This is a genomic window from Nonomuraea turkmeniaca (genome assembly GCF_005889735.1).
GTDB lineage: Bacteria > Actinomycetota > Actinomycetes > Streptosporangiales > Streptosporangiaceae > Nonomuraea > Nonomuraea turkmeniaca.
Genome location: NZ_VCKY01000010.1, coordinates 1 through 89,640 on the forward strand (window position 1 = coordinate 1; position 89,640 = coordinate 89,640).

Here is an 89,640-nt window from a genome sequence, read left to right on the forward strand (position 1 = left end):
GGTCGGCCACGTCGTCCCGCTCGGCGGCCTGCCGGCGTTGCTCGGCCAGGATGGGCGGCAGGTTGTTCATGTCGAGCTCGGTGGTGACGCCGAACTTCAGCGCCTCCTCCAGGTCGCCGTCCCACGCGTGCGCGTGCGCGTCGATCAGGCCGGGCAGCAGGGTCTTGCCGGCGCCGTCCACCTCCACGTCCACCGGCCCGGCGGTGACCTCCGCGATGCGGCCGCCGTCAATGAGGACGTCCGCCTGCGGCACGGTCCGCTCGCCGTCGAAAACACGAACATTACGGATCAAGGTACGCATTGTCGCTCCCATCTAGTTCTATACCTGATAGTACGACATCTAACTATTAGGAGCAAGAAGGAGGGCACGGACCCCGCGGCCCGTGCCCTCCTCACGAACGGATCAGTACGAGAACGCCTGGAACTCGGCCGCCCTGACCTGGTCCCGCTGCGGGCTGGCCGTGGCGCAGTCCGTCGCGGAGTTCGGATCGTCGTCCTGCTCACCCGCGTACAGCGGGTTGCCCGTGCACTGCGTGCTGAGCACACGGAGCATCAGGTGCGTGGCACTCGCGGTCCGGACGTCGAACGACTTGAAGATCATGTCCGCGCCCCTGGGCCGCGGCAGCGTCGTGTGGAACGCGTCCGCGGGGCTGGTGTAGATCTTCGTGTAGTTCGCCGGATCGGCGCAGCCCGACGCGCAGGCCAGCACCTCGAAGGCACGCAGGGAGGAGAAGCGGTTCTGGCCGCCGGGGTCGGCGGGGTCGTTGATGTTGGGACGGAGCATGGAGCTGACCTGCACTCGGCGGATCTTGACGGGCGTGTCGCCCGCCAGGTCCACGACCACCGACTTGCCGGCCGGGGCGCCGGTGAGCGAGGCCCAGTTCGTGGCCTCGGTCTCGTCGATCAGCTTGGCCTGGTTGACGCCGTCGCCCGAGGCCGCGGCGCCGCTCGCCGCCGAGGCGTGGTTACGCGGCAGCGCCAGTGGCAGGGGCAGCTTCACACCGGGGAGCACCGCGAACTTCAGCCGGCGGTGGCCGAAGCCGTTGCCCGCGACCACGAAGTCGTAGATGCCGGGCGTCATCTCGACCGTGTCGGCGAGCGGGGTGGCCGGGTCGGTGTCGGCGACCGGGACCACACGCCCCTCGTAGTCGCCGACGTACAGCCGCAGCGCCGCGTCCTTGGCCTCGCCCAGCGGCTTGAGCTGCAGCGAGCCGTTCTTGCCGACCGGGTTGACGAAGCTCGGCGTCGGGTCGGCGTCGTTCGGTCCGGTGCTGGCCGCGCCCTTGCCCAGGCCGTGCTCGGCGAACGCGCGCCACATGATGTCGTGGTTCTTGCCGCCGAAGCGCATCGCGTCGGCGGCGAGCAGCGCATCACGGTGATCGACGTAGCTGACCGCGCCCGAGGCCATCAGCAGCAGGGCGTCGAACGACACCTGCGCCCAGCGCCGGTTGCCCGGGCACTTCTCCACGGGCGTCTGACCGTCCGCGCACGAGCGCTGCTGCTTGGACGTGCCGTCGCCGTACCGCTTGATGAAGGCGGCGCGCACGTCGAACTGGGTGGCCGACCAGATCTCGCCGTCGGCGTGCACCTGCTGGCCGACGATGTCGTAGGCGACGTCGCTGTAGTTGAGCGGCGACTTCGACATGTCGTAGTTCCTGATGCCGCGGACCTTGTCGCCCGTCACGTAGCCGCCGGTCACGTACGGCGTCACGCCCGCGGGCCGGAAGCCGTACTCGAAGAGGTACTCCATCGCGAACAGGTCGGAGGTGCTCTCGTTCATGGCGCCGGCCTGCGCGCCGCTCCACCCGGCGTTCGGGCCGGCGATCATGCGGCCGGAGATCGCGTGGGTGTATTCGTGGCCGATGACCGACATGTCATAGTCGCCGTCGACGCACGGCGCGTAGAAGGCGCCGGCGATCGGCTGCCACAGGTACATGTTGGTGATCGGCGCGACCCCGTCAGGGCCGGTGATCTGGTTGGCGTTGTCGCGTACCGACAACACCCGCGCGCCCGCCTGGGCGTTGCCCTGCTCGGGGTCGTTGCCGAGCCCGCCCCGGTCGCCGTTGTCCGACTGCATGTTCCAGGCGGTCTCGGTGAAGCCGAGCCGGTACGACCAGTCGTGCATGCGGTTGTGCATGGCGTTCAGGTTGGCGATCGCGGCCTCGAGGTCGGCCTCGCCTTCCTGGTCCAGCACCGCGGGGTTGCACTTGGCCTCGTACCAGGTGTTGCGCCACGGGAACGTGTAGTTCCTGCTCGGCGTGATCACGTTCGGGCGGGTGCCGACGGTGAACGGATCGCCGCTCGCCCGGTTCTCGAACGTCCTGGCCGCGTTGCCGAGGCTGGTGTTCGTCGGCTCGCCGGTGACGTGGTCGACGTCCCACGCCTTGCCGGTCGCCGGGTCGCCGCCGGCCACGTAGTCACAGCCGGGGTCGGGCAGGTGGCACCAGGTCTGCCGGGTGTCGACGGAGGAGTAGTCGTCACGCGGGTTCGCCGGGAACGCCTCCCAGTGCGGGTTGTCCGGGTCCTGGTGGTGGTCGACCAGGTTCTCCCGGACGAGGATGGCGCCGCTGACCGCGTCCACGTGCGTCGTGTACGCCGCCGCCTCGCCGTTCCCGCCGCCGATCAGCACGACCTGGTACGCACTGTGCACGCCGTCGGGCGCGGGCACCGCCACCGGGGTCGCCTGCTTGGTGGCCGCCGTGGCCAGGTCGATGCCGCCGTCCCTGGCCGCGATCTCCATCGCCTGCTGCGCGGTGATCGCGGCGGCCGGGGGCGCCTGCGTGGCACGTGACAAGGTGGATGTGACGTGCCTGATCGTGCCGTCGACGACGCCGACCGCGACGAGCCCGTCCACACCGGCCGGCAGGTCCCCGAAACGCTGCCGCAGCAGCACGGCGTGGCCTGCGCCGATGGGGTTGACCGCGACCCGCTCCAGCGCGTCGACGGCCTCGGCCGGCAGGCCGAAGATGCTCTCGTTGTTCTTGAGGTAGGCGCGTGCGGCCTGCTCGGGGTCGGAGCCGAGGCCTTCGGCCAGGGGTTCGGAGCTGACGACGGCGGCCGGGGTGCCGAGAGCGTTCCAGCGGATCTCCGCGGCGGGGCCCGCCCTGCGGGCATTGGCGCCGGCGGGGGGCGGCACCTGGCCCTGCCGATTGTCCACGTCCGGCTTGCCGTGCTCTTCGGCCTGGAAGTCGTGGACGATGTTCGATTTGCCGGGTTCGCCTTGGGCGGCCCCGGTGGGGGCCAGGGCGGATGCGACTAACGCGACGACGATGAGGGTGCTGCTACGTAACCAGGACTTCGATGACACGGTTTGGTTCCCTCCTGCGTGTCCCGGGGTGCGCGGATCACGCGCACTCGCAAGAGGTAGCACCGCATTGACTGTCTGACAAGATCTGTGTGCGGACCGGCGGCCGGCGCCTCGGCGGACACGAAGAGTCGTTCTCAGCGACCATCCCTTACGTGGAATGCGGGTGCCTTGCCGAGCGCGCGCTCGAAACAGTCGACCAGCGCCGGCCTGCGCGCGTCGATGAGCGCACCCGCCTCAGGATGCTCCAGCGGGAGCAGCGCGTAACGAGCACAGAAATCTTGCTCGTGAGGCGACAGCGAATATTCACGGCCCCTACTGCCTGACGTCCAGCCACACCAGGCGGTGGTCGGAGCTGGGGAACGGGAAGACGCCGGTCAGGCGGGACAGCGGGTCACTCGACACCGGCCAGAAGACGCCACCGCCCGCCACCCGCAGCCGTTTGGCCGGCAGCACGTAGTCGGCGCGGAGGTTCCCGGGCGCGGTGTCGGCGAAGTCGGCGGTGTCGTATTTGGGGTCGCCCTTGTGGGTGGCGTTCGCGCCGCCCTGCAGCGCGGCGGCCTCCGTTGCGCCCCCGCTCGACGGCGCGAACCCGCCGTCGATCGCCGGGTGGTCGAGCAGCTGGTGGATGGCGTCCTGGTAGCTGTCGCCGTCGTGGGGATCGGCGTTCTGGTCGCCGGCGATCACGAAGGGCTCGCCGGGCCGGAGGCCGCCGCGCCGGCCGCGGTCGTCGTAGATGTAGCCGCCGCGGCCCGGGTGCGTGTAGTCGGCCCAGAGCCTGATCTCGTCGTGGTTGCGGCGGCCGTTGCGGTCCTCGGCCCCGTCGAAGGTGGGCGGCGTCGGGTGGCTGACCAGGAAGTGCACGGTACGGTGGCCGACGCGGACCGGCAGGTCCCAGTGACTCTTGGAGGACAGGCGGAACACCTGGAGCTCCTCCGGCGAGTACCAGTCGGCTGGCTCGGGCGTCGCCGGGTCGTCGGGGAGGACGGCGCCGGGCATGTCCTTCCACAGGAACTTCTGGAACGTGCGCACGCCGCTCAGGTCGATCGGATACCTCGAGTAGACCGCCATGCCGAACTGCCCCGGGAAGGCCCCGAAGCCGAACGCGTCGTCGCCGTAGCCGGGCGCGCCGGGCGTGGTCACGACGGAGCCGTTGTTGTTCAGGTCGAAGCCGGAGGCGATGCCGGTGTTGCTGGGAGCGGTGTACCGGTACCGGTAGGTGATCGGCCGCGCGCCGCCCTGCCCGATCGACAGGTAGTTGTCCTGGAAGAGGCGGATGGCCGCGCCGGCGGCGTCGTAGTCGAACTCGTTGATGAGCAGGACGTCGGGTCGGGCCCGCTGGATGATCTCGGCGATGACCTTCACCTGCGTGTTGTCCGGCGTGGAAAGGTCGCTGACGAGCTGGCCTTCGACGTTGCGGTTGAGCGAGGCGTTGAAGGTGGCGAACCGGGCGGTGCGGCTCGCGGCCTCGGCCGTGCCCGGCGCCAAGGGCAGGAGCGCTGCCGCGGCGGCGGCGACGGACAGGACTCGACGGAATATCACGATCTTTCACCTCGCTGAGGGGCTGGCCCGGTGGACCGGATCATGGCATCTCCTATGAGGCCGCGCCAGTGCGCGAAGATAGACTTCTACGGTCAGCCAGGAGTAAGACATGCCGACGTTCCCTCAGGGAAAACCGCGGCCGCGCCTCACCGGGTCGCAGGGGGGCGAGCCGAAATATCAGGCCATCTACCGTGATCTGCTCGCCCAGATCGACGGTGGCGCGTTCGCGCCCGGTGAGCCGCTGCCCGCGCAGCGGGAGCTGAGCGACTATTACGGGGTCAGCCTGATGACCGTGCGGCAGGCGTTGCAGCGGCTGAGCGCGGAGGGGCGCATCGAGCAGCGGCAGGGGCTCGGCACGTTCGTGGCGGGGAACGTGATCCCCTACCAGATGAACAGCCTGGGCAGCCTGGCCGAGGATCTCGCCGGACAGGGGATCGACCTGCGGACGGTGCTGCTCGGCACGCGCCGTGCCCTGCCGCCGGCGGCGGTGCGGGCGGAGCTGGGGCTGGGCACTGACGCCGAGGTCACGGTCATCGAACGGCTGCGGGTCGTGGACGGCTCCCCCGTGATCCACCAGGTGTCGTACACGCCGCTCGACCTGGGCGGGGAGGCCGGGGGCGGCGAGCTGGAGCGCACCCCGCTCTACCGGCTGATCGAGGAGCGGTGCGGGGTGTCGCCGGCCTGGGCCACCGAGGCGATCAGGCCGGTCGTGTTGTCGGAGGAGCAGGCCGCGCTGCTGCGGCGGCCGGTGGGCGATGCGGCGCTCATGAGCACCCGGGTCACCTATGACGCGGTGGACCGGGCGGTGCTGGCGGACCGGGCCGTCATGTGCGCCGCCCAGATCGTGTTCACCACCCGGCGCCAGGTGCGGGAACCGGCCGTCTCGCTGCGCCTCGACGCCTGAGACGACCCGTTCACGTGGCCGCGACGCTTGCGGCCTTTCGCACACCGGCCGCGAGTTCCCTGGCCACCGCCTCGACCGCGGCCAGACCGGACGCCCGGTCCGGGGCGTCCATGAGCGCGCGGACGAAGGCCGAGCCGACGATCACGCCGTCGGCGAAGCCCGCGACCTCGGCGGCCTGCGCGCCGGTGCCCACGCCGAGCCCCACGCACACGGGCAGATCCGTGACCTCCTTGGTCCGAGCGACCAGGTCCTTCGCGGTCGTGCTCACCAGGTCCCGCTCGCCGGTCACCCCCATGAGGGAGGCCGCGTACAGGAAGCCGCGCGAGGACCGGGCGGCCAGCGCCAGCCGCTCCGGCGTGGAGGTCGGCGCCACGAGGTGCACGCGGTCGAGCCCGTGTTCGTCGGCCGCCGCGTGCCAGCCGGCGGCCTCGTCGGGGATGAGGTCCGGGGTGATCATGCCGGCGCCGCCCGCGGCGGCCAGATCCGCCGCGAACCGCGCGACCCCGTAGCGGTCGACGAGCGTCCAGTACGTCATGACGAGCGCCGGCGCCCCGGCCTCCCGTACCGCGGTGAACCCGTCCGCCGGGGTGGCGCCGCCGACGAGCGCCGCCTCGGTGGCCCGCTGGATGAGCGGGCCGTCCATGAGCGGGTCGGAGTACGGCAGGCCCACCTCCAGGACGTCAACGCCGCCGGCCACCATGGCCCGCATCGCCGCCACCGACGTCGCGACGTCGGGAAAGCCGACCGGCAGGTACCCGATGAGCGCGGCCCGCCCCTCGCTCTTGGCTCGTTCGATGGTCGCCCGGGCGCTCATTCGCCGCTCCCCTCCCCCAGCAGGCCGAAGTAGCGGGCCGCCGTGTCCACGTCCTTGTCGCCGCGGCCGGACAGGTTGACGAGCACGATCCCGTCCGGTCCCAGCCGCCGGCCCTCCCGGATCGCGCCGGCCAGCGCGTGCGCGCTCTCGATGGCCGGGATGATCCCCTCGGTACGGCACAGCAGCGCGAACGCCTCCATGGCCTCCGCGTCCGGCACCGACGCGTACCGCGCCCGGCCGATGTCGTGCAGCCAGGCGTGTTGCGGCCCGACCCCCGGATAGTCGAGCCCCGCGGAGATCGAGTGGCTCTCCACGGTCTGCCCGTGCGCGTCCTGCAACACGAACGTCCGGGTCCCGTGCAGGATGCCGAGGCCACCGCCGGAGACGGACGCCGCGTGCCGCCCGGTCTCGACCCCGTCGCCCCCGGCCTCCAGCCCCACCAGCTCCACCTCCGGGTCGTCGAGGAAGGCGTGGAAGATCCCGATCGCGTTGGAGCCGCCCCCGACGCAGGCGCACACGACGTCGGGCAGCCGCCCGGCCAGCGCCAGCGTCTGCCGGCGCGCCTCCACCCCGATGACCTGCTGGAGCTCGCGCACCATCGTCGGGAACGGATGCGGCCCGGCCGCCGAGCCGATCAGGTAATGGGTGTTCTCGACGTTGGTCACCCAGTCGCGCATGGCCTCGTTCATGGCGTCCTTGAGCGTGCGCGAGCCCGACGTCACGGGGATCACCTCGGCGCCGAGTAGCCGCATCCTGACCACGTTGAGCGCCTGGCGCCTCATGTCGACCTCGCCCATGTAGACCACGGCGTCCAGGCCGAGCAGCGCGGCGGCCGTGGCGGTGGCCACGCCGTGCTGGCCCGCGCCCGTCTCGGCGATGACGCGGGTCTTGCCCATGCGCAGGGTGAGCAGCGCCTGGCCGATCGCGTTGTTGATCTTATGGGATCCGGTGTGGTTGAGGTCCTCGCGCTTGAGCAGGATGCGCGCCGGAGCTCGGCCGCCGGCGTGCCGAGCGAACCGCGGGGCCTCGGTGATGAGGCTCGGTCGGCCCACGTACGTGCGGTGCAGCTCGTCGAGCCGCCCCATGAACTCCGGTTCCGCCAGCGCGTCCCGGTACGCGGCATCCAGCTCCTCCAGGGCGGCCACCAGCGCTTCCGGGATGAACCGGCCGCCGAACCTGCCGAAATACGGCCCGGTCCGCCCGGTGAGCGGTGTCCGCGCGGCTTGTGCGTGCATCGTCGGCTCCCCTCTCGTTCAGTTCTAGTCTTCTAGAACAGCTACTTCGAGGCTAGCCGTGCGAACTCCGGCGCGTCAACGGTGGCCGCCCGTGGCGGCCACCGTTGACGTACTACGACAACGCCCGCTCCCCCAGCACCGCGGCCACCTGCGGGGCGACCCGGTCGGCCCAGGCCGCCAGGACCTCGTCCAGGTGCGGGAGTTGCGCTTCGAGCACCGCCAGCCCCGGGGTGGGCACGGTGGCGCCGAGCTCCACCAGCAGTGGCCGCAGGTGCACCTCGACCGCCAGCGCGTGCTTGGGATCCCCCATGACCAGCAGCGGCAGCGCCGCCTTGCCGGCCAGCGCGTCCGCCGGCAGCCGGTCGAGGAAGGACTTGAGCAGCCCGGTGTAGGTGCCCTTGTACGTGGGGCCGGCCACCACGAGCACGCTCGACTCGGCCACCAGCTCCAGCGCCACCTCCACCCCGGGGGACGCACCGGGCGCGAGCAGCTGCGGGCCTAGTGCGGACAGGTCCACCACCTCGTGAGGACCGGCCGTGCCGATCCGCGCGGCGATCGCCTCCGCGGCCGCGACCGCGACGGTCCGCGTCCTGGAGCCCTCCCGGGGGTTGCCGACCAGCGTGACGATGCTCATCCGGCCACCACCAGTTCCTGCCGCGCGGCGTACTGGGACGCGGGCCGGGCCAGGCCGTAGTTGTCGCGGAGCGTGCGGCCCTCGTACTCGTGCCTGAACAACCCTCTCGTCTGCAGTTCGGGCACCACGTGGTCCACGAAGTCGGACAGGCCGGCGGGCAGGATCGGCGGCATGATGTTGAATCCGTCGGCCGCGCCGTCGAGGAACCACTCCTGGATCTGGTCGGCGATCTGCTCGGGGGTGCCGGCGACGACGCGGTGACCGCGCCCGCCGGCCAGGCGGCCGAGCAGCTGCCTGACCGTGAGGCGCTCGCGCCTGGCCAGGTCCACGACCAGCTTGCGGCGGCTCTGGGCGCCCTCCGTCTCGACCGGCACGTCGGGCAGCGGTTCGTCCAGCGCGTCCTCGGTCAGGTCGATGCCGGTCATGTGGGACAGCTGCGCCAGCCCGTACGCGGGGATGATGAGGTCCTCCAGCTCCTTCTCCAGCCGCAGCGCCTCCCGCTCGGTCGAGCCGATGATCGGCGAGATCCCCGGCAGGACCAGCAGCTCGTCCGGCCGGCGGCCGTACCCGGCCAGGCGGCCCTTCAGGTCGGCGTAGAACTCCTGCCCCTCGGCGAGCGTCTGCTGCGCGGTGAAGACGGCCTCGGCGTAGCGGGCGGCGAACTCCTTGCCGTCCTCCGACGACCCGGCCTGCACCAGGAGCGGGTGGCCTTGAGGCGAGCGGGAGGTGTTGAGCGGGCCGCGCACCGCGAAGTGCTCGCCCGCGTGCTCGATCGCATGGATCTTGCCGATGTCGGCATAGTGGCCGCGGACGCGGTCGCCCAGGATCGCGTCGTCCTCCCAGCTGTCCCACAACTTCCGCACGACCTCCAGGAACTCGGTGGCCCTGGCGTAGCGGGCGGCGTGCGCGGGCCGCTCGACGCCGAAGTTGCCGGCCTCGGCCTCGCCGGCCGAGGTGACGATGTTCCAGCCGGCCCGGCCGCCGCTGATGTGGTCGAGCGAGGCGAACTTGCGTGCCACGTGGAAGGGCTCGTTGTACGTCGTCGACACGGTCGCGATGAGGCCGATGTGGTCGGTGACCGCGGCCAGGGCCGACAACAACGTCAGCGGCTCGAGCCCGCCCAGCGCGTTGTGTGCGACGTTGCCGTGCAGGGCCACGCCGTCGGCGAGGAAGACCGAGTCGAGCTTGCCGCGCTCGGCGATCCTGGCCAGATCCTGGTAGTGGCGTACGTCGGTGAGCCGGGCCGGCTCGGTGCGCGGGTGCCGCCAGGCCGCCTCGTGGTGGCCCACGCCCATGAGGAAGGCGTTGAGGTGGAGCTTTCTCGTCACGTTGTCCTCCAGGTGGAGAAGCGGCGCTCGACGGCGACCAGGAGCAGGTTGAACAGCAGGCCGAGCACGGAGATCGTGATGATGCCGGCGTACATGTCGGGGATGCGGAAGCTGGACTGGGTGTCCAGGATGAGGTAGCCGAGCCCGGCCTTGGCGCCGACCATCTCGGCGAACAGCAGCACGAGGATCGAGTACGCGCCCGCCAGCCGCACGCCGGTGAAGATCGTGGGCACGGCGGCGGGCAGGATCACCTTCTGGAACAGGCGGACCGGGCCGAGGCCCATGGACCTGGCCGACTTGATGAGCAGGGGTTCGACGGTCTTCACGCCGCTGATGGTGTTGAGCAGGATCGGCCACGAGCACGCGTACAGGACGAAGGTGATCTTCGTGGTCTCGCCGATGCCGAGGATCAGCGTGAACACCGGCAGCAGCGCCACCGCCGAGGTGTTGCGGAAGAGCTCGAGCAGCGGGGTCAGGAAGTCGGCGACCGGGCGGTACCAGCCGATCAGCAGGCCGAGCGGGATGGCCAGCACGATGGCCAGGCCGAAGCCGGCCAGGGAGCGGGCCAGGGAGGCCTGCAGGTGCTCGGGGAGTTGGCCGCTGATCAGGAGGTCGTACCCGGCGACGAGGCTCTCGGAGAGCGGGGGGACGAAGACGCGGTCCAGCACGCCGAGCCTGGGCAGGACCTCCCAGGCGGCCAGGAGGAGCAGGATGGCCGCCGAGTTGACGGCGGCCCGCCGGGCCGCGCGCCCCCAGCTCACCGCCCGAGCCGCACGTTGCGTCTGCGGGCCGGCCGTGTCCTCGCGTGTCTCCGGACCGGCCGTGTCGTCGTGTGTCTCCGGACCGGCCGTGTCGTCCTGTGCCTCCGGACCGGCCGTGTCCTCGTGTGCTTCGTCGTCGGGCAGGTCGTACCAGTGGAGGTCGCCGGGCGGCGTCTCCTGGCGGGTGTCAGCCATGGGAGATCGCCACCTCTCGCTCCTGGACCTGCGCCGCCGCCACCTCGTCGCGCAGCAGCTTCCACACGTGGTGGCGGTACTCGCCGAAGACCGGGTCGGCCCGCAGGTCACCCTCGCGCGAGTCGAACGCGATCTCCACGACCTCCTTGATCCGGCCGGGCCTGGAGGTCATCACCGCGACCCGCTCCCCCAGGTAGACGGCCTCGTCGATGCCGTGCGTGATGAAGATGACCGTCTTGCCGGTGTGCTGCCAGACACGGAGCAGCTCTTCCTGCAGGGACTCGCGGGTCTGCGCGTCCAGCGCGGCGAATGGCTCGTCCATCAGCAGCACGTCCGGGTCGAAGGCGAGGCTGCGGGCGATGGCCACCCGCTGCCGCATGCCGCCGGACAACTCGTGCGGGTAGCGGTCCTCGAACCCGGTCAGGCCGACGAGCGCGAGATGCTCACGTGCCCGCCGGGCCCGCTCCTTCCGTGGCGCGGCCTTGGCCTCCAGTCCGAACTCGACGTTGGCCTGGGCGGTGCGCCAGGGGAACAGGGCGTACTGCTGGAAGACGATCCCCCGGTCGAGCCCGGGGCCCGTGACGGGCGCGCCGTCGATGACGATCTCCCCTGCCGTCGGCGGTGTCAGCCCGGCGACCAGGTCGAGGAGCGTGGACTTGCCGCAGCCGCTGGGGCCCACGAGCGTGAGGAACTCACCCTCGCGTACGTCGAGGTCCACGCCGGACAGCGCGGTGAACGGCTCGCCGGCGTCCCTGACGGGGAAGGTCTTGGTGACGTTCCTGATGCCGATTCTGCTCATGATCCGCTCCCGCCGGCGTAAGGGTTGAACTCGTTGGTGTAGAGGTCGGCCGCCTTGACCTGGCCGGGCTTGATCTCGCCTTCGCGCTGCAGCCAGTCGATCCAGGTCTGGAACTCCTTCTCGGCGATGACGCCGCCCTTGCCGGCGATGCCGGTGCTCTTCCAGAACTTCACGGTGTCGGCGGTCTCGTTGCGGCCGCGCTTGGCGATGATCTGCTCGAACGTGGCGATGACCTCCTCGCGGGAGTGCGTCTGCGCCCATTCGATGGCCATGGCGAAGCCGCTCACGAAGGTCTTGGTGGTGGTCGGGTTCTCGGCGATGAAGTCCTCGCGCAGGACGGTGGCTCCCGCGGTGAACGGGCCGAGCAGGCCCACGTCGGTGAACAGCGGCCGCAGCCCGCCGCGCTCGAGCGCCTTGTCCTTGAGCACGCCGCCGAGCGTGCCGACGTCGAGCTGACCCTGCCGGAGGGCCTGCTCGGTGTTGACCGGCGGGATCACCACGAGCTGGACCTGCTTGATCTCCTCGGGCGTCAGCCCCTCGCGCTTGAGATACTCCTTGATGACGGCCTCGTGGTGCGCGCCGAGCGTGTTGACGCCGATCTTTTTGCCAATGAGGTCGCGGGCGGTCTTGATGGGGCTGTTCTCGTTGACGTAATAGCCGTTGAAGCTGTCCTTGTCGGAGCCGTAGTAGCCGATCACCGCCTTGATCGGGGCCCTGGCCGCCTTGAGCTTGATGATGGCGCCGTCGAAGGCGCCGCCGAAGTCGGTCTGGCCGGTGGCCGCGGACTGGATGTCCTGGGGTCCCGAGGTGGTGTTGCCCACCCACTTCAGCTTGACGTCGCCGAGAAAGCCGAGCTCCTCGGCCAACTCGGGGTAGGTGACGTTGCCGGCGCTGCCCTGGTAGCGCAGCACCTTCACCTCTGAGTCCGCGGATTTCGCCTCGGCGCCGCCGCAACCGGCCAGGACGGCGGGGAGCAGCGCGGCCATGAGGGCATGTCTGAGCTTGATCACGATGAGTTCCTCTGGGGGAGGGAAGGGGGTCTGCCTGAGGTGCGTGATCAGCGACACTGCGCGCTGGCGACGTGGCCGAAGTCCACGTGCGGGCGCCGGGTCAGGTAGAGGCCGCTCATACGTACGACGCTACGGATCTCGAAAGACAAAGTCAACATTTCCTACATGACATACATGGAAATCCCCCTCGCTAGGCTCCTCGTATCGATCTATGGAGGGCCGATGATCTTCATTACCGCCAAGTTCCGCATCCTGCCCGAGCACGCCGACCGCTGGCCGCAGATCTCCGCCGAGTTCACCGAGGCGACCCGCGCCGAGCCCGGCTGCCTGTGGTTCGACTGGTCGCGCAGCATCGAGGACCCGAACGAGTACGTCCTGGTCGAGGCGTTCCGCGACGACACGGCCGGGGCCGCGCACGTGCGGTCGGACCACTTCAAGCAGGCCCAGCGCACGCTGCCGGACTACCTGGCGGAGACGCCGCGCATCGTCAACGCCACAGTGCCGCAGGACGGCTGGTCGGAGCTCGGCGAGCTGGCCGTGCCGCCGCGGGGTTAGTCCACGCGGACGTTGCCGTAGGTGAAGAGGCTGATCGGGCCGGGGCCGGCGGGCACCGGCCCCGCCGGAGTCCGCCCGCACACCGCCGGCGGCCGAGCCTGGGTAGCGGCCGTTGGGCCAGACCAGGTAGTTGCCACGGCGGCCGGTGATGGCGTCGCGGTACTCCTGACGCACGTCGGCGGGCTCGCGTGGGCGCTCACTGGCTCGTCAGGTCGGCGGCGTCCTGGCGGAGTTGCCTGGCCCGGCGGCGGAGGTTGTCGGCGGTGGCGAGGCAGGAATCCTCGAGCTCGCCCATCTCGCGCCGGAGCCGGACGGCGTGCGAGAGATACCGCTCCACAGACGGGCCCCTCCAGAAGCCCTCGAACTCCCCATGCCGCGCGGGGATGCCGTCGAAAGCGTCGACCAGGCCTTTGGCGTACCTGGTGAAGGCGGACGCGAGCGCCTCCTTCGCGGCGGCGTCCCTGAGCAGCTGCTGTTTGGTCGTCACGGCCTGGCACTCCCTGTCTTCAACGCCTCGATTCCGGGCAGGTCGGTGTTGCTGCGGATGACGGTGAACCACGCCCGCTCGCGCAACCCCTCCGCCCCGGCGCCCGGCTTCAGCGCGTTGTGCAGCGCGTCCGCCAGTGCAGTCTCGTAGGCGGGGTTGCCGGTGTCGGCGTCCAGGAGGACGCCGGACTCCTTCGGGTGCTCGGCCAGCAGTTGCTGGAACGCGTCCGGGTTGGCCGTGTACGCCTGGGCGAGGTTGTGGAGGTTCCAGTCCGGGTCCGTGGGTTCGGCCTCCTGCGGGCGGTTCAGCAGGTTGATGGCCACCCGGTTGAGGAACGTGCTGGATTGGCCGGCCAGCGCGACCAGCGTCGTCAGGACGTCCGCCGGGGCGGTAACCACCATCTCGTACCATTCGCCGCCGAGCCGCCCGGTGCGTTCGGCGCTGGCGAAGGCGGCGGCCAGCTGTCCTGGGGTGGAGGCGGCCGCTCGTCCGAGCGCTTCGGGCTGGAGCCCTCGGTGTTGCCCGGCGGCCTGGGTGTCGATCCACTCGCGGAAGATCTTCACGAACGCATCGGGGCCGCCGAGCCCGGCCAGCAGCGCGGCCGCGTAGGCCGGGTCGCCGACCTTGCCCTTGAGCGGCCCGGCGGCCTTCCTGAGCCAGTTGTCGCCGGGCAGGTACCGGTCGTGGTTCTGGAACGTCTCGGCGAGCTCGTTCGCGTCGGTCACGGCGGCCGACACGGCCTCGGTCTCGCTGCCGAACGGGAAGGTCCCGGTGAGCATGCCCTTCTCGCGTACCGGCACCAGCTGCTCGATGGTGTCGATGCGCCACTTCAGGTCCTGCTGCGACTCGTCGTAGAAGGACCAGGTGCGGTGCATGGCTCCGGTGCCCTGGCGGCCGGCCCAGTCCTCGCCTGCCTCGGCGATGGCCGCGTCGAGTCCTGACCGGGTCCTGGTCAGGGCCTGTTTGCCCGCCTCCATCCGGCGGATCAGCTCATGTGCGCCTCGGGGGTCGATCCCCACGAACTCCCCCATGAACCCTCCCAGAGGGTGTGGTTACAGGGCGGAAGTCAAGCACACCGGGCGTTGCGGCTAGATGCGTTCGACATTCCCATAAGCAACCGGAATCACGCGAGAGGCGAGAGGGGCCGTCGGAGTCGGCGCGGCGGAGATCAGCTGCGCGAGGTCACCGTGGGGGCGGTGATCGCCTACGTCTGAGCCGTCATCCGGTCCAGGCCCCTGACGACGGTGGTGGTCAGGGTGCCGATCTCGGAGATGCCGATGGTCACGGTGTCCCCGTCCTGCAGCGTGAACGGCAGGTCGGGGACCAGGCACGTGCCGGTGGCCAGCACCGCGCCGTCCGGGAAGGAGTCGGCCCGGTACAGGTAGCCGGCCAGGTCGTCCAGGCGGCGGTGCAGCTGCGACGTGGAGGCCTTGCCGTCCCACACCGTCTCCCCTGCCCGGCCGATGGTGAGCGTGATGTCCAGCGCGTACGGATCCGCGACCTCCCACGCGGGCCGGATCGCCGGCCCCACCGCGCACGCGCCCAGGTAGATCTTGGCCTGCGGCAGGTAGAGCGGGTTGATCCCTTCGATGGTCCGCGAGCTCACGTCGTCGACCACCGTGTAGCCGACGATCTCGCCGGCCGTGTTGAGCACCAGCCCCAGCTCCGGCTCAGGGACGTCGACCTCCGAGTCGGCCCGCACCGCGATGCGCCCGCCGTCCCCGGACACCTTCCACGCCGCCGACTTGAAGAACAGCTCGGGCCGCTCGGCATCGTAGACCAGCTCGTACACGTCGGCGGCCCGCTCGCTCTCCAGCACCCGCGCCTCGCGCGAGCGCCGGTACGTCACGCCCGCCGCCCAGACCTCCATCACCCCGTCCACCGGCGCCAGCCTGCGTACCGAGCCCGACGGGTGCCGGGTCCCGTCCGCCCCGGCGCACCGCTCGCGCAGTTCCCCGGACGACAACCGCAACAATTCGCCGACGGTCGTGACCCCGGGCAGCTCCACCACCTGTCCGCCGTCATCGACGCCGACCGCGGCCGCGCCGGTCAGGGGGCTGACGAACCGTACGATGTGCATGGCTGCTCCTAGCTCCGAACATCAGATGAAGACGTCTGTGAAGCAGTTTCCCCTACGGCACTTTTCCGCACCCCTCGGGGGCAGGCCGGCTCGCCCCGCACGACGGCCCGCATGCGTTCGGGCCGGCGGATGCCGGAGCATGCGGCGTCTACGGGTCAGATCACCTCGAAGTCGGCCATCATCGCCATGTCCTCGTGTTCGAGGTTGTGGCAGTGCAGCATGTAGCGGCCCCGGTAGCCGTGGAAGCGGGCGAGCACGTCCACGACCTCGTACGGGCGCACGTCCACCGTGTCCTTCCAGCCGCCGTCGGTGGCGGCCGGCGGCCGGCCGTTGCGGGCGAGCACCTGGAAGTGGGCCAGGTGGACGTGCACCGGATGGTGGAAGTCGCTGGTGAGGCGCCAGACCTCGGCCGTGCCCAGGCGGGGCCGGGCCAGCGGGACGCCGGGCCGGTACGAGTGGCCGTTGATCGTCCAGGCGTTCCCCGTCCTGCGGAAGTCGAACGTCCGGGTGGCCACCGCCGCCGGCCGGGCCTCAGGGTGGGACAGCCTCCGCGGCACGGCGCTGTCGTCGGCGGCTCGCCGGGTGACGCGGAACCGCATGACGTTTCCGGCCGAACCGGTGGCCAGGGTGTTGACGAGGGTGACCGTGCTGCCGACGGGGTAGGCGGAGAAGTCGACCACCACGTCGTACCGCTCCCCCGGCGCGATCGGGATCGTGTCGTGCGCGATGGGCACGGCCAGGAGGCCGGCGTCACTGCCGATTTGGACGAAGCGACCGCCGGGGGCGAGCTGAAGCCGGTAGCGGCGGGCGTTGGACGCGTTCAGCAGCCGCAGGCGGTGGCGGGTGGCCGTCACCTCGGCCACCGGCCAGGGTGCGCCGTTGACGAGGATCACGTCGCCCTCGACGCCCTCCATGTAGTCGCCCCCGAAGGAACCGGCGCTGTGCGGGTCCGGGTAGCGGAAGGAGCCGTCCGTGTCGAAGGCCCGGTCGCAGATCATCAGCGGCAGCTCACGCTCCCCCCGAGGCAGCGGCAACGCGTCCTCCTCGTCGTCCCGCACCAGCACCATCCCGGCCAGCCCTCGCCACACCTGCGGCGCGGTGTGGTCCATGCGGTGATCGTGGTACCAGAGCGTGGCGGCCCGCTGGTCCAGCGGGTAGTGGTAGTCCTTCACGGTCTGGTGCCGGGTCTCCGCGTGCTGGCGCCCCGCGGCGTGGCCGCCGGGCCGGGCCTCGCCGTGACCGTGGTGGTCCGCGGCGTAGTTCGCGGGCACGACCAGGTCCGTCGGGTAGCCGTCGGAGTCCTGCGGGTTGACGCCGCCGTGCAAGTGGGTGGAGGTCGGCACGGGCAGCTCGTTGCGGACGGCGATCGTGGCTCGCTCCCCGCGCCGCAGCTCGAACGTCGGCCCGGGGAACGTCCCGCCATACCCCCAGACCTCGGTGGTCGTACCCGGGATGATCTCGGCCGCCGCCACCCGCTGCGTCACCTCGTACCGGCCAGGACGCACCGGCCGGGCGACCTCGGGAACCGGCAGCGGCACCGTGAACGGCCGGGGCAGCGGCAACCGGCTGGCGAGCAGTTGCCCCGAGGTCTCGGCGAGTGCCCCGCATCCGGCGGCCGCCATCCCCGCTCCGCCGAGCATCCCGAGGAACGCCCGCCGCGAGACGGCCCTCATGACGTGCTCACCCGGCGCCAGGTCCAGGCGGTGAACACGGCGGACATCCCGAAGATCGCCATGCCCAGCGGGAAGTGCAGCGCGATGACCCGGTCCTGCCCCGCCGCCACCTGCACGGTCTCGGCCACCACGAGGCCGAGACCGGCCAGGGCGGGCCACAGCGGCCCCCGGCCCGGCCGCCACAGCAGGATCGCGGCCACGAGCTGCAGGTACAGCACGCTGTGCGTGAACCCCGCGTTGTTCCTGTGCCAGGTCAGCAGGTCGACGTCGCCGGTGAGGAAGAGCCCGGCCAGCGCCGCCTGCCCGAGCACCCCGGCCAGGTGCACGGTCGCCGTCACCCGGAGCGACCAGACGATCCAGGAGGTGGTGGTTGATGAGGTCATGGCCGCCATGGTGCGACCCCGCACGCCGGGGCGGCGTCGCCCGGCGGAGGGCACTCGGGCGTACTCCCGTGGTGGTATGGCGCGTGCCCGCGCCCGGAAACGTACGACCGGGGGGTGACGTCCGGTGTGGACGGCCTCCCCTACCTTGTGAGCATGAACAGCCGGAGGATCGACGCGCTCGTGGCGGCGGGCGCACTGGTGGCGATCACGGGAGGCACGTACGCGAACCTGTCGTGGACCGGCCCGGGCGAGCGGCCGCTCGACCCGGCGGGGGTGACGCTGATCGTCGTCGCGTCCCTGTCGCTGAGCTGGCGGCGGGCGGCGCCGCTGGCCGCCGGGCTGGTCGCGGCGGCGGCCGGGATCGCCTACTACTTCGCCCACTACCCCGGCGTGTTCGCCGCCGCGCCCGCGCTGGCCTCGGTCTACACCCTCGCCTCGCTCGGCCGCCGCAAGGCGGCGATCTGGCTGGCGGTGACGCTGGCCGTGGCGGTGTACGGGCTCATGGCGCTGGCCGACCAGGATCCGGCGCTCGGCGACGGGATGACGCTGCTGAGCGGCTGGCTGGTGGCGATGGTGGTGGTCGGCGAGGTGGCCAGGGGCCGCCGGGCGTACCTGCGGGCCGTGGAGGAGCGCGCGGAGGAGGCCGAGCGCACCCGCGAGGAGGCGGCGCTGCGCCGGGCGGGCGAGGAACGGCTGTGGATCGCCCAGGAGCTGCACGACTCGCTCACGCACAGCATCTCCGTGGTGAACGTGCAGGCCGCGGTGGCCATGGAGCTGCTGGAGCGGGACCCGGCGCGGACCCGCGAGGCGCTGGCGGCGATCAAGGAGTCAGGGCACGAGGCCATGAACGAGCTGCGTGCCACGCTGGGCGTGCTGCGCCAGGCCGCCCCCGACGGCGGGCTCGCCGGGCTGCCGCGGCTGGTGTCCAGGGCCGAGGGGGCGGGGCTGCGGGTGTCGTACACCGTTTCCGGCGCCCCGTACGCGGCGCCGCCCGAGGTCGACCGGGCCGCGTACCGGATCGTGCAGGAGGCGCTGACGAACGTGCTGCGGCACGCGGGCGCGGCGGCGGTCGCGGTGGCCGTCGGCTACGATCCGGCGGGGATCACGCTGCGGGTGGACAACGACGGCGAGGCGGGCACGGCAGGTCCGGGAATGGGGTTGATCGGGATGCGCGAGCGCGCGGTCGCCGTCGGCGGGTCGCTGACCGCCGGCCCGGGCGAGGACGGCGGCTTCAGCGTGCGCGCGGAGCTGCCCGTTCCGGTGCGGTCGTGATCAGCGTCCTGCTGGCCGACGACCAGCCGCTCATCCGGGCCGGTTTCAAGGCGCTGCTCGAGCTGACCGACGACATCGCGGTGGTCGGTGAGGCCGGCGACGGGGCGCAGGCCGTGGAGCTGGCCCGGCGGCTGCGGCCGGACGTGGCGCTGCTGGACGTGCGGATGCCGCTGCTCGACGGCATCCAGGCCACGCGCAGGATCGGCGCGGATCCGGAGCTGGACGGGGTGCGGGTGGTGATCCTCACCAACTACGCGCTCGACGAGTACGTCTTCGCCGCGCTCCGGGCCGGGGCCAGCGGGTTCCTGCTCAAGGACATCGAGCCGGGCGACCTGCTGCAGTCGGTGCGGGTGGCCGCCCGGGGCGACGCGTTGTTGTCGCCGTCGGTGACGCGCCGCCTCATCGAGGAGTACGTCAGCACGCCGCCGCGGCCGGCGCCCGTGCCGGAGGCGGAGCGGTTGACCGGGCGGGAGCGGGAGATCGTCGCCCTGGTGGGACGGGGCATGTCGAACGAGGAGATCGCCGCGCATCTGGTGATCAGCGAGGCCACCGCCAAGACGCATGTGAGCAGGTCGATGACGAAGCTGGGGGTGCGTGACCGGGCGCAGCTGGTCGTGTTCGCGTACGAGTCCGGGCTGGTGGTTGCCGGCGGGCAGGGTTAGCGGGCAGGGTTAGAAGGCCAGCAGGAACTCGTAGAAGTTCAGCAGCCAGACCAGCATCCACAGCAGGACGGCGGGAAGCCGGACAGCTCCCCGTCCGCTTCCGTCAGCATGCAACGCGATCCCTCAACGCCTTTCGTGCCCGGCGACGATATCTCCCCAGTCTGCGTCCATCCGCCTGCCCTCGCGCACCGGCCGGTCAGCCGTTGACGGGCTTGCCGAGCGCACTGCCGGCGAGCCAGTCCTCCCAGGACTTGGCCCACGGCGTCGGCCCGTTGCCGAACTGCAGTTTCCTCGACGTACCCGTCACCTCGATGATGTCGCCCCGCTGGGTGAACTCGTAGAACCAGCGGGCGTTCTCCGGGCTGGCGTTCACGCACCCGTGGCTGACGTTACGGCTGCCCTGGGCTCCGGTCGACCATGGTGCCGCGTGGAAGAAGGTGCCGCTGTAGGTCATGCGGACGTTCCATTTGGTGCGGATGCGGTACTCGCCGGGCTCGCCGATGGTGGCCGAGTCCATGACGATGTCCGCCGCCTTCTCCTGGGCGATCATGACGCCGGAGTAGCTGTCGTCGCCCGGTCTGCCGAGGCTGACCGGGATGGTCTTGACGACCTCTCCGTTCTCCCTGACGACCGCCCGGTGGGTCTTGTTGCTGACCTTGGTGATGTGCTCCGGCCCGACGGTGAAGGTCAGGCTGCGGTCCTTGGTGCCCCACAGCCCTTCACCGGCGCGCAGGCCGGTCAGGTGCGCCTCCACCGTGACCTTCTCGCCGACCGGCCAGTACTCGCGCGGCCTGAACTGCACCTCCCGGTCGCTCACCCAGCTCCAGGCGCCCTCGACCGGCTCGGACATGCGCACCACGAGGGCCCGCTCGATCCTGGCACGGTCCTCCTTGGCGGTGATCGGCTGGGACAGCAGCAACTGCACGGGCATGCCGACGCCGACCTTCTCGCCGTCCAGGGGCGACATGCCGCTCGCCAGGACGCGTTTCGGCTTCAGCGTGGTGAACGTCGACCGCGCCGCCACCGGCTTGCCGTCCGTGCCCGTCGCCTCCGCGCTGACGGTGTACGCCGTCGACGGCCGTAACGCCCACCGGGGACGCCACGTCCCGTCCGCGGCCACCGAGCCGCGTACCTCCCGGCCCTTGGCGTCGGCGACGGCCAGTTTGGTGACCTTGCCGTCGGTGACCTTGACACTGATCCCGGTGTCCGGAGGCACCTTCTTCGTGCCGTCGGCAGGGGTGAGCGCCAGCTTGGCCACCGGCCCCTGCTCCGCGGGCTTGCCCGGCGTCGACGTGCCGCCGCCGGAGGTGCATCCGGCGATCAGGAGCGCTGCCGCGGCGAGGGCACTCGCGATGGTCCGGCCGTTCCGCATCGTTGATGCCTCCCGTGCCTGACAAATGGGTCACCGGTGGACTTTCTTCCCGAGATGGCGGGCTTGACACTCCGGTGCCGGCCGCGTGCCCGGCCCCGGTGTGGGTGACCGCCGCGGGCTCGGCCCAGGCGGGCGCGGCGGTCCGGGCTTCCGGAAGCACGCGGACGATCACGGTCGCGCTGCCCAGGAGCACCTTCGGCACGCGGGGCCGGGGTGGCGGTTCGCGGTCGTGCTGACCGGGCAGTCCCAGGCGGACGTGCTCAACCCGCTGACCGGCCCGGTCGCCGTGCCTGCCGTCCCGGTCCCCTGATCATTCGTCGCGGGCTCGGCGACTTTCAGGCTCGCCACGCGCGTTGCGCGGCGTCCCGGACGCGGCGCCTGACCGGAGGCGGGACGTCGCCGTTCGGCGCGGGCGGCAGGGCCGGTGGCGCCGGTGGCACGAGCACCGCGGTCTCCTCCTCGGTGACCGGCCGCTCGACCTCGGCGAACCCGCCCTCCGAGCCGCGTACGATCACGCCCGTCTCCACGCCGTGGGCGGTGGTGTGCCGGTCGCGGGCCCGCAGCCCCAGGGCGATGCGCCGGGCGACCACGAAGCCCAGCACCGGCCCGGCCACGACCGCGACACGGAAGATCCAGGTCGTCGCGTTCAGCGAGATGTGGAACGTCGCGGCGATCAGGTCGTTGCCGCCGGCCATCCACAACACGCCGTAGAAGACGACCCCGGCGACGCCGATGCCGACCCGGTTCGGCACCTCGCGCGGCCGGTCCAGCAGGTGGTGGACGGCGTTGTCACGGGTGATCCACCGCTCGGCGAACGGGTACAGCGCCAGCCCGGTGAACAGCAGCCCCGGCGCCACCAGCGCGGGGATCAGCACGCTCATGGTGACCGTGAAGCCGAACACGGTGAACTCCCACGGCGGCATGATCCGCAGTGCGCCCTCCATGAAACCCATGTACCAGTCCGGCTGCGAGCCCGCGCTGACCGTGCTCGGCACGTACGGGCCGTACAGCCAGATCGGGTTGACCTGGAACACGGTGGCGAGCAGCGCGACCACCCCGAGCACCCACAGGAAGAACACCGTCGTCTTGGCCACGAACGCCGGGAAGAACGGCGCGCCCCGCACCACCCGGTCCGTGAGCCCCTTGGCGCGGAACTGGGTGTGCGTCTGCCGCCAGGTCAGCACCACCGCGTGCAGCGGGATGAGCACCAGCAACAACCCGGGGATCAGCAGCACGTGAATGCTGTACAGCCGGGCGATGATGTCATCGCCGGGAAACTCCCCGCCGAACAGGAACGCCGCCAGATACGTCCCCACCAGCGGGATCGACAGCGTGATCCCGTGCAGGATCCGCAGCCCGGCGCCGGACAGCAGGTCGTCGGGCAGCGAGTAGCCGAACAGCCCGTTGAACATCACCAGCACGAACAGCACCACGCCGATCAGCCAGTTCAGGTCACGAGGCTTGCGGAACGCGCCGGTGAAGAAGTTCCGCAGCAGGTGGGCGACGATGGCGGCGAGGAAGACGAGCGTGGCCCAGTGGTGCATCTGCCGCATCAGCAGACCGCCCCGCACCTCGAAGCTGATCTCCAGTGCGGAGGCGTACGCCTGGCTCATCCGCACACCGCGCAGCGGCACGTACGCGCCGTTGTAGAGCACCTCCTCCATCGTCGGCTTGAAGAAGAACGTGAGGAACACGCCGGTGAGCAGGACGACCACGAAGGAGTACAGCGCGATCTCCCCGAGTAAGTACGTCCAGTGGTCGGGGAAGACCTTGCGCATCGCCTTCTTCATGAAGGCGGCCCCGCCGATCCGGTCGTCCAGCGCCTTGGCCAGTGAACTGCCCTTCATCACAACCCCGTCAGGTCGGTGGTCCGTTCACCTCCATGACGGTGTAGGGCGGCGAAATGTGACATTCAGGCGAAGCGTTCAACCGTGACCGGGATCAAGCCCTGCTCGCGGATGGCCTGCCGGTGGTGGTGGAGCAGCGCGCCGAGCGTGGCGAGCGGCCCCGCGCCCAGTCGTACGGTGACGTCCACGCACCAGGCGATGCCGGCCCCGATGCGGCGCAGCTCCCACGTGAAGCCGTGGCCGCTCACGCTGCCCGACGCCTTGCCGACCACGCGCGCGTCACCGGTCGGCTCAAGCCGCAGCGCCGCCTGCGCGGCGGCCAGCCCGTCCGCACCCAGCTCGCCGGCGAACAGGATCCGGTAGCGGCGCGCCTTGGCCGGCGCGCTGCCCAGGTGCAGCGGCGAGGACGTGGGAAGGGGCTGGCGGCGCCGGAAGTGCTCGCGCAGCCGGTCCTCCTCCGGCAGCTCGCCCCCGCCGAGGTAGGCGTAGGCGTCGCGGGCGTCCTGCCGGCTCACCGGCGTCACCCGACTGCGCAGGGCGCCGTTGGCCCGGATGGCGCGACTCACCTCCGGGGCCGCCAGCCACTCACCGGTCTCCGATCCCCATTCGGCGCTGTCGATGCCGGCCGCGGTGAAGTCCTCGCAGAGCACGAACTCCTCCACCAGCACTCCTGCCGGTGAACGGTCGTATGCCGAGGTGGAGATCAGATAGTAGTCCATTCCCCGCATGATCCTCGGCCCGGGAACGCCGGATCAAGCAACGCGCCGGTCCGGCCGTCCGCCAAGTCGATTCATCCGGAAAGCGGTCTCCCACGAACCAGGTACGAACGACAGTTGTCGAACTCATATGGGGCGGTCCCGGCGAAAGCCGGGACCGCGTTCACGGCGGAACGGCGAGCCTGGGGGCGGAGAGCGGCAGCTCGCGTGACCAGCGGAGCCCCCGTGCGAGCGCGACCATCCGACACAGTCGCACCGGGGGCGGTGCGCTAGGGGGACAAATGAACATCGGTGCTAGATCGTGCTGGACGGCACGGCCTCGGGCGAGACGGGGGACGGCGAGGATGCTCGCCACGGCAGTCCTGAGCACGGCGACATGCGGCGCCGGCCTGCTGACGGCCGATTCTGGAACGGTCCAAGCAGCGGTCCATCCCGGCTTCAAGGACGGCGGCGTCCCGGCTGCCGCGGCGGCGCCACAAGCCGGCGCCGATCTGGCGGAAACCTGGTCGAAGGCGTCGCAGGCGCTGCTCCACCCGCTGTTGACCGCGGCTCAGGACGTGCGAGGCCGCCCGGTCGACTGCCGCCGTGTCAAGTGCGTGGCGCTCACCTTCGACGACGGCCCCGGCCAGTACACGGACGCGTTGCTGCGCCAGTTGCGGGCCCATCGCGCGCGGGCCACGTTCTTCGTCGTGGGGCAGAACGTCGCCGCGTACCCCGGCATCCTGCGCCGCACCGTCGCGGCCGGGCACGAGATCGGCAGCCACACCTGGTCGCACTCCGACCTGACCCGGCTGTCGCCGGTGGGCGTGCGTGCCGAGCTGGCCCGCACCGACCAGGCGATCAGGGCCGCGACGGGGCTCGTGCCCCGTCTCATGAGGCCGCCGTACGGGGCGTTCAACGCCTCTGTGCGGATGCAGACGACGCGTCCCCTGGTGATGTGGAGCGTGGACACGCTCGACTGGTTGCACCGCGACAGCACCAGGGTCGCCAAGAAGACGATCAAGTCGGTACGCCCCGGCAGCATCGTGCTCTTCCACGACATCCACCCCACGACCGTGCGGGCCATGCCGCGGATTCTGAAGACCCTGTCGGCGCGCGGCTACAAGTTCGTCACCGTCAGCCACTTGTTCGGCGGCAAGCCGCCGCGCCTGGTCTACAGCGGCGTCTCCAGCCTCCTCTGACCTATCCCGAGGTTGTCCGGATGAGGAGCAACGCGTCCTGGCCGGACGCGGCGCCCCACACCTCGCCCGGGCGCCCGTGGATCTGGCGCACCTGCGCGGCCTCGCCGTTCGCGGGGGTGAAGCGCTCGGTGGCGGGGTCGAAGCTGATCAGCCGGTCGCTGCCGAAGTCGCTGATCCACACGATGTCGGCGGAGTCGACGTAGACGGCGTACGGCTGGGGGGCGTCCCCGGGGAGCGGCCATTCCTTCCAGGCTCCGGAGGCGGGGTCGTAACGGCCCAGGCGGCCGCCGTTCCACTCGCTGACCCAGACGCGGCCGGTGCTGTCGGCCCAGACACGGCGGGCGCCCTGACCCGCGGTCGGGGGTTCGAGGACCGTGGCGCGGCCGGTGTCCGGGGTGATCCTGGCGATGTGGCTGCCGGCCAGCGAGGCGTAGTAGACGTCGCCGTCCGGGGTGGTGGTGATCCCGTACGGGCCGGCGCCGCGCGGGGCGTCGTACACGTCGATCTTGCCCGAGTCCGGGGCGAGGCGGCCGTAGACGCCGCTCTGGCCGGTGAACCAGAGCACGCCCTTGGCGTCGAACACCGCCGTGTTGAGGTCGGCGCCCGCGCGGTCGCCGGGGAGCGGGTAGGCGCGGACCTGGCGGCTCTCGGCGTCGACCCGGACGATCGCGTTGAGGCCGCTGTCGGTCACCCAGGCGTGGCCGCCCGGCCCGGTGATGACGCCGTGCGGCCGGGAGCCGTCACCCAGCGGCACCTGCGTGACCTTGCCGGTCTTGGGGTCGAGATGGCCGAGGTAGCCCGCGTGCTGCGCGGTGAACCACACGCCGCCGTCGGCGGCCGGGGCCACGTCGTGCGGCCCGGCCCCGCTCGGCACCTCGAACCGCTGAACGGCCGGCCCGGCGTTCCGCGCCGGGGCATCCGTCTGAGGCGGAGCGCCGGTCTGCGCGGGTGCGGTGGTCCGGGGAGGTGCGGCGGGCGATGCGGTGCAGGCGGCGAGCACGAGGAACACCGCCAGCGGTGCGCTTCGCGTCAGTACGCTTGCCAAGCGGGTCACGGCTACTCCTTCAATGATCGCCATTCGTCGACGCCGATCCTGGCCACCGGGTCGCCGTCGCCAGGGACGAAGACGAACGTGTCGCCCTCGGCCGAGGACAGGCCGGTGGCGCGGGCCAGGTTGAATCCGTGCGAGACCAGCACGGTGTTGACGCCCGCGGCGGGACGGGCGTCCAGCAGGCGGCGCAGCGCCGCGGCCAGCGCGGCGTCGTCGGCGCCTGGGTAGACCTCGTTGATGAGGTCACGGCTCTCCCGCGCCTGGCCGAACGCGAGCTCGGCGGTCTCTCGAGTGCGCCGGTAGGGGCTGGCGAGCACCTGGCCGATGGGGATGCGCAGCCTTCTGACGGCCTGGCCGATCTCCCGCGCCTGCGCCCTGCCCTCCTCGGAGAGGTTGCGCTGGGTGGCAGGGTCGGCGAGGTCCGGCGTGGGGTCGTCCTGGGTGGCCTCGCTCGCCGTGTGACGGACGTAGAGCACGTAGCCACCGCGCCGCAACCGCGCGACGAGCCCGGCATCCGCCGTGGCCGGTCCGGCGCCCGCCGTGGCCTGCCCGGTCGGCGAGGCCCCGGGTGCGGTGGGCGTCGCTTCAGCCGAGGGTGACGTCGTCTGGGGCGCGGGTGATGCGGGCGCGGGCGTCGCGGGCACCGGTGTCGCAGGCGCGGGCGCGGACGTCGCGGGCGGGGAGGCCTGGGCGCCGCATCCGGCCAGGAGACAGGCGCAGGCGGCGAGCAGCGCCAAGCTGGACCTCACGCCCTCGACGCTACGCCCGCCGACCGCAAAGTCATGTAAAACGCAAGCAGCCCCACCCCCAGACGTGCCTGAACTTTTCCTGAAACGCCCTCGTATCTCGTGATGTGAGCGGTGATCGCGCATGAACCCCCGTCAGAAAGGACGCAGCGGCACCGGCAGCAGGGACACCGCGCAGGCCGGCCGGCCCGGCCTGCGCGGGCTGCGGGCCGCGGTGTTCGCGGTCGTCTGCGTGTACGCCGCTCTGGGGATGCACATGCTGGCCGGGGGCCCAGGCGCCGGCCTGGGGACCGTCGCCGCGGCGACCGCCGCGACCGGGGCGGGCGCGTTCTTCCTGGCCCGCCGTCGCCGCTCCATGGGGACGCTGGTCGTGGCCTCGTTCACGGCCCAGTACGGCATGCATCAGCTGTTCAGCTCGGGTGCCACGACCTTGTCGGACCATCACGGCGGAGGCGGGCTCCAAGCGGGGATCGGCATGCTGGCGGCCCACGTGATGGTCACGATCATGTGCGCGTGGTGGCTGGAGCGGGGCGAGACGGCGCTGGTGACGCTCCTGCTGTTGCTGGCCTGCTCCCTACGGAGCCTGTGGCTCACCGCCAGGCTCTCGACCTCCCCGCCACCCCGTCCGGGCCCGATCACGGCAGTCGCGTCCGGCGTTCTCGCACCCCAGGTCCTGGCCTGGACGATGTGCCGCCGGGGACCGCCGCGTACCGCAGGATGACGTGAGTCCGCAGCCCACGTGACGAACACGTCCGTGCGGCCGTCTCGTCGTGGCCGGACGCCGGCCGCGACCGTCCCCTGCTGTTCGCGCACGCCGCTGTCGTGTGCGTGCCTCCGGAACGGAGCCCACCGGCACGTATCTGTGGTGGACCGGCCGCCGCACCCGCGGGAAGGCTCCGGGCTCGGCCCGCGGCCGGCTGCGCCGCCTGCACGTCTGGGTAGGGGTCGGCTCGGACGCGGTGGTCGTGTTCCTAGTGCTCTCCGGGCTGCCCTGGTCGGGCGTGTGGGGCGACGGGCTGCAGCGGATCCAGGAGCGTACCGGCTCTACCGCCCCGAACGCCGGCGACTTCCCGCACACCTCCACTCCACCCCTGTCCGGTGACCTCTCCGCCCACCCCGACGCCAAGGTGCCATGGGCGGCGGAACGGCTGCCCGTCCCCGAGTCCGCGAGCTCCGCGTCGTACGGATGGGCCGAGTACGGCACCATGGCCAAGGTCGTCGAGCAGGGCATCGCGCTGCACGAGGGCCGCAGGTACGGCCCGGCCAACCTGGTCGTGATGCTCGCCGCCTGCCTGGCGCTCATCACGCTCGTGGTCACCGGCGTGTGGATGTGGTGGAAACGCCGCCCGCGAGGCCGCGCCGGAGCGCCCGCCCGCCCGTCGGACCGGCGCACCGCGTACGGGGTGATCGCCGTCATGGCGGTGCTCGGGCTGCTGTTCCCCCTGGCGGGGGTCACGATGGCGGCGACCCTGCTGCTGGACCGGCTCGTGTTGCGGCGCATCCCGGCGGTCGCGCGGTTCGCCGGCTGAGGATCAACCGCCGGCCGGGTACGGCGGGCCGAGGCTCCAGGCGTGGGCCGTCTGGTCCCTGCTGCCGCTGACGGCGATCGGCCGGCCGTCGAGCAGACCGATCGCCACCGACCAGACGCAGTCGGCGTGCCCGGTGAACGGCGTGCCGAGTTGTTTCCTCGTGCCCAGGTCCCACACCCGCACGGTCGTGTCCTCGCCACCGGTCACGGCCACGGGCGTGCCGTCCAGGTTGGCGATCGCGACCGACCAGACCCACCCGGAGTGCCCGGCCATCGGCGCACCGAGCTGCTTCCTGGCGCCCAGATCCCACACCCGCACCGTCATGTCCTCGCCGCCGGTGACCGCGACCGGCGTGCCGTCCAGATTGCCGATCGCGACCGACCGCACCCACCCGGAGTGCCCGGTCATCGGTGCACCGAGCTGCTTCCTGGAGTTCAGGTCCCACACCCGCACGGTCGCGTCGTCGCCGGCGGTCACCGCGAGCGGCGTGCCGCCGACCTGGCCGACGGCCACCGCCCACACCGCGCCCTGGTGGCCGGCCAGGGGCGTGCCGAGTTGCTCGCCCGTCCGCAGGTCCCAGACGCGGGCGGTGCCGTCGGCGGAGGCCGTGACGGCGGCGTGCGTGCCGCCGATCCGGCCGGTCGCCACGCCCTTGACGTCGCCTTCGTGCCCGGCCAGAGTTCGTGATCCGCCCTTGGCGAGGTCCCATACGCGGGCCGTGTCGTCGTCGCCGGCGGTGACGGCGATCGGCACGCCGTCGAGCTGGTCCAGCGCGGCGCCTCTGACCCACTCCGTGTGGCCGGCGAGCGGCTGCCCGATCGGCTGCGAGGTACGCAGGTTCCAGACGCGGGCGGTCTCGTCGTCCGAGCCCGTCAGCGTGACGGGAACGCCGTCGAGCGTGCCGACGGCCACCGCCCGCACGTCGTTGGTGTGGCCGGACAGCGGCTTGCCGATCTCCTTGCCGAACGGGGTGCCCTGCGCGGTCGTGCGTACGGGCCCGGGGTCGCGGACGACGGCCGGCTCCGGCCACATCGCCACCGCCAGCACCACGGCCGCGACCGCCGCGGCGACGGCCGCCAGCGCGCTCCGTGGCACCCTCCGCTTGGGTTCGGGCGGCGGCTCGGTGAGCCCCGCGGCCGGGAGGGTGTCGCCGCCGGTCAGGGCGCGGACCAGGTCGTCGGCGGCGAGCCGGCGTTCGGGGTCCTTGTCCAGGCAGGCGCTCACCAGAGGTGACAACGATTCCGGCACGCCGGTCAGGTCCGGCTCCTCGTACAGGAGTGCGTGCAGCACCGCCGGGACCGTCGCGCCCGCGAACGGCCGGCGCCCGGTGGCCGCGTACACCATCGTGGCGGCCCAGCTGAACACGTCCGCGGCCGGCCCGATCTGGTCGGAGCTGACCTGCTCGGGCGCCGTGTAGCCGGGCGTGCCGAACGCCCCGGACTGGGTGACCGCGTGATCGAGCGCCCGCGAGATGCCGAAGTCGATCACCACCGGGCCCTCGGGTCCGAGGATGACGTTGGCGGGCTTGAAGTCGCGGTGCACGACCCCGGCGCGGTGGATCGCGGCCAGCGCGGTCGCGGTCGCGATCGCCAGCCGATCCAGCCCGCCGCCGGTACGCGGCCCCTCCTGCCTGACCACGCGGTCGAGGGACTCGCCGCGCACGTACTCGCTCACGATGTACGGCCGGTCCTCGTGCATCCCCATGTCGAGCACCCGGGCGGTGCAGAACGGCGCCACCCGTCGCGCGAGATCCACCTGCCGGAAGAACCTGCGCCGCTCTTCTGCGTCCTCCGACATCCGGGCGTGCAGGACCTTGATCGTGACCTCGTCGCCGGACGGGCTCAGGCCGCGATACACCGTGCCCTGGCCACCCTCACCGAGGAAACCGGTGAGCCGGTAGCCGGAGATCTGCCCGAGTTCGGGCTGTGGACGCGACAATGCCCACCTTCTTCATGGCAGCAGGGACCTCAGCACTGGATACTACGATCGACATGGAATACCTGGATTACCCGAAAAGGCGACATAAGTAGTCATATGCCGCCCTTTCTGGCGAGCATCATCAAGAAGACATTCAGCGTTTTCCGGTTGCTCATCTCGGAGTAGTCCTGGCACTACCGCCGGGACGGGTCGCAGCGCCATGGAGATCCGGTCGGGCGGCGGCGAGCGTAGACGGCATGACTTTCGTGACCACTACCCTCCTGCTCGCGGCGCTGGCCGTCGTGCCGGCCACGCAGGACGACTGGGAGCCGTGCACCGGCGCGGACCGGCCCGCGGACATGGAATGCGCCTCCGTCGAGGTGCCGCTCGACTGGGCGAAGCCGAACGGCCGCACTCTTACGCTGCGCATCGCCCGGCTGCCCGCGACCGGCACGAGGACCGGCACCGTGGTCAGCATCCCGGGTGGACCCGGCGGGTCGGGGATCGACGACCTCACGTACTACGGGAAGAGCTTCGCGCACCTGCGGGACCGGTTCGACGTGGTCAGCCTCGAGCCGCGCAACGCGACCACGTACGGCCGGCTGCCGCAGCGGTGCTTCGCGACCGGCCCCTGGCTCACCCGGCCCGACAGCCGGGACGAGTACGCCCGGCTCGGTGTGACCGTGCGGGCGAAGGCGCAGGAGTGCAGGAAACTCGACCCCGAGTTCTTCGACCACCTCGACTCGGCCTCCGTCGCGCGGGACATCGACGCCGTACGCGCCGTCATCGGCGAGGAGCGGCTGAGCTTCATCGCCACCTCCTACGGTGGCGTGCCGGCGGTCGCCTACGCCCGGCTGTTCCCTGCGCGGGTCCGGGCCATGTACCTGGACGGGGCCGTCAACCAGTTGCGTGACGCCGCCACGGAGGCTCGGGTCCGGTACCGGACGTACGAGACGCAGTTCGGCCGGTTCGTGGCGTGGTGCGGGTCGTCCGGGGCGTGCGGCGAGGACGTGGAGGGGCGGTGGCGGCGGCTGGTGGACGCGGCGGACCGGGCGCCGATCCCGGTGGCGGGCGAGCGGGTGGCGTACAGCGGGTTCGACCTGCAGGTGGCCGCGATGCCGCACCTGGTGGGGCCGGGTCCGGCGCCCGAGTACCCACGCTGGCGACAGCTCGCCCAGGCCATCGCGCGGGCGGAGGAAGGGGACGCCGGCGGGTTCGCCGCCTACGTGAAGGCCGGGGTCGGGAGCCTCAAGCCGCCGTCGTTCGTGGGCATGAACGCCACGATGTGCGCCGACGGGCTGCGCTTCCGCGACCATCGCGAGTACCGGGCGGTGCGGGCGCTCGGCGAGCAGGTCTCGCCGAACCTGGACGGGATGGGGTTGTGGCACCGGCTCGGCTGCACGGGCTGGCCCGCGCCGGTGACCAACCCGGCCGCGCGGCTGCCCGCCGGTCTGCCGCCGTTCCTCGGCGCGGGCACGTGGACCGACTACGACGACACCGCCGACCTCGTGCGGCGGGTGCCGGGGTCGGCGACTGTCCGGTACGACGGTCATGGGCACGGGCTCTACCTGACCGGGAACGGCTGCGTCATCGCGCACGCGAACGCGTACCTGACCGACCTGCGCCTGCCCCCGCCCGGCACCACCTGTCGCCCAGGGGGTTCGTGACCACGGGCCTGGGCGACAGCGATCAGCCCCCGCCCGACCACCGGCAGGGGCAGCCGCGAACCGGCCGCCGCGGGCAGCAGCGCCGCGACGGCCGGTGGGGCAGCCGCGAGCCGGCCGCCGCGGGCAGCGGCACCGCGACGGCCGGTTCGCAGTCAGGCCAGCAGGGCCGCCACCGCCAGCGCCGGCTCCGGGTACTCGGCCAGCAGCGCGCCGACCTCCTCATGATCGGTTCCGGAGGCGGTGCGCCACTCGCCGGCGCACCCCAGCAACCCCGCCACCGCGTCGCACGCCGCCGGATGCCCCATGAGCAACTCGGTCACCGGCCCCGACGCCACCGGCACGGAGGCGGCCTTCGGCCGGGCCGGACGGGCGGACCACGGCGGCGTCCAGGCGTCCACGGCGGCCAGGCTTCCGGGGAAGGTCCGCCCGGCCTCCCGCACGAGCGCCGGCATCAGCTCGCTCGCCTGATCCCGCAACGTCGTGATCAGCCTGGGCAACCACGGCAGCAACACGTTGTCCGGCAACCTCCCGAACGCCTTGGAGATCACCTCCACCACGAAGCCCGACAGCGCCGGGACGGGCTCCATGGCCTGTACGAACCCCATGATGTACTGCGGGAACGACGGCACGACCAGCGGATTGGCCAGCAGCTCGTCGCAGCGCGAACGCAGCTCGCCCTGCGTCAGCAGCCCGAGCTGGGTCCGCGCGGCCCACAACACCGCCACCTTGGCCGGCGACTCGGGATGCGACTGCCGCACGGCGAGCTCCAGCTGCGCCCGATCACAGCCCAGCGCCAGCGCCAGGCTCTCCATCGAGAACAGGAACCCCAGCATGGCGGCCACCTGCCGCACCCCGGTGTCGTCGTCCACGAAGGCGGTGGGCAGCAGCGTGCAGTAATGCGCGTACCCGGCGGTCGCGAACTCCTCGCACCAGGTGGGCAGCTCCGGCTCATTCGCCCGGTAGTAGGCCATCAGCCGCCGGATCCGCCGCAGCACCTCGGGCGCGTCGTCCACGCTCCGCTCGGTCGCCAGCAGCTCAACGGCCCGCGCCCCGAGCTCGTCGGCGAACCGTTTGCTGCCCAGGTAGAGCACGGCGTCCTCGACGGCCGCGAGCGCTACGGCCGCCGTCGCCTTGGGATGCCAGACCTTGCGCCGCAGGCGCTGCTCCAGCACCTGCTCGATGGTGACGCCCTCGTAGCCGAGCTCGATGATGGAGCGCTGGTGCTTGCCGAAGGACAGGTCCCAGCTCTCCTGGATCGACCGCTCCCCCAGCCGCCGCTCGCCCATGATCGGCCGGACCGCGTCGTGCGGCAGCAGGTACCGCAGCATCCACAGCAGGTCGGAGCAGGGCACCAGGTGGGGGTCGGCGTTGAGATCGAGCAGCGCCCGCTGGATCGTGCGTTTCGTCAGGTCCAGGCCGAGCGGCTCGAGCCGGTCGTAGACGTTCTTGGCCAGCGGCGGCAGGGCGTCGTAGCCGACCTCGCCGACGCGGTCGCCGCCGAGCAGGATCTCGCACAGCCGGCGCACGTCCCTGCGGCCCGGGACGACGTCCTTCTCGATGCAGGTGACGGCCGCGTCCTGGAAGTCGTACGGGGTGGGCCTGGCCCGGTTGCGCAGGCCGGCGAGCAGGATCGACGTCTCGAACACGGCGATCGCGTCGGCGGTGCTGGCCAGGTAGCCGTTGCGGCGGGCCAGCCGGACGATGTCCACGCACCAGCCGAGCAGCTCCGACTGGTCCAGCTCGTCGAGGACGGGCGGCCGCGACAGGAACCCCGTCAGCTTGTCGGCCGGCGCGATCTCCGGCTTGGGGGCGGGCAGCTTGGTGACTCGCTTGCGCGTGCCCTTCTGCCCGGCCAGCTGGAACGGCGTCAGGCCGCTGCGGGCCACCGCCTTGGCCCAGGTCGCCGCCGCGATCGACACCGAGCCCGAGGCGAGGCCGAACTGGGCCTCGATGGCCGAGTGGCTGGACGGGATGAGGCCGTACAGCCACGTGGTGCCGGTCCGCGGGGTGATCTCGAAGGGGGCGGTGGAGCGCAGGCCGAACTGCTCGACGTGGCTGGCGGCGTGGAAGGCGCCGCACACGTACAGGCAGTCGGCCGGGTCGGCGCCCGATGTGGCCAGGTGCTCGCGCATCCTGGTCCACATGTAGCGCTCGCGGTCCTCGTCCACGGCCAGCCGCCGCTCGTCGGGGTTGAGGCGACGGAACAGGCTGCCGATCAGCACCATGACCTGGCGGTAGGTGTCGTAGTCCGCGCCGGACAGCGGCTGCTCGACGTACTGGTCCCACCATTCCGACCAGTGCCGCACCTTGCCGTGATGCAGCAGGTGCTCCTCCAGCTCGGCGAAGCGGGGGCGCAGGTCGCCGATCTCGACGCCGACCGCGTCTCCGTGCAGGCCCGCTTCCTCCTCCTTTGGGCCGTGCTGGGGCTCCTCCTTGGGCGCCCACTGGAAGACGTGGTCGGTCGAGCGGTCCACCAGGACCAGCTCCACGCCCGGCGTTTCGAGCGCGTACGAGATGGCCTGGTATTCGGCCGACGCCTCTGTGATGGGCGCCACCACGCTGAGCGGCGCCCAATCTTTGGGAAAACCGTCGAGGTCGGTCGCGAACGCCTGCACCGCCACCGGCAGCCGGCAGTTGCGCAACTCGGTCAGCAGCGGCCGCAGGTCCTCGCACAACTCCAGATAGATGACCTTCGGCTGCTTCTCGCGCAGCCGTCGCACCATCGCCAGGCCCGAGGCCGGCGAGTGGTGGCAGACCGGGAAGATCTCCAACTCCTCACGCAGCGCCCGGTCGACGTCGTTCACCATCCCCGACAGGATGCCCGACACGGTGTCGCCGCCGAACTCCCGCGCCGCCTGAGCGAGCTGCTCCCGCAGCGGGTCGAACGTGCTCATGACAGGGTGGCGATCGCCTCGCGGCCGCCCTCGAGGAACTCCTGCCACGGCCCGCCGTCCTTCTTGCTGCGGGGCTCGACGACGCCGTGCCAGTACTTGTTCAGGATCGCCAGGTCCTCGGGGGTGCGCCGGGCCAGCGACCCGACCAGCGACCCCGCCAGGGTCTGCGCGCGCAGCACCCGGTCGCCGAAGAACTGACTGTGCAGGATCGCGTCCTCGAGCACGCCGATCTGCTCGGCCGTGGACAACGCCGACTCCAGCTTCTCGTCGTCGCTGGTGGCCGACGCCGCGGCGGACCGCAGGTCGGCGAAGCTCTGCAGCAGGATGTCCAGCAGCGTGGGCGGCAGGTCCAGCTCGATCTGGTGCCTGCGCAGCAGCTCCTCGGTCCGGAAGCGGACGATCTCCGCCTCGCTCTTCTTGTTGGTCACCACAGGGATGCGGACGAAGTTGAAGCGGCGCTTGAGCGCCGACGACAGGTCGTTGACACCCCGGTCGCGGCTGTTGGCGGTGGCGATGATGGAGAAGCCGGGCTGGGCGAAGACGATGTTGTGGTCGTCGAGCTCCGGGATGGAGACGTACTTCTCCGACAGGATCGAGATCAGCGCGTCCTGCACGTCGCTGGTCGAGCGGGTCAGCTCCTCGAAACGGCCGATCACGCCGTTCTCCATCGCCGTCATGATCGGCGAGGGGATCATGGACTCGCGGGACTGGCCCTTGGCGATGACCATGGACACGTTCCACGAGTATTTGATGTGGTCCTCGGTGGTGCCGGCGGTGCCCTGCACCACGAGCGTGGAGTTACGGCAGATGGCCGCGGCCAGCAGCTCGGCCAGCCAGCTCTTGCCGGTGCCCGGGTCGCCGATCAGCAGCAGGCCCCGGTCCGAGGCCAGGGTCACGATGCTGCGCTCGACGAAGCTGCGGTCGCCGAACCACTTCTGCGGGATCTCCCTGTCGAGCCCGTCGGAGCGTTCGGAGCCGAGGATGAACAGCCGGATCATGCGAGGGCTGAGCCGCCACGTGAACGGCTTGGGACCGTCGTCGATCGACTCCAGCCAGTCGAGCTCCTCGGCGTACTTCACCTCTGCGGGGGCGCGCAGCATATCGTCACTCATGCGAAGTTCTCCTAGGTGAGGAAGTTCTTGAGCTCGAAGACGAGCTTGCGGATGTGGCCCGAGATCACCGGGGTGCCCAGGTCCTTGAGCTTCTTGCGGAACCACGGGTCGACGCTCTGGACGCCAGAGCTGTTCACCGAGCCCACGGGGATGAACTTCACCCCTGAGCGGTGGACGGCCTCGATGCCGTCGAACAGCGGCTGGGAGCGGTCGAACTCGTAGAAGTCGGAGATCCACACCATCACGGTGTTACGCGGATCGGTGATCTTCGGGCGGGCCATGGCCATCGCGACCGGGCCGTCGTTGCCGCCACCGAGGTTGGTACGCAGCAGGACCTCGAACGGGTCGTGCACCCATGGGGTCAGGTCGAGCGCCTGGGTGTCGTACGCGATCAGGTGCACGTCGACCTTGGGAAGCCCGGCGAAGATCGAGGCCAGGATGGTGCAGTTGACCATCGAGTCCACCATCGAACCCGACTGGTCCACGACCACGATCATCCGGGCCGGAGTGGTGCGCCGGGCGGTCTGCTTGTAGAAGAGCCGGTCCACGTAGAGCCGCTGGTCCTCGGGGCTCCAATTGGTGAGGTTCTTCCAGATGGTGCGATCGAGGTCGAGGTTGCGGAAGACCCGCTTCGGCGGCACCGACCGGTCGATCGTGCCCGCGGTGGCCTTCTCGACCTGGGTACGCAGCACCTCGGCGACCTCGTCCACGTACTTGCGGATCAGCGCCTTGGCATTGGCCAGCGCGACGCCGGACAGGTTGGACTTGTCCCGCAGCAACTGCTCGATGAGCGACATGCTGGGCGTGAGCTGTCTGGCCAGGGCAGGGTCGGCGAGCACTTCGCGCAGGTGCATGCGCTTGACCAGGTCGCCCTCCAGCCCGGCGAGCAACGCGGCCAACTCCTCGTTGCCCGGGCTGTGGCGCAGCCCACCAGGCTCGCAACCCATGCCGTGCTCGAACCAGGCCGCGTCCTTCTTCCACGCCTCCAACTGGCCGGCGGTGACATTGCCCGAGCCCGTGGCGAACACGTTGAGCAGCAGCTTGGAGACCAGGGCCGCGCGGCGGACCTCGTCTCCTTCCTCGTGGTCCCGCTCCGCCATCAGGCCCTCGAACCCGGCGGCCAGGTCGGGAAAACGTTGCACGAGGTTGTCGACCGAGATGCCCGGGTCGAGCAGGGCCGGCGGGAGGCCGAGGTCGCCGACGATGGCCATGCTGGCGGTCTCCAACGCGGGCTGCTCGTCGGGGCTGAACAGCCGCGACAGCAGCCGCCAGTAGAGCACCTGCCGCCGGGTCATATCAGCACTCTGCCCGGCGCCTTGTTCGGAGGCTGCCTGGCCCGCGCCTTCGGAGGCTGCCTGCCCGGCGCCTTGCTCCCGGAGGTCGTCGTCCGTGATGTCGTCGTCCGTGATGTCGTCGTCCGTGATGTCGGTCATTTCCGCAGCAGCCGTCCTGCCCGCTCTCGGAGCACCGCGACCGCGTCACCGGCCTTCGCCTCGGCCTTGACCACCTTGGGGTCGGTGGGCCCCATCGCCCAGTCGCCGGTGTGCACGGCGACGGGCTTCTTCTTGACCGTGGCCTGCACCGCGATCGGCTGCAGCGTCCACCGTCCGCCGTCCCAGTGCAGCAGCCCGAGACACGCTGTGGACGCCGCCACCAGCTCGGGCGTGAGCGGCGTGCTCGACGGCAGCCGGTCCAGGTCCAGCGCGAGCATGTTGCCGCCGCCCAGCTCCAGCGTCTCTCCGTCGACCGTGTAGCCCTCGATGAAGACGGGCTCGGCGATCCTGACGGGATGGCGGTCGAGCGGCGGGACCGGCGCCGCGACGGCCGCGCCGAGCTGGACGCGGGCGGTCGCGAACGGATCGGCCTCCTCGCCCGCGCGCGCCCGGTCGTCGTGCCACACCAGGTCGCCGCCGCCCAGCAGCGGCATGTCCGTGATCTCCAGGGTGCGGTGCTCGGCCAGCGCGCCCAGCAGCACCGGGTGGCCGCCCATCAGCCGCCACACGGCCGGGCCGACGATCGTGTCGACCTTCGCCGCGGCCACGCTCGTGCGTACGAGCCTGGCCGGAGCGCCTCCGGCCGGCTCGAAGACGCCGTGGACCTGGACGCGTACGACCGTGGCGTGCTCGTGCACGTCGGCGCCCAGGATCAGCAGCCGCCCCGACACCTGCTCTGCGCCGCCGTTCCAGGGACCGGACTGCGACAGCAACAGGGCACGCGACCACAGATCGGCCCATCTCCGCGCTGGCACGTGCTCCATCGTGCTCACCGGGCACGAGGCCCGCAGCTCCGCCGCCAGGCCGTCGAGCAGCACCGCCAGCCCGCGCAGCTCCGGCACGGCGAGCAGGGCCTCGATCGCCTGATCGGAAGAGGAGACGACATCGTGGTCGACGCCACGCCAGCCCACGATGGCCAGCTCCCGCAGCCACACCCGGCACCCGGCGAGCAGATTGTCCGGGTGGTCGCCCGTTCCCGGGGCCGCCTCCCAGGCGGCTCGCGTCCGTCCGAGCGCCGCGTCGAGGCTTCCGAGCAGGGCATCGTGCACCGCCCCCGTCAACGCGGCCCGCCCGCCGGCCAGGGCCGCCAGATGCTCGTCGCCGATCGACCCCGCGACCACCTTCTCCACGGACTCGCCGATGCGATCGCCGAGCGGGCTGGCCGCCAGCGCGCCCGCGAGCGCGCTCAGCGCCGCCGCCGGCTCCTCACCGATCCGCGCGAACCCGTGCACCAGCGCGTCGTCGAACCCCGCCACCAGCTCAAGCGCCTCGTCGACCCCCGCCGGCGACCCGCTGCCCAGCTCACCAAGCTGTACATCGAGCATCAGCACACCACCTCCGCGCCCGCGAAACGTATGCCGGTCATCAGCGCACCGCCCCCATCGCCGGGAACCAGTGCAGCTCCGCCAGCGGCTCGGTGCTCTCGGGCACCTCCAGATAGGCCAGGTGCCGCAGGAACCGGCTGAACACCACGGCCGCCGGCGTGCGCTCGACCAGCCTGTTGAGGCTGTTGATCAGGTCGCCGTGCTCGGCCACCTCCACCCGCAGGTAGCGGGCCACCCGGTCCATGCCGTACTGCAGGACCGCCTCGTCGGCCAGCATGCGTATGTGCTTGCATGCGTAGCCGTGCAGCGCGCCGCACGGCCGGTTGTTGTTCGTGCTGCAGCTCAGCGCATGGGTGCCGGCGGTGATCGACGAGACGTAGACCCGCTCTATGTCGGACCCGCTCGACACGACACCCTGGAGCCGGCCGTCGGCCAGCTCGACGAACGGCACCTTCGCCAGCTTGCGCGGCTCGACGGGCGGCACCACCCGTACCACACTGCGTTGCTCCCACGCGGCTCTGTCCGCGTCCACGACCTCAGAACCTCCCGCCCCAGCCGCCCCGCGCCCTTGCAGGCGGAAGTGCCCACACCTTCGCAAGCGGCTGATCAATTGATCCGCGAACCTACCCGACCCCACCGACAGAACGGGGAGAAACGATCAAACCACCTGCTCGACCCGCCGCCGTTCCGTGCCTCCAGCACCTCATGCGCGACCGCGCCCCCGCAGAGCCCGCATTGTCCCGGCGGCATCGCCCGGCGAGCCGCCGATCGGCGTCACGTCCATGCCATGGGCGTTGGCGAACGCGGCGAACCGGTCCGCGTCAGGGCCACTGGCCAGGACCTGGGTGGCGAGCCCGCGAAGCGGGACGGGGGCCATGATCGCGCCGTCCACCTCGCCGTAGCCGAGCAGCGCCACCTGAGAGCCGTCATCCAATGGGCCGCCCTCCGATCGAGTCCGCCGTATCGTTGACACTATTGTTGATATTCCAGCATGAGGGCGGCGAACGTCCGCACCGCCCGAAAACTCTTCGACGGCACGGTCTTCCCCCGGCCGCACCCCGCCCGTGGACGCGGGTCAGGCCACGTGCTCCTTGATGGCCACGCTGGTCAGCGCGAGCAGCAGCTCCAGGTCGGGCGTCGCGTCCACGTGGACGGCCACCCAGGCCCGGTCGGAGCAGGCCTGCACCTGGCGGCAGTCCAGCAGGTACGGCTCCAGCCGGTCGATCGCCGGGGCGGTCAGGCGGACCTGGACCTCGTCGCTCCCCGTCAGCCGCAGGATCTCGGTGCCGCGCACGGCGAACGTCACGCCGCGCCGGGTGTCGCGGACCGCCAGCGCCGGCCAGGACCGTAGCTCGGCCACGGCGCGCGCCACGTAGGGTCCTCGCCGTTCAGCAGCCCGTCGCCTGACGGTAATTCCCACCTCTCCATGCTGAAGGACACCCGTCCTTCGCGTCACCGGCCGTTCTGCAACCGTTATCAACGCTCAGCGGTGCACGATCAGCCAGGTCGCGATCGCGGGTCACGGGGCCGGAGCGGTTGCCGATGATGTGCGGCCTGCCGCACGGGAAGGTGACGGGCGCTCTCGCCGCGTCCGGGCGACGCGGATCTTGTCCGTGAGCTCGTCGAGTCGCCGGTAGCGGCGGACGGGCAGGCGCGGCGAGTGCGCCCGGCCACGGCCGAAGCGGCGCTCCGGTTTGCTCAGCAGCTTCACATATTGACGCCACCGCAGGTAAGGATTAACGTCGTCTCATAACTTAAAGGAAACTTTCCTAATAGTTTCCTTGGCATCCCGCCCCCTGTACACCCCCCAACAGGATGTCGGAGCATCATGAGACACAAGATCCTTGCCTGCCTGGCGGCCTTGGCGCTGCCGCTCACGGCCGTGGTCGTCGCCCCGCCCGCCGCCTACGGCGTGGCCGTCTTCGCCGATTGGGCGGCGTGGACGGCGTACTCGGCCGGCACGCGCGTGACGTACAACGGTCTCCAGTACGAGTGCATCCAGTCGCACACCTCCCAGCCCGGCTGGGAGCCCCCGAACGTCCCCGCCCTCTGGAAGCCCGTGACAGGCGGCGGCACTGACACGACAGCCCCGTCAGTGCCCGCCAACCTCCGCTCGACGGGCGTCACCGGCAACAGCGTCTCCCTGGCCTGGAACGCCTCCACCGACAACGTCGCCGTCACCGGCTACGAGATCTACCGCGGCGGCACCCTCATCACCACCGTCACCGGCACCACCCACACCGACACCGGCCTGAGCGCCAACACCGGCTACACCTACACCGTCCGCGCCCGCGACGCCGCCGGCAACCGCTCCGCCGCCAGCGCAAGCGTCACCGCCACGACCACGGGCGGCGGAGGCGGCGGGAACAAGGTGCTCGGCTACTTCGTCCAATGGGGCGTCTACCAGCGCGGCTACCACGTCAAGAACATCGACACCAGCGGCTCGGCCGCCAAACTGACGCACATCAACTACGCCTTCGGCAACGTGCAGAACGGCCAGTGCACGATCGGCGACTCGTACGCCGACTACGACCGGTTCTACCAGGCGGGCGAGAGCGTGGACGGCGTCGCCGACACCTGGGACGCCGGCGCGCTGCGCGGCAGCTTCAACCAGCTGCGCAAGCTGAAGAAGAAGTACCCGAACCTGAAGGTGCTGTTCTCCTTCGGCGGCTGGACCTGGTCCGGCGGCTTCACCCAGGCCGCGCAGAACCCGGCCGCGTTCGCCGAGTCCTGCTACCGCCTCGTCGAGGACCCGCGCTGGGCCGATGTCTTCGACGGCATCGACATCGACTGGGAGTACCCGAACGCCTGCGGCCTCACCTGCGACAGCAGCGGCCCGGCCGCGTTCAGGAACCTCATGTCGGCGCTGCGTTCCCGCTTCGGCTCCAGCTACCTGGTCACCGCGGCCATCACCGCCGACGGCACCAACGGCGGCAAGATCGACGCGGCCGACTACGGCGGCGCCGCCCAGTACGTCAACTGGTACAACGTCATGACCTACGACTACTTCGGCGCCTTCGCGGCGCAGGGCCCGACGGCTCCGCACTCGCCGCTCACCTCCTACTCCGGCATCCCGACCCCCGGCTTCTACTCCGACGCGGCGATCCAGAAGCTCAAGAGCAAGGGCGTGCCGGCGAGCAAGCTGCTGCTCGGCATCGGCTTCTACGGCCGTGGCTGGAGCGGCGTCACGCAGGCCGCGCCGGGCGGCACGGCCACCGGGCCGGCGCCGGGCACGTACGAGCAGGGCATCGAGGACTACAAGGTGCTCAAGACCCGCTGCCCGGCCACCGGAACGGTCGCGGGCACCGCGTACGCGTACTGCGGCGGCCAGTGGTGGAGCTACGACACCCCGGCCACCATCGGCGGCAAGATGACCTACTCGAAGAACCAGGGCCTCGGCGGCGCGTTCTTCTGGGAGCTCAGCGGTGACACCACGAACGCCGAACTGCTCACGGCTATGAGGAACGGTCTGGGCTGACATTTTTTCGTAACAAAAAGGGCCGACTCTCCACGAGTCGGCCCTTTCTGCCTTATTGACATATTCGTCCCTTATCGCCAAGGTCTCTTTTGTCCTGATGTCTCCCTCACCTTCGAGGAGCCTTCATGCATTCCGGACTACGCAAGGGCGTGCTCGGCGCGATCACCGCCGTCGCCGTTGCCGTCTCCCCCTTAGCCTTCACCGGCACCGCCAGCGCCCACGGCAGTGACAATGCCGTACGCAAGCTGGTCGAGGCCGTCTCCGGCAAGAACGTCAAGAAGCACCTGTCGGCCTTCCAGGCGATCGCCGACGCCAACGGCGGAACGCGCGTGTCCGGCACCCCCGGCTTCGACGCCTCCCGCGACTACGTGGCACGCAAGCTCCGCGGCGCCGGGTACGACGTGACGATCCAGCCGTTCGAGTTCACCTTCGACGGTTACAAGACGCCGCCGGTGCTCAAGCGGACCAGCCCGGACCCGAAGACGTACTCATACGGGTTCTTCAGCGACTACGTGGCGATGGGCGACTCTCCCGCCGGCGCCGTCAGTGGCACGATCCAACCCGTTGACCTGGTGCTGCCGCCCGGCCCCACGGCCAACAGCTCGACCTCGGGCTGCGAGGCGAGCGACTTCGCCGGCTTCGTGCCCGGCAACATCGCGCTCATGCAGCGCGGCACCTGCAACTTCCGCATCAAGGTCGACAACGCCATGGCGGCGGGCGCGGCCGGGGTCATCGTGTTCAACGAGGGGCAGACCGGCCGCACCGAGGTGGACCTGAACCCGGTGCTCAGCGGGCCCGGCGTGACGATCCCGTCGTTCTTCGCCCGCTTCTCGGTCGGCCAGGAGCTGGCCGCCGCCGCGGGCACCACGGTGCAGATGAACTACGACCCGATCGTCGAGACCCGGACCACGTACAACGTGATCGCCCAGAGCAAGCGCGGCAACCCGGACAACGTGGTGATGCTCGGCGCCCACCTCGACAGCGTCCAGGAGGGGCCCGGCATCAACGACAACGGCTCGGGCAGCGCCGGCGTCCTGGAGGTCGCGCTCCAGGCCGCCAAGATCAGGCCGAAGAACCAGCTGCGCTTCGCCTTCTGGGGCGCTGAGGAGTTCGGCCTGCTCGGCTCCGAACACTACGTCGCCGCGCTGACGGCGGAGGAGCGGGCCAAGATCACCCTCTACCTCAACTTCGACATGATCGCCTCGCCGAACTACACCTTCGGGATCTACGACGGCGACGGTGACGCGTTCGGCGTCGCGGGCCCGCCCGGATCGGACGTGATCGAGGAGGACTTCGAGAAGTTCTTCGCCGGGCGCGGTCAGCCGTACAAGGCGACGGCCTTCACCGGCCGCTCCGACTACGGGCCCTTCATCGAGGTCGGGATCCCGGCGGGCGGCCTCTTCACCGGGGCCGAGGTGCTCAAGACCGCGGAGGAGGCCGCGATCTTCGGCGGCACGGCGGGCGTCCCGCTCGACCCCTGCTACCACAGCGTCTGCGACACCATCAAGAACATCAACGACAAGGCGCTGGACGTCAACTCGGACGCGATCGCCGCCCTGACGGCGAAGTACGCCTTCAACACCGGGACGATCCCCACCGACCCGGCCCCGGCGCCTGCCGCCCGCAGCGCCACCGCCCACACGCACACGCACAAGCCCGCCGACTCGGCCGGCTGACACCCACCACCGGCGCGCCCGCAGCCACGTGCTGCGGGCGCGTTTATCGCGCCTCGGGTGAAGGCGCTGGTTCTCGCGCTCGCCATGGCGACGGCAGCCGGCGGGCGGCCCGGGCGTCCCCGGTGAGTTCACCTTCGGGCCCAACGGGGTGGCCGACGTGGCCGGCTACCACTACGAGATCACCGGCGAAGTGTCCTCGGCCTGGGTGCCCGCCGGCCCCGACGGAAGTGCCACTGTCAACGCCCCAGCTCGCTCACCTGCTGGGGCGTCAGGGACACCGTCGAGGCGGCGAGGTTCTCTTCCAGGTGGGCGACCGACGAGGTGCCGGGGATGGTGAGCATCACCGGGGAGTGGGCCAGCAGCCAGGCGAGGCTGACCTGGGCGGGCGTGGCTCCGACGGCTTTGGCGACGTGGTCCACGGGGCCGCCCGGCGCCGCCAGGGCGCCCTTGGCGATGGGGCTGTAGGCGATGAACCCGATCCCCTGCTCCTCGCAGTGCCGCAGCACGTCCTCCGAGAACCGGTTGGTGAGGTTGTAGCGGTTCTGCACGGTGACGATGTCGACGATGCCGCGCGCCCGTTCCAGCTCCTCGACGCTCACCTCCGACAGCCCCACATGGGCGATCTTGCCCTCGTCCCGCAGCGCCTTGAGCTCGCCGAGCTGGTCCTCCAGCGGCACCAGCGGGTCGATGCGGTGCAGCTGGAGCAGGTCGATCCGGTCCAGCCCGAGCCTGCGCAGGCTCATCTCGACCTCCTGCCGCAGGTACGCGGGGCGCCCCACGGCATGCCACTCCCCCGGCCCGGTCCGCACGAACCCGGCCTTGGTCGCGACGAGCAGCCCCTCCGGGTACGGGTGCAGCGCCTCCCGGATGAGCTCCTCGTTGACGTAGGGCCCGTAGGAGTCGGCAGTGTCGATGAGGTCCACACCCAGCTCGACAGCCCGGCGCAGCACCCGGACACACTCGTCGTGGTCGCGGGGCGGCCCCCAGACCCCGGGCCCGGTGAGACTCATGGCCCCGAAGCCGAGGCGGTGCACGGTCTTGCCGCCGATGGTGAACGTGCCGGTGGACTGGAGCTCTATGGACATGCGGGGACACTCCGTCTGAACGTCGAGGCGTACTCTCTCACGGACATCGTGTCACTTGCGCTGATGGCCGAACCTGACCGGCTTGGGGCCGTGGAGCCGGACCTCCGGGTCGCTCATCGCCTGGGGCCGGGCAGGCAGTTCGACGGCCGGCTCGATCACCGGCTCCGCACCCTCGGCCGCCGCGATCCTGCGGCCGAGCCGCTCCCGCAGCTCCGCCGCCACCTCGGCGTGCGACGGCAGTCCGGCGAGGTTGACCAGCTCGTGCGGGTCGTTCTCCAGGTCGTACAGGGCCTGCTCGCGATAGCGGTCGGCGGCCGGGTCGTCCCACGGGTGGGCGCCCTCGGCGACCGCGTAGTACTTCCAGCGGGACGTGCGGATGCCGCGCCCCACCTCCGACTCGCTGACCTGGAAGAACACCTCGTCAGGCCATGGAGCCCGGGCATCGCGGGCCAGCGGCAGCAACGACCGCCCCTGCATCTCCCCAGGCACGGGCAGCCCGGCGGCCTCCAGCAGCGTGGGCGGCAGGTCGATCGTGCTGACCGGGCGGGAGATCGTGCCGCCTCCGTCGAAGCCCGGGCCGCGCAGCGCCAGTGGCACGCGGAGCGAGGCGTCGTGGCAGGAGCGCTTGTACTCGCCGTTGCGGGTCTTGAAGTGGTTGCCGTGGTCGGAGGTGTACGCCACGATCGTGTCGTCCAGCAGGTCCATGCTGCGCAACGCGTCGAGCAGCCGCCCGAGCCCCTCGTCCAGGCGTTTGACCTGCCCCAGGTAGCCGCCCATGTGCTGGTGCGCGGTGCCGCCGAGCGCGGCCAGGTCCGGCGGCATCCAGGTGCCCTGGTAACGCTCCTCGTAGCCGTCGGGCGCGGGGTAGTTGTCCACCTCGTTCTGGTGGTGCGGCTCCAGGAACGACACGAACAGGTAGAACGGCTCGTCGTGGTGGTCGGCGACGAACCTGATCGCCGCGTCCACGAGCGCGTCGGAGCGGTAGCCGGGCAGCATGACGGGATCGTTCGCCTCGTCGAACACGACCGTGCGGTAGGCGTCGGAGGTGTGCTCCAGCGCGTTGGCCGCCAGCCAGGACTGGTAGCCGCCCCGCTGGTCCGCCGGCACCGGCTCGCTGCCGGCCAGATGCCACTTGCCGATGTAGCCGGTGGCGTAGCCGGCCGCGCCGAAGTGGTGCGCCAGCGTGCGCTCCTCGGGCGGCAGCACGCGGCCGTTGCGGTAGACGCCGGTCGTGGTCGGGTAGCGACCCGTCTGCAGGGCGGCGCGGGCGGGGGCGCACACCGGCTGAGGGGTGAGCGCGACCGCGGCCCGCGTGCCGTGTCCGGCCATCCTTTCGAGGTTGGGGGTGAGCGGGCCGACGGTGTCCCACCGCTGCTGGTCGGTGAAGACGACGATCACGTTCGGACGCAAGAAGACGACTCCTGACTAACGTAGGCCGGTCAGCGCGATGCCACGCACGAAGTAGCGCTGGGTGAAGATGAACAGGATGGCAGTGGGGACGAAGAGGATCACAGAGCCGGCCGCCGTCAGGTGCCAGAGCGTGAAGTACTCCTGGTTGAACAGGGTGAGCCCGACTGGGATGGTACGCATCTCCGGCGTGCTGGTGGCGACCAGCGGCCAGAGGAACTCGTTCCACTGGAAGACGAAGGTGAACAACCCGAGCACGGCGAGCGCGGGACGCGTCTGCGGCAGGATGACGCTCCGGTAGATCCGCAGCTCCGAGGCGCCGTCGATGCGGGCCGCGTTGATCAGGTCGTCGGGGATGGGCTGGATGAACTGCCGCATGAGGAAGATCCCGAACGCGTCCATGAGGAACGGCGTGATCAGCCCCTGGTACGTGTTCAGCCACCCCATGTTGGCCATCAGCACGTACAGCGGGATCATCCGCACGAAGAACGGCACCATCAGCGTCGCCAGCAACGCCACGAACAGGGTGTTGCGCAGCGGGAAGCGGAACTTGGCGAACACGTACCCGACGAGCGGGTCGAACAGCAGGTGCGCCAGCGTGATGGCGCCGGCCACGACGAGGCTGTTGACGATGAAGTTGCCGAACGGCGCGCGGGCGAACAGCTCCGCGTAGTTGCCCCACTGGGGCGAGTCGGGCACCAGCACCGCGTTCGCCGCCAACGTCTCCGCCTCGGTCTGCAGCGACAGCGAGACCATGTAGAGCAGCGGCACGACCGTGATCAGGGAGGCGATCACCAGCAACGTGTAGAGCAGAGCTTTCCGCATCAGTACGTCACCTCCCCGCGCCGCCCTGCCCGCAACTGCACCAGCGTGAACGCCACGATCACGACCAGCAGCAGCACCGACTGGGCCGACGAGTAGCCGAAGTCCCTGGTGCGGAAGGCGACGTTGAAGATGTGGAAGACCGACAGGTCGGTGGCGTCGCCAGGACCGCCGTTGGTGATGATGTACGCCTGCCCGAACGCCTGCAGTCCCGAGATCACCGCCATCACCGACACGAACAACGTCGTAGGCGCCAGCAGCGGCAGCGTGATCCGCCAGAAACGTGTCCACCCGTCCGCGCCGTCGATCTTGGCGGCCTCGTGGTAGGTCTCGGGGATGCCCTGCAGCCCGGCCAGGAACAACACCATCGTGTACCCCACGTTCTGCCACAACGTGACCGCGGCGATCGTGAGCAGCGGCGCGGTGTTGAGCCACTGCTGGCCCGGCAGCCCGAGCGCGTCCAGCATCCGGTTGAGCACGCCGAGCTCCGGATCGAGGATGTTGCGCCAGAGCAGCCCGACGATCGCCACCGAGGTCAGGTACGGCACCAGCAGCAGCACCCGGAACACCACCCGGCCCTTGAGCGGCTGGTCCAGCGCGAGCGCCAGGACCAGCCCGAGCACGATCGACCCGATCACCACCAGCACCGAGAACGCCACGGTGACCAGGAACGAGTGCCGCACCGCCGGATCGGCGAGGGCCTGGGTGTAGTTGCCGAGCCCCGTCCACTGGTCGGCCTGCGGACCGGTGCGGAAGCTGGTGGCCACCACGTTCCCGATCGGCAGGTAGAAGAAGGCCGCGAAGAACAGGATCGCCGGGGTGAGGAAGAGGTAGGCGGTCCGCGCGTAACGGCCCGACAGCGTGCGGGGCCTGCTCATGGCCTCACTCCGTTCGGCGGCTCGGTCGCCGTACGCCGCCGCCTCACTTGAGGAATCCCTCCGCGGTCTGGGTGAACGTGGCGAGGGCCTCGGCGGCCGGCTGGTTCTGGATGAGCACCTGCTGGTACATGACCTTGAGCTGCTCCTCCCACTTGCCGAGCTGCCCGGTGAGCCGCACCTGCTGGGAGGAGTCCTTGGCGGTCGGCAGGGCGTCGGCGAAGACCTTGATGGCCTCGTTCGTCTGCACCTCGGGCAGCTTCGTCCAGGAGACGCGCGGCATGAGCATGCCGGTCTCCTTGGTGGCGGCCTGCTCGACCTCGATGGCGGTGATGCGCTTGATGAAGTCCCACGACAGCTCGGGGCGGGTGGCCTTGGCCGGCACGAACATGCTGACCCCGGCCGCCTGCGTGGCCTGCGTCTTGTTCTTCAGCGGCGGGGCGACGCCCAGCTCGATGTCGGGGCTGGTCTTCCTGATCGGGTCCAGGTCCCACGGGCCGGTGAAGATCATCGCGGCGCGCTTGGCCGAGAACAACTTCTGCGGGCCCGAGTAGTCGGTGCCCGACACCGGCACCGGCGCCACCTTGTGCTTGTGGATCAGGTCGGCCTGGAACTGCAGGGCGGCGACCGCGTCCGCCCGCGGCTCCATGATCTTGCCGGTCTGCGTGTCGTAGGGGGTGACGCCGGCCTGCACCATCCACGGCCACATGTAGGTGTAGTCCTGGTTGAGCGCGACGCCGTACACGCCGTCCTTGGTGAGCTTCTGGGCGGCGGCCAGGAACTCCTCCCACGTGGTGGGCACCTCCACGCCGGCGTCCCTGAGCATCGCCTTGTTGTAGAAGAGCGTGTTGCAGGTGAAGTGCAGCTGCACCCCGTACACCTTGCCCTGGTACGAGTTGCGCTCGACGGTCACCGGCTGCCAGTCGGAGGGGAAGCCCATCGCCTGGCCGTCGCGGTCGACGAAGTCCTGCAGCGAGCGGGCGTTGCCGGAGACCGCGAACTCCTGCACCCACCCGCCGGGCTCCTCGACCAGGTCCGGCACGGTCCCTGAGGCGAAGTCGGCCAGCAGCCTGGTACGCAGGTCCGGCCACTGGTACTTCTGCAGGTTGACCTTGACCTTGTTGGCCTGCTCGAACTCGGCGATCGCCTTGCGGTAGGCCTGGTAGTCGTGGCCGGCGTTCCAGTAGACGGTGAACGTGCCGGGCTCGGTGGCGGGCGCGGTGGGGGCGCCCGCGCAGGACGACAGGACCGGCACGGCGGCGGCCGCACCGGCCAGGCGGAGCAGGTCACGGCGGGAGAGGGTGGGGGACATCTCGCATTTCCCTTCTAGGAAGAGCCTCGCCGCAGGAAGGTCCAGGAGCGGACGATCTCACGGGCGGGCGGAGCCTCCTCGGCCTGGAGGCGGTCGAACAGCAGCCGCACGATGTCGGTGTAGTCGTGCCTGAGCGGGCCGACGGTGCTGAGCTGCGGGGTGGTGATGAGACCCTCGTCGATGTTGCCGACACCGACGATCGCGACGTCGCCGGGCACGCTCAGCCCGGCGTCCCGCGCGGCCCCGATGGCGCTGATCGCGGCGCGGTCGGACGCCGCGAAGATCGCGTCGGGGCGGTCGGGCGAGCGCAGGAGCTCGGTGGCGGTCTGGTACGCCGCCACGCGGTCGTCGGCGCCCGAGGTGATGATGCGTTCCGTCACGCCGTGCCGGTCGAGCGCCGTGGTGTAACCGAGCAGCCGGCCGACCGGCCGGTCCCGGTAGAGCTCATGGCGGTGCGCCAGGAACGCGATGCGCCGCCTGCCCTGCGCCAGCAGGTGCTCGACGGCCTCCACGCAGGCCTCCGTCTCCGGGGTACGGACGACGTCGCAGCCCTCCAGCCCGCTCTCGTTGCTCAGCACCACCATCGGCAGGCCGGTGGCGGCGAGCCCGCTGAGCAGGTCATGCGTGAGGTGGTCGCCTACCACGTTGATCAGCGCGCCGTCGGCGATGCCGCCGCGCAGCACGTCGATCGCCGCGTTCGCGCGGGCGTCGGAGTAGACGGCCAGGGTCACCACGGAGTAGCCGCGGGCGTCGGCCATCTCGTGCAGGTCCCTGGCCAGCCGCTCGTCGGTCGGCACCCCGCCGATGGAGCTCAACACCAGACAGACCCGCTGGGTGCGGCGCTTGCGCAGGCTCCTCGCGGCCTGGTTGGGGGTGTAGCCGAGCCGCCTGGCGGCGTCGAGCACCCGCTGCCTCGTCTCGGCGGCGACGGGACGGTCCCGGCCACTGAGCACGTAGGAGACGGTCGCGACGGACACGTTCGCGAGTTCGGCCACTTGTCGTGCTGTAGGTCTCATGCTAGTCGAATAACATAGCATTCCCGACAGGAATACAAGGTAATTCCCCTCTCTCATCTCGCTGTGGGGCTGTGCGGCTCAGGAGTGGGACGCTCAGCATCTGTATGCTGTTAAACGATTAACATCGCGGGTCCCCACGACCGTACTCCTTCACCTCACTACGGATCAACCCGTCATTTGAGGATGCGTGGCGGGTTGGCCGGCAGGTCGACGAACGTACGCATCCAGGCGGCGGCGGTTCCACGAACTCCTGATCGTGCGCGCCGCCACCCGGCCGGTGTCGGCGGTCTGCTCGCCGGGCACGGATGTCCGCTTCCCTTCGCAGCGTGCGGTACTGCGTCGGATGCGGACAAACGCGCGAAAAGCTCACTTCGAACGGGGCATCTGGATGTTTCGACCGCGTTTCATCTTGATCTTAAACAGACGAAAAAATCATGTCTTGACCAGGTATGCGGATCATGTCACGCTTCGTGCGAAATGATCTAGTTCCCGAAATCTGCCACGAAGGGCCAGGGGACGAATGGGGCATTTATCCACCCTCCGCACCATTTCACATTCCTTTCTCCATCTCGAGGTCGACGACGCGGAAGCCGCCTCGCTGACCCCATGGACCGGCCACGTCCGCTACACCCCCAAGTACGGCGGCCGGAAGACGACCGCCGAGAGCTGGGCCCTCGAACTGGCCCCCAAGTCCGCCCTCGCGGCAGGCGTCAACTCGGTCCGCGGGCGGGAGCGTGAGCGCTTCTCGCTGAGCGGCGGCGAAGTCGTCGTCTACGACTGCGAGGATCCGGCCGACGCCCGATGGGTCGCGTGGCTGGGTCCGTGGCACATGGCGCACGGGCTCTTCTACGCCCCCGAGTGGGAATCGTCCGACATCGTCGACACCTTCAGCCGGGTGACGTGGGTCGACACCCCCGAAGGGCTGACGGCCGACGGCGGCTCGCGCTTCGACGTCTCCATGGAGTTCTACGCGACCTGGATCGCGGGCGTCGGCACCATGATGGTCGAGTCCAAGCAGGCCGGAGTCAGCCGGATCCCCAACTGGCGAGGGTACGCCGCGAGTTCGGGCGAACTGTGGCGGATGCCCGCGCCGCCCTCGGGTGAAGAGACGCCGTTCCTCCTGGTCACCGAGACCGCCATCGCGACCCTCTACCCCTGGGACGCCCCGAGCGACGGCAAGGCGAGCGTGTCGGCTCGCGCGGCGGCAGGCAGCGCGGAGACCGCCGCCGGCTTCCTGAGCAAGGTCAAGCGCGTCGAGTGGCAGGCATGACGTGGAGCCGTTGACGGCGGCGGTCGTCATCCTGGCCATTCTCGTCATCATCCTCTTCGCGGCCGGCGCCGGGCTCTACCGGCGGGTCCGTGAACTGGAGCTGGCCACCTACAGCGGCGTCGGCATGCGCCTCAGCACCGGCCCCGACACGCAGGCGAACGCACTGGCCGTTCCCGGCGGCACCACCATGGTCATCAAGGTCAATCGTCGCTGCCCCATCTGCGACGATGTCCTGCTCGCGGCTGCCAAGCTGGCGACCGACCTCCCTCCGGACCTGTCGTTCGCGGTGTTGTCCGACGATCCAGGGTTCGACAAACCCCTGCCCGACTCCATCAGGGTGATCAAGGATCCGGCGACCTGGCGAGCGGCCGGCGTGCCGTACACCCCGGCGCTGCTCGTCGTGGACGAGAACGGCGTCGTGGGCTTCACCTCCCCAGTGGGATCCGGAGAGGCGCTCGTGGAGATGGTCGAGCGTGCGGTGGCGAACAGAAAGGAAAAGCAGCTGTGACGGCCGAAAAGCAGATCTCCATCCTCGATCAGATTCCCAGCGCCCACGAAATGCCCGAGCAGGCGTTACCCACCCTCGTGGGCGCCAAGCGGGAAGGGTGGAGCAGGCGCCGCATCCTGGGCCTGGCCACCGGAGCCGCGGTGGCGACCGGGCTGGGCGTCCTCGACCTCCTGCCCTGGTCGAAGCCGCGCGCCGCGGCGGCCGCCTCCTACACCGCATGGAGTACCTGCCGGGGCTACGTGAACGCCAGCACCGTCTGCACGCCCTCGAGCGCGCTGTACTCCGGCAACTGCTCCGGCTCGTGGCACCGCAACGACGGCGGGTCCGGTACCTGCTACAACTTCCGCTACACCCACTACGCCACGACCTGCGACGGTCACAACGCGTGGAGGTGGACCGGCGGCAGCACCACCAGCACCCGCCGCAAGTGCTCCGACGGCTGGTACGAGTACAACGACTGCGGCGGCGGCCGGGTCTCCCGCTTCTCCATCTGCCGTACGGCGATCTGACCGCGCCCGATGAGCGATCCCACGACCACATCCGTCCGCCTGTTGCTGCCCGGGGTGGCATTGATCGTGGCGGCGGAGGCACTGGTGCTGTCCCTGAGGCTGACGGGCGCGGACACCAGAGGCTTCACCTGGCTGGTGGCGGCCCTCGTCGCCGGCTTCTCCCTCTCCGGCTCCGTTTGAAGCCTGAACAGCGCCTGGGTGCTGTCCTCGTCGGTCCGGCGGGGTGCTGATATCGCCGGCTTCATCGCCGGGTTGTTCGCAGGAGCGGGCGCCGTCACGTTCGTGCTGGTGCTCGTCGGATCTGTGCTTCGAGCACCGTTCCCGACGGTGGTTCTGCAGATCCTCGTCGCCGCGGCGGCGGTTGTCCTCCTGCTCCGTGAGCTGGATGTGCTCTCCTTCCCGTTGCTCCAGAACGCGCGGCTGGTGCCGCAGTTCGTCACCAGGATTCCCTTCTGGGGCGCCGTGCAGTTCGGTGCCGAGATGGGCACGGGAATGCGCACGTACTCGCCGACGGGGCTGCCGCACATCCTGGCGATCTCGATCCTGTTCCTGGCGTCCTGGGAGGAAGCGCTCCTCGCGGGGGCCGGCTTCGCGGCGGCGCGGGCGTTGATGCTCCTGACGTTCGCCGCGGCACGGGACAGGATGGAGGCGGACACGGCGTTCTCTTTCACCCTGCCGAGGCTGAAGGTGCTGTTCGTCGTTCTCGCACTGCCCGTAGTGACGATGCTGGTGATCGGGTGATCGTCATCGTCGTCCGCTACGGGCTGGGCATCCTCCTGGCGCTGGCCGTGCTCGGGAAGGCGCGTCACTTCGCCGCGTTCCAGAGCAGCCTGGCGCCCTTCGGGCTCCGCGGGCGGATCGCCCAGGTGGGCGCCTTCACGGTGGTGACCGTGGAGGCGCTCGCCGCGCTGACCGCCTTCTCTCCCGTCGCCGACGTGGTCGTGGGCGTGATCGCGACCTGTCTGGGCGCTTCCTTCACGGCCGCGCAGACGTATCTCCTGGCCGTGGGCGAGCAGGCCCCCTGCCTGTGTTTCGGCCGCCAGGAGCGGGCGTCGACACGCACGTGGGCCCGGGCGGCACTCGTCCTGCTGATGGGATTGACGTTGTGGGGCGTCGCGGCCTGAGAGCCACTCAACCTTTCGCGGATGTCGTTGAGTGTTGTAGATGAGGCATCCCCGACGGAGGGCTGGGCCGGTGACAGATGACGGCTTCCGCGAGTTCGTGGCCACGCGCGGTCTGGCACTGTCGCGCATGGCCTACCTGATCACGGGAGACCACGCCCTGGCCGAAGATCTGGTGCAGGAAACCCTGGTCAAGGTCGCGGCGCGCTGGCGGAAGCTCACGCAGGAAGGCGACCCGGAGCCCTACGTCCGCAAGGTCCTGATCAATCAGCTGCGGACGTGGCGGCGCCCCCGCCGGCTGGCGTTCGTGTCGACCGCGGACCTCCCCGAGCCGTCGCCGTCCACGGACGAGTCCGCGCAGACAGATCTGAAGGTCGCGCTCTTGCGGGCGCTGAGCGTGCTCGGGAGCAGGCAGCGGATCGTGCTCTATCTCAGGTTCTACGAGGACCTCACGGAGAGCGCTGTGGCCGCTGAGCTGGGCTGCTCCATCGGTACGGTCAAACGCCACACCCATGACGCGCTCAAACGCCTGCGCCAGATGGCTCCGCAACTACTCGAGACGGAGGTGCGCTCGTGAAACCGCCCCTCGGTGCCGCTTATGACCAGCTCGACCAGGACGTACGCGACTACGCCGACGCCGGCAAGGCGCTTGCCACGCTGCGCGTCCGCAGAATCCGCAGGGCGGTGATCGCCGGATCGGCCGCCCTCGTGGTGGTCGCCGCCGGAGTCGCCTTCCAGCAGCGCCAGCCCGCGCCTCCGGACGCCGTGGCGACAGTGGCGCCCCCGACGCATGTCGTGGAGCCGCCCGCCGAAGCGCCGGCGCTGCCCGCCACCGGTGCCGTCGGGCGGGGCGCCCTGGTGTACACGGCCTGCCAGGGGCAGTGCCCGACCTTCCTGGTGCTCACCGACGGCCGACAGTATCTGCTGGGCGAGCGGACCGTCAATCCGCCGGGCAACATCACCCTCTCCCCTGACGGGCGCTGGCTCGGCCGGCCCGTCAACGGTGGGTACGAAGTCAGGGACCTCCTGGCCGGCGTGGTGCACACGCTCCCGCCCCCGGCCGGAGGCGCCGCGGACAGCGCCTACAGCCCGTGGGCGTGGTCCGCGGACTCGCAACGGCTGCTCGTCGGCCACCACGCCAGCGGGAACGTCGGCAGGTACGTGACGCTGGAGCTCCCGAGCGGCCACACCAGCGAGCTCGACCCGCCTCCTGGACACGAGCCGATCGGCCTGCTGCCCTCGGGTGACGTCCTTCTTCTCATGGAGAGCAAGCAGGACAAGCTGCCGTACGAACGCGTCACGCTCGTGCACGCGGACAACGGCCTCGTCGTCCGCCTCACGTCCGGAGCGGGTGTCCTCGCCGACACCACCCACGGGCTGTCGATCCAGGTGTCCGGGGAGCGGGTCTTCACTCTGGAGTACTCCGGCGACCAGATCACGGTCCTGGAGTTCGACCTTGCGGGCAAGCCGATGGCCCGCCGGCCGCTGCCGGCCGACCAGTTCCCGGTCGGGCCGGTCGACGGCGGCTTCGCCGTCATCCAGGTCCCCCAGGACCAGGCCAAGGGACGGCAGAAGCTGGAGACCATCACCCCGTCCGGGCGCCGGTTGTTGTTCGAGGTCCCCGGGCAGGCCGCCGTCGTCCTGCCAGGAGGCGCACGGCACTGACGCTCGGTACGGGTCCGCGTGGCGTAGAGCCATCTCCTGTTACTCTCCGTTACCTTGCCTACTCATGGATGCTCTGACATATGCGTGGAGGTCCGGCGCGTACGTGACTCGCAGGCGGTTGCTGGTCACCGGCGCGTTCGCGGCCATGGGCGCGGTCACGGGATCGGCCGGGACGGCGGTGGCGCAGCCGCGCGGGATGACGCTGCGGGCCCGTCCCGCGAAGGTCTCCCTGGGGCGGCGCACGGTCTCCACCTGGACGTACAACGGCGTCGTGCCGGGCCCGTCGATCGAGGCCACGGCCGGGGAGACCGTCAGGGTGCCGCTGATCAACGCGCTGCCTGCGAACACCACCGTGCACTGGCACGGGATCAGGATCGACCCGCGCATGGACGGCGCGCCCGGGTTCAGCCAGGAGCCCACGCGGCCCGGCGAGCGGTTCGATTACGTCTTCCGGGTGCCGGACCCCGGGACGTACTTCTACCACTCGCACGTCGGCACCCAGCCCGACCGCGGCCTGTACGGGCCGCTGATCGTCGCCGACCCGCGTGAGCCGCTGAGCTACGACCAGGAGATCACGGTGCTGCTCGACGACTGGCTGGACGGCATCAGCGGCACTCCCGACGACGCGCTGCGCCGGCTGAACGCGAGCACCCAGCACGACGACACGCTGCGCAGCGCGGTGCTCGGGGGCGTGGCGGCGGAAATGCATCATCCGCTCTACCTCATCAACGGGCGCGCGCCGGACGCGCCCGCGACCTTCCACAGCGCGCCGGGGCGGCGGGTCAGGTTCCGGGTGATCAACGCGGCCGCCGACACCCCGTTCCGCGTCGCGCTCGGCGGCCACGAGCTGACTGTCACCCACACCGACGGGTTCCCGTGCAAGCCGGTCACCGTCGACTCCATCCTCATCGGCATGGGCGAGCGGTACGACTTCCTCGTGCGGCTCGGCTCGGGCGCGTTCCCGCTGGTCGCGCTGGCGGAGGGGAAGCGGGCACGGGCGTTCGCCGTGGTGCGGACGTCGCGCAGGGCGGCCACACCCGCGAAGGACGCCAAGGTGGCGCAACTCACCGGGCGGATGTTGAACTATGAGGACTTGAGGGCGCCACGCGCCGACCAGCTCCCCCGCCCGTCCAGGGTCGTCACCGTGCGGCTCGGCATGCGGCCGTCCGGCAACGAGTGGACCCTCAACGACCGGCTCGCCGCCGACCCCATGCGGGTGCAGGTGGACCGCGGGGAGACCATCCGCATCGTGCTGGACAACGAGTCGCCCATGTGGCATCCGATGCACCTGCACGGGCACACGTTCCAGGTCAACGTGAACGGGTTGCGGGGGCCGCGCAAGGACACCGTGAACATCAAGCCGCGCGAGCGCCTGGAGATCGACGTGCTCGCCGACAACCCCGGTGAGTGGATGTTCCACTGCCACAACCTGTACCACCAGGAGCAGGGCATGATGGGCGCGCTCGGCTACGGCCCGCCGCCGCGTCGCGGCACGACCCACACGGGCATGCATCGCCCGGCCCACAAGCGCACGCACTAGGGAACGCGCACGGCGTACCCGTTTACGTACGCCGTGCGCACCGCACGCCGCCTGGGCAGCAGGCTGGGCGCCGGCGCCACTTCGCTCTACCGGCACGTGGCCAACAAGGACGAGCTGTTCGAGCTGGCCGTGGACGAGGTCTACGGCCAGCTGGCGCTGCCCGCGCCGGACGACCCGGCCGCGTGGCGGGCCACGGTGACCGAGGTCGCCCACGGGCTGCGGGCGACGATCCTGCGTCACCCGTGGGTGGCCGCCAAGCTCGGCGAGGCGGGGCTGTCCTACCTCGGGCCCAACGTGCTACGCCGCTCGGAGCACCTGCTCGCCGTCCTCGAGCGGGGCGGGTTCTCGCCGCGGGAGGCCGATCGGGCCATGAACGCCGTCGTCGCGTACGTGCTGGGGGTGGCCACCGGCGGAGAACGAGGACAGCTTCGACCATGGCCTCCAGCGCCTCCTCGACGGCCTCGAAGCCCACCTCCGCACGACCTTCCAGTAGTCGCCGAACGATGCGATGCGCGTGGCAGATGCGCTAAGGGGATGCTCATCGCCGATCTGCTCGCTCTCGTGGCGAGGGAGCCCGGGGACGTGCGGTCCGGGTGATGGGGGTGCTGCCGACCACGCGTTACCAGCTCGCCGACGCCGCGGCGGTCGTCCGCGCCTCGTCGGGGGCACGTTCGGCGATCGAGGGCTGGAAGAAGCCGGACGTGCGATGCGCGGCGCTGATCGACACGCTGGTGGCGGAGGCTGCTTTAGCCGTATATCGCTGACTTTTGTCGCCATACGTAGCCACATATATGGACGCTGCCCCAAACGCGAGTTACGCTCCGCTAGCTCCTACATGGGGGGGGATCCATGAGCTACACGCTGTTACGCGGGAATTTCGTCATCCGATATCCGGACCTTCCGCGGCAGGGGCCAGAGCCCGACGGCGACACGGTCAAGTTCCTGCCCGACAACCCCGTGCTGGTCGAGGCGCTGCCCCGGCACTCCGGCCGGCCGCCGGACATCAACCTCCGCGGCATCTCCGTACGCCTGGAGGCCATCGACGCGCTGGAGACCCACTTCGAGGAGACCCACCAGGAGCCGGCGGGGGCCGAGGCGGCCAGGGACGAGCTGCTGCGCCTGCTCGGCTTCGCCAACGTGGTCTTCTGGGAGGACCTGCCGAACAAGGTCCGCTCCGCCGACCAGGACTCGATCCGCGGTCACGTGCTCACCAACGGCATCGACGCGAACGGGCGGCTGATCGCGTTCGTCTACGCGGGCGACCACCCGGGGGCCGACGGCTCCAGCGTGTTCCTGGACGGGCCGACGGCCGACGCTTCCGTCAACGCCGCGCTGCTGGCCACCGGGCTGGCCTATCCGGCGTTCTACGCGACGTTGCCCGCCGAGTTGCGTACGCACCTGGCGGACGTGTCGGCGGCGGCCCGGCAGAAGGCGCTCGCCACCGGGATCTGGCCACGCTCCACCGCTGACCCCGACGGCCCGGCGGCCATCCCCGACCTGGCGGCGGCCGAGCAGCTGGTGATGTGGCCGAAGTTGTTCCGCCGCATCGTGCCGTACCTCGCGGCCGGATTCCGCGACTTCGACGGCTTCGATGCCTGGCTGCGGGCCGACCCGGTGCACCGCGACGACGCGTTGTTCCTGATCGACAAGCTGGAACGCGGCAACCTGCACGACGTCGTCCAGGCCTCCGGCCAGCAGATCCAGCTGACGGTGTGGCCCGAGAGGTTCATCATCAACCCGGATCCCGCGCCGCCGGGCTCGACCGTGAACCCGCCGCTCATCGCCGCAGGCGACCTGCTGATCGTGGCGGCCCTGCCCGACCCCGTGGGTGCCGACCGCGGCGCGGAGTCGGTCACGTTGCTCAACGTCACGCCGGACCCGATCGATCTGTCGGGCTGGTGGTTGTCGGACGCCGCCAACACCCGCCAGAACCTGGGCGGAGCCGTGGCGGGCGGCGCCACGCTGCGGGTGGCGCTCGACGGGGCGCTGCGGCTCGGCAACCAGGGCGACGGCCTCGTCCTCGTCGATCCCGGCGGGAACACGATCGACCAGGTGAGCTACAAGGGCGACCGGGTCCACGCGGGCCGGACCATCTGCTTCGGTCGCTGAACCACCGGCCCTCTGGCCAAGGGCGGCGTCACGTCGCAGACTGGGCGTTCCGACCGGCGATACGAAGGAGTTCGCGATGTTCATGGCGCGGTACATGACACGTTCGATGCTCAGGTTCGCGGTGGGGGCGGCGGCGGGGTACGTGCTCGCGGTGCGTCCGTGGCACCTCCGCTGGGGCGCCGACGACGGCGAGGTCCATGGCGAGATGGCAGGTGACGACATCGTCAGCATGCCGCAGTACCAGGCGACCCGCGCCATCACCGTCGACGCCCTCCCGGCCGCCGTCTGGCCCTGGCTCGTCCAGCTGGGCGGCTACACGGAGGCGTCCGCGGAGGGAGACGCCACGATCGAACAGCAAGGCCTCAAGGTCGGCGACACGCTGCACCCCGGCGACGAGGGCGCCGTGTTCATCGTGGAGCAGGCCGATCCCCCGCACACGCTCGTGCTGGTCCATCGGGGCCAAGACGCCGCCACCACCTGCTCCATCTCGCTCCGCGAGGTGGACGACGCCAGGACCAGGATGGTGTTCCGCACCCGGATCAAGGCCGAGCCCGGTCTGAGCGGCACCCTCTTCCTGGCCAGGGTGGACCTGGCCGACTTCCTGACCGTGCGCAGGCAGATGTTGACGATCAAGTCCCGCGCCGAGCCCGCGCGCTGACCGCGAGCAGCCGACGGCGCCGTCCCCTTCCTGGGGGACGGCGCCGTTCGGTGTTGACGCGAGACCTTTCTGGCAATTACGGTTCCCGCGATTGGTGAAATGTTCGCCACATTTCCGAAACTTTCGGAGGCACCATGTTACGAGGACTTGTCGCGGTCACCTTGCTCGGTCTCCTGGTGGTGAACCCGGCGCATGCGGCGGAACCCCCGGCCATCACCGTGAACGAGCGCGTCACCCACCAACAGATCGACGGCTTCGGCATCTCACAAGCGTTCCGCCGGAACGAGCTGCTCGAGGCGCTGACGCCGGCGCAGCAACGGGAGATCCTCGATCTGTGGTTCGACCGCGAGAAGGGGGCCGGGCTCAGCATTCTGCGCCTTGGCATCGGCTCCTCCCCCGCGGGCAGCCCTTACGACCACATGGTGTCGATCCAGCCGGAGAACCCGGGCGGCCCGGATGCCCCGCCCAAGTACGTGTGGGACGGCGACGACAACAGCCAGGTCTGGGTGGCCAAGGAGGCCAAGGCGTACGGCGTGAAGCGGTTCTTCGCCGACGCCTGGAGCGCGCCCGGCTACATGAAGACCAACGGCGACGACAAGAACGGCGGGAACCTGCTGCCGGAGTGGGAGAAGGCTTACGCCAACTACCTGCTGGCGTACACGAAGTTCTACGCCAAGGAAGGCATCAAGATCACCGACCTGGGGTTCACGAACGAGCCCGACTGGACGGCCACGTACGCCTCCATGCGCTTCGCCCCGGAGCAGGCCGCGCAGTTCGTCAAGGTGCTCGGCCCGATCACCAAGGGCAGCGTGAACCTGGTCTGCTGCGACTCGTTCGGCTGGAACCAGGCCAAGGCGTACACGGCGGCGATCGAGGCCGACCCCGAGGCCCGCCGCTGGGTGAAGACCCACGCCGGCCACACGTACGCCAGCCCCGTGGACGCCCCGCTGCCGACCAACAGGAAGTCCTGGATGTCGGAGTGGAACCCCAACGGCTCGACCTGGAACGAGGCCTGGGACGACGGCAGCGGCTACGACGGCTTCACGATCGCCCAGGCCATCCACGACGCGCTCACGCTGGGCGACGTCAGCGCCTACATCTACTGGCTGGGCGCCTCGCGCGGCACGACGAGGGCGTTCATGCAGGTCGACGACACGGCGAAGACGTACAAGGTGTCGAAGCGGTTGTGGGCGATGGCGGCCTACAGCCGGTTCATCCGGCCGGGCGCGGTCCGGGTGGACGCCGCGGCGGCGAACCCGGCGCTGAAGGTCTCGGCCTTCCGCAACCCGGACGGGTCGAAGGTGATCGTGGCGCTCAACACGAGCACCGAGGCCGTCTCGTGGAACGGCGTGCGCGGCCGGGCGACCGCGTACGTGACGAACAACGACAACTCGCTCACCCCGTCGGCCGTGACCGGCCACACGGTGACCCTCCAGCCGCGGGCCCTCACCACCATCGTGGTCCGCTGATCGGCGGCGAGAGCCCGGAACGCGCTCCCCGGGCTCTCGCCGCCCCATGAGGTCAGCCCCACACCTCCTGGGCGGTCTCGACGATCAGACGGAGCTTGGCGAACTGCTGGTCGGCCGTCAGCTCGTTGCCCTCGACCGTGGAGGAGAACCCGCACTGCGGCGACAGGCAAATCTGGTCGAGGTCGACGAACTTGGCGGCCTCGTCGATGCGCCGCTTGAGCGTGTCCTTCGACTCCAGCCCGCCGTGCTTCGTCGTGACCAGCCCGAGCACGACCATCTTCCCCTTGGGCACGTACCGCAGCGGCTCGAAGCCTCCGGACCGCTCGTCGTCGTACTCCAGGAAGAACCCGTCCACCTTCAGCTCCCCGAACAGCGCCTCCGCGACGAAGTCGTAGCTGCCCGAGGCGGCCCAGGAGGAGCGGAAGTTGCCGCGGCACATGTGCGTCGTGATCGTCATCCCGGCCGGCTTGGCCGCCAGCGCGGCGTTGATCTGCTTGATGTAGCGCAGGTGCATGTGCTCGGCGTCGTCGCCCCGCGACGCGAGCTCCGCCCGCTGCGCCGGGTCGTTCAGGTAGGCCAGGCTGGTGTCGTCGAACTGCAGGTACGTGCACCCCAGCGCGCCGATCCTGCGTACCTGCTCGGCGTAGGCCGCGCTGAGGTCACGCCAGAACTCCTCGACGTCCGGGTACACCTCCGGGTCGATGGCCGCCGGCCCGCCGCGGTAGTGCACCATGCTCGGCGACGGGATGGTCAGCTTCGGCACGGCGCTGGTCACGGTGTCCCGCAGGAACGTGAAGTCGTCGGCGAAGACCGGCTCGTTCAGCTTGATCCGGTCGTGCACGCGCAGCGCCGCCGGGGTGAACTCGATGTCGCCCTTCTCGTTGTGGAAGCGCACGGTGATGTGCTCGTCCGTGGCCTGGCCGATGCCGCCGAGCCGGTAGATGAAGTCCATGTGCCAGGAGGCCCGGCGGAACTCCCCGTCGGTCGCGCTCTGCAGCCCGATCTCCTCCTGCCTGCGCACCACCTCTTGGATGGCCGCGTCCTCCGCTGCCCGCAGCTCGTCACCCGTGAGGTTCTCGCGGGCACTGAGCAGGGACTGCGGGCGCAGGAGGCTGCCGACGTGGTCGGCGCGGAAAGGCGGTGAGGTACGCATTGCGGATCAACTCCCGTAGAGCTTTCTGAGCGGGGCCTTGAGCAGCTTGCCCGCCGCGTTCTTGGGCAGTTCAGGGACGAATTCCAGATGTTTCGGGATTTTGAAGCGGGCCAGCCGGCCGTCCAGATGCTTGAGCAGCTCCTCGGCCTCGGCCGTCGCGCCCGGCCGCAACACGACCAGGGCCTTGCCCACTTCGCCCCACTGGTCGTCGGACACGCCGATCACCGCGCACTCGGCGACCGCAGGGTGGCTGTAGAGCACGCTCTCCACCTCGGCGGGATAGATGTTCTCGCCGCCGGAGATGATCACGTCGTTGAGCCGGTCCGTGATGCGCACGTAGCCGTCCTCGTCGGCCACGCCGACGTCGCCGGAGCGGAACCAGCCGTCGGGCGAGAGCACCTTCGCGCTCTCCTCGGGGCGCCGCCAATAGCCGGACATGACGTTGGGCCCCTGGACATGGACCTCGCCGGGCTCGCCTGGGGCCGCGTCCACGCCCCCGGCCGTGACCAGGCGCACGTCGGAGAAGAAGCACGGCACACCGGCCGTGCCGGCCTTGTCGACGGAGTGCTCGGCCCCGAGGAAGAGCGCGCCGGGCGCGGTCTCGGTCATGCCGTAGCCCTGCAGGAACGTCAGCCCGCGCTCCTGGTAGGTGCTGATCAGCGGCAGGGGCACCGGCGCGCCCCCGCACAGCAGGTGGCGCAGGCTCGACAGATCGGCCTTCGCCCAGCGCGGGGACTGGGCGAGGACGTTGAACATCGACGGCACGCCGAACATCACCGTCACCCGCTCGGCCTCGATCAGGTCGAACGTGCGCTCCACGTCGAACGACGGCTCCAGGATGGCCCGGCCCCCCTTGAGCACGGCGGGGATCAGCGTCTGCGCCAGCGCCGCGATGTGGAACATCGGGGCGCTGATCAGCATCACCTCGTCGTGCGCGAGCGGCACGTCCACCAGCAGGTTGACGGTGTTCCAGATGAGGTTGGCGTGCGTGAGCATGGCGCCCTTGGGCCGTCCCGTGGTGCCGGAGGTGTACATGATCAGGCACACGTCGTCCTGGGCGACCGGCTCGTCGATCGGCTCGGGCGCGCCCGACGCCAGCAGGTCCTCGTACTCCGCGGCCAGGATGTGCCGGCCGGGCAGCCCCTGACCGTCCAGCCCCTCGCCGAGCAGCAGGACCGACGCGTCCGCGTCCTCCAGGATGAAGCGCAGCTCGGGCGTCGCCAGCCGGGTGTTGAGCGGGACGAACACCGCTCCCAGCAACCCCGCCGCGAAGAACGTCTCGACCAGCGCGGGATGGTTCGGCCCGAGGTAGGCCACCCGGTCACCGCGTCCCACGCCCAGCGCGGAAGCCAGCCGGTACGTCCGTTCGCGCAGGTCACCGTAGGTGAAATCGTGCCCGCGGCAGGTCAGCGCCACCCGGCCGGGTGTCATGCGGGCCCTGCGCGCCGGCCACGATCCAAGCCCCTGGTTCCGCATCAGTGCTCCTCCAGGCTCAAGTTAGGCCACTGGACGATCGCTGTCACCGTTCTGCCCAACTTTCGTCGGGCACCGTGTCGAGGAGCCGCTCGGCGATCGCCGCGGCCTCCGGCCTGAACCGCTCGTGCAGCGTGTGGCAGACCCGTTGCGCCTTCTCCGCGGGCCAATCGTGCGGCAGGTACCGCAGCGGGAGCCGCGGGTCGGTCCTGATGATCTGCAGCCAGCCGGTGAGCAACGTCAGCGAGCGGGCCAGGTCGTCGGGTGCGTCCGGCGCGGGGTCGGCCTGGTCCCAGCAGCGCAAAAAGGCCCGGTAACGCTCGCCCAGGCCGGCCAGGTCGTACGCGTCGCGTACCAGCGCCTGCATGTCGGTGGGCCGCCGAGGCTCGGCGGCGAACACCTTCACCTCCACCCCCGGCACCTCGGGGGCCTCCACCTCGCCAGGAGCGATCCACAACCCGTTCTGCAGCGGCCCGAACCCGGCCCAGATGAGCTGCGAGCGCAGCTCGTGCCGCTGCCGCTGCCACGACGCGGGCAGCGAGAAGCCGATCAGCGTCCACCGGTCCCCGGCGGCGTCGTTGACGACGCCGCTGTGCCAGATGCGCCGCTCGCCGTCCCTGAGCACCTCGGTGCTGATCGGAGTGAGGCCGAAGTACATGCGCCGCCCCGAGCGCTGCCGCCGCAGCAGCCCGCGGCGCACCATCCGGGTCAGCGTCGAGCGCGTCGCCTCCTCGGAGACGCCGACCTTGGTGAACGCCTCGATGAAACTGCCCGAGGAGACGCAGACCCCGCGACCGTATACGTGATCTCCGAGAAAGGTGAGAATCACCGATTGAGGCCGCATTGCCGCCCTCCGCGGATGTTGGGCATTCTCTTGACAGCCGTAATCTACCTGCCTACATTCAGGGCGACATCGCGAGGGAGCGCCGTCGCCTGGACTGAGGAGCGGCGGGAGCGTAGCTACCAGAGCGGCGAGGAAGGCGACGGCTCCTGAGCGACCCGAGCCGCCTCCACGCAGTGGAGCCAAAAACACAGAGGTCCTGATGCGCAGGCTTCTACCGTCTCTGGTCTGTCTCGTGTTGGCCGTGGCCGCCTGCGGCGGAAGTCCCGGCGGGTCAGGTGGCGAGGGTCCGATCAAGGTGGGCCTCATCGTCTCCCTGACCGGCAACTACACGCCGCTCGGCAGCGAGGACAAGAAAGCCGTGGAGCTGGCGGTCGAGCAGGTCAACGCGCAGGGCGGCCTCCTGGGCCGCAAGGTCGAGCTGGTCACCAGGGACGACAAGACCGCCCCCGACCAGGGCATCGTGGCCTACAACCAGATCAAGGGCGAGATCGTCGCGCTGATCGGGCCGGTGTTCTCGAACTCGGCGCTCGCGGTGGAGCCGCTCGCGCAGCGCGACAAGATGCCGTACCTGTCGCTGGCGCCCGCGCAGGAGCAGGTCGAGCCGATCAAGTCGTACATCTTCGTCACGCCCGCCCTGTCCAGCATGTACGCCGAACGCTACCTGCAGTACATCCAGGCCCAGGGCATCAAGACGATCGCGGTGGCCTGGGACTCCAAGAGCGCGTACTCGGTCTCCGGGCACAAATCCATGGTGGCGCTCGCGCCGAAGTACAACGTGCAGATCACCGTGGACGAGCCGTACGAGACCACGAACTCCGACTTCAGCGCGATGTTCCAGCACGTGCGCGACTCCTCCGCCGAGGCGCTGGTGTTCTGGGGCTCGGGCGCGCCCGGCGTGACGGCCGCCAAGCAGTACGTGGCCTCGGGGCTCAAGACGCCGCTGTTCCTGACCGCGTCGCAGGCCAGCAAGTTGTGGCTGGAGCCGATGGGCAAGGACGCCGAGGGCATGACCGTGCAGAGCGCCATCGGCGTCGTCGGCGACCACCTGCCGGACGGCAAGCAGAAGCAGATCATCGACCAGATGGCCAAGCCGTACCAGCAGAAGCACGGCTACCCGCCGCCGCAGTTCGCGCAGGACGGCTACAGCGCGAGCCTGCTGCTGTTCGAGGCGATCAGGAAGGCGAACAGCACCGACAAGACCAAGATCCAGCAGGCGCTGGAGAGCATGGACCTGATCACGCCGAACGGGCGCTTCCGCTACTCCCCCACCGACCATTCCGGGCTCTCCCCCGAGTTCATCTCGGTCAACACCGTGAAGAACGGCCAGTTCGTGCCCACCGACTGGGCCAAGGAGCAGCTCACCAAGACCGTCAACGCGGCGGGGTAGCGCGTGCTGGCGGTCACCGGGGTCTCCCGCTCCTTCGGGGGCGTCTACGCCGTCCGCGACGTTTCCCTGAGCGTCGCGGACGGCGAGGTCTGCGGCATCATCGGGCCGAACGGGGCCGGCAAGTCCACGTTGTTCAACCTGATCACCGGGCATCTGACGGCCGACCGGGGCGAGATCTCCTTCCTCGGGCACCGGGTGGACCGGCTCGCTCCGCACCGGCGGGCCAGGCTCGGCATGTCGATCGTCTTCCAGGCGGCCCGGGTCTTCCGCGGCATGACGGTCAGGGAGAACGTCATGGTCGGGATGCACGGGCGTACCAGCGCCGGCTTCGTTTCGGCGGCGCTGCGACTCCCCCGGCACCGGCACGACGAACGCGAGATCGCGGCCCAGGCGTCCTCCGCACTCGAACGCGTGGGGCTGTCGGACTGGGCGGACCGGCCCGCCGACCGGCTCCCCATCGGGCAGCAGCGCGCGTTGCAGCTGGCCCGCGCCCTGTGCGCGCGGCCGCGGCTGCTGCTGCTCGACGAGCCCGCCTCCGGGCTGCGCGGCCAGGAGCGCGAGCGGCTCGCGGCGCTGGTGGAGGAGCTGCGCGCCGGCGGGCTGACGATCCTGCTCATCGAGCACGACGTCGGGTTCGTGACCCGGCTCGCCGACCGGCTCGTGGTGCTCGACCTCGGCCAGGTCATCGCCGACGGGCCTCCCGCGGAGGTGCGGGCGGACCCGCTGGTGCTCGCTGCGTACCTGGGACAGGCGTCATGACCGCCCTCGGCCCTGGACAGGCCTCATGATCGACGTCAACGACCTGGTCGTCTCGTACGGCACCGCGACCGCGCTGGAGCACGTCACGCTGAACGTCGGCAAGGGCGAGATGGTGGCGTTGCTCGGCCCGAACGGCGCCGGTAAGTCGACGCTCGCCAACACGCTCGCCGGGCTGCTGAAACCCTCGTCGGGAACGGTCGAGATCGGCGGGCGGCTGGCGTTGATCCCCGAGGGCCGCCAGCTATTTCCGGATTTGTCGGTCGCGGACAACCTGGCGCTGGGCGGCTGGCGCTCTGGCGAACGCGACCCGTCCTTCGTCTACGACCTGCTGCCCCGGCTGGCCGAGCTCGCCCGGCGGCGGGCCGGCGTGCTGTCGGGCGGCGAACAGCAGATGGTGGCGTTCGGGCGGGCCATGATGTCGCGTCCCTCCGTGCTCGTGGTGGACGAGCTGTCCCTGGGCCTGGCCCCGAACGTGACCGCCGACCTGGCCGCGCACCTGGTGGAGCTGAACCAGTCGCGCGGCCTGACCGTGCTGCTCATCGAGCAGAACGCGCGGCTGGCGTTCGACCTGTGCTCGCGGGCGTACGTGGTGGAGTCCGGGCGGCTGGTGGCCGAGGGCGAGTGCGCGGAGCTGGCCGACGACCCGCGGGTGGCCGGCGCGTACCTGGGCGGGGCGATCACATGAGCGCTGGGGTGGTGAGGACGGCATGAGCGCGTTCCTGACGTACCTGCTCAACGGTCTGGCGGTCGGCTGCGCGATCGCCCTCATCGCCAGCGGCCTGGTCGTCATCCACCGGGTGACCGGCGTGGTGAACTTCGCCCAGGGGACCTTCGCCGTGGTGGCCGGGCTCTGCACGTCCTCACTGCTGGGGCTCGGTCTCCCGCACGGGGCGAGCGAGGTGACGGCCGTCCTTGTCGCGGCGGTCGCGGGCCTGCTCACCGGCCTCGCGGCGATCGGCAAACCGGGCGTGACCCCACTGTCGTCGTTGATCGTCACGCTCGGCGTCGGCGTGCTGGCGTACGCGGTCGAGATCGTGTTGTGGGGCGACCAGCCGCGCTCGGCCCCCGGGCTGGCCGGCTCCGTGACGGTGGCCGGGGCGCGGATCCAGACGCAGCACCTGCTGGTGATCGCGGTGACGGCCCTGACCTTCGTCGCGCTCGCACTGTTCTTCGGGCGCACGTACCTGGGCAAGGCACTGACGGCGTGCGCGTCGAACCCCTACGCCGCCCGCGTCGTCGGCATCGACCCCCGGCGTATGGGGCTGCTGGCATTCGCGTTGGGCGGGCTCCTCGGCGGCATCGCCGGGGTGCTCGTGACGCCGCTGCGGCCGATCTCGTTCGACACCGACGTCACGCTCATCGTGAACGGCTTCGCCGCGGCCGTCTTCGGCGCGCTCACCCGCCCGGTGATCACCCTGCTCGGGGCGCTGCTGCTGGGCGTGGCCGAGACCATGGCCGCCGGGTACGGCTACGGTTCGCACCAGCTGGAAGTGGCGCTGGGCCTCATGCTCGTCGTCATGATCGTGCAGGCCGGCCGCCGCACGGCCATCTCCCAGGAGTCCACATGATCAGGCTCGTGGCCGGTGCGCTGGTCGCCGCCGTCACCCTCGTGCTCCCGGCGATGCTGGACGACAGCGCGCTGGCCGTGTACATCCTGCTCGGCCTGGCCGCCATGGTCACCGTCGGGGTGTCACTGCTCATGGGCTACGCCGGCCAGGTGTCGCTGGGCCAGGGCGCCTTCTACGCCATCGGCGCCTACACCGCGGCGCTGCTCGCGCTGAGCGGCGTGCCGCCGCTGGCAGGGCTGATCGCCGCCCCGCTGGCGGCCGCACTGTTCGCGCTCGTGATCGGCATGCCGCTGCTGCGGCTGCGCGGGCACCACCTGGCGTTCGCGACGCTGGCCATGCAGCTCATCCTGCTCTCGCTCGCCGGGCAACTGGAGGTCACCGGCGGGGACATCGGCCTGCAGGCCATCCCGCAGTTCTCCGTCGGCGGGCTGGAGATCGGCAGCGCGGCCGCGTACGCGTACATGACCTGGGCGGGACTGGCCCTGGTGATGCTGGTGACCCACAACGTCATCACCTCCCGCCCCGGCCGCGCCCTCCGCGCCCTGGCCACCAGCGAGACCGCCGCCGCATCATCCGGCATCCCGGTGGGACGCTACAAACTGGTCGTCTTCGCCTTGTCCGCGGCCTTCGCCGGTCTCGCCGGCGGCGTCTACTGCTTCTACACCGGGTACGTGGCGCCGGGGTCGTTCCCCGTGCTGATCTCGATCCAGTACATCGTGATGGCCGTGGTCGGCGGGCTGGGCACGATCTGGGGAGCCGTGGTCGGGGCGGCCGCGATCACCCTGCTCGTGCAGGGCCTCGACCAGCTGGCCTACCTGCCGGGGATGCCGTCGTACGCACCGAGCGTGCTGTCGTACGCGGTGTACGCGCTCGTGTTGATCGTGGTCGTGCTGTTCCTCCCGAACGGCCTGCTGCCCGCCGTCGCCGACCGCCTGCCGTGGCGCAGGCGAAGCGCCCCTCCAGCGGAGATCCGCTGATACCTGCCGGGGGCGGCCCGGGCGTGGCGACCGTACCGAGCTTCGGCTGGAATCCCGCCGGTGCCTGGCGGCGGCGCGGTCTCCGCCGACGCCGCCGCCGCCGATCCCCGGCAAGGTGCTGGTACCCATCTCCGCAGCACATCCCCGGATACCTGCTGCCCGTCGCAGAGGTATCCGCGCGGCGTCGCCGCGACTGATCATCACTCGACGAAGACCCAAGACGCGTCGGTGTCCGACGAACGCCCTACAACGACGTCACTTTTTGGTTGAGCTCGGCGAGCGTGATGAGCCCGTCGTCGAGCGCGCGGCCGACGAGCTCGCTCTTGGAACGGGCGGCCCGTCCCACGTTGGCGTACTTGACCCGCACCCGCGCGATATAGGTGTCAACGGTCTTGGCGGTGATGTTCAGCTTCGCGGCGACGAGCTCCTTGGACGAGGACACGAACCACGCCCGCAGCACCTCGGTTTCACGCTGGGACAGGCGCGGCCGGCCGGGATCGTCGTCGGCGACGAGCGCCCCGGACAGCGACGGCGCGGTGTACGGCTCACCCCGCGCGGCCGCCCGGATGGCAGGCACCAGGTGCTCGGGCCCCTCACGCTTGGTCAGGTAGGCGAGCGCGCCGAGATCGACACATTTGATCGCGGTCGCATCGTCGATGTGCTGGGAATACACGACCACGCGGCGGCCGTAGTCGACCAGCCTGCGAAGCTCGCCGAAGTCCGGCCTGCGCGGCACCAGCTCCAAATCGAAGATCACTACGTCGGCGGCGGCGCCGGGCCCGGTCCAGACATCGGCGAGCCGGTCCCCCGCGTCGATGAGATCGATCGGCGGCACGGCCTCGGAGCACCAGGAGCGCACACCGGCGGTGATGGCCACGTGATCATCCACGATCACCGCCGTGATCAGCTCGTCCGCTGCGGAATCGGCTGCCATTGAGCCTCCATCCAGACCGTGTCGTCGTTGTTCAAGGCCTCGACCCGTACGCCGGGTGTCGCGGGGCTCGGCACGTCGACCTCGCCGCAGTCCGCGACCACGCTGACCGACACCAGGTCCGCACCGCCCACGACGGTGACCCGCGCCCGGGAGGCGGCGGTGGCGAGCACGATGAGCACCGCCTCGGTCAGATCGCGCCGAACGGCCACGGGCGGCGTGGGCCACTGGCCGCGTGCGTCGAGTTCCACCACGACGCCCTTGCGGTCCGCCACGTCGATGCAGTGCCGCAGCTCGTGCAGCAGAGGATCGGCGACAGTGTCGGCCTCGGCGAACAGCCTCCGCATCCGGGCCGCCTCGATCGCGCACCGCCGCTGGACCACCGAGTTCTCGGGGCGGAGCGAGCCGTCGGCGAGCCCCTCCAGCAGCGGCACCGTCGTCACCGACAACTCGGCGAACCGCTGCCGCCTGCGACGGTGGGACTCCGCGGCGACGGCCTCGGCGACGCGTACCCGCTCGATCTCCTCGCGGGAGGCGGCCGCCGCCGCGCTGAGGCCGCGCAGGACGGTCGCCACGACGGCCACGCAGAGAGGGAAGCCGATCACGCTCACCGAGCCGGTGGCGAACCGGGCCAGGTCCCCCCGGCTGGGCTCATCGAGCAGGACCAGGTGGAGCAGAGCAGTGAGGTCGTGGGCCAGCAGGAACAACACCGCGGACCGCAGCGGACGATCGAGCAGCACGACGAGACCCGCCCAGTTGGCGGCGCCGAAAATCCAGTCCACGCCGGTCGAGGTGCGCCCGTCCGGCAGGGTCACATACGACAATGCGGACGCGGCGAGCACGACGGCGATGGCAGGCCCACGCAGCCGGCCCCACGAACGCCCGCGGACGAGCAGCGCGGCCTCGCCGGCGAGCACGGCTCCCAGCGCCGCGAAGGCGGCCAGCTGGGTGAGCGGTGACTCATGGACGTCCAGGTAGCGCAGCAGGTTGGACAGTCCAAGCCCGAACACGGTGGCCGCGGCGACGAGCAGCGTCGCGATCCGCAGGCCGTGCCGTAGCTGCGCTCGCGTCACCTCTTCGTTGACGTCACTCATGGCCGGCACGCCATTCCAGCCGCACCAGGGTGCCCTCGCCCTCGGTGGAGGTGATCGTGGCCGTGCCGCCGACGCGTTTCATCCTGCCGTGCACGGACTCGCGTAAGCCGCGCCGGGTATCCGGTACGTCCGCCGGCGAGAACCCCTTTCCCTGATCGGCGATGTCGAGCCGCAGCGTCCGCGCGTCCCCGTGCAGCCGGACGGTCGCCCGGGTCGTGCCCGCGTGGCGGCGTACGTTGGTCAGGGCCTCCCCCGCCGCGTCCGCGATCGCCCTGGCGACGCCGAACGGAAGCCGCAGCTGCGCGGGGGCGTCGAACTCCACGGTCAGCTGCGCTGCGTCAAGGTCGGCGCGTAACAGGTCGACGAGGTCGGCGTGCCCCGATGCCCGCACGCGGTCGGAGCGCAGCCTGTCCAGATCGCGGCGCGCCTGCGGCGCCAGCCAGTCCGCGTCCGAACGCACCTGCCCGACGCCGACCATCAGCAGCGTCGTCGCCGCCGTGTCGTGCAACGAGTTGGCGAGCTCGCGTTCGTCGGCGCGGACGGCCGCGGCCACCAGTGACTCGCCGCGCGCCCGCGCGGCCTCGGCCGCCATGCGATCGGCCCGTTCCGCGGCGCGATGGACAAGCACCCAAGCCACTCTGGACAGCCCCGCCGCCGGAATCGCCCACACCGTCCCGCTGATCAGGGTCGCGTCCACTTCCGCCGCTCCCGCCGCGGTGAGGATGCCCACTGCCCCGCCTCCGGCCGCCAGCGCCGCCGCGCCGCCCGCCAGCGGCGAAGTGTGCCACTGGCACGTCACGCAGGCGAAGGTGACCAGAAGCCGCAGCCAGCCGGTGTTCCTGTCCTCGACGGCGCCGGTCCAGAAGACGCTCGCGAACAACCCCAGCAGGACGACCACGTCGAGGGCGACCGGCCCGCTTCCCCGCCCCGCGCGCAGCCACCACGCGTATCCGCAGGTCCAGGCGGCCGCGGCGCCGACCACGAACGCGGTGGCCGCCAGGTGCTCGGGAGGGGCGCGGAACAGGGCGATCGCGCAGATCGGCACCAGCGTCGCCAGGCGCACGGCGGCGGCGTACCGGCGACCGAAGCGAACGAGCAGCCTCCCCGCTTCCCCCGCCACCCATCACCTCACAACTCGCACACTCGTTGTGACGCAGCTTAACGAAAGCGGAGCTGCTGTGTTGGAGTGTCGTGCGGGACACCGGCGACTCACCGCCTTCGGATCCACTGCGCGGCGACCTTGGCATGTGCGGGCCGCGAGCCGGGAATCGAAGTCCCTATCACCGCGACTCACCGCGGCGAAGATTTTGAATTCAACTTCGACAACGCCAATGTCATCGCGATTGATCCGCGGACGAGATACTCTCCGGCTACAATCCCGGAGCGAACGCCTTTGACCGGCCGATCATCCAGGCCACGCCAGATCGCTGTGAGCCGCAGCCCATCTGTCCTGATTGCGGGAGGGAACCGGGGTGTATACGGCAGCGTCGGCGGCTGCGGCGCAGGTATCCCCGAACGGGGACGTAGTTCGCTGCAACTACTGGTCCGGCACCTGGTCGGAAACGCAGGACGGATCTGGTCGCGTGGCCCTCCAGCAGTATCTCTGACAATGTCCCCGACATGCCCTGCGCCCGCACAGTTCAGGATGGACGCCGGTGCCGGGACTCGAAGAGACGCACTGCCCGGTTGAATGGCCTCATACTTCCTGGCCAGTTCGCCGACTTCGTTTCGAGGGCACAAACAACCTAAGTGCCCGCCGCACTGCTGAAGAACGCTACAGTACCCACCAACCCTATCGAGCAGCGGAGTACCAACATGGCAAAGCAGATCGTTGAGTCCTTTATCGACGACATCGACGGCACCGAGGCAGAGAGGACGACGACGTTCGCTCTGGACGGCACGAGCTACGAGATCGACCTGTCGGGCCAGAACCGGGAGAAGCTTGAGAAGGCTCTCGCGCCCTTCATCAATGCGGGCCGGCCGGTGCGGTCCGAGCGGGGTGCCCGTGGCCGGCGCGCAGCTGGTGGCACCAGCCGGACGATGACGCGCGAGCAGTCCGCCAAGATCCGGCAGTGGGCCAAGTCCCAGGGCCTCCCGGTCAGCGAGCGTGGCCGCATCGCCTCCACCGTGGTCGAGAAGTACGAGGCCGCGCACTAGCAACCAGAGAGATCATTTAGAGCCCGCGCTGGAGATGGCGCGGGCCTTCTTTTGCACGCATCCAACCGGACCGACTGTCCGGGGCCGGCGGGATCCCGCGATCGGATAACTGTCGCAGGTCGCGCTCGTTCCGCCGTCGGCTGGTGCGGGCTCCGCGCCGCCCCCGGCAGGCGCCGACTCAGCCAGGTCACCCGCGAAAACCGTTCGATCATGTTGATGAGCAGCAGTTACGCTGGCCGGCGTCTCGCATCACTTCTCGCTCGTTCGGGTGCTCCTACCGGAACCAGCGACCGAACAAAGCTTGGAGGCGCGGCTGTGGCGATGCCCAAGAAGGGCTCACGGCTCATCACCGTCGACGGCACCGTCTTCCGCTGGCGGGTCAGCCACAGGCCGGCCAACCGCCAACGCGACGGCTGGGTCCCTCTCACCTTCGCCGTCGAGCGAGCCGAGGAGCCGGCAGGCGTTCTTGTGGTGTCACTCCCCTGCGCCCGGCCGGACAACTGGTCAGGACAGCGAACGATCACGGTCCGTCCCGTCCTGGTCGCCGGATGCGTCCGGCGGGCCATCGAACAAGGATGGAACTCCGGGGAACGGGGCTCGGCCTCCACCCTCACCGTTACCGAGGACGAACTGACCGTGCTCCTGGGCGAACCGCCTCGGTACCTGATCCCCTTCCTCTGGGGCATGATCCCGGAAGGTGGCGGCATCAAAGACCTCCCTCGAGCCACTCAGATCTGGAGTCGGGACCCATAGCCGCTGTCGTAAGGCGTCGCCGCTGGGGTGATCAGCCGATGTCGATCACCCGCGCCCATTCGGGCGGCGCGTCCGGCACGTAGTCGGGATCGTCCTCGTCCCACGATCGGGCCGCCCTCCTCCGCGGAAACAGCCCCACCACCGTCCGGCATGGTGGCCGCGCGGCCGGCCAGGGGGTCTGCCCGTCGGTCAGGATCACGATGACGTCCGGCCCCGGCCTTGCGCGCAGCGCCTTGGCGAAGCCCGTACGCAGATCCGTCCCGCCCCCGCCCACCAGCGTGATTCCCTCGGCCCGGCACAGCGGTTGCACGGCCTGGGCCGCCGCATCGCACGACACCACGCTGACCAGGTCGTGCCGGCCGCCCACGTCGCGGACGATCGCGGCGACCTCGAGCAGCGCGCTACCCAGTTCGGCGTCGCTGACCGACCCGGACGTGTCGATGACCACCGAGACCCGAGGCGGCCTGCGCCGCAGGCTCGGCAGGATGACGCCGGGCAGGCCGGCGGAGCGCCGCGACGGCCGGCCGTAGGTGTAGTCCTCACCCGCACCCGGGCCGGACGCCGCCGAGCGGACCGCCGCGCCGAGCAGTTCCCGCCACGGTTGTGGCGGATGTAACGCCTCCTCCGCCCACCGCCGCCACCCCTTCGGGACGTCCCCCGGGCGGGCGGTGATGCCCTGCGCCACCCGGAACCGGACCGCGTCTCGTTCCTGCGCGCTGAGCCCGTTCGCGCCCTCGGGTCCGAGGTCCCACTCCCGATCCAGCCCGTCGGCGCCGCTGCCGCAGTCCAGCCAGACCAGCCCCTGCGTGTACGGCCCGAGCCGGAACTGACGCAGGTAGTCCTCCATGAGCTCCCCCTCGGGCAGCCAAAGCATCCCCGGTTCGACGGCGCCCTGGGGTCGGATCAGCCCGTCCCCGTACACGTCGTCGTTGATCTCGAAGTCCGCCGCGATGTTCATCCGCAGCCGGTCACCCGGCCCGGTCAGTCCCCGCTCCGACGCGACCCGGTCGCTCCGACCGTGATGGTCGCGCAGCAGGTGGGAGACCTCGTGCACCCACGCCCCTGCCAGCTCCTCCACGGGGGTCTGGGCGACGAACGCCGGCGAGACGTAGCACCGCCAGTGCCGGTCCACGGCCATCGTGGGCACGAGCCGCGACTCCACCGTGTGCAGCGCGAACAGCGCCGTCGCCAGGTAGGGCCGGACCCGGGCGGCGTGCAGCCGGGCGGCGAAGAGCTTCTCGAGGTCCAGTGTCCCCGCTGCGCCGGGCGTCATCGGCCCGTCCCCGCGACGGCCGCGACCCGCGCCGCGGCCTCGTCGGCCTGACTGCTCAAGGACACCGCCCCGGCGAGTTGCTCGATCGCCGCCGGGACGTCCCAATCGGCCCGGCGCAGCGCGGCGAGCGTGGACGCGGGCACGACCACCAGGTCCGGGGCTCCGGTCTCCAACGCCCGCGCCAGCAGTGTCCACGCCGCGTCCCAGCGTGGCTTCTCCGGCCGCCTCCGGACCGCCTCGACCACGCTGTCGAGCGCGGCCTGGCGCAGGTCGCCCCGCTCGGGCAGGTCGGCCGCCGCCGGGTCGGCCAGCAGCGCCTCAGGGTCCGGGAGGTCCATCCGATCCATGGCGGCCAGCAGCTCCAGCCCTGGACCGTCCCCTACCGTGCCCCGGACCAGCATGGACAGCACGTCCCTGGACGCGTTCGCGGCGGTGGCGAAGGCGGTCAGGCACAGCGCCATCTCCCAGCTGCGGGGTGAGGGCCATGGACCGCCCCGCTGAGCTTCGTTGCTCGGCAGCCGATGCACCAGGGCGGGGCGGGCCGCGAGGAGGTGGCACACCGCACGTCGGGCGAACGTCACGGCCTCTGACAGTCGATCCGGGTCGAGCCGCGGCAGCGACGCCCGCGGCCAGGTCCCGCCGAGGCCGCGCACCACGACCTCGTGGTCATGCCTCCACTGGAGATGGACGAACCGGTTCGCCAGAGGCGGACTCAGCTCCCAGCCGTCGGCCGCGGAGGATCGCGGATTGGCGGCCGCCACGATCCGGACGCCGGCCGGTAGCCGCAGGGCGCCGACGCGCCGCTCCAGCACGAGGCGGAGCAGAGCGGCCTGGACGGCCGGCGGCGCCGTGGACAGCTCGTCCAGAAAGAGCAGCCCCCGGCCGGCACTGGCCAGGCGCACGGCCCAGTCCGGCGGAGCCATCGGGACACCCTGCACCGCGGGGTCGTCACCGACCACCGGCAGGCCGGAGAAGTCGGACGGCTCGTGCACGCTGGCGATCACCGTGGTCAGCGGCAGGTCCAGGGCTGCGGCGAGTTGCTTCAGAGCCGCGGTCTTGCCGATCCCCGGCTCTCCCCACAGCAGCACCGGCAGGTCGGCCGCCACAGCCAGGGTCAGGGCCTCCAACTGCATGTCGACGCGGGGCTCCGTGGCGGTGTCGTGGAGCAGGGCAAGCAGGTCGGCGGCGATGTCGAGCCGGGATTCGTGAGCAGGACCGGAGGACGCGCCGACGGTGACGGACGAAGATGCGGGCATATTGGATCACCTTTGAGGTCTGGTCGGGCCAGGACAGGAAGCGATGGGGACAATTGCGATGAAGGTGAGGCCGCGGCGTCAGTGGCAGGACAGTTGCGAGGAGAGTGAGACCGCGTCGTCAGCGGCAGGACGGCTGCGAGGAGAGTGAGACCGCGGCGTCAGTCGCGGGACAGCTGCGAGGAGGATGAGGCCCGCGGCGTCAGCGGAATGTCGCGTGTCGCAGGCGTGCCCGGGTGCGGCCGGTGCCGCCGGTGCGGCGGGTGCGGCGGGTGCGGCGGGTGCGGCGGCCTGGCCGAGCGGCCGGGCCCTGCCCGAGCCCGGCCAGGCCGGCCCGGAACAGCCCGTGGTCGATGTGCCGCCGCGCCGCCATCTCCAACTCCTCCCGCAGGGCGCCCCTGGGCAGCGGCGCACCAGGCCCGAGGAGATCTTCGACGGCGGCCAGGGCACCGGCGGTGTCGCCGTGGTCCAGGCGCGCGCGGACGTCGATGAGAGAGTCCGGGACGCGGTGGGCCTCGTCGATCACCCGCAGGCAGGGCAGCGGGGTGCCGGTCAGCGCAGCCAGCAACCCCTCACGACGGATCTCGGCCGGGTCGTGGTCCAGCGGGACCAGCACCCCGTTCACGAGACCGATCCGGTGCTGGGCGCCACGGCACTCGACCAGGCGCAGACCGCCTCCCCGTTCAGGGCTCCGCGGCGCGCCGGCCGGCGAATGGTCCGGTACGAGCGCCGGCACGACGAGCGGGTGCAGCCGGTCGGCCTCGATCAGTCCGGCGCGAAGCAACGCCAGGTCGGGCAGCACCCACGTCGCCGCATCAGGCAACACCGGCATCGCGGACGCGTCGCCCCTCGCAGGAGCGGTCCTGATCTGGAGTGCCGGAAGTCCGGGGATGTCCCCGTCCGCAGCCAGATCCAGTACCAGTTGACGCCGCCCCCCGAGCCGCACGGCGACCGCACCACCGGCCCGCCCTTCCGCGCGGAGCAGCATCCACGCCTCGGCCGCCCACCGGTCCACGGCCAAGCCACGCGCCGGCGGCACATCCAGATGCGGAGCGGAACGTCCGTCGTCGGGCGACCGGTCCGCCCCAGAACGGACCCGGAGCTCACCGACCCTGCGGACATCCCACAGGTGACGGTGCAGATCGAGGCGGAAGCGCCGACGAGGACTGGGATGCGGATGCGGACCGGCCCCGAATCGGGACCCGTCCCACAGAGCCAGGCTGATCCGCTGACCGGCATCCGCCCAAGCCGGCGGCGTCCGGGCCACGAGGTGCACCGTGCTGCCGCCGCCATGCCCCACCGGGTGGTAACGGGCCAGCGAGACGGTCAAGCCCGGTCGCATCAGCCCGTCCGGTGCGATCCTCGGCATGTACCAGCGCAGCAGATCAGGAGCCAGATGGCGGAGATCGGCCCGGAGACGGCCGGCGAACTCCTGCCCGTAGACGTGAGCCGCATGGCGCAGATTCAGATCGACGTCGACGTGTGCCGCAGCACACGCACCTGCCCAATCACCGGTGGCACGGCGGGCGGTCGCAGACTCGATCATGGCGGGCGGCACGGCGAACTCACGCACGCGCCGCCAGAAGGAGAGGCGGGAATCCTCGTTCGCGGTCGAGTAGTGCATCAGCACTCACCTTGTGCGAACAGGACCCCCAATCTTCTGAGGGAGGTATTCATCTTGATCAGCGTACAACTTCGCGCAACGGATCCGCCACACAAGACAGCGAACCCCGCTCCCAGCACAGGGACCACGGGATCTTCGATGTCAGCGGTCCCCGAGCCAGATGACGACCGATGACGAGGCGCTGGACCAGGTTGGCGTCCTCGAAGATATGCATGTTCTCCGCCCCGCGATCGGGCGACCTGCGGAGACGGCTCGATCATGCCTTGAGCAGGGGTTGCGCTCGCGGACGCCTCTCATCACTTCTCGCCGATTCCGGTGGTCCCGCGGAACAGCGACGAACGGGTGCAGAGCTAGGAGACGGCTGTAGCGCTGCCGACGAGGACTCACGGCTCATCACCGTGAGGACTGACACCGTCTTCCGCTGACGTGTCCGCTTCAAGTTGAAGGGCAGCCAATGCAAGTTCGGCCAGCGCCGGGTGCTCGGCCGGTGTGGCTGTCGCCTCAGCCATGGTCGCCCGATGGCAAGACCCGACGGACAACGAAGGAGGGGCTTGCCGGCGATCGCCCCAGCCACGGACCGCGCACACCGAAGTCCGTGGACGTGACCCGCGATCGTCACGGCATCAGCCAACCGATACCCGGTGTAGGAGAGGGGTAGCTGTCCGACTGGCACTCGTGCTCTGACCTGCGTAGATGCGTCCTTCGGCTTGCACCATCTGGAGATCATCTCGCGCATGTCCCCGCACCGTCGAGTTCGCCACCACGTCACTGGTGAGGACGAAAGCCGTGTGCGGCGGCCCACGCGCAGACTCCCTCCACCTCACGGCCCCTCTGCAACTGACCATGGAATGCGTGACTGACCAAGTCCACAGTCGTGTTATCGAAGGGCTGGAGAGCACTCCCTGTCGTGGGCAAGCAACGAGCATGGTTGGTGCCTGCGCCTTAATGCAGCCGCAGGTGCAACCGCTGTCGCAGTAGTTCTGCTGAACTGGCTTCAGCGCCACGAGCCCGGAACGCTTGGCGTGGCCGCTTACCAGTGGGACGGAAGTGGGTTGCACCAGCCCGTCCAGCTGTTAGGCGTCACTCGTTCTGTCGATGACGGCGACAGTTCATTCGTCATCCACCTCGCCTGTGGCCACGTACCAGGCGAGGTGCTGCAAGATTGCCTGAAGGGGCGAGTCTTCCGGCAAGATCCAATTCCCCGTCAGCAGGCCGCTCGTCTTGGTCGCCGCCGCGTTCAAGTCGGGGTCGAGCGCCTGCGCCAGGAACTCGAAGGGAGAGAGTTCCCTCTGCAGCCGATCCATCTCCGGTTAGGTGCTCAATCTCATCATCAGGTCGATGTCGGGCACGATCGGCACCTGCAGCGGCCCTCGCTCCTCGTTGAGCTGCCTATCGATCTGCGCGGCCTTGGCGTCGATCCGGGCGCGGATCTGTGCCGCGGCGGCGTTGAGCCGGACCCGGATCTGGGCCGTGTGGTCGTCCCTCACCTTCGGCGCATTCACCGGCTGGCTACGGCAAGGACAACAGGTGGAGGATCTCCGACTACCTCGGCTGTCTCAGGCCAGGATCTGCTGCAGGAAGTAGACGATCAGCGAGGCCAGGATGCCCAGGACGTACTGCATGATCGCCGCCGTCCTGATCGGCAGCGTGCGCAGCGTGCCGAAGTAGGTGTACACCTTGAGGTCCTCCTCGGAGCTGCCCGCGCGGGCGAGCGCGTCGGACGGACTACCGGCAGGCGCCATCAGCGGCGAGATCACCTCGTCCAGGTGGCGGCGCACCATCCGGGACAACGTCACGTACGGCTGGACGCCCACGTACAGGGCGATCGCGGCGGCCAGCACCGGGAAGCCGAGCAGGAAGGCGTCGAGGTACGGCCCGGAGTTCTGGTCGGCCAGCACGATCGCGGCGGCCTCGATGCTGACGACGCCCACCGCCATGGCCATCGAGACCAGCGCGTAGCAGTGGCACAGCCGCACGATCGCGAACGTGCCGGCGGGGTCGATCCACGCCAGGCGGAGCTGGGTGTACGTGCGCAGGCGCAGCGGCAGGTCGGCCACCGTGATGAGCCAGTAGAGCGTGTTGCCGCCGAGGAACCCCATCCAGCAGTTGTGCAGGTAGACGGCCGCGTTCGGCTCGACGACGTCGCCGGGTTGCAGTGCGGTGAGCACCAGCATCCCCGTCGAGACAGCCGCGCCGGCCAACGCGCACAGGAGCTGGCCGGGCACTCTCATCCGCCGGCGGAGCCAGCCGATCAGCTGATCCCGCTCCGGCGAGTCGGCGACCAGGTCGCTGAGCGGGGCGACGAGTTTCTCAGCATGCCTCCAAGCGCTCCAGGCCAGGGCGAGCATGACCACGCAGACCACCGTCGTCGACATGACGTACAGGGTGCTCCGCACGCTGCCGAAGACCTGGTCAGGCGCCACGAACACCAGCACCAGATCGGCGAGGTACGGCCATGAGGCCATCGCCAGCACGGACACGCTCGCGGTGAACCAGTTGGCCCGGGCGCCGGGCAGGAGCGCCGCCACACGCCGGGCGAGAGACACGACCATGGCGCGGCGGTAGCCCTGTTCCAGGGTCGCGGCGAGGCGATCGGCGAAGCCGGGAACGGCCTGGCCGGCCCGATCAGCTCGAACCGGGCTTTCCACCATCTCACTGGCCATGTAACACCCTAGGGTCGGAAGCTACGGTGATCACGGCGCTCTCCAGCATCACGCGCCGACGGTCAGGGCCTCGCGGGTGGGCATCCGCATGACTGCCTTCTGGGATTTCCGGAATGATCTCCTGACGAGTTCGTAGCCTTCCCCACGCCGGTAACCGCTTCACAGTCCATTCGGTACCCATTTCCTGCTCACGCGCCGGTCGCAGGGAGCGCCCGTCGAGCCGCCTTCGCAGGACGTTTCGCCTGGGCTTTCCAATTGCTGCGCTGATGGAAATGCATCCCGACGAATCGAAACTCGAGCCAGACGCGGGCAGACCCCGGAGGTGCATCCAATGCTCTCCAAGGCGGCCATCGGGCGGTCTCCAAGCCGAGACCCTTGTTCACACCGCTGATCAGCCTTGTCGTCGTGTCTCCACGCTGCGTCGGGAACACGCGAACAGCCAGGCGTCCGGCCTTCCTGGGACCGGCAGTGCCAGGCAGGCCAATGCCCGCTCCGCCGTCCCAACCGGCGATCGACAACGTCAACGGCGGGGCACACGGTCTCGGCACACGTCAGGTCGCTGATCACGGCGATCAGCGGCCGCGACCAGGCCGGGCCGAACGCCGCCCCGCTCGCATTCGACGCCACCTACACCACCAGGGCCGAGCTTGTCGTCGACTGCGGGGCCTCGCAGCTCTGACGCCGCGCCAACGGGGCGGCACCTGCGGCACCCCACCCCCGCGGCAGTAGCGGTCATAACATCAAGCCGTTAGCAACTTGACGTAGTCGCTGCCAATATGATCCTGTTATCGATGTCAACACATCCTGAGGAGGACATCATGACCGACACTCGGCGCGTCGCCATCGTCACCGGCGGCTCCCGATGCATCGCATGGCTTGTCCCCGGACACACTTCCCCTTCGCGACGATGCGCTCGATCACGATCTGAGGGCTCCCCTTCCCAACCTGGCCGATCCCGCATCGCTGCACCAGAAGCGTGATCGTCGGCGAGGACGTTCGGCGCCACCTCCGGATCATCACGGACTTTGTGCCAGAGCCGGATCTCGATGGTTGTCGCCACGGGCTCCGGTCGTCGGTCTGCCGAGTCTCCCTGCGCTCGCCGGTCATTCCCAGCGGATGGTGAATACATAACGAGCAGAAAATGGTATGGCCATTGGCAGTCCGTGTAGTGAATGCTTCACTCCCGACCTGGTCGGACCGCACGAAGAAGGCGGAAGCATCGTTAGCGCTTGTTGACGACATCGAAAAGAAGGTGAGTGAACCACTCCATGGCGACATGCAAGACGGAAGACATTGCAATGGCACACCAGGACGCCGCGGACCTCGGCAGTCCTGCCACGTTGTTTCGAGCATGAATGGCTATCGGGGATGGTGAGCGCATGTATGAGATTCGCTTATCCGGCCGTGAGGTGGAGGTCATCGAGGGGCTGTTGGCGCGGATGGCCGAGCGGTACCGGACCGTTGAGGACGACGAGTTCCTGCGGAACGTGAATGTGCACGCCCATGAATTACCGGTGACGGTGCGGCGAGGGCTGGTCGAATTCCGGATGAGTGAGCCCGCCGGTGTGTGTCTGGTGACCGGATTTCCGGTCGACGACACGGCGATCGGCGCGACACCGCGCCATTGGGCAGGCGCCGCGGAGGCGAAGCACGCCTCGGCCCGCGAGGAGTTCTACTTCACGCTGTGCGCGAGCCTGCTCGGCGACGTCTTCGGCTGGGCCAGCCAGCAAGGCGGCAGGCTGGTGCACGAGGTGCTTCCCATCCGGGGCCATGAGAGCCGCCAGATCAACTCCAGCAGTGACGCCACGCTGCTGTGGCACACGGAGGACGCCTTCCATCCTTACCGGGCCGACTATGTCGCGCTGATGTGCCTTCGGAACCCGGGAGGGACCGAGACGACATTCGCGTGTCTCGACGACGTCGTCGTCTCTCGCGACGTGCGGGAAATCCTCGCACAGCCGAGGTTCGTCCTGCGGCCCGACGAGTCGCACCGGCCGGAGAACGCGGGCCCCGGGCCGGTTCACGGCCCCGGCCTGGTGCCGGTCGCGCCCCGCAGCTACGCCCGCATCGAGCGGCTCCTGCGGAATCCCGAGAAGACGCCGGTGCTCTTCGGCGACCTTTCATCGCCCTACGTCCGGCTCGACTCCGACGCCGTGGACTGGGACATCGACGACCCTGAGGCGTTGTCGGCCCTGCGTGTCTTCGTCGAAGCGGTCGACAAGGCCATCGCCGGCTACAGCATGCGCCCCGGCGAACTGCTCTTCGTCGACAACTACCGGGCCGTGCACGGTCGCAGGCCGTTCGTTGCCGCCTTCGACGGAAATGATCGCTGGCTCAAACGACTCAACATCAGCCGGGACCTGCGGCGATCGCGCGACGCGCGGAGCGCGCCCGATGCCCGGGTCGTCTACTGAGCGCCCAGCGACCATCAGGAGCCCGTCGATGACCATCAATGCGATCGGCCTGGGAACGCCAGAACCAGGACCTCGGGGGAAGATGCATGACTTCCCCTTGAGCAGACCCGGATCGGGCGACCTTCACGCTCTGATCGGAACCGTTCTGCGCGCGCTGTCCGACGGCGCACACCAGCGGGGCGGCCCGGTTCCCGCAGGAGAGCCGGTCGAGCTTGCCGGGAACGTGCGTGCCGCACTGGGCCCGTTGCTCTTACGGGAAGGCCGAGGCATCGGCGTTCTGGCGTCCTTGACCGAGATCCTCGCGCGGGGCGCGGTCGACCTGTCCGATCCCGCCTGGTCGGCGCACCTGCTCAGTCCTCCGCTGGCGATCTCGGCAGCCGCGGACGTGGCCGCCGCCATCCTGAACGCCGATCTCACGTCGTGGGACCAGTCGCCGGCCGGAATCGTCATCGAGTCCGAGGTCGTCCGGGCGATGTGCACGCTCGTGGGATACGACCCGGACGCCGCCGCGGGTGTGGTCACGTCCGGCGGGACGGAATCCAACCTCATCGGCCTCTTCCTGGCCCGTGACCGTCCCGGCGGTCCGGGCCCCGCGCACGGCCGATCGGTGATCTACGCGTCGCGGTCGGCCCATTTCTCGATCCGCCGCAGCGCACGGCTGCTGGGTTTCCCCGACGAGAACGTGATCCCGGTGGAGACGAACGCGCGAGACCAGATGGACCCGGACGCGCTGAGGACGGCGATGGAACACGATACGCGGGAGGGCCGATGGCCCGCCTGCGTGGTGGCCACCACCGGGACCACCGATTTCGGCGCCATCGACCCGGTCGAGGACATCATCGCCATCTCCCGGGCCCATAGCGCGGCGGTGCACGTCGATGCCGCCTACGGTGGCGGCGCGCTGTTCTCCGGCAAGCTCGCGTCGCTGCTGACCGGCGTCGAGGGGGCCGACAGCATCTCGTTGGACCTGCACAAGTTCGGCTGGCAGCCGATCGGAGCAGGAGTGCTGCTCACACGGCGCGCGGACGCGTTCGCGCCCATGGCATTCGAGGCGCCGTACGTGAACGCCGCCGACGACTTGCTGGCCGGCCATCTGAACCACACCAACAGGTCACTGCGCACCACCCGGCGGGCGGACGCCTTCAAAATCGCCGTCACGTTGCAGGCGGTCGGCATCGAACGCCTGGGCGAGATGGTGGACCACTGTCACGCGCTCGCCCGACACGCCGCGCATCGAATCGCCGTAACGCCTCACCTGGCGCTCGCGGCCGATCCGGTCCTGTCGACGGTCGTCTTCCGGTACGTTCCCCGGGCGGACGTGCCGGCCGTGTCCGACGCGGTGAACGCGTCCCTCCGCCGCAGAATCCTGGCAGAGGGCAAAGCCGTCATCGGACGTACCGAACTCCGCGCCGGAAAGCCGTCCGTGTGGCTCAAGCTGACCCTGCTCAATCCCTTCATGACGGAGGAAGACGTCGACAGGGTGCTGCACGTGATCACCTCGGCCGGGCGCCTCGAAGATGGCGGGTGACACGGCGTGATCCTTTTCATCGATCTCGCGATCATACTCGGGCTCGCCCGGGTCCTGGGCATGCTCGCGCGCAGGCTGGGCCAGCCGGCGGTCTTGGGCGAGATCACGGCGGGCATCCTGCTGGGCCCCACCTTCTTCGGGACCACGGTCGTCGAGTGGCTGTTTCCCGCCGACACAAGACAGCAGCTGACCGCGTTCGCCGCCGTGGGCGTCGCGATCTTCATGCTCACCGTCGGAACGGAGATCGATCCGGCACTGTTGCGGGGCCGGCACAGGACGGTCGGCCTGATCACCGTCTCCTCCGTCGTCCTGCCGTTCGGGCTCGGCGCGGCGCTGGCACTCTACCTCTGGCGCGCGGAGTCGGCGCCGCCGCTCGGTTACGTCCTTTTCATGGGCGTCGCAATGTCGATCACGGCGTTCCCGGTCCTGGCTCGCATCGTCTCCGATCACGGCCGGCTGACGACCAGGCTCGGCAACATCGCCATCACCTCTGCCGCGCTCATCGACGCCCTCGCGTGGGTGCTGCTGGCAACCGTGCTGGCCGTCGCGGGCGGCGCCGGACAAGATCCCTGGCGGCTGGCCGCCTTCTTGCCCTTCGTCGTGCTCACCTTCACCGTCGTGCCCTTCATAGCCCGGAAGACGAAGGCGTGGGAGGAAAGCCAGGCCGGCGACGTCGGCGTGCTCGCGGCCGTCTGCTGCGGGCTTCTCCTCGCCGGCGCGGCCACCGAGTGGATGGGGCTCCACTACATCTTCGGAGCGTTCGTCTTCGGCGTCGCGCTCGCGAGAACGGGCGCGGGCAGCAGCCGGTTCCCGCAGACCGTGCGCGGCCTCACCGAGCTCAACTCCGCACTCCTGCTGCCCGTCTTCTTCCTCGTCGCCGGGCTGCAGGTCGACCTTTCCCAGCTGGACGGACTCACCATTGTCGATGTCCTCGTCGTCGTCGTGCTGGCGGTGGCGGGCAAGTTCCTCGCGGCGTACGGCGCCGCACGCGTGTCGGGCCTCGACGCCAGGCAGTCCGCGGTCATCGGAATTCTCATGAACACGCGTGGGCTGACTGAGCTGCTCGTTCTCGGCGTGGGACGCGAAGCCGGGCTGATCAGTCCGGCGATCTATTCCCTCATGGTCGTCATGGCCGTGCTGACGACGGCGATGGCCGGACCGTCGCTGCGGATACTCAGTCCCGCGAACTCTCCGGCCGACGTGTGGTTGGCCAGGAAGCCGTAGAAAACGCCACCCCTCCGCCGTGGGGAGGCGGCTTCAGCTGTCGAAGAAAGAGAGCCACCTGTGAAACACCGCTTGCATCACCCGGACGAGCCCGATGAGTCCGCCTCCGCGGTCACCGACCCGGATTTCGTCGCTCTAGGCCTGGGCGGCACGAATATGATGGCGATGCTCTGGACGATCGCCATGGGACGGCGTGTGGTGGGCGTCGAGATGAGAGGGGATCCCTTCCTCGGCGTTCACTGGAACCTCCGAGTGGATCTCTTCCACCAGCTCGGCCTCATCGATCGCATGATGATGGACCGGTACGGCGAGGCGGGCGTGCCCCGCCACAAGGACGGGACCGTCTTCCGTCTCGCGGAACGGTTCTACAGCACGAACACGGTCTCTGGCGACGTCACGCCCGACGAGGTCATCGACAGGTACGACCGCGACCTGCACCTGGTCGGCACCATCAAGCACATCGAGTTCATCGACGACCGGTGGAGGGACGGGCGACCGCACCGGGTGCTGACCGTGCTCGATCCACCGCTCGTGCCGCGCGCTCCGGAACCCGAGGCCATTCGGGCCGATCTTCGGGACGTGCTGGACGGCCCCTCCACATTCCAGGCCGAAGCCGCCTCCATCCTGCGGCTGCTGCGCCGCTATCTCGAAGCCATCGCCGAGATGGACCTCGCCGCGGGGCTCACCCCGCCGCGCGTCAGGCTGTTCACCCAACACCGGGTGGTGGACGCGGAGGGCGAGGGTTTCGTCCGGCAACCGGACGGCAGGTACCGGATTCGCATCATGGAGTTGCAGGAATTCGATTTCAAGGGCCGATTCGTTCGGATGCCGATGCCCGGTCGGGAGCCCATCGACATCGGCGTTCCCGAGTTGTTCGTCATCGCCGAAGGCTTCCACAGCACCGACGCGGTGAGACTCGGTTTCGAGCAGCACGACGTGCCGGTCGACCATCGGGATGGAAGAGGCCCGGTCGTCGCGCAGGCGGATTTCATAGCCGGCCTGCTGGAGATCCTCATCGACGGGCGGCTGCGCCGGAGGATCTCCTCCCAGTTCGACGCTGACGGCCGTGAGTACTGGGTCCGGCAGATCGCGGTCGGACACGAGAACGATCCCGAGGTCGGGTGGATCCTGGTCCAGGTCCCGGACTTCAAGTCGTTCGACCCGATCGCCGAGGGCCTGGTACCGCCCGGCACCGATCCGCAGTCGGCCGAGTACTTCGGCGCGTACCAGCACATGCTCTACGAGTTCTATATCGAGCAGGCGGCCGAGGTGCTGGGCATCGACCAGCCGGCACTCCGCCGCGTGCAGATGGCCTACGGTCCGAAGCTGTTCAGCCTGATCGAGAGGATGGGGGACGACGCCCTGATCGCGAGGAACGGCGTCGTGGCGGGCGACTCGTTCGGCAATGGTCACTTTCTGACCAGCGGAGGCGCCATGACCGGCATGATCGGGCACAGCTCACGGATCTTGCGGTACTGGCAGGCCCGCAACCTCGGCAAGACCCCCGAAGACGCCATCCGGGAACTGGCCGACAACATACGCCAGGACACGAACGCGTGGCTTGAGGTGAGCGCGTCGGAATACTCGGACGCGGTTCCCATCAACTTCGGCGCCGAACGCATCGAAGCCATCGTCGCGGCCAGCGGATATCCCACCGGCGCGCACGACACACGCATCGAAGCGGCCCGGAGGCATCGTCACACGCTGCTCCCGCTGGACGCCTCCGACTGGCGACGCCCCGTCTTCCGCAACGGAATCGTCATGACGGACCCGCTGCCCGAGTTGTCAACGCACCCCTGACCGGTGCCCGCACGGCCGAACATCAGTCCGTCCGCAGTCGAAAGGTAAGTGCGATGACGCTGCACGCCCACCGCGCCGCCGAAACGAACGTCGTGCCCCCCGCTGAATTCTTCGATGAGATCGGCCGATCGCTGCAGGAATGCGAAGAAGCGGTGACGGCCTGTGCTTCCGTGGTGTTCACGACACCGCACCCCGCCGCGTCCTTGTTCGAGGTACGCCGGGACATGGACAGCGCCGAGATCCTCGCGGTGACGAGGAGGCTGCTGAAAAGGCAGCTCGGGGTGAACCGTGAGCTCGCCATCGCGCAGCTCGGCGCCTGTCTCATCGCGGTCGAGGCGAGTCATGAGTTCTGCGTGACCCACGCGGACGAAAGCGACGACGCACGCCGATGCGCCGATGCCACCCAGGCCGTGATCCCCGTCCTGAACCGGGCACTGGCCTACCTGCAGTGGTAGGCCTCGCACGGGGAGTCACGGCGCCGCATCGAGGGTTCCGGCCTCACGGGCGTCGGGCGGGGCGGGTGTTTCCTCAGGACGCCGTCCAGGTCCTCCCAGGTGATCAGCCTCTGTCTGCGACACGACCGGTGGCCGGCTGGGTCGACGGCGTCTTCCTGCAGGTCAGAGGGTCTGATCTCTTCTTTCACGTGTGGCACGTTGACCACCTCTTAGAGCATGGCGCATGGGCCGGGTGTGAGAGCGCCGTGGGCCGATCCTCCCGCCGACGACATGGCGCACGTACGCGTCCTGGCGGTGTGGAGCGCGAGCGCGACCGCCATCCGAGGCGCCCTGTTTCCGACCGTCGACGTCGAAGGCGACGCCGAGCACGTCGCTGGACTGGAAGACGTCGTCGCCCGCCACCTGGTGCGCCTCGGCGCCAAGCACCAACTCCTCGTGCTGTGCGCCTCGGCGCCAAGCACCAACTCCTCGTGCTGTGCGCCTCGGCGCCAAGCACCAACTCCTCGTGCTGTGCGCCTCGGCGCCAAGCACCAACTCCTCGTGCACTGGCAGCGGATCCGGCAGCCACCGGGACGACGCCAGACCAGCGGACCGCCACCCCGACCGACCACCTCCAGCACCCGGGAGCATGACCATGACCAGCAAGACCGTGCTGATTACCGGCGCGACCAGCGGCATCGGCGCCCACACCGCGCGGTTGCTCCTCGATCGCGGCCACCGCGTGGCCGTCACCGGCCGCAACGAAACCAAACTCAAGGCCTTCCTCGACGCGGCCCGCCACCCCGATCGGCTGCTGGGTCTCATCGCGGACGCGGCCGACTGGCAGGCCACCCAATCCGCCGTGACCCGCATTGTGGAGCATTTCGGCGCCCTGCACGCCGCGGTGGCCAATGCCGGATTCGCCTCCGGCGACTACCAGCGCACCGCAGGTGCGACCCTCAGCGACGGCGACCCGACGTTGTGGCCGCCCATGGTCCTCACCAACGTCCTCGGCCCCGCCCTGCTGGCCAAGGTCGCCCTGCCCCACCTTGAGGCCACCGGCGGGCGGCTGGTGCTCATCGGCAGCGTCGCCGGGCTGAAGAACAGCCCCGCCAACCTCTACTCGGCCACCAAGTGGGCCGTCACCGGACTCGCCGAGAACCTTCGGATGCACGCCACAACCCGCGGCATCGGTACTCGCGTTCCGCAGCTAATCGGGGTGCTGAGGCATGATCGAGCATGAAGATGCAGGTCGGCGACATGAGGCCTAGCGGAAATCGCGAGAACGCCTAGTAACACGACTTCCACGAAACAGCAGTCACA

Annotated in this window: 83 protein-coding genes and 1 pseudogene; 38 read left to right on the forward strand and 46 right to left on the reverse strand. The window is 70.3% G+C overall.

What is annotated here, in order from left to right:
* The 3 genes and pseudogenes from ETD86_RS04420 to ETD86_RS04430 all read right to left on the reverse strand — a co-directional run.
* Positions 1-301, reverse strand: a pseudogene (locus ETD86_RS04420) (amidohydrolase family protein); the annotation flags it as partial.
* Between the two features lie 102 nt (positions 302-403).
* Positions 404-3,307, reverse strand: coding sequence for a M36 family metallopeptidase (locus ETD86_RS04425; RefSeq protein WP_246147619.1), 2,904 nt, complete (start codon positions 3,305-3,307; stop codon positions 404-406).
* A 312-nt stretch (positions 3,308-3,619) separates the two neighbouring features.
* Entirely contained in the window at positions 3,620-4,846 is a 1,227-nt protein-coding gene (locus ETD86_RS04430; RefSeq protein WP_425465613.1) for an endonuclease/exonuclease/phosphatase family protein, read from the reverse strand.
* Between the two features lie 109 nt (positions 4,847-4,955).
* Here ETD86_RS04430 and ETD86_RS04435 point away from each other — a divergent pair, with 109 nt between their 5' ends.
* Positions 4,956-5,750 carry a GntR family transcriptional regulator gene (locus ETD86_RS04435; protein ID WP_138664796.1) on the forward strand — a complete coding sequence of 265 codons (795 nt, stop codon included), beginning with the start codon at positions 4,956-4,958 and terminating at the stop codon, positions 5,748-5,750.
* A gap of 10 nt (positions 5,751-5,760) precedes the next feature.
* Here the strand turns inward: ETD86_RS04435 and trpA are convergent, their stop codons facing one another.
* The 7 genes from trpA to ETD86_RS04470 form a co-directional block, all read right to left on the reverse strand.
* A complete protein-coding gene (trpA, locus tag ETD86_RS04440; protein WP_138664797.1) occupies positions 5,761-6,564 on the reverse strand; it encodes a tryptophan synthase subunit alpha in 804 nt (267 codons plus the stop codon).
* On the reverse strand, positions 6,561-7,799 hold the full coding sequence (trpB, locus tag ETD86_RS04445; protein WP_138664798.1) for a tryptophan synthase subunit beta: 1,239 nt from the start codon (positions 7,797-7,799) through the stop codon (positions 6,561-6,563). Before trpB ends, trpA begins: the two co-directional genes overlap by 4 nt.
* A gap of 112 nt (positions 7,800-7,911) precedes the next feature.
* Entirely contained in the window at positions 7,912-8,433 is a 522-nt protein-coding gene (locus ETD86_RS04450) for an NADPH-dependent FMN reductase (RefSeq protein WP_138664799.1), read from the reverse strand.
* Positions 8,430-9,761, reverse strand: coding sequence for an LLM class flavin-dependent oxidoreductase (locus ETD86_RS04455; RefSeq protein WP_281286872.1), 1,332 nt, complete (start codon positions 9,759-9,761; stop codon positions 8,430-8,432). Before ETD86_RS04455 ends, ETD86_RS04450 begins: the two co-directional genes overlap by 4 nt.
* A complete protein-coding gene (locus ETD86_RS04460) occupies positions 9,758-10,717 on the reverse strand; it encodes an ABC transporter permease (RefSeq protein ID WP_211369820.1) in 960 nt (319 codons plus the stop codon). The genes ETD86_RS04455 and ETD86_RS04460 overlap by 4 nt, the downstream gene beginning before the upstream one ends.
* Positions 10,710-11,516 carry an ABC transporter ATP-binding protein gene (locus ETD86_RS04465; RefSeq protein WP_138664800.1) on the reverse strand — a complete coding sequence of 269 codons (807 nt, stop codon included), beginning with the start codon at positions 11,514-11,516 and terminating at the stop codon, positions 10,710-10,712. Before ETD86_RS04465 ends, ETD86_RS04460 begins: the two co-directional genes overlap by 8 nt.
* Complete coding sequence (locus ETD86_RS04470) at positions 11,513-12,526, reverse strand: ABC transporter substrate-binding protein (protein ID WP_246147621.1); 1,014 nt, start codon at positions 12,524-12,526, stop codon at positions 11,513-11,515. Before ETD86_RS04470 ends, ETD86_RS04465 begins: the two co-directional genes overlap by 4 nt.
* A gap of 222 nt (positions 12,527-12,748) precedes the next feature.
* Between ETD86_RS04470 and ETD86_RS04475 the strand changes: the two genes are divergently transcribed.
* Complete coding sequence (locus tag ETD86_RS04475; protein WP_138664801.1) at positions 12,749-13,081, forward strand: putative quinol monooxygenase; 333 nt, start codon at positions 12,749-12,751, stop codon at positions 13,079-13,081.
* Positions 13,082-13,277: 196 nt separating this feature from the next.
* On the opposite strand, the gene ETD86_RS04480 is transcribed toward ETD86_RS04475, so the two are convergent.
* The 5 genes from ETD86_RS04480 to ETD86_RS04500 form a co-directional block, all read right to left on the reverse strand.
* On the reverse strand, positions 13,278-13,568 hold the full coding sequence (locus ETD86_RS04480) for a hypothetical protein (protein WP_138664802.1): 291 nt from the start codon (positions 13,566-13,568) through the stop codon (positions 13,278-13,280).
* Positions 13,565-14,599 (reverse strand): hypothetical protein, encoded by a 1,035-nt coding sequence (locus ETD86_RS04485; protein WP_138664803.1) that lies wholly within the window; start codon positions 14,597-14,599, stop codon positions 13,565-13,567. The genes ETD86_RS04480 and ETD86_RS04485 overlap by 4 nt, the downstream gene beginning before the upstream one ends.
* 173 nt (positions 14,600-14,772) lie before the next feature.
* A complete protein-coding gene (locus ETD86_RS04490; protein ID WP_138664804.1) occupies positions 14,773-15,648 on the reverse strand; it encodes a fumarylacetoacetate hydrolase family protein in 876 nt (291 codons plus the stop codon).
* Between the two features lie 155 nt (positions 15,649-15,803).
* Positions 15,804-17,321, reverse strand: a complete 1,518-nt coding sequence (locus tag ETD86_RS04495; protein ID WP_138664805.1) for a multicopper oxidase family protein — start codon at positions 17,319-17,321, stop codon at positions 15,804-15,806.
* Positions 17,318-17,704 carry a hypothetical protein gene (locus ETD86_RS04500; RefSeq protein ID WP_246147622.1) on the reverse strand — a complete coding sequence of 129 codons (387 nt, stop codon included), beginning with the start codon at positions 17,702-17,704 and terminating at the stop codon, positions 17,318-17,320. Before ETD86_RS04500 ends, ETD86_RS04495 begins: the two co-directional genes overlap by 4 nt.
* 153 nt (positions 17,705-17,857) lie before the next feature.
* On the opposite strand from ETD86_RS04500, the gene ETD86_RS04505 reads away from it, so the two are divergent.
* Both ETD86_RS04505 and ETD86_RS04510 read left to right on the forward strand, forming a co-directional pair.
* Positions 17,858-18,976, forward strand: a complete 1,119-nt coding sequence (locus ETD86_RS04505) for a sensor histidine kinase (RefSeq protein ID WP_138664807.1) — start codon at positions 17,858-17,860, stop codon at positions 18,974-18,976.
* A complete protein-coding gene (locus tag ETD86_RS04510; protein ID WP_138664808.1) occupies positions 18,973-19,638 on the forward strand; it encodes a response regulator in 666 nt (221 codons plus the stop codon). The genes ETD86_RS04505 and ETD86_RS04510 overlap by 4 nt, the downstream gene beginning before the upstream one ends.
* Positions 19,639-19,834: 196 nt before the next feature.
* Here the strand turns inward: ETD86_RS04510 and ETD86_RS04515 are convergent, their stop codons facing one another.
* The gene (locus tag ETD86_RS04515; protein WP_138664809.1) at positions 19,835-21,010 is read right to left on the reverse strand and encodes a L,D-transpeptidase; all 1,176 of its coding nucleotides are present in this window, start codon (positions 21,008-21,010) and stop codon (positions 19,835-19,837) included.
* An 85-nt stretch (positions 21,011-21,095) separates the two neighbouring features.
* Here ETD86_RS04515 and ETD86_RS04520 point away from each other — a divergent pair, with 85 nt between their 5' ends.
* A complete protein-coding gene (locus tag ETD86_RS04520; RefSeq protein WP_138664810.1) occupies positions 21,096-21,320 on the forward strand; it encodes a hypothetical protein in 225 nt (74 codons plus the stop codon).
* A 25-nt stretch (positions 21,321-21,345) separates the two neighbouring features.
* Here ETD86_RS04520 and qcrB read toward each other — a convergent pair whose 3' ends face one another.
* A complete protein-coding gene (qcrB, locus tag ETD86_RS04525) occupies positions 21,346-22,857 on the reverse strand; it encodes a cytochrome bc1 complex cytochrome b subunit (protein WP_138664811.1) in 1,512 nt (503 codons plus the stop codon).
* 65 nt (positions 22,858-22,922) lie between these two features.
* Positions 22,923-23,576, reverse strand: a complete 654-nt coding sequence (locus tag ETD86_RS04530; RefSeq protein WP_138664812.1) for a hypothetical protein — start codon at positions 23,574-23,576, stop codon at positions 22,923-22,925.
* Positions 23,577-23,917: 341 nt separating this feature from the next.
* Between ETD86_RS04530 and ETD86_RS04535 the strand changes: the two genes are divergently transcribed.
* Positions 23,918-24,754 (forward strand): polysaccharide deacetylase family protein, encoded by an 837-nt coding sequence (locus ETD86_RS04535; RefSeq protein WP_138664813.1) that lies wholly within the window; start codon positions 23,918-23,920, stop codon positions 24,752-24,754.
* A gap of 1 nt (position 24,755) precedes the next feature.
* Here ETD86_RS04535 and ETD86_RS57900 read toward each other — a convergent pair whose 3' ends face one another.
* Together ETD86_RS57900 and ETD86_RS04545 are read right to left on the reverse strand one after the other, a co-directional pair.
* Complete coding sequence (locus ETD86_RS57900) at positions 24,756-25,808, reverse strand: Vgb family protein (RefSeq protein WP_246147624.1); 1,053 nt, start codon at positions 25,806-25,808, stop codon at positions 24,756-24,758.
* Positions 25,809-25,810: 2 nt separating this feature from the next.
* On the reverse strand, positions 25,811-26,554 hold the full coding sequence (locus tag ETD86_RS04545) for a histidine phosphatase family protein (protein ID WP_138664814.1): 744 nt from the start codon (positions 26,552-26,554) through the stop codon (positions 25,811-25,813).
* A 121-nt stretch (positions 26,555-26,675) separates the two neighbouring features.
* Between ETD86_RS04545 and ETD86_RS04550 the strand changes: the two genes are divergently transcribed.
* Both ETD86_RS04550 and ETD86_RS04555 read left to right on the forward strand, forming a co-directional pair.
* Positions 26,676-27,272, forward strand: a complete 597-nt coding sequence (locus ETD86_RS04550) for an MFS transporter (protein WP_138664815.1) — start codon at positions 26,676-26,678, stop codon at positions 27,270-27,272.
* Between the two features lie 103 nt (positions 27,273-27,375).
* Entirely contained in the window at positions 27,376-28,080 is a 705-nt protein-coding gene (locus ETD86_RS04555; RefSeq protein WP_170222880.1) for a PepSY domain-containing protein, read from the forward strand.
* Positions 28,081-28,083: 3 nt separating this feature from the next.
* On the opposite strand, the gene ETD86_RS04560 is transcribed toward ETD86_RS04555, so the two are convergent.
* Positions 28,084-30,018 carry a WD40 repeat domain-containing serine/threonine protein kinase gene (locus ETD86_RS04560; RefSeq protein ID WP_138664817.1) on the reverse strand — a complete coding sequence of 645 codons (1,935 nt, stop codon included), beginning with the start codon at positions 30,016-30,018 and terminating at the stop codon, positions 28,084-28,086.
* Between the two features lie 245 nt (positions 30,019-30,263).
* On the opposite strand from ETD86_RS04560, the gene ETD86_RS04565 reads away from it, so the two are divergent.
* Positions 30,264-31,664: an alpha/beta fold hydrolase gene (locus ETD86_RS04565; RefSeq protein ID WP_246147626.1), complete on the forward strand. Its 1,401-nt coding sequence runs from the start codon at positions 30,264-30,266 to the stop codon at positions 31,662-31,664.
* Between the two features lie 152 nt (positions 31,665-31,816).
* On the opposite strand, the gene ETD86_RS04570 is transcribed toward ETD86_RS04565, so the two are convergent.
* The 7 genes from ETD86_RS04570 to ETD86_RS04600 all read right to left on the reverse strand — a co-directional run bounded on the left by ETD86_RS04570 (position 31,817) and on the right by ETD86_RS04600 (position 39,860).
* Positions 31,817-34,558, reverse strand: a complete 2,742-nt coding sequence (locus ETD86_RS04570; protein WP_138664819.1) for a DUF5682 family protein — start codon at positions 34,556-34,558, stop codon at positions 31,817-31,819.
* On the reverse strand, positions 34,555-35,670 hold the full coding sequence (locus ETD86_RS04575; RefSeq protein ID WP_138664820.1) for an ATP-binding protein: 1,116 nt from the start codon (positions 35,668-35,670) through the stop codon (positions 34,555-34,557). The genes ETD86_RS04570 and ETD86_RS04575 overlap by 4 nt, the downstream gene beginning before the upstream one ends.
* Before the next feature lie 11 nt (positions 35,671-35,681).
* Positions 35,682-36,965, reverse strand: a complete 1,284-nt coding sequence (locus ETD86_RS04580) for a vWA domain-containing protein (protein WP_138664867.1) — start codon at positions 36,963-36,965, stop codon at positions 35,682-35,684.
* A gap of 134 nt (positions 36,966-37,099) precedes the next feature.
* Positions 37,100-38,488, reverse strand: a complete 1,389-nt coding sequence (locus ETD86_RS04585; RefSeq protein ID WP_138664821.1) for a hypothetical protein — start codon at positions 38,486-38,488, stop codon at positions 37,100-37,102.
* A 40-nt stretch (positions 38,489-38,528) separates the two neighbouring features.
* Entirely contained in the window at positions 38,529-39,020 is a 492-nt protein-coding gene (locus ETD86_RS04590; RefSeq protein ID WP_211369821.1) for a hypothetical protein, read from the reverse strand.
* A gap of 171 nt (positions 39,021-39,191) precedes the next feature.
* Complete coding sequence (locus ETD86_RS04595) at positions 39,192-39,422, reverse strand: hypothetical protein (protein ID WP_138664822.1); 231 nt, start codon at positions 39,420-39,422, stop codon at positions 39,192-39,194.
* Positions 39,423-39,563: 141 nt separating this feature from the next.
* A complete protein-coding gene (locus ETD86_RS04600; protein ID WP_138664823.1) occupies positions 39,564-39,860 on the reverse strand; it encodes a luciferase domain-containing protein in 297 nt (98 codons plus the stop codon).
* Positions 39,861-40,316: 456 nt separating this feature from the next.
* On the opposite strand from ETD86_RS04600, the gene ETD86_RS04605 reads away from it, so the two are divergent.
* Positions 40,317-41,966 (forward strand): glycosyl hydrolase family 18 protein, encoded by a 1,650-nt coding sequence (locus tag ETD86_RS04605; RefSeq protein ID WP_138664824.1) that lies wholly within the window; start codon positions 40,317-40,319, stop codon positions 41,964-41,966.
* A 125-nt stretch (positions 41,967-42,091) separates the two neighbouring features.
* Positions 42,092-43,642, forward strand: coding sequence for a M28 family metallopeptidase (locus ETD86_RS04610; RefSeq protein WP_138664825.1), 1,551 nt, complete (start codon positions 42,092-42,094; stop codon positions 43,640-43,642).
* 236 nt (positions 43,643-43,878) lie between these two features.
* Here ETD86_RS04610 and ETD86_RS04615 read toward each other — a convergent pair whose 3' ends face one another.
* From ETD86_RS04615 to ETD86_RS04640, 6 genes are read right to left on the reverse strand one after another with little or no spacing between them, the layout of a single operon-like run.
* Positions 43,879-44,727, reverse strand: coding sequence for an aldo/keto reductase (locus ETD86_RS04615; RefSeq protein ID WP_138664826.1), 849 nt, complete (start codon positions 44,725-44,727; stop codon positions 43,879-43,881).
* Positions 44,728-44,778: 51 nt separating this feature from the next.
* Positions 44,779-46,137: a sulfatase family protein gene (locus tag ETD86_RS04620; RefSeq protein ID WP_211369822.1), complete on the reverse strand. Its 1,359-nt coding sequence runs from the start codon at positions 46,135-46,137 to the stop codon at positions 44,779-44,781.
* A 15-nt stretch (positions 46,138-46,152) separates the two neighbouring features.
* A complete protein-coding gene (locus ETD86_RS04625) occupies positions 46,153-46,959 on the reverse strand; it encodes a carbohydrate ABC transporter permease (RefSeq protein WP_138664827.1) in 807 nt (268 codons plus the stop codon).
* Positions 46,959-47,834, reverse strand: a complete 876-nt coding sequence (locus ETD86_RS04630; protein WP_138664828.1) for a carbohydrate ABC transporter permease — start codon at positions 47,832-47,834, stop codon at positions 46,959-46,961. Before ETD86_RS04630 ends, ETD86_RS04625 begins: the two co-directional genes overlap by 1 nt.
* A 43-nt stretch (positions 47,835-47,877) precedes the next feature.
* The gene (locus tag ETD86_RS04635) at positions 47,878-49,143 is read right to left on the reverse strand and encodes a sugar ABC transporter substrate-binding protein (protein WP_138664829.1); all 1,266 of its coding nucleotides are present in this window, start codon (positions 49,141-49,143) and stop codon (positions 47,878-47,880) included.
* Positions 49,144-49,157: 14 nt separating this feature from the next.
* Positions 49,158-50,138: a LacI family DNA-binding transcriptional regulator gene (locus ETD86_RS04640; RefSeq protein ID WP_246147630.1), complete on the reverse strand. Its 981-nt coding sequence runs from the start codon at positions 50,136-50,138 to the stop codon at positions 49,158-49,160.
* Between the two features lie 541 nt (positions 50,139-50,679).
* Between ETD86_RS04640 and ETD86_RS04645 the strand changes: the two genes are divergently transcribed.
* The 14 genes from ETD86_RS04645 to ETD86_RS04700 all read left to right on the forward strand — a co-directional run bounded on the left by ETD86_RS04645 (position 50,680) and on the right by ETD86_RS04700 (position 61,008).
* Positions 50,680-51,429, forward strand: a complete 750-nt coding sequence (locus tag ETD86_RS04645; protein WP_138664831.1) for a hypothetical protein — start codon at positions 50,680-50,682, stop codon at positions 51,427-51,429.
* Between the two features lies 1 nt (position 51,430).
* A complete protein-coding gene (locus tag ETD86_RS04650) occupies positions 51,431-51,937 on the forward strand; it encodes a thioredoxin domain-containing protein (RefSeq protein WP_138664832.1) in 507 nt (168 codons plus the stop codon).
* On the forward strand, positions 51,934-52,446 hold the full coding sequence (locus tag ETD86_RS04655; protein WP_138664833.1) for a hypothetical protein: 513 nt from the start codon (positions 51,934-51,936) through the stop codon (positions 52,444-52,446). The genes ETD86_RS04650 and ETD86_RS04655 overlap by 4 nt, the downstream gene beginning before the upstream one ends.
* A 9-nt stretch (positions 52,447-52,455) precedes the next feature.
* Complete coding sequence (locus ETD86_RS54815; RefSeq protein WP_170222881.1) at positions 52,456-52,626, forward strand: hypothetical protein; 171 nt, start codon at positions 52,456-52,458, stop codon at positions 52,624-52,626.
* Positions 52,627-52,644: 18 nt separating this feature from the next.
* Entirely contained in the window at positions 52,645-53,187 is a 543-nt protein-coding gene (locus ETD86_RS04660) for a hypothetical protein (RefSeq protein ID WP_138664834.1), read from the forward strand.
* The gene (locus tag ETD86_RS04665) at positions 53,184-53,570 is read left to right on the forward strand and encodes a MauE/DoxX family redox-associated membrane protein (protein ID WP_138664835.1); all 387 of its coding nucleotides are present in this window, start codon (positions 53,184-53,186) and stop codon (positions 53,568-53,570) included. The genes ETD86_RS04660 and ETD86_RS04665 overlap by 4 nt, the downstream gene beginning before the upstream one ends.
* A gap of 70 nt (positions 53,571-53,640) precedes the next feature.
* Positions 53,641-54,144: a SigE family RNA polymerase sigma factor gene (locus tag ETD86_RS04670; RefSeq protein ID WP_246147632.1), complete on the forward strand. Its 504-nt coding sequence runs from the start codon at positions 53,641-53,643 to the stop codon at positions 54,142-54,144.
* A complete protein-coding gene (locus ETD86_RS04675; RefSeq protein WP_138664837.1) occupies positions 54,141-55,232 on the forward strand; it encodes a hypothetical protein in 1,092 nt (363 codons plus the stop codon). Before ETD86_RS04670 ends, ETD86_RS04675 begins: the two co-directional genes overlap by 4 nt.
* A gap of 64 nt (positions 55,233-55,296) precedes the next feature.
* On the forward strand, positions 55,297-56,772 hold the full coding sequence (locus ETD86_RS04680; protein ID WP_246147633.1) for a multicopper oxidase family protein: 1,476 nt from the start codon (positions 55,297-55,299) through the stop codon (positions 56,770-56,772).
* 33 nt (positions 56,773-56,805) lie between these two features.
* Complete coding sequence (locus ETD86_RS04685) at positions 56,806-57,369, forward strand: TetR/AcrR family transcriptional regulator C-terminal domain-containing protein (protein ID WP_138664838.1); 564 nt, start codon at positions 56,806-56,808, stop codon at positions 57,367-57,369.
* The gene (locus ETD86_RS54820) at positions 57,369-57,536 is read left to right on the forward strand and encodes a hypothetical protein (RefSeq protein WP_170222882.1); all 168 of its coding nucleotides are present in this window, start codon (positions 57,369-57,371) and stop codon (positions 57,534-57,536) included. Before ETD86_RS04685 ends, ETD86_RS54820 begins: the two co-directional genes overlap by 1 nt.
* 85 nt (positions 57,537-57,621) lie before the next feature.
* The gene (locus tag ETD86_RS04690) at positions 57,622-58,881 is read left to right on the forward strand and encodes a lamin tail domain-containing protein (RefSeq protein ID WP_246147634.1); all 1,260 of its coding nucleotides are present in this window, start codon (positions 57,622-57,624) and stop codon (positions 58,879-58,881) included.
* A gap of 76 nt (positions 58,882-58,957) precedes the next feature.
* A complete protein-coding gene (locus ETD86_RS04695; RefSeq protein WP_138664839.1) occupies positions 58,958-59,539 on the forward strand; it encodes a hypothetical protein in 582 nt (193 codons plus the stop codon).
* 134 nt (positions 59,540-59,673) lie between these two features.
* The gene (locus ETD86_RS04700; RefSeq protein ID WP_138664840.1) at positions 59,674-61,008 is read left to right on the forward strand and encodes a glycoside hydrolase family 30 protein; all 1,335 of its coding nucleotides are present in this window, start codon (positions 59,674-59,676) and stop codon (positions 61,006-61,008) included.
* 52 nt (positions 61,009-61,060) lie between these two features.
* On the opposite strand, the gene ETD86_RS04705 is transcribed toward ETD86_RS04700, so the two are convergent.
* From ETD86_RS04705 to ETD86_RS04715, 3 genes are read right to left on the reverse strand one after another with little or no spacing between them, the layout of a single operon-like run.
* Positions 61,061-62,161, reverse strand: a complete 1,101-nt coding sequence (locus ETD86_RS04705; protein WP_138664841.1) for a 5-methyltetrahydropteroyltriglutamate--homocysteine S-methyltransferase — start codon at positions 62,159-62,161, stop codon at positions 61,061-61,063.
* A 6-nt stretch (positions 62,162-62,167) separates the two neighbouring features.
* The gene (locus ETD86_RS04710; protein WP_138664842.1) at positions 62,168-63,637 is read right to left on the reverse strand and encodes an acyl-CoA synthetase; all 1,470 of its coding nucleotides are present in this window, start codon (positions 63,635-63,637) and stop codon (positions 62,168-62,170) included.
* Positions 63,638-63,680: 43 nt separating this feature from the next.
* Positions 63,681-64,463, reverse strand: coding sequence for a PaaX family transcriptional regulator (locus ETD86_RS04715; protein WP_246147635.1), 783 nt, complete (start codon positions 64,461-64,463; stop codon positions 63,681-63,683).
* Between the two features lie 310 nt (positions 64,464-64,773).
* Here ETD86_RS04715 and ETD86_RS04720 point away from each other — a divergent pair, with 310 nt between their 5' ends.
* The 5 genes from ETD86_RS04720 to ETD86_RS04740 are packed head-to-tail and all read left to right on the forward strand — an operon-like array spanning position 64,774 to position 69,169.
* Positions 64,774-65,865 carry an ABC transporter substrate-binding protein gene (locus ETD86_RS04720; protein ID WP_246147637.1) on the forward strand — a complete coding sequence of 364 codons (1,092 nt, stop codon included), beginning with the start codon at positions 64,774-64,776 and terminating at the stop codon, positions 65,863-65,865.
* A gap of 3 nt (positions 65,866-65,868) precedes the next feature.
* Positions 65,869-66,624, forward strand: coding sequence for an ABC transporter ATP-binding protein (locus ETD86_RS04725; RefSeq protein ID WP_138664845.1), 756 nt, complete (start codon positions 65,869-65,871; stop codon positions 66,622-66,624).
* A 25-nt stretch (positions 66,625-66,649) separates the two neighbouring features.
* Positions 66,650-67,309, forward strand: a complete 660-nt coding sequence (locus tag ETD86_RS04730) for an ABC transporter ATP-binding protein (protein WP_138664846.1) — start codon at positions 66,650-66,652, stop codon at positions 67,307-67,309.
* Positions 67,310-67,331: 22 nt separating this feature from the next.
* Positions 67,332-68,192 (forward strand): branched-chain amino acid ABC transporter permease, encoded by an 861-nt coding sequence (locus ETD86_RS04735; RefSeq protein WP_138664847.1) that lies wholly within the window; start codon positions 67,332-67,334, stop codon positions 68,190-68,192.
* The gene (locus ETD86_RS04740; protein WP_138664848.1) at positions 68,189-69,169 is read left to right on the forward strand and encodes a branched-chain amino acid ABC transporter permease; all 981 of its coding nucleotides are present in this window, start codon (positions 68,189-68,191) and stop codon (positions 69,167-69,169) included. The genes ETD86_RS04735 and ETD86_RS04740 overlap by 4 nt, the downstream gene beginning before the upstream one ends.
* 244 nt (positions 69,170-69,413) lie before the next feature.
* On the opposite strand, the gene ETD86_RS04745 is transcribed toward ETD86_RS04740, so the two are convergent.
* The 3 genes from ETD86_RS04745 to ETD86_RS04755 are packed head-to-tail and all read right to left on the reverse strand — an operon-like array spanning position 69,414 to position 72,314.
* Positions 69,414-70,103 carry a response regulator gene (locus ETD86_RS04745; RefSeq protein WP_138664849.1) on the reverse strand — a complete coding sequence of 230 codons (690 nt, stop codon included), beginning with the start codon at positions 70,101-70,103 and terminating at the stop codon, positions 69,414-69,416.
* Entirely contained in the window at positions 70,073-71,194 is a 1,122-nt protein-coding gene (locus ETD86_RS04750; protein ID WP_138664850.1) for a hypothetical protein, read from the reverse strand. Before ETD86_RS04750 ends, ETD86_RS04745 begins: the two co-directional genes overlap by 31 nt.
* Complete coding sequence (locus tag ETD86_RS04755; protein WP_138664851.1) at positions 71,187-72,314, reverse strand: sensor histidine kinase; 1,128 nt, start codon at positions 72,312-72,314, stop codon at positions 71,187-71,189. The genes ETD86_RS04750 and ETD86_RS04755 overlap by 8 nt, the downstream gene beginning before the upstream one ends.
* Before the next feature lie 695 nt (positions 72,315-73,009).
* On the opposite strand from ETD86_RS04755, the gene ETD86_RS04760 reads away from it, so the two are divergent.
* Positions 73,010-73,351 carry a histone-like nucleoid-structuring protein Lsr2 gene (locus ETD86_RS04760; RefSeq protein ID WP_138664852.1) on the forward strand — a complete coding sequence of 114 codons (342 nt, stop codon included), beginning with the start codon at positions 73,010-73,012 and terminating at the stop codon, positions 73,349-73,351.
* A 315-nt stretch (positions 73,352-73,666) separates the two neighbouring features.
* On the forward strand, positions 73,667-74,104 hold the full coding sequence (locus ETD86_RS04765) for a hypothetical protein (RefSeq protein ID WP_211369823.1): 438 nt from the start codon (positions 73,667-73,669) through the stop codon (positions 74,102-74,104).
* Between the two features lie 31 nt (positions 74,105-74,135).
* Here the strand turns inward: ETD86_RS04765 and ETD86_RS04770 are convergent, their stop codons facing one another.
* The 6 genes from ETD86_RS04770 to ETD86_RS04790 form a co-directional block, all read right to left on the reverse strand.
* Entirely contained in the window at positions 74,136-75,377 is a 1,242-nt protein-coding gene (locus tag ETD86_RS04770; protein WP_138664853.1) for a vWA domain-containing protein, read from the reverse strand.
* Entirely contained in the window at positions 75,374-76,633 is a 1,260-nt protein-coding gene (locus tag ETD86_RS04775) for an AAA family ATPase (RefSeq protein WP_138664854.1), read from the reverse strand. Before ETD86_RS04775 ends, ETD86_RS04770 begins: the two co-directional genes overlap by 4 nt.
* A gap of 199 nt (positions 76,634-76,832) precedes the next feature.
* Positions 76,833-78,254, reverse strand: a complete 1,422-nt coding sequence (locus tag ETD86_RS04780) for a hypothetical protein (RefSeq protein ID WP_138664855.1) — start codon at positions 78,252-78,254, stop codon at positions 76,833-76,835.
* A 1,109-nt stretch (positions 78,255-79,363) separates the two neighbouring features.
* Entirely contained in the window at positions 79,364-79,558 is a 195-nt protein-coding gene (locus ETD86_RS04785) for a hypothetical protein (RefSeq protein WP_138664856.1), read from the reverse strand.
* Positions 79,559-79,564: 6 nt separating this feature from the next.
* Complete coding sequence (locus ETD86_RS54825) at positions 79,565-79,741, reverse strand: hypothetical protein (RefSeq protein ID WP_170222883.1); 177 nt, start codon at positions 79,739-79,741, stop codon at positions 79,565-79,567.
* A 69-nt stretch (positions 79,742-79,810) separates the two neighbouring features.
* Positions 79,811-80,917, reverse strand: a complete 1,107-nt coding sequence (locus tag ETD86_RS04790) for a hypothetical protein (RefSeq protein WP_138664857.1) — start codon at positions 80,915-80,917, stop codon at positions 79,811-79,813.
* 1,379 nt (positions 80,918-82,296) lie between these two features.
* Between ETD86_RS04790 and gntD the strand changes: the two genes are divergently transcribed.
* The 6 genes from gntD to ETD86_RS04820 all read left to right on the forward strand — a co-directional run bounded on the left by gntD (position 82,297) and on the right by ETD86_RS04820 (position 89,560).
* Positions 82,297-83,331: a guanitoxin biosynthesis L-enduracididine beta-hydroxylase GntD gene (gene gntD, locus ETD86_RS04795; protein ID WP_170222884.1), complete on the forward strand. Its 1,035-nt coding sequence runs from the start codon at positions 82,297-82,299 to the stop codon at positions 83,329-83,331.
* Complete coding sequence (locus ETD86_RS04800) at positions 83,240-84,859, forward strand: pyridoxal phosphate-dependent decarboxylase family protein (protein ID WP_211369824.1); 1,620 nt, start codon at positions 83,240-83,242, stop codon at positions 84,857-84,859. The genes gntD and ETD86_RS04800 overlap by 92 nt, the downstream gene beginning before the upstream one ends.
* 6 nt (positions 84,860-84,865) lie before the next feature.
* Positions 84,866-86,083 (forward strand): cation:proton antiporter, encoded by a 1,218-nt coding sequence (locus ETD86_RS04805; protein WP_211369825.1) that lies wholly within the window; start codon positions 84,866-84,868, stop codon positions 86,081-86,083.
* Positions 86,084-86,143: 60 nt separating this feature from the next.
* Positions 86,144-87,883, forward strand: a complete 1,740-nt coding sequence (locus ETD86_RS04810; RefSeq protein WP_138664859.1) for an FHA domain-containing protein — start codon at positions 86,144-86,146, stop codon at positions 87,881-87,883.
* A 53-nt stretch (positions 87,884-87,936) separates the two neighbouring features.
* Positions 87,937-88,338, forward strand: coding sequence for a four-helix bundle copper-binding protein (locus ETD86_RS04815; protein ID WP_138664860.1), 402 nt, complete (start codon positions 87,937-87,939; stop codon positions 88,336-88,338).
* 634 nt (positions 88,339-88,972) lie between these two features.
* Positions 88,973-89,560, forward strand: coding sequence for an SDR family oxidoreductase (locus ETD86_RS04820; protein WP_138664861.1), 588 nt, complete (start codon positions 88,973-88,975; stop codon positions 89,558-89,560).
* Positions 89,561-89,640 lie beyond the last annotated feature (80 nt).

Bases quoted from the DNA above. Each gene is read 5' to 3' on its own strand.
- ETD86_RS04815 (WP_138664860.1), top strand. From the start codon at position 87,937: ATGACGCTGCACGCCCACCGCGCCGCCGAAACGAACGTCGTGCCCCCC.
- ETD86_RS04570 (WP_138664819.1), bottom strand. From the start codon at position 34,558: ATGAGCACGTTCGACCCGCTGCGGGAGCAGCTCGCTCAGGCGGCGCGG.
- gntD (WP_170222884.1), top strand. From the start codon at position 82,297: ATGTATGAGATTCGCTTATCCGGCCGTGAGGTGGAGGTCATCGAGGGG.
- ETD86_RS04505 (WP_138664807.1), top strand. From the start codon at position 17,858: ATGAACAGCCGGAGGATCGACGCGCTCGTGGCGGCGGGCGCACTGGTG.
- ETD86_RS04575 (WP_138664820.1), bottom strand. From the start codon at position 35,670: ATGAGTGACGATATGCTGCGCGCCCCCGCAGAGGTGAAGTACGCCGAG.
- ETD86_RS04435 (WP_138664796.1), top strand. From the start codon at position 4,956: ATGCCGACGTTCCCTCAGGGAAAACCGCGGCCGCGCCTCACCGGGTCG.
- ETD86_RS04550 (WP_138664815.1), top strand. From the start codon at position 26,676: ATGAACCCCCGTCAGAAAGGACGCAGCGGCACCGGCAGCAGGGACACC.
- ETD86_RS04500 (WP_246147622.1), bottom strand. From the start codon at position 17,704: ATGACCTCATCAACCACCACCTCCTGGATCGTCTGGTCGCTCCGGGTG.
- ETD86_RS04580 (WP_138664867.1), bottom strand. From the start codon at position 36,965: ATGACCCGGCGGCAGGTGCTCTACTGGCGGCTGCTGTCGCGGCTGTTC.
- ETD86_RS04705 (WP_138664841.1), bottom strand. From the start codon at position 62,161: ATGCGTACCTCACCGCCTTTCCGCGCCGACCACGTCGGCAGCCTCCTG.
- ETD86_RS04635 (WP_138664829.1), bottom strand. From the start codon at position 49,143: ATGTCCCCCACCCTCTCCCGCCGTGACCTGCTCCGCCTGGCCGGTGCG.
- ETD86_RS04760 (WP_138664852.1), top strand. From the start codon at position 73,010: ATGGCAAAGCAGATCGTTGAGTCCTTTATCGACGACATCGACGGCACC.
- ETD86_RS04615 (WP_138664826.1), bottom strand. From the start codon at position 44,727: ATGTCCATAGAGCTCCAGTCCACCGGCACGTTCACCATCGGCGGCAAG.
- ETD86_RS04680 (WP_246147633.1), top strand. From the start codon at position 55,297: ATGGATGCTCTGACATATGCGTGGAGGTCCGGCGCGTACGTGACTCGC.
- ETD86_RS04645 (WP_138664831.1), top strand. From the start codon at position 50,680: ATGGGGCATTTATCCACCCTCCGCACCATTTCACATTCCTTTCTCCAT.
- ETD86_RS04800 (WP_211369824.1), top strand. From the start codon at position 83,240: ATGATCGCTGGCTCAAACGACTCAACATCAGCCGGGACCTGCGGCGAT.
- ETD86_RS04605 (WP_138664824.1), top strand. From the start codon at position 40,317: ATGAGACACAAGATCCTTGCCTGCCTGGCGGCCTTGGCGCTGCCGCTC.
- ETD86_RS04625 (WP_138664827.1), bottom strand. From the start codon at position 46,959: ATGCGGAAAGCTCTGCTCTACACGTTGCTGGTGATCGCCTCCCTGATC.
- ETD86_RS04730 (WP_138664846.1), top strand. From the start codon at position 66,650: ATGATCGACGTCAACGACCTGGTCGTCTCGTACGGCACCGCGACCGCG.
- ETD86_RS04630 (WP_138664828.1), bottom strand. From the start codon at position 47,834: ATGAGCAGGCCCCGCACGCTGTCGGGCCGTTACGCGCGGACCGCCTAC.
- trpB (WP_138664798.1), bottom strand. From the start codon at position 7,799: ATGCACGCACAAGCCGCGCGGACACCGCTCACCGGGCGGACCGGGCCG.
- ETD86_RS04775 (WP_138664854.1), bottom strand. From the start codon at position 76,633: ATGCCCGCATCTTCGTCCGTCACCGTCGGCGCGTCCTCCGGTCCTGCT.
- ETD86_RS04735 (WP_138664847.1), top strand. From the start codon at position 67,332: ATGAGCGCGTTCCTGACGTACCTGCTCAACGGTCTGGCGGTCGGCTGC.
- ETD86_RS04690 (WP_246147634.1), top strand. From the start codon at position 57,622: ATGAGCTACACGCTGTTACGCGGGAATTTCGTCATCCGATATCCGGAC.
- ETD86_RS04515 (WP_138664809.1), bottom strand. From the start codon at position 21,010: ATGCGGAACGGCCGGACCATCGCGAGTGCCCTCGCCGCGGCAGCGCTC.
- ETD86_RS04485 (WP_138664803.1), bottom strand. From the start codon at position 14,599: ATGGGGGAGTTCGTGGGGATCGACCCCCGAGGCGCACATGAGCTGATC.
- ETD86_RS04695 (WP_138664839.1), top strand. From the start codon at position 58,958: ATGTTCATGGCGCGGTACATGACACGTTCGATGCTCAGGTTCGCGGTG.
- ETD86_RS04530 (WP_138664812.1), bottom strand. From the start codon at position 23,576: ATGGACTACTATCTGATCTCCACCTCGGCATACGACCGTTCACCGGCA.
- ETD86_RS54815 (WP_170222881.1), top strand. From the start codon at position 52,456: ATGAGCGATCCCACGACCACATCCGTCCGCCTGTTGCTGCCCGGGGTG.
- ETD86_RS04770 (WP_138664853.1), bottom strand. From the start codon at position 75,377: ATGACGCCCGGCGCAGCGGGGACACTGGACCTCGAGAAGCTCTTCGCC.
- trpA (WP_138664797.1), bottom strand. From the start codon at position 6,564: ATGAGCGCCCGGGCGACCATCGAACGAGCCAAGAGCGAGGGGCGGGCC.
- ETD86_RS04535 (WP_138664813.1), top strand. From the start codon at position 23,918: ATGCTCGCCACGGCAGTCCTGAGCACGGCGACATGCGGCGCCGGCCTG.
- qcrB (WP_138664811.1), bottom strand. From the start codon at position 22,857: ATGAAGGGCAGTTCACTGGCCAAGGCGCTGGACGACCGGATCGGCGGG.
- ETD86_RS04785 (WP_138664856.1), bottom strand. From the start codon at position 79,558: ATGGATCGGCTGCAGAGGGAACTCTCTCCCTTCGAGTTCCTGGCGCAG.
- ETD86_RS04490 (WP_138664804.1), bottom strand. From the start codon at position 15,648: ATGCACATCGTACGGTTCGTCAGCCCCCTGACCGGCGCGGCCGCGGTC.
- ETD86_RS04780 (WP_138664855.1), bottom strand. From the start codon at position 78,254: ATGCACTACTCGACCGCGAACGAGGATTCCCGCCTCTCCTTCTGGCGG.
- ETD86_RS04495 (WP_138664805.1), bottom strand. From the start codon at position 17,321: ATGAGGGCCGTCTCGCGGCGGGCGTTCCTCGGGATGCTCGGCGGAGCG.
- ETD86_RS04465 (WP_138664800.1), bottom strand. From the start codon at position 11,516: ATGAGCAGAATCGGCATCAGGAACGTCACCAAGACCTTCCCCGTCAGG.
- ETD86_RS04820 (WP_138664861.1), top strand. From the start codon at position 88,973: ATGACCAGCAAGACCGTGCTGATTACCGGCGCGACCAGCGGCATCGGC.
- ETD86_RS04750 (WP_138664850.1), bottom strand. From the start codon at position 71,194: ATGAGTGACGTCAACGAAGAGGTGACGCGAGCGCAGCTACGGCACGGC.
- ETD86_RS04790 (WP_138664857.1), bottom strand. From the start codon at position 80,917: ATGGCCAGTGAGATGGTGGAAAGCCCGGTTCGAGCTGATCGGGCCGGC.
- ETD86_RS54820 (WP_170222882.1), top strand. From the start codon at position 57,369: ATGGGGGTGCTGCCGACCACGCGTTACCAGCTCGCCGACGCCGCGGCG.
- ETD86_RS04610 (WP_138664825.1), top strand. From the start codon at position 42,092: ATGCATTCCGGACTACGCAAGGGCGTGCTCGGCGCGATCACCGCCGTC.
- ETD86_RS04745 (WP_138664849.1), bottom strand. From the start codon at position 70,103: ATGGCAGCCGATTCCGCAGCGGACGAGCTGATCACGGCGGTGATCGTG.
- ETD86_RS04700 (WP_138664840.1), top strand. From the start codon at position 59,674: ATGTTACGAGGACTTGTCGCGGTCACCTTGCTCGGTCTCCTGGTGGTG.
- ETD86_RS04450 (WP_138664799.1), bottom strand. From the start codon at position 8,433: ATGAGCATCGTCACGCTGGTCGGCAACCCCCGGGAGGGCTCCAGGACG.
- ETD86_RS04585 (WP_138664821.1), bottom strand. From the start codon at position 38,488: ATGCTCGATGTACAGCTTGGTGAGCTGGGCAGCGGGTCGCCGGCGGGG.
- ETD86_RS04475 (WP_138664801.1), top strand. From the start codon at position 12,749: ATGATCTTCATTACCGCCAAGTTCCGCATCCTGCCCGAGCACGCCGAC.
- ETD86_RS04710 (WP_138664842.1), bottom strand. From the start codon at position 63,637: ATGCGGAACCAGGGGCTTGGATCGTGGCCGGCGCGCAGGGCCCGCATG.
- ETD86_RS04460 (WP_211369820.1), bottom strand. From the start codon at position 10,717: ATGGCTGACACCCGCCAGGAGACGCCGCCCGGCGACCTCCACTGGTAC.
- ETD86_RS04740 (WP_138664848.1), top strand. From the start codon at position 68,189: ATGATCAGGCTCGTGGCCGGTGCGCTGGTCGCCGCCGTCACCCTCGTG.